Source organism: Jongsikchunia kroppenstedtii DSM 45133 (assembly GCF_000380485.1).
Lineage (GTDB): Bacteria > Actinomycetota > Actinomycetes > Mycobacteriales > Mycobacteriaceae > Jongsikchunia > Jongsikchunia kroppenstedtii.
Map to the genome: position 1 here is coordinate 113483 of NZ_AQYG01000044.1, position 83282 is coordinate 196764.

Here is an 83282-nt window from a genome sequence, read left to right on the forward strand (position 1 = left end):
CAGTTCTACACCAAGGTCAAGACCATCACCTCGCGCTGGCCGTCGGGCATCAAGGACGGCGCCGAGTTCGTGATCCCGACTATGGACTGAGGTCTTCCAGTGTTCGAACTCTCCGCCGACGAGCAGATCATCGTCGATACCGCAGCCGACTTCGCGCGCAAGCGCCTGGCGCCGAACTCCCTCGACTGGGAGGAGCGTCGGCACTTTCCGGTCGACGAGATGCGCGAGGCCGCCGCGCTCGGCATGGCCGCGATCTATACCCGGGAGGACGTGGGCGGCAGCGGGCTGCGCCGCCTCGACGGGGTGCGGATCTTCGCCGAGCTCGCCAAGGGCGACCCGGTCACCGCGGCGTTTCTGTCCATCCACAACATGTGCACCTGGATGATCGACAGTTACGGCACCGACGAGCAGCGCAAGGAGTGGGTGCCGCAGCTGGTCGGGATGGACAAGGTCGCCAGCTACTGCCTGACCGAGCCGGCGGCCGGGTCGGACGCGGCGGCGCTGGCCACCAAGGCTGTTCGCGATGGCGACGAGTATGTGCTGGGCGGCGTCAAGCAGTTCATTTCCGGTGGCGGCGCGTCCGACGTCTACGTGGTGATGGCCCGCACCGGCGTCGACGGTCCGAAGGGCATCTCGGCCTTCATCGTCGAAAAGGGAACGCCGGGACTGTCTTTCGGAGCTCCGGAGAAGAAGATGGGCTGGCACAACCAGCCGACCGCGCAGGTGATCTTCGAGGATGTTCGGGTACCCGCCGACAACATGCTCGGCGGGCCCGAGGGCGAGGGGATCGGGTTCCGGGTCGCGATGAACGGTCTCAACGGTGGCCGGCTCAACATCGCGGCCTGCTCCCTGGGCGGGGCGCAGTTCGCGTACGAGGCGGCGCGGTCATATGTGAATCACCGGGAGGCATTCGGGCACAAGCTGATCGACGAGCCGACCATTCGCTTCGCCCTCGCCGACATGGCGACAGGCCTGGAGACGTCGAAGCTGATGCTGTGGCGGGCGGCGGCGGCGCTTGACGCCGACCACCCCGACAAGGTCGAGCTGTGCGCGATGGCGAAGCGGTACGTCACCGATACCTGCTTCGAGGTCGCCGACAAGGCGCTGCAGCTGCACGGCGGCTACGGCTATCTGACGGAGTTCGGTGTCGAGAAGATTGTGCGAGATCTTCGCGTCAACCGGATTCTTGAGGGCGCCAACGAGATAATGCGAATGGTGGTGGGCCGCGCAGAGGCGGCCAAGGCCACCTGATACCGAACTCAGTGACGACGAACGCAGCACGGCAGGAGCATCTCCGATGAGCACGATCGCATTTTTCGGGCTGGGCCACATGGGTGGACCGATGGCGAAGAATCTGGTGGCCGCCGGGCACACGGTGCGCGGCTACGACCCGGTGCCCGAGGCGGTCGCCGCGGCACAGGCCAACGGGGTCACCACCTTCGGCACGGGAGCGGAGGCGGTCGCGGAGGCCGACGTCGTCGTCACCATGCTGCCGAACGGCGCCCTGGTGAAGCAGGTCTACGCCGAGCTGCTGCCGGCCGCGCCGAAGGGCTCGCTGTTCATCGACAGCTCGACCATCTCCGTGGACGACGCACGGGAAGCGCACGCGATGGCCGCCGAGCACGGTCACCAGCAGATCGATGCGCCGGTCTCGGGGGGTGTCAAGGGTGCCGACGCCGGGACGCTGGCCTTCATGGTCGGCGGATCCGACGAGGAGTTCGCGGCCGCCGGCCCGGTCCTGGAACCGATGGCGGGCAAGGTGATTCATTGCGGTGATGCCGGCGCGGGCCAGGCCGCCAAGATCTGCAACAACATGGTGCTGGCGGTCCAGCAGATCGTCGCGGGCGAGGCGTTCGTCCTCGCCGACAAGCTGGGACTGTCGGCCCAGGCGCTGTTCGACGTCATCACCGGCGCCACCGGCAATTGCTGGGCGATCCACACCAACTGTCCGGTACCCGGCCCGGTCCCCACCTCGCCGGCCAACAACGACTTCACGCCCGGCTTCGCCACCGCGCTGATGAACAAGGATCTCGGGCTGGCCATGGATGCGATCGAGTCCACCGGCGCCACCGCCGAATTGGGCCGCCACGCCGCCGCGCTATACGCGGAGTTCGCGAAGGATCACTCCGACAAGGACTTCAGCGCGATCATCCAGACTCTGCGCTGAGGCCTGGGCGCCCTGAAATCCTGACTGCTCAGCAGTCTTAACCCGTATGCGGGCTTCAGTGCGCGCTGTGGTCAGGGTTTCAGGGCAACGTTCAGACCGCTGCCGTCAGCGGCAGCTGCGCGAGCCGGAGAATGACCAGGTTCACTGCCGCGCTGGCGTTGTATAACGCGTTATGCTCGCCGCGTGAACGAGGAAGCGCTAGCCCGTCGGGATGCCATCGCCGCGACCGCGCGGGAGATGGCCTCTACGGGCGGGTACAGGGGGGTGACGATCCGTGAGGTCGCGGACCGGTCCGGCACCACGCCGGTGACCGTGTACCGCTACTTCGGATCCAAAGACGGTCTGCTGCAGCACCTGATGATGGAGTGGGCGGCGCAGACAGTCGACCGGCTGCGACGGGTCGGGAAGGCGCGGTCGGGTCCGGCGGCCGAACGGGTCGGGCTCGGATTCGCCGACGTGATCAGCTGGGCCGCAGACGAGATGCGGCTGCTGGAGGCCGGCATCACCGCGTTGTTCTCGCCGAGCGCCGAGGCCGGCGGCGGCGTGGCGGCGTACAAGCCGCTCTTCGTCGAGCTCGTGCGCGCCTGTCTGGCCGACGAGCAGTGGACCGATGACGACGGCGCCGCGCTGGTCATCGGCCACGTGTTCATCGCCTGTCTGCTCGACCTGACCGCCGGCAGTCGAAACCTCGACGAGGTGGTGGGCAACATGCAGACGGCGGCTCGCCTGCTCTGGCAGTGATCGCCGGTCGGGCCGGATTCAGATATCGCCGACCGATCGGCGCAACGCGTTGATCGAATCCACCAGCTGCTCCGACTGTTTCGTGGTCATGCCGATGGTCGCGAATACCTCGTCGTTGAGCGCGACCGTCGCTTCCTCGACGGTCGATCGGCCGATCGGGGTGATCTCGACCAGCGTGGTCCGCCCATCCGTCGGATGCGGCAGTCGCCGGACCAGCCCGGCCTCCTCGAGCCGGCGGATGGCGTGGGTGACCGAGGTGACATGCACCTGCAGGCGGTTGCTGGCCCTGGTGATCGGCAGCGACCCGCGTCGGGAGAACGCCAGCAGTCGCAGCAGCTCGAAACGCGAGAAGCTGAGTTCCCATGGGCGCAAGGCGGATTCGACCTTCGCCAACAAGATCTGATGCGCCCGCATCACCGAGGTCACGGTGACCATGCCGGACGCGACGTCACCCCAACCCGCGGCGGTCCAGTTCTCGCGGGCCTGGGCGATCGGGTCGGGCCGGGATGGCTGTTCGGGCATGGCTCATTCTTACCGTGTGGGCCGCGGGTCAGGGCGGCATTGCTAGCCTGTGGAACATCGACACGATAATGTGTCAACACCTGGAGTGAGGTGACGAGATGGGGTTGTTCGCTGGACGTCGGCGTGCGGCTCCCGCGCGGCCGTCCACCGGTAGTGCTCCGGTCGCCGACCCGACCCGGTCGTTCAGCGTGCGGTTGGAGTCCGATGGCCGCACATTCGTCGTGCCGCCGGGCCGGTCGATCCTGCAGGTGCTCACCGATGCCGGCGTCGAGGTCGATTCGTTCTGCCGCAACGGGATCTGCGGAACCTGCGAACAGAATCTGGTGAGCGGCGAACCCGAGCATCGCGACTCGTTCCTCACCGCGGACGAACGGGCCGCCGGGCAACGCATCATGATCTGCGTGTCCCGGGCGCGACCGGGAGAGACCCTCGTCCTGGATCTGTAGACGCCGGATATCGGTCAGTGCAGTTTGCCGACGGTCAGCAGCACGGCGGAGTCTTCCAGAGCGTCGAGGCTGTGGGTGCCATCCGGCACGATCAACAGATCGCCGGTGCGTGCCTCCCAGGAGTTGTCTCCGAAATTCAATCGGACCCGGCCGGAGAGGACCTGAATGGTGGCCTCGCCGGGATTCGGGTGGTCACCGAGTCGAGAGCCGGCGATCATGCCGATCACCGTCTGGCGCAGTACCTTTTCGTGTCCGCCGTAGACCGTGTCGGCGGTATGCCCACCACCCCGCGTAGCGGCCTGCTCGATCTGCTGGCGGGCGAGGGCTTCCAGGGAGATTCGCTGCATACACTGAGTCTGCCTGGTCGGGCCGCGGTGTGGTGCCGGGTTATCGAAGCCCGGCCAGGTCGCCGGCTCGAGCCATCACGGTATCGAGCATTACGGTCGTCAGTCGGCCGGTGGAGGTGTTCTGTTGGCTGGGGTGATAGCAGCCCAACAGTGTCACCGGCTCGCCCTCGGGCGTGCGTAACTCGGCGTGGGCTCCATGCCCGAAACGCGGTTTGGGGGATGGGACCCCGTATCCGAGTTCGCGGGCCGTCCGCAGGCTCGCGTCCCAGCCATAGGTGCCCAGTGCGAGGACGACCCGCACCGTGGGCATCACCAGACGCCATTCCGCGAGCAGCCACGGCGCACACGTGGCGCGTTCGGCGACGGTGGGCTTGTTGTCGGGAGGGGCGCAGCGCACGGTGCACAGGATCCGGGTGCTGAGCAACTGTTGGCCGTCGCCCGCGTGCTCGCTGCTGTGCCGGGTCGCCAGGCCGGTCCGATGCAGCGATGCGAACAACCAGTCGCCGGATCGGTCGCCGGTGAAGATGCGGCCGGTGCGGTTGGCCCCGTTCGCCGCCGGGGCCAGACCCATGAGAAGAAGCCGGGGGTGCGGGTCGCCCCATCCGGGAATCGGTCGCCCCCAATAGGGCTGGTCGGCGAACGCGCGACGCTTCTCCAGCGCCACCGTCTCCCGCCACGCGGTCAGGCGCGGGCATGCCCGGCAGACCGAGACCTCGGCGCTCAGTTCATCCAGGGTGGCGGCCTGGGCCGCCCATGTCGTGACGTCGGCGGCGTCGTCCGCGGATCGTGTGCTCGGGGTCGCCGGAGCGTCCGGCCATCCGGTCCCCGGTGGAACGGGCGAGACGAAGAGGTTTCCCGTCATTGGATGCGGGAGTGATCGTGTCGGCACCCGATACACCTTCCCTCCGGTCTCGATGTCGGCGCTTCGGGCCAGGTTAACCGGCCTGGTCGCCGATGAGTGGGCTCGCGATGAGGGCGGCCAGCGCGGCGCGTTCGATCAGGGCGGCGCGGTCCATATGGGCCGGACGGCCGATGGCGATCCGCAAGGCCACGTGCAGCATCATTCCCATCCCGAGGTAGAGCATCTCCTCGATCTCGGTCTCGGTCAGATTCGGATATCGCTGCAGAAGCCCAAGGCGGGCAATGTGATACAGCTGCTGCTCGATATTGGGCAGCACATTCGACTGGATGCCCAGCGGCATGTCGTTGATCACCGCGGTCATCAGCCCCTGGTGATCCTCGATCGCGTCGACCAGCGCGGTGAGCACCGCCCGCACCCCGTCGGGGGTGTCCATTGAGGCCGCGGCGGCGAGCGCGGCCACCATCCGATGCATGATGTCCGCCTCGGCCCGACTCCGCAGCGCGCTGATGATCGCGTCCTTGTCGTCGAAGTAGCGGTAGACGGTCCCGATGCTGACGTGCGCGGCCTTGGCGATCTGATTGGTCGACAGTTCCTGGTAGCCCTCGCGATCCAAAAGCTGAGCAGCAGCGTCAAGGATTGCCTCAATCGTCGCCGCCGACCGTTTCTGGATCGGAGACTTACGCTGTGAACTGGACATATAGGCGACTCCAGAGATTGGCGTGCCTCACAAAAAGTGAGTGGTAGTCGAGTATCGCTCAATTCTAGCGTTGGTTGCATGCAGACATGGGAGTTTTTGGTTCGAAAGCTCGTCCCGATCGACGACGGCCCGACCCCCGACGTGATCCGTCCGGTCCTGCGGGAGATCAAGCGGCGGCCGGCGTCGATGCTCAACCCGATGGACACCGCCTTCGAATGGGTGCGGCCCGACTATTTCAAGCGGGCCCGGTTCGACGGTCCGGCCGGCGATCCCGGCTGGTTCGGGCCGGACAGTGCGGCCTGGTATGTGCACATGCACACGCCGTCGGTGTTCATCGGAATGATCAATACCGCGATCATCGATATCCTGCACCAGGACATCCAATACGCCGTCTATGACCACTCGAAACTGGTGGGTCGCAACGACGACGGGTCGGTGCGATCGGGAACGTTCTCCGGCGAGGGTCTGGGAATCCGTGCCGGCCATACCTTTTCGTTCTTCACCGGCGTCGTCTACGGCTCCACGGAGACCGCCGAATCGTTGTGCCGCACGGTCAAAGCGATGCACGGCAAGGTCAAGGGGCAGCGGCCGGACGGGCGACGCTATGACGCCGATGATCCCGAGTTCTTCCGCTGGACCTATGCGACCGTGGTCGATGGATTGGCCGGAGCGCACGAGCGGTATCACCCGAAGCCGTTGCGCGGCAGCGATCTCGACCAGTTCTATCGCGACTACACGAAGGTCGGCGAGGCGCTCGGCGGGGTCGACCTGCCGGCCACGAAGGCCGAGTGCCAGCGGGTGCTCGTCGAGTCGCCGTCCGCCGCGCAGGTGGGGCTCAACGCCGACAACATCAAGTACATCCAGCTGATGCGCCCGCCGAAAGCCAAGCTGTCCAAGCCGTTCTACAACTTCGGCTACTGGATGATCATGGACATGATGCCGCCGCCGGTGCAACAGGCGGTCGGATTCACCCAGCCCTCGCCGACGGTTCTCAAGAACTATCGGCGGCTGGGCAAGCTCATGCTCAACGCGCCCCGCGCCCTTGGCGAGCTGCGAGAAGTGGAGCAGGCCAAAGCCCGAGTCGAGGACGACAGATCCCGACCCATTTCGATCCCGAGGAGCGCATGATGTCGACTGTCGCCGAGGCGAATTCGCGAGCCACCGATCGATCCAGGCATCGATACGACTTCTATCACCGCCCCGGAGACGAACTTCGGCCCGCGCCGCCGCGATTGGTGCCGGATCCGAAATGGGACCTCGGGGTGTTCGCCGGCTTCCTCCCGACGACGCGGTCGAAGGATCAGCAGGACCTGCTGGATCTGTTCGTCGACCACTATTGGCAGGGCGACGAGCTGATGGACAACGTGGTGCTGTGGATGCGGGAAGTGGGAGTCGCCGAAGGCCGGCGACTACTGGACCAGGGCCTCGATGACGGGATCGACAGTCTCGGGGAGGCGCCGGAGCCGCTGCGGAATCTCTTCGCCGCGTTGGACAACCCCCCGCAGTGGCATGATCCGGTGGAATGGGAGCGGGGCCGGCAACTCTGGATCGATTGTTCGCTGGCCGGCAAGTTCGGCATGGGGATCCAGGATGCGATCGGCACCTTCGTCGGGGCGGAGGTGTCGTCGGCGACCGGCGCGACCGGCCGATTCGTCAATGCCCCGATCGTCCGCAACGTGGAAACCGCCAAATGGTTCTTCGATGCGACGAAGCCGGAGTTCATCGATCGATTCAGTCCGGAGTTCAAGGACACCGTCCGGGTCCGGCTGATGCATTCGCAGGTGCGGCTGGGATTGCGGCGTTCCTGGGGCGACGAGCATTTCGACTTCCACGGCAACCCGATATCCACCAGCACCACGATGGGGGCGGCGGTGACGTTCGGGCTCTTGCCGATGGTCATCGACCACAACCATGGGCGCCGCAAGACGACGCGGCAGATGGACCTGGTGATGCGCTACTGGTCGTATATCGCGTACTTGTTCGGCGTCACCCCGGCCATCATTCCGACGACCGCGGAAGACGGAATCATTTTGGCCGACTACATGGTTCGCACCGCGGGTGGGCCGACGGATTGGTCGGCCGAGATGACCGGTGCGGCCGCCGACAACATCGACAAGGTTCCCGGGATCGCCGGGGCGGCGATGCGGGCCGCGGTGGGACCGGTGATCGGCATGGTCGCTTACTACTCGGGCGACGGGTTGGCGCGATCGCTTGTCGATTCGACGCACTACCGCGGCGTGCGGATCCAACCGTGGAAGTTTCTCACCGGACTCGCGGTGCACGCCAACGTGAAGCAGCGGATGCTCCTGGACGCGCTGCCGGGCGCGCAGTGGCGGTTGGAGCGCCGCGCCCGATACAGCGATCCGATGTGGCTGCGAAACGTGAAGTCCGCCAAGATCGCCGCCCGCCGTGCCGGGGTCCAGGGCACGCCCTACCGGCATCACGACCAGACCCCGAGCACCCCGTCGGGCTGTCCGATGCACTGATCGGGCCGGACCCGCGGCGGGTACCGTCGGTGCGGTGAGCGTGCGCGTCGACAGCTGGCTGTGGTCGGTGCGGCTGACCAAGACCCGGTCGGCTGCGGCGTCGGCCTGCCGTGCCGGACATGTTCGGGTCAACGGTGTCACGGCCAAGCCGGCGCAGAGTCTCGTCGAGGGCGACGAGGTGCGGGTCCGGATGCCCGTCGCGCCGCGGTCGAGCGCCGCGAGGGGAAATGTGGCCGTGCCCAATGAGCGCATCGTCGAGGTGGTGCGGCTGGTCAGCAAGCGGGTCGGTGCGCCGATCGCCGTCGGCTGCTATCTCGACAAGACGCCGAAACCGCCTCCGAAGGAGTTCGTGCCGGTCGTCGCGGTCCGCGACCGCGGTGCCGGCCGACCGACGAAGCGTGACCGTCGTGCGCTCGACCGACTACGCGGCCCCGAAGCGCCCGGCTGACCTAGACTGCCAGTCGTGAAGCCTCGCAGCCGGATCAGCATTGCGACCGTCGCCGTACTCGTGATCGTCGTGCTGCTGACGGGGGCCTGCTCAGGCGGCGGCAAGAAGTCCAATCCGACCGTGGCCACGGCGCCGACCGAGACCGGACGCCCCGGTGCCGGCCCGTTCCTCTCCGAATGCGGCGGCATCAGCACCGCTGAGCTGCAGCAGGTCGTCGGACTGGGCGATCTCACGATGAATGTCGACAACAGCACGGTGTGCGATTGGACGTCGGCGTCGCAGCCGGACGCGGCGTTCTCGTTCAACTGGTATCGCGGCAGCCCGATCGGTCGGGAGCGCGCCACCGAGCAGCTCAGTCGTGACTCGGTGCAGACCATCAAGATCGGCAGCGGTACCGGATTCATCGCAAAGACATACGGGCTCACCGAGATCGGCATCGCCTTCGGCCAGGATTTCTTCGAGTGGTCGGTGCGCGCGGGGTCGTCGCAGCAGGGGTTCGACACGCAGGCGGCGGTGACGACGCTCGCGCAGCGCACGGTCGGTCGGGCGACCGGCGCGGGGGATTCGCCGTCCGTCAAGATCACCGACGGCGGCGACGTGCGGACCGGTGACTATCCGCAGCTGCAGGTCGAATGCGATCGCCTGAACAAGGACAAGCTGGCCGAGGCGGTGGGCGGCGGCTACGCCGAGAACACCTTCAGCGGCGCCATCTGCCGGTGGGTCGTGGCGAGCCCCGGCGGCAACGTGTACGTCACCTTCAACTGGTTCGAGACCGACAATATGCCGACCGAGAAGCGGATCGCGCAGCGGCTGGGCTATACCACCGAGAACGTCAAGATCAATGAGTACGGCGCGTTCACTCAGCAGAACCCCAAGCGCGGCAACATGTGTGGCGTCACAGCCAATGCGCCGACCGGCGGCATCTACACCTGGTTCGTCGAGGGGCCCAGCAGCGCCGATCCGTGTGCGGCACCGACCAAGCTGATGGAACTGCTGCTCGGCAACGACTTCTAGTCGGCCGCGCGGTAGTAATCGTCCGGCAGTTTGGTGACCGTCACGGTCGACGCCACGACGAGTTCGCCGTCGGCGCCCGGGATGAGCAGCCACATCCGCAGCTGATCCCCCTCGCGGCGGCGGCGGATGGTGATCGCCTCGTGTCCGCCCGCATAGTCGATGGCGCGCAGGTACTCGATGACCGCGCGGAATCGGCCCTTGGTGATATCCGGGTGGTCGAGCAGTTCTTCTTCGACCGGCTCCCAGTACGCGGCGTTGTTGAGATGCTTGAACGGGTCGAAGTCGGTGATTCGCAACGGATGCAGGCGGTCCGCCGGGGATCCGTCGACGCCGTCGGACGCCTCGGGCAGCGGCGCCGGGTTCATGGACTTCCACCGCAGACGATGCTCCTCGGTGGTGCGGCTCAGGAATTCGATGGCGATGTCACTGAGCCGCGACGGCATGCCCTGCTCGTTGACGTTGATCCAGAAGGCTTCGGACTCGATGCGGCCGGTAGGGCGCGGCTCCGGGTTGAACGGGTTGGTCTGATGCTGCGCGGTGACGGTGACCCGCATGTTGGTCCACCGGGTCGACATCGAGCTGCACCAGCGACTCAGATGGAGCTCGCCGGGCCAGCTGATCGGCTCGACCACGTCGATCACGGTGCGGCGGACGATCCAGAAGGGATCGGTGTCGGTGAACTCGGCGACCTCGATGTTCTCGTTCGCGATGTCCTGCAGGAATCGCGCGGTCCCGTCCAGCCGCAGCCGCATGCTCTGGTCGACGGTGTCGGTCCGCAGCTTGTAGTCGCGCTCGAAGAACCGCGCCTGGGGCTGCGGGTCGGCCAGCGGCCCGGTCAGCGCTGCTTCGGTGGCGGCATCGGGGGTTGTCACGCGTCGTGCTCCCATCGGTTCGGTGTCGGTGCACGCGGCGTCCGCTTCGTGCCCCCACGCGGGGTCCTCATCGTGCTTCAAGCTAGGCATACGTCCAGGTCCGACCCACCTTAGGGGGGTGTCGAACCTAGGGTAAATTGGCGGCAGGTTGGTAACACGTTCACTTCTGTAAGAGGTCAGTACTCGTATGCCGCACGTCATCACACAGCCCTGCTGCAACGACGCGAGTTGTATCAGCGTCTGCCCGGTCAACTGTATCCACCCGACGCCGGACGAGCCGGATTTCGCCACGGCGGAGATGCTCTACATCGACCCGGATACCTGCATCGACTGCGGCGCGTGCATCGACGAGTGCCCGGTGGAGGCGATTTTCCCGGACGACAACCTGAACGATGACACCGAGCGCTACCTGCAGATCAACGCCGACTACTACACAGATCATGACGTGTCGGGCGGGCTGGTGCCGCCCCGCAAGGCCAAGCCGCTGCCTGCCGATCAGCAGCTGTCGGTCGCCATCGTCGGTGCAGGCCCGGCCGCTTTCTACGCCGCCGAGGAGCTCGTCAAGCACAATGCCGTCACCGTCGACATGTTCGACCGGCTGCCGACGCCGTACGGGCTGGTGCGCGCCGGTGTCGCGCCGGACCACGTCTCCACCAAGGGTGTCGAGGCCACGTATGCCACGACCGCCAACAAGCGGAACTTCAACTACCTGCTCAACGTCACCGTCGGCGAGCACATCACCCCGGCCGAGCTGACCGAGCGGTACGGCGCGGTGGTGTACGCGGTGGGTGCGCCGACCGATAAGCACCTGGGTGTCGAGGGTGAGGATCTGCCGGGGTCGATCTCGGCGACCGCGTTCGTCGCCTGGTACAACGGTCACCCCGATTACGTCGATTTCGATGTCGACCTCTCCGGCGAGCGTGCGGTCGTGGTGGGTAACGGCAACGTCGCTCTCGACGTGGCCCGGATCCTGCTCGATGATCCGGACAAGCTCGCCAAGACCGATATCGCCGATCACGCGTTGGAGAAGCTGCGCGCGAGCAATATCCGTGAGGTCGCGATCCTGGGCCGCCGCGGGATCGCGCAGGCCGCGTTCACCATCGGCGAATTCCTGGCGATGGGCGACCTGCCCGGCGTGGACGTGATCATCGATCCTGCCGAACTGGTCCTCGATAACCAGTCGCAGAGCGCAGAGGACTCCGGGACGCTGGATTCGTCGATCTCGACCCGCCTGCGCATCGCCCGCGACTTCGCCGGCCGTGCGGCGACCGACGGCAACAAGCGGGTGGTGTTCCGGTTCCTGGTGTCGCCGACCGCGATCGCGGGTGACGGCAAGGCGGAGTCGATCACCCTGGTGCGCAACGAGTTCGTCGAGGCCGAGGGCCGCGTCGGGATCGCCGCCACCGACGAGACCGAGACCCTGGAGACCGGGCTGGTGATGCGGGCGGTCGGCTACAAGGGTGTGCCGGTCGCCGAGGGTGTGCCGTTCGATGAGGTGCGCGGGGTGATCCCGAACGAGGGCGGCCGCGTGCTCGACGCCGCCGACGGGCAGAAGGTGCCGGGCCTGTACGTGACCGGTTGGATCAAGCGGGGTGCCACCGGTGGCATCGGCCGGAACCGCCAGTGCGGCGAGGAGACCGCGCACGCGGTGATCGAGGACTTCATCGAGGGCGTGACCCCGACCCCGTCGGGCAGTCGCGACGATGTTGTCGACCTTGTGACGGGTCGCGGCGCGAACGTCATCGATGGTGCCGGCTGGAAGAACATCGACGCCGCTGAGAAGGCCGCCGGCAAGGAAGCCGGTCGTCGTCGGGTCAAGTTCGTGAAGATCTCCGACATGGAAGCCGCAGCTCAGGGCTGACTTCCGGCCGCAAAACTGAAACACGTTCTAGACGAATCGTGAACACCTGACTAGACTCCTGTCTGGTCAGGTGTTCTCGTCTAGTGCGGTTATGAGGCTTGCATGGAATTCGGAATCGTCCAGTTCACCAGCGATCGAGGTCTGGCGCCGTACAAGGTGGCGCGGCTCGTCGAGGAAGCCGGCTTCGCGTCGTACTTCGTGCCCGAGCACAGCCATATCCCCACCAAGCGCGAGGCGGCCCATCCGGGCACCGGCGACTCGTCGCTTCCGGACGATCGGTACCTGCGCACGCTGGACCCGTGGGTGTCGCTCGGCGGTGCTGCCGCGGTCACCGAACGGATCCGGCTGGCCACCGCCGTGGCATTGCCGGTCCAGTCCGACCCGCTGACACTGGCGAAACAGCTTGCGACCCTTGATCACCTGTCGGCCGGACGGCTCACGCTGGGGGTCGGCTTCGGCTGGAACCTCGACGAGCTGGCCGATCACGGGGTGCCGCCGAAGCGTCGGCGCACCATGCTGCGCGAGTATCTCGAGGCGATGACCGCGCTGTGGCGCGACGAGGTCGCCGAGTACGACGGCGAGTTCGTGAAGTTCGGGCCGAGCTGGTCGTGGCCGAAGACGGTGCAGCAGCCGCGGCCGCCGATCCTCGTCGGCGCGGGCGGCACCGAGAAGAACTTCACCTGGATCGCCAAGAATGCCGACGGCTGGATCTCGACGCCCCGCGATACCGGCGTCGAGGACAGCGTCGTGGAGCTGCAACGCATTTGGCGCGACCACGGCCGCGACGGCGACCCACACGTCACGCTACTCGACGGGCGTCCCGACGCCGAACGCCTCGCCCGCTGGAAGGAACTCGGCGTCTCGGAGGTCCTCTACGGTCTGCCGGACGACGACGAGGACGTGGCCCGCGGATACCTGGCGAAGCTCGCCGGCAAGCTCGGCCTGTCCTGAGTTGCGACTGACGTCATCGTCAGTTCAGCTGTGCGCGACCGCATTCGATGACCGCGTCCGCGTTGCGGCCCGGCGGTGCGTCGAGCCGGACCTTGGCGATGTCGGCCCCGGTCTGGGGGCTGTGGGGCCAGCGGGAATCAGTTGCCGGCCGGTGCGCCGCTGTTCGTTCCGCCATTGCCGAGCATCGCCCCGATGCCGCCGACGTTGGTGATGAGCCAGTTGTGGTTGCGGTCGATCGTGACGCTGTAGGTCGCGGTCGACTGCACGCCGTCGGGTGCCTGGGTGTTCTTGGTGACGACGTTGACGAAGGTGTCCACGACATAGACGCCACCGGACTCCGACCGGACCTTGGCACTGATGGGAGTCGACGTCGACGACCACTGCAGCGGTGCGATGATCTGCTGCATGGACGTGGCGGCCTGGGTGAGCCGGTTGGCCAGCTCCGGGCTGGTTCCCTTGGTCAGGCGGGCTTGCCAGTCGTTGATCTTCTGATAGTCCATCTGGGCCGCGCCGACCGCGTAGTCGGTGGCGACCTGTTCGGCGTGCGCGTTGCCGGCGGCCGTGGACTTCATCGCGTCGAGCTGGTCGGACTTGTCGACCCACATCCAGATGGACACTGCCGCAACGGCGATCAGAGCGACCGCGAGGGCGGCGGCGGCCATCGTCTTCAGGCTGATCTGGTAGTCGCCGACCTTGCGTCCGGAGTCGGCGATGCGCCGCGTGGCGCGTTCTTTACTCGACGTTTTGGTGTCGCCGGCGTCCGCGTGAGCGACCGGGGCGGCCTCCACACCGGTGTCGTCGGTGGTGGGTGTGTCGGCGGAAGTGTCTGTCGTGACGGCCATGTCGGGCTCCTTTGCCTCTGTCGGTGTCGGGTCTGGGAGGGGATCGGGGTTGTCGTTGCGGTTCATGCATTCATCGGGATCGCATGGCGGCTCGCTAGGGGTGGGCGCTCAGGTGGATGGTGACGGCGTCGCCGGTGGATGTCGCGGCCATGGCGCGGTCGAGCAGGGTCCCGAGGTTGATCGTGCTCAGGGCCTGCGCGCCGGCCATGGCGGCGGGAAGGGTATCGACGGCCAGGACTTTGATGTCCGAGCCCGAGCGGTCGAGGAAGGCCTGCAGGTTGTTCAACAGGGGGCCGGTGCCCTTTGAGAGCGCATCGGGTAATGGGGATATCAGGGTTGTCGATACGGCTGTGGTCATTGTGTTGTTGAACCCTTTGCTGAATTCCAGGATGTGGACGGCGGCACCGGACAGCCCACGAGGGAGGAAAGAACTGTCGAGTAGCATTCGTTGCGCGTTCTTCAGCACGTCGGTCATGGATCCCGATGTGCTGTCGAGCATGGCCGCGGTGAGGGCCGACGCTCGCTGGATCGTTCCGATGGTCTCGGTGCCGTCGGGCAGCGAGGTGTTCAGTTCGGCCATAATCGACTGAATCTGTTTGGAGTTCAGCTGATTGAGAAGTCGGGTGAATCGTGCGGATAGCTCACTGATCGTGGTCGGGACCGTCACCCGACTGGAATCGATGCGATCGTTGTTCGCGAGGTATGGGCCCGCGGTACCGCTGGGAAGCACCGAGATGTATGTCTCGCCGAGAGCGGACAGATTGTCGACGCGGAACGTGCTGTCGACCGGGAGTCGATACTTGCTCTGGTACTTCAGGTCGACGCGAACCGCCTGGGAGTCCGGATGGATAGCGGTGACCTCGCCGATGTCGATGCCGCGCAACAGGATATGCGAGCCCACCACCAGCCCGTTGGTATCGGTGACCATCATCGACGCATTCCGCGTCTTCTGGAACGGATGTACGGGCAGGCCCAGTGCCACCATGTACACCAGTGCCACAACGGATGTCACGAGCATCGCGGCGATCGAGAGCGCGGTTTTGGTGTTCATCGGGCCGCACCCAGCATCCGGAGAATGTTCTGCAGGTCGTTCAGCTGCTGGCCGTTCGGTGTCGTGACGGAGGTGACGTCGACCGATGGCCGGGCCGCGAACGGGATGATGATGTTGTGCAGGAAGCCTGCGATGCGGTCGCTGTCGTTCCATACGTCGAGCCCGACTCCGCGGCCTGTGGCAATGGTTGTGGCGACGGAGTCGAGCATGGGCACCATCCAGTTGCCGCCTTCGAAGATGCTGCCGACCGAGGGCAGCAGCGTGCCGATGTGGGCAATGATGTCCTTGGGGAACAGTTTCCAGAAGACCATGCCCTGGTCGGAGAGCATCAGCGAGATCTGGCTGGTGCGGTCGTTGATGGCAGAGCCGGTGCGGATCATGCCGCCGAGGAACGCGTCGATCGAGTCGGTGTTGATCGACAGGTTCTGCAGGTCCTTGGACACTGTCGATGCGAGTCCGTGCAGATCGGTGAGATTCGGCATCACGGTGTTGATCTTGCGGATGGTGTTCTCGACCCTCTGGATGTTGCCGCCGTTGACGAAGTTCGCCAGCACGGCGAGGGTGTCCTCGAGTTGTGGTGGGGAGGTCGTCTGGTTGATCGGAATCCGCCCGCCGGCAGGAAGGTCCGCGGCGGTCTCGGATGTCGCCCTCTCATTCAGGGCGATGTAGGTGTCGCCGAGTACGGTGTCCTGCCGGATTTCGGCGGTGGTGGTCGAGGGAATGTTCGTGCCGTTCTTGATGCGGACCGAGACGTCGACCGCCGCCGGCGTCGTGCGAACACTCTTGACCTCACCTACCCGTAACCCGTTGAGCATGACATTCGCGTCGCCGGGGAGGTTCAGCGCGCTGGCGAACGTGATCGTCAGGTTGTATCCGGAGCCGACGCTCGCCCCGGGTTGTGGCAGATCATTGGGCCCCAGTGAGCACGCCGAGAGGGAGACGGTGGCGGCGAGTGTGGTGACGGCTACCCCGATGGCGCGGACTCGGTTGTATCGCATCATTTTTGACCTGCCAGTACCCAGTCGAGCACGCCGAGGTCGGCGATCCGGGCGTTGCCGCCCGCGACCGCGCAGCTGTGCGGCGAGACCCGGTTGAGCGACGCGCACAGCGCCGCGGGCTCGGGCGAGCGGACCTGGACCTGCGGGGGTCGGACCTGTATCGACGGGGCGGAGGCGCCACGGCGAATCGCCGTCGTCACCATTGGGATCCCGGACAAGAGATTCTTGATCTCGCCGGATTGGCTGGCGGCCATGTGCAATCCGACCGACACATACCCGAGCATCGTGTTGATGTCGTCGCCGTAGTTCGTCTGCACGTCATACAGATCCGCGAGGAGCGGTCCGATGCCGCCGATGAACGCGGTGACGCCGTCCCACAGGCCGTGGGCGCCGACGGCGAGATCCTCTGGGAGTACGCCCAAGGTCTGCTTGAGCGTGCTCCAATTGTCGAGTGTGGTGGCGCTCAGCGGCGCGAAATCGTTGATGATGGAACCGATGTCGGACACCAGGTGATCGGGGTTGGCCATCGCGCGTGAGGCGGTCAGCATCAGATCGTTGACGCTGGTGCCCTTTCCGCGGAGCGAATCGGTCAGCCCGGCGATCGCCGTGGTGATCGAATCGGTCTGTACCGGCGAGACGGCGTCGATGAAGTCGGCAGCCGATCCGGTGATCGCGGACAGGCTCTTTGGAGTCATGCTGTTGGCCAGCGAGATGCAGCTGCCGGCCGTGAGTCGCGGGCCGCCGTCGTAGTTGCCGACCAGTTCCAGCGTCCGGTCGGTCAGCAGCGTCTTGGACCGGGTGACGGCCTTGACATCGGCCGGATAACGGCGGTCGCCGGTGAGTTCGAACGATACCCGCACGTGGTCACCCGCCGGCTTGATCGATCCCACGGTGCCGACGCGATATCCCATCTGCGTCACCGGGTTTCCGGAGTAGAGGCCGATCGAATCGGGCAGGTCGGCGCAGAACCCCGCCTGCTTTTTGGTGCCGATGCCGGTGAAGACCGTCGTCAGCGCGATGATGGCGGCAATGACGGTGAGTATCACCACCGCCAGCCAGATCCTGCGTTTGATCATTGATCAGCACGCCTTTCCGGGGACGGGCACACACACGTCCGTCGCGAGAACGACGTTCTGCTGTACCTGTTTCATGCCGTCGGGGCCGATCACACCTTTGAGCGCACCCAGGATCTGTGTCAGCTGGCCGATGACCGGGCTGACCCGGCCTTCAAGATCGTGGAATCCGTTGCGCAGGATGGTGACTGCGGTCTTCACCCGCGCGCGATTGTCGTAGTAGTACCAGCTGACCGGTCCGAGGCGGGTCAGCACGTCGCCGAGGAGGGTGTAGGTCTCGTTGAAGCCGGCCCAGGTCGCGTTGTAGCGCGTGAGCACGATCTCGATCTTCTTGATCAACGCGAACACGAACTCGCGGTTCTTGTTGAACGTGTTCAGATATTCCTGCGCCAGATCCAGGGTGGTGGTGACCTGCTGTCGCTGGCGGTCCATGATCCGGGCGATGCTGTCGAGCCCCGACACCATCGAGCTGATGGCGGCGGTGTTGCCGGACAGGCCGGCCGCCACCTGCTTGATGTTGGCGTCGAGTTCCTGGCCGCTGACCTGATCGGTGACGCGCGGGACCTGCTGCAGGATATCTGCGATGGAGTAGGGGACCGTCACCCGCGACATCGGAATCACGGTGTTGCCCAACGCGTTCTGCCCCGCCGGCAGGACGGTCACGTAGTAGCCGCCGACTGCCGTCAACATCCGCACCTCGATACGGCTCTCGTCACCGACGAAGACATCGTCGTTGAGCCGGGCCCGCACCTCGACATTGTCGGGACGCAGCGTGAGCCCGGTGACCTTGCCGACGTGGATGCCGGCGACCCGCACGTCGTCGCCGACCTTGATGGCTTCGACGTCGTTGGTGGTGAAGCGGATGGTCTGCTGGTGCAGCGGATGGGCGTACAGCAGCACGGTCACGGCGACCACGAGGGCGGTGACGACGAGCGCGATGATGCCGACGCGGAATTCGTTCGACCATGCCCCCCGCACCCGGCGGCCCAGGGAACGCAGCGTGGCTACGGGTTGCATACGACCACCCCGGTTCCGCCCAGCAGCATGGTGACGTCGTCCGGGAGACGCGCGGCGCCGTGCGAACACTTATAGGTGCTCGGCGCGCCGATGGTCAGTTGCGGCGACTGCAGGATCCCGAACGTGGCGGGCAGCAGCCGTAGCGACGTCGCGAAATCATTGACCGAGCCGAAGACGTGCGCCAGCCAGGCGTTGACGTCGAGGTCGCCGCGGAACCCGAGATTCTTGATGATGGAGTCGACGGGCCGCATGAACATCGGACCCTGGATCGAGGTCTTGGTGAATTCGTCGAGCACGTCGATCGCGTTGTCCACGGGCAGCTCGATATCGTGCAGGACCTGAATGACGTTGTCGGACTTGCCGCCGAGACTGTCGGAGATGCGGGCGAGATTGTCGACCAAGGTGGAGATCACCTGTTCCCGGTTGTGGACGTAGTCACCCAGCTTCTGGATGCTGTCGAGCATCGGCGCCAGGCCGGACCCGTCGCCCTGCAGCAGGGTGATCGCGTTCTGACTGATGGTGTTGATCTGGTCGGTGTTCAGCGTGACCAATACTGGTTGCAGCCCGTTGAAGAGCTGGGTGATGTCGAAAGACGGTGTCGTGTGCTGTATATCGACGTGACGCACGGGGACACCGCCGGCAGCGGTGACCATGTCGACGTAGCGGATTCCGGTGAGGTTCTGATACTTGACTGCGAGTTCGGTGCGGTCGGTGACCGGGTGTGCGCGGTCCGCGGTAAAGGTCACCCGCGCGAGTGCCTGGTCACCCTGGCGAATCGTCTTGATCGACGTGATCTTTCCGACCTGCACGCCGCGCACCCGGACATCGCCGCGGGCACTCAGTCCGGAGACGTCGGAGAAATCGGCGGTGTAGGTGGTGGTCTTGCGGTTCACCGGATTGACCGCCGCGTTCATGATGACGATCAGGAGTATCGCCGAGATCGCGGCGGCGACAACGAGCTTGGCCAACGCCCACAGGGATGACTTGGTGATCCGCATCAGGGCCGCCCTTGGGGAATCAGTCCGGCCAGCGACAGCGGGGCCGCAATCGACGGCAGATCGTCGACGATGATTCGCAGCCGCAGGCTCGGGTTGCCGCCCGTGCCGCCGAAGGCGGCCGTCAGCCGGGCTAGCACCGTGCGGAGATTCGGTCCGATGCTGCCGCCGTCGAGCATGCCGGGGACGACGTCGGAGAATGCCTTCACCTCGGTGACCGCGGGTGTCAGGTCGGCGGAGTGCGACTTGAGTAGCTTTCCGACTGCGGAGAACAGCGACCCACTGCCGAGGGCCAAACCTTGATCAGAATGCGCCAGGACTTCCAGGTTGGGCGCGATGGTCCCGTCGGGTTGCCGGTTGTACTTGCCCTGGAAGACGGTGAACATGCCGTCGATGGTCTGTCTCATGAAGTCGGGCGTGGTGTCGAGGATGGCATCGGCATTCTGGATCAGGTTGGCCGGCAGGGCCTTCTGGGTCTTCGCGATCAGGTCGGTGAAGATCAGACCGGCATGCATCAGCGGAGTGAGGCCGTCGGTGTACTGCAGCACCTTGTCGAGGATCTGGACCATCTGGTTGGACAGAGTGTCGACGGCGATGATGGAGCCTCGCTCGATCATCGTCGACATCGTGTAGTCGCCGGTCGATATCCGGGGGTAGCGCTGGTCGTTGTGCAGTCGGCCGCCGCCGGTTCCGGGTGTGAGATTCAGGGCCGTGACCCCGAAATAGTTCGCGGGGCGGAAGTCGATGCTGAACGAATCGGTGAGTCCGCGGGCCTTGCCGTCGGCGAGCCGGACGGCCAGGCGCACCTGGTTGCCATGGATGGCGGTGACGTCGGTGATCGACCCGACCTCGGCCCCATGCAGGATTACTTTGGTGCCGGGTTTCACTCCGGGCGCCACGTTCGGGGTGTCGATGCTGAAGTGCACCGATCCCTCATTGCCGTTGCCGGACAGGGTGATACCGGCGACTGTGGTCACCACGACGACAGCGACCACGACGAGCGCGGCGATCACGGTGACGCGTCGCTGCTGCGCGTCCGTGCCCTTGATGAAGTCCTGGTGCATCCCGCTCATCTCGTCAGCACCCCCTAGCCGGTGAAAACCATCGTCGGGCTCAGGCCCCAGACCGAGATCGAGAGAACGAAGTTCATGACGACGATCGCGACGAGGCTGGCACGAATCGCCCGCCCGGAGGCGATGCCCACCCCGGCGGGGCCGCCAGAGGCGAAATAGCCGTAGTAGCAGTGGATCAGCGTGACCATGGTGCAGAAGACCACCGCCTTGACGACGGAGAAACCGACTTCGGAGACGCTGATGAACTGCGCGAAGTAGTGGTCGTAGGTGCCGCCGGATTCGCCGTGGAAGGTCTTGATGATGACCGCGCCGGTGATGAAGCTGATCACCAGGCCGAGCAGGTAACTCGGGATGACGCAGATCATTCCGCCGATCACCCGGGTGCCCACGACGAACGGGATGGCGCGCATACCGAGGGCCTCGGTCGCGTCGATCTCCTCGGAGATGCGCATCGAGCCGATCTCGGCGGTCATGCGGCAGCCGGCCTGGGCGGCGAAGCCGATGCCGGTGAGGATCGGCGCGATCTCGCGGATGTTCGCGAACGAGCCGACGATGCCGGTCAGGGAGCCGAACCCGAGCAGGTTCAACGCGTCATAGGCCTCGATCGCGATAGCGGCTCCGACCGCGACACCGAGCACCGCGAGCAGGCTCACCACTCCGCCGTCGACGATGATCTTGCCGCTGCCCCAGGCCATCGAGTTCATCGTCCTGTACGTCTCTTTGCGGTACTGACGAACCGTGATCGGCAGGGTGACAAGCGATTTGAAGACGAACAGGGTGACCTGGCCGAACTGGCTGACGGCGTCGACGATCCCGTTGCCGGCCTTCGCGAGTCGGTTGCTGATCGTGGGGAAGGGGCGGTAGGTCGATGCAGTCACGGTCTACCCCAACTGTCCCTGGAAAAACATGGACTGGAACTGGCTCATCACCAGGTTGGTGATGAAGATGGCGACCACGCTGAGCACCACCGACGCGTTCACCGCGTCGGCCACCCCACGCGGCCCGCCCTTGGCCTCCAGGCCCCGCAGACTCGCGATCAGGACCACGAGGCCGGCGAAGATGACCGATTTGCTGATGGCGAACCAGATGTCGGTCGGGGTGGCGAAGGCGCCGAAGGACTGCCAATAACTGCCCGGCACAACGTCATTGACCGAGGTGGCGATGAACAGGCCGGCAAACACTCCGGCCGCGATGATCACGATGCACAGCAGCGGGGCGATCACGATCATCGCCAGGAACCGCGGCATCACCAGTCGTTCCAGCGGATCGATGCCCATCACCCGCATCGCATCGATCTCTTCACGGACGTTCCGCGAACCCAGGTCCGAGGCCACCGCGGAGGCGGCCGCGCCGCTCATCAACAGCCCGGCCGCCATCGGCGCGCCCTGGGACACGACGCCGAGGCCCGACGCCGCGCCGGCGAGGGAACTTGCACCGACCTGGTTCATCAGGCCGCCCACCTGGACCGCGACCTCGGCGCCGAGCGGCACCGCCATCAGCAGCGCGGGCAGCGCGGTCACCTTCAGCAGCAGCCACATCTGGCTGATCACCTCGTCCATCGGCATCCGCAGCCGGACGATGTCGATGAAGAGGTACCGGACGACCGAGACGGCGAGCAGGGTGGATCGGCCGATGGTCGCCGCCGCTTCGCGCGGCGTGTCGGTCACGTAGTTCGCGCACCGATCGACGAGCCGCAGGGCGGCCGGAGGCCTGCGTTGGGACAAGAAATCCCGGCTGGGCATCGTCTCTGACGTCATGCGGTGCGCTCTCCACGGGGTGTGATCGGACATCGGACGGGCTGTCGCTCATGCGTCGATTCGGGGAATGAAACGAACGTAAACAGCGAATACTGGCGACAAATGACTCAATTTCGAACAGTTCGAACCGGTGGGTAGACACAGGTGAGTGTTATGGTGTTACGTAGCCGTATCAACGTAACAACAGCTCGTCGAACATTGGAGATGGCATGACAGTGATGGTGAATCCGGTCAGCTCGAAGGTCCCACTTCCGCGTGGCGCGGAGCGCACGGCGGTGCTGGACGAACTCAAGGACATCGTGACGAGAGACGACTTCCGCGAGTTGCTGGCGGTCGCGCGATCGGCCGTGGCCGATCCGGACCACGGCTTCTTCGGGCCGGACTCGGTGATGTGGAAGCTGGCCAAGCCATTGCCGACGGTTCCATTGATGCTCTGGTACGCGGGCATGCTCGAGGTTTTCGAACCGCGGATCACCGCGGGCTTCTCGACGGCGCGGATGCCGGAAGGAGGAACGCCGACCGCGATGATTCGCCAGGAAACCGACCCCATCCCGCGGTTCGCACGCAGTTACGAGGCGTTTATGGACTGGTTCGTCGGCGACGACGAGACCGCGACCCGAACGGCGCAGCGAATCTTCGGTTACCACAGCCGGATCGTCACCCGGATGCCCGAAGACGTCGGCGGATCCAGGTACACGGCGGGAACGGCATTCTCGGCCCTGGAGCCGCATCTGCTGGTGTTCACGGTGCTGACCCAGATGGTGCCGCTGCGGCAGATCTACGAACGCTACTGCGGCCCACTAACCTTCAGCGAATCGTTGCAGTTCCACCAGGAGGCGCTGCGCTTCGGAGCGATGTTGGGGGTCGATCCGGAACTGATGCCGACGAGCTGGGACGAGATGCAGCGATGGCTTGACGACTTCTATCGGGATCCGGACAACGTGTGGGTCGATGAGGAGTTTCTGGAGGCGATATTGGCGATCTTCGGGTCCCGATTCGTGGCGGTCACCGTCATGCACTGGAACTCGCACACGTTCCCGCCGGCGCTCGCTGAGCGTGTTCGGGCACTGCCGCAGATGAAGAAGTATCGACATGTGGCACGTGCGGTCGATCCGATCATGAAGGTGCTGTTTCGGCTGCTGCCGGACGCGATCATGGTCAGTCCCCGGTGGCGAGACGCCATGGACCGGGTCGGCCGCAAGGGCTGGACGCGGTCGTCGCGCATCGCGGCTCGGCTGATCCCGCAGCCGTTCGGAACCGGTCGGCGAAATTTCTCGGATATCTCTGAGTCGGCGTCGCCCCGGATGAAGGCGACCATGGCGGCGGATCGATTCCTGGACGAGTCGGACCAACTTCTCGAGGGCGCGGCGGCGGCCGGCTGCCCGATGTCGCCATCGATTCGGAAGAGATAGGCTCGACGGATGGCGGACTCGGCGCACGCGCGAAAGCTCTTGTCGCTGTTGAGTGCCCAGGATGCCGATGATCCCGAGCGCGATCGGATCCTCGCGATAGCGCGCGAGGAGATCCTCGCGTACGGATATGAGCGATTCGGCACCGACCGGCTTGCGCGAGAGGCGAAGGTATCGCGCCAGACGGTATACCGCCGATGCGGCCGCAAGGTCGACATCTTCGATGCGCTGGTGCGCGCCGAGTTCCGGGACACCGCTTCGCAATGGCTGCCGGCCTTTGATATCGCGGACCCCGCGGAGCGATTCGTACAGGCGTGGGTCGCGGCGATCGCGACCTTGCACGGCAGCGAGCTCCTGCGGAGCCTCATACAACACGACCCCGGGTTCGTCTCGCAGATGTGGGCCTCGCTCGACAGCTCGACCGTCGACCTGGTGCGCGGCGTGTGGGCGTCGACCATCCCGACCCCAGACGGCCTGGTGATCAGCGAGGTGATGGTGCGCATCGTCGTCTCGCTGTATACCGAACCGACGCCGCTGATTCCGTTGGACGACCGCGATCAGATCGAGTCCTTCGTGAGGCGCTATATTGCGCCCGTGCTCGAATTCTCCTTGGCGGCTGCGGCCCTCCACTAGTTCGGTGGGTCCCACATTGCGACATCGATGACGCGGTGCCGGTCACTAGCGTCAGCGTCATGGCGGAACCCGAGGGCACGGTCAGCTTGTCCCGACGCGGCCCGATTGCGATCGTCACAATCGATCGACCCACGGCGCATAACGCGATGACCGCGGCCATGTTCCGTCGGCTGCGCCACTGCGTCGCCGAACTGAATACCGATCCCGATGTCCGCGTGGTCGTGTTGACCGGCGCCGGCGATCGCGCGTTCTGCACGGGCGGCGACCTGCTGGAACTGTTGCCGCGGATGGTCGCGGGGGAGCGGGATCTGCTGTTCCCCGATCCGTCGCAGCGGTTCTTCTCCGATGTTCAGGTCCCGATCGTCGCGGCGGTGAACGGGATGTGCTTGGCCGGTGGACTGGAAATGCTGCTGGGCACCGACATTCGGGTTGCGGCGCAGTCGGCGACCTTCGGGCTGCCCGAGGTGCGATGGGGACTGATCCCCGGCGGCGGATCCCATGTTCGGCTGCCGCAACAAGTTGCCTGGCCGTCGGCGATGTACCTGCTGCTCACCGGGGAGTCGGTCGGCGCGGACGCCGCCCTCCGGATGGGCTTGATCACCGAGATATGTCCGGACAGCCAGGTACTGGACCGCGCGATCGAGATCGCCGGCGCGATCGCCAGGTGCGGCCCGGTCGCGGTACGCACCGCCAAGGAGATCGCGGTCACCGCCCTCGACCAAGGCCCCGGGTTCCGGTTGGAGATGACATTGAACGACCGCGTGCTGGACAGCGGCGATGCCCGAGAGGGGCTGCGGGCCTTCCTCGAGAAGCGGCCGCCCGAATACGAAAACCGTTGAAAGGGAATCCATGACGACCGACCTACCGTCCACGGTGCCCGTCGAGAGCCGCGAGCTCGTCTCATCGATCTTCGAGGCGGTCGACGGCGTGGCGAAGAAGTTCCCGCGCACGCTCTTCCTCGAACGTGCACGGGCCGGCGGTCACGCGCGTGAGTTGTGGGACGCGCTGGTCGAGGCCGGGCTACTGGCCGTCGGCATTCCCGAGTCGAATGGCGGTGCGGGCGGCGGTCTGGTCGCGACGACTGCGGTGATGGAAGCGCTTGCGCGGGTGGGCACTCCTCCGCTGCTGTATTCATTGACGACGTTCTCGCGGGAATCGATCCGCCGTTACGGCTCGGCCGAGCAGGTGGCCGCTCATGTGGTGCCGACGATGACCGGAGAACGAAAGTTCTGCTTCGGCGTAACCGAACCCGATGCGGGCACCAATTCGTTCGCCATCCGCACGTCGGCCCGTCGCGACGGCGACTGCTATCGGATCTCCGGTCAGAAGGTGTTCATCTCGGGAGCTGACGAGGCCGACCACATCCTGCTGCTCGCCCGCGTGGCGCCTTCCGGTGAGCGCCTCACCCGGACATCGGGTTTCGGGCTGTTCGTCGTCGACCTCTCGTTGCCCGGAGTTGCGCTGCGGAAGCTCGATATCGAATGGCACGCGCCGGAGAACCAGTACGAGGTGTTCTTCGACGACGTCGAGGTTCCTGCCGATGCATTGGTCGGCGAACACGGTCGCGGATTCGACTACCTGCTGTCGTCGTTGAATTCGGAGCGGGTCGTGATCGCGGCGTGGGCGCTCGGGCTCGGACACTACGCGCTGCAGAAGGCCGTCGACTACGCGAAAGTACGTGCCCCCTTTGGCAAACCGATCGGTGCCAACCAGGCGGTCCAGCATCCGCTCGCGCTGGCGGCGGCCGAGATGGAGGCCGCGCGGACGATGATGTACGCGGCCGCGGCCGCGTTCGATGCCGGAGTGGACGCTGGGGCGCAGGCGAATATGGCCAAACTACTCGGTTCCCGGGCCGCGCTGGCCGCGGTGGATGCCGCGATCCAGACACACGGCGGCAGTGCCTTCGTCTACGAAACCGATGTCGTGAATCTGTGGCCGATGATCCGGGTGCTGCAGATCGCTCCCATCAACAACGAATCGGTCTTGAGCTACCTGGCGGAACGAGAACTCGGCCTGCCGCGCTCGTGATCGGGCGTCTGCCGACGAGGTGTCTCTTTGCTGGCGGTGGCATTCGTGGTTGCCGCCGGGCGTCATCCAAGTCGTTCTGTCTTGCTACATCCGCCGCCACCGGTCCACCGGCACCGTGGAGGTGACCACGACGACGAGTCGGCGGCGCCGCGATGCTCCGGCGACGTTCGACCGGCGAAAGCGAACTGCGATGACCGATGATCATGCCGACACGGTGGCCGTGACCGACCTGCCGTCCTATGTCGCCGAGTTCCTGGCGGCAAATGATCCCGCGCAGATGTCCGTGACCGAGTTCCTCGGCGCGCGGTTCGATGCCGGGCTGGCGTGGGTGCACAACCCTGTCGGATCGGGCGGCCTGGGCCTCGACGCTGCGGCCCAGGCTGTCGTCGACGGCGCCCTTGCGGCCGCGGGCGCGCCCGGAAGCGCGAACGCGCGCAACGTGATCGGTCTCGGAATGGCGGCGCCGACGATCAGCCTGCACGGCACCGAGCAGCAGCGTCGGCAGTGGCTGCGGCCCTGCTGGGCCAGCGAGGAGATCTGGTGTCAGCTGTTCAGCGAGCCGGGCGCGGGATCCGATCTCGCGTCGCTCGCCACGCGGGCGGTGCCCGATGGCACGGACTGGATCGTCAACGGACAGAAGGTGTGGACATCGCTCGCACACGAGGCGCGCTGGGCACTGCTGATCGCCCGCACCGACCCGACCGTACCGAAACACAAAGGGCTGACCTACTTTGTCTGCGACATGACGGCCCCCGGCATCGAGGTGCGACCGCTACGGCAGATCACGGGTGAGGCCGAATTCAACGAGGTCTTCCTCGACAACGTCCGGGTGCCGGACAGCCATCGTCTGGGCGATGTCGGCGCCGGCTGGAAGGTCACCCAGTCGACCCTGATGAACGAGCGCGTCGCCATCGGAGCGGCGCGGGCGCCGCGCGAGAGCGGTGCCATCGGCGCCCTCGCCGCCCTCTGGCGGTCACCGGAGGCGCACCGGACTATTGGCACGTTCGACCAGCTCCTTCGATTGTGGGTCGAGGCCGAGACGATGCGGTTGACGACGGAACGGCTGCGGCAGCAGGCGGTTCGGGGAACGCCGGGGCCCGAAGGCTCGGGCGCCAAGCTGGCGTTCGCCAGCCTGGCGCAGCGGGCGTCGAGTCTGGAGCTGGACGTCCTCGGGGGTGCCGGCATGCGCTACGACGACTGGTCGTTCCGGCGGCCCGACCTCGAGTCAGAGGGCGAGAGACCGTCGGGCTACCGATACCTGCGGACGAAGGCCAACTCCATCGAAGGCGGCACCTCGGAGATCATGCGGAACATCATCGCGGAACGAATTCTCGGTCTCCCCAGCGAGACCCGCGCGGACGTCACCACGCCGTGGAACGAGCTCGCCCGATGACCGCACCAGGCGGCGCCGCCGCCGATCTGCTGTATTCGGTGGACGAGGAGTTGTTGCGGGAGTCGGTTCGGGACGTCCTGTACAAGCAGTGCGAATGGCGTTCGGTGCTGGAACGTACGGAGTCTGCTCAACCAGTGGACGGCCAGCTGTGGAAGACCCTGGCCAGCGTGTTGGGTGTCTGCGGGCTACCCGTCAGCGAGTCGGCCGGTGGTGCCGCTGCGAGCTGGCGGGAATCGGCCGTGGTGCTGGAGGAACTGGGCCGCGCCGTGGCGCCGGTCCCATATCTTGGAAGCGCGGTCATGGCAACGGTATTCGCCGACGAAGTGGATGCGCAGAAAGTGCTCGCCGCGCTCGCCGCGGGGGAGACGCGCGCCGCGTTGGTCGTCTCGGGCGATCGCCCGTGGTTCGCGTCCGGACCCGGCGGTGTGACCATCGACGGCGACACCGCCAGCGGTCATGTGCGTACGGTCGTCGATGCGATCGGCGCGGATCGGCTGTTGATTCCGGTCGGCGACCAGGCGTACGAGATCGATGCGGCCGACCCAGGGGTGCAGATCACGCCTGCGGTGTCTCTCGACTCGACCAGGCCGGTCGCGGATATCGCCTTCGACGGCGCGCTAGCGGTCCCGATCGGCCGCCCCGGATCTGCCCCGGGAGCGACCGAGGCCGCCGTGCTAGCGGCGACCGCGCTGCTCGCGTCGGAGCAGGTGGGCATCGCCGAGCACTGTATGACCGTCGCGGTCGACTATCTCCAGGTGCGGCGCCAGTTCGGCCGGGTCCTGGGCTCGTACCAGGCGCTCAAGCACCGGCTCGCCGACCTGTGGGTTCAGGTCAATCAGGCCCGGGCGGCGGCGCGGTATGCCGCCGACTGTCTGGCCCGCGGCGACGCCGACCTGGATGTGGCTGCGGCCGTGGCGCATTCGTGGTGCTCGGAGGTGGCGGTCCGTGCTGCCGAGGACTGCCTGCAGCTGCATGGCGGGATCGGCTTCACCTGGGAGCAGCCGGTGCACCTGTACCTGAAGCGAGCCAAGAGCTCGTTGCTGATGTTCGGCAGTTCGGACGTGCACCGTGCGCATCTCGCCGAGCTCGTCGATCTCCCGTATCCGAACCTGATGAATGCCAAGGAGCAATGATGACCGATCTGAGCGGCCGTGTCGCCGTGATCACCGGCGGCGGTAGCGGTATCGGCCTCGGTATGGCGGAGGGGCTGGCAGCGGCCGGTGCCGACGTGGCGCTATGGGCGCGGAACCAGGACCGATGCGCGGCGGCGGCCGAGCAGCTGCGCTCGTTCGGTCTCCGGGCCGAAGCATTCACGTGCGACATCAGCGACGAGGACGCGGTCCGCGAGGCGACCGCCGACACGCTCGATCGCCTCGGCCGGATCGACATTCTCATGGCCAACTCCGGGGTCGCGGACGCACGGCCGTACGTCGACACTTCGCTCGATGATTGGCACCGCGTGATGAAGGTGAACCTGGACGGCACCTTTCTCACCACCAGAGAGGTCGGCAGGCACATGATCGAGCGCGGCACGGGCGGGTCCATCGTCCTTGTCTCGTCGCTGATCAGCCGCTACGGAAGCATTGGATTTGCGGCATATGGAACCAGTAAGACCGGACTCGTCGGCCTCGGGAGATCGCTCGCGGTCGAATGGGCCCGGTACGGCATCCGCTGCAACGTGCTCATACCCGGCTGGGTCGAGACACCGATGACCGATGCGGCCGGCTACGACGACCGGTTCAAGGAGCTGATCACCCGGCGCACACCGGTCCGCCGATGGGGCACGCCGGAGGAATTCCGTGACGTCGCAGCATTTCTCGGCGATCCGCAGCTGACCTTCCACACCGGCAACGAGGTCGTGGTGGACGGCGGCTACGCGGTGTTGTGAAACAACAAGGGAAAGCAAATGATCACAGTTGACATGTTGAAGAAACTCGAGGGCACTCGCCTGCCCGGCGGCAGTATCGAGATTGCGCCGCACGAGGACTCCATCCTGCAGCGGGCGCTGCACGCGTCCGACGCCGGTGATACCGCCCATCCCATGTGGTTCATCATCATCTCGTTGCGCTGCATGGGAATCGACGTCGACGAACTCGGCGAGATGGCGGGGCAGTCGGTTAAGGACACTCTGCTGTTCGGCAATTGCGAAGTGCTCCAAAACAGCCCGCTCCGCGTCGGTGGTCGCTACTGGACGGACGCAGAGCTGACCGTGGTCGGGTCACGGACGGCCCGCGACGGGTCCCGATTGGACAGCTTGGAGGTACGCGTGCGAATCAGCGATGTCGATACCGCGGCGGTGATGGGCCAGGTCACGAGTACCTATCTGTACAAGCGGGGGGAGTCATGACATCGACCCCGGGCGCTGGCGTGACCGTCGGCACACAGCTTCCGACGCGGCGGATCAACGAAGTCAGCGCGGAGCACATTCGGCAGATCGCCCTCGTGCTGCGCGACCCCAACCCGATTCATTTCGATCTCGACGCGGTGCACACGGCCGGGCTGGGGGATCGCGAGGTGAATCAGGGCGGCGCGACGATGGCATACGTCATGGATCTCCTGACCGAATGGGCAGGCTCCCGCGCCGCGCTGAAGCGAATCTCCTGTTCGTTTCGCGCGAATGTGTTCGCCGGGGACGAGGTGCTGGTCGGTGGCGCGGTGTCGGCGATCGCCGAGGAGGATGGCGCCCGACTGGTCGAGTGCGAGGTATGGGCCGAATCCGGAGGGCGACGGGTGATCACCGGGACGGCCACTGTCGCATTGGGCTGACGGTCGCCCGATTCAGCGCAACGATTGACATCACTGCGTTCACGTTTGAGAGGACCTGTTCATGTTCGACACCACGGGCGTCCCGGCGCTGCCGTTGGAGATGACCGACGAAGAACGAGATCTGCGCCGCATCGTCGCCGCCATCGTCGGCGAGTTCGGCCACGACTACTACCGCGAATGCTCCGCATCGGGAACGCCGATGCAGGCCCTGTGGAACAAGCTGGGCGAGAACGGTTATCTGGGAATGAACATCCCGGAGGAGTACGGCGGAGCCGGGCGTGGCGTCACCGAGCTGGCCGTGGTGCTCGAGGAGATGTCTGCCGGCGGCTGCCCCGAACTGGCGATGGTGCTGTCGCAGGGAATCGCCGGGTCGATCCTCCCAAAGCACGGCACCGAGGACCAGAAGCGCCGGTATCTCCCCGGAATCGCCAGCGGCGCTGAGAAATTCGTGTTCGCACTGACCGAACCCAATGCGGGATCGAACTCGCACAACATCTCGACGACCGCGACGCACGACGGTGACTCCTGGGTGGTCCGGGGCCAGAAGTACTTCATCTCGGGCGTCGATCATGCCGACCACCTGCTTCTCGTAGCGCGCACGGGGACAGACGAACTCACCGGCCGCGGGCAGCTGACGCTGATGATCGTCGATCCGAATGCGTCCGGGCTCGATCGTCAGCTCATCCCCACCGCCCTGCAGGCGCCCGAACGGCAGTTCACGCTGTTCTTCGACGATGTCCGGGTTCCGGTCGAGAACGTCATCGGTGAGGTCGGGCACGGGTTGCGGCCGCTGTTCGACGGGCTGAATCCGGAACGCCTGCTCAGCGCCGTCATCTGTACCGGTGTCGGGCGCTACGCGCTGGACAAGGCGATCGACTACACCACGAGCCGGGTCGTGTTCGACGGGCCGATCGCCGGTTACCAGAGCGTGCAGCATCCACTCGCCGAGGCGTCGGTGATGCTCGAGGCGGCCCGCGGAATGGTCTGGCGCGCGGCGGCCACCTACGACTACGGGAAGTCGGCGGGCGAGCAGTCCAATATGGCCAAGTTGATGGCGTCACGGGCCGGATTCCTCGCGCTGGACACGGCGATTCAGGTGCATGGCGGCAACGGGCTGGCGTTGGAGTACGGCCTCGCCGACCTGTGGGGCATCATCCGCCTGCAGCAGATCGCGCCGGTCTCAACGCAGATGGTGCTCAATCACATTGCGCAGCATCACCTCGGGCTGCCCCGCTCGTACTGAGCGACATCTGTCCGGGGACCTCGTGAACGAAAGGAATGACATGTCAGCGTCATTGGTCACCGATGAGCAGGCCGCCTTCGCGGCCGCCGTACGCGAGTTCTGCGAGCGGGAAGCGGGCACCCGGGAACAGCTGGTGGCACTCGGCGACGAGCGGCTGCGCGGCCACAACCAGGGCCTGTATCAGAAGCTCGCCGATCTGGGCTATCTCGGAGTCTCGCTGCCGGAGGAGTTCGGCGGTGGCGGCGCCGGCACCACTGAGGCCTGCATTCTCGTCGAGGAGGTCAATCGCGGGCTGCTGCCAGTGGCCGCGCTCGGCGTCAGCCTCATCGTCGCGGGACCCTACGAACGATTCGGAACCCCGGAGCAGAAGAAGGAGATCCTCGGCGGCATCGCGGCGGGCCGGCCGGAGGCGATCGCGATGAGCGAGCCGTCCGCCGGTTCGGATGTCGGCGCCCTGACGACCAGGGCGGAGCGGATCGGCGACGACTTCGTGATCAACGGCCAGAAGCTGTGGACGACGGCGGCGCATGTCGCCGACCACCTGCTGGTGGTGGTGCGTACCGATCCGAACGCCGGCTCGAAACACAATGGGCTCAGCATGATCAGTGTCCCGACGGACACTCCGGGGCTGACCATCCGGCCGATCGAGACGATGGGCGGGTCGGAGGTCAACGAGGTCTTCTTCGCCGATGTGCGGGTGCCTGCGGACCGCCTGCTGGGCACCGAGGGCAACGGCTGGCGACAGCTGATGGCCGGGCTCAACCATGAACGCCTGTTGGTGGCCGCGCAGGGTCTCGGTCGTGCGGAACGGGCACTCGCCGATGTCATGGCGTACGTCAAGGAACGCCGGCAGTTCGGACAGCCGATCGGGAATTTTCAGTCGGTACGACACCGGCTGGCCGACCTCGCCACCGAGACCGAGGCCCTGCGCTACTTCGTCTACGGCATCGCGGCGCGCGTCGACGCGGACCCGACCGTGCTGCTTCCGCGCGAGGCCTCGATGGCGAAGCTGAAGGCGTCGGAGCTGGCGAAGGAGACCGTGCTGGCGGCGCTGCAGTTCATGGGCGGCGCCGGCTACGCGGTCGAGTACGGCGTCGAGGCACAGGTGCGCGGCGCGCTGGCACTCACCATCGCCGGCGGTGCGTCCGAGGTGCAGCGGGACATCATCTCCGGCACTTACGGCCTGTCGTAGAGCTCACCCGCGCATTCGCGGATCACCTTGTTGCGCAAAATCTTTGGCAATCGTTTCTGACGTTTCCGGTGGCCGATCTGACCGAAGATGAGACATATTCCAGCCCCGGCAGATCAATAGCGTGAAGACACTCTCTCAGCAGAAAGTGGATTCTCGTGACTTCTGATGCGTTCATCTACGACGCGATTCGCACGCCCCGCGGCAGGGGCAAGGCGAGCGGATCGCTGCATACCGTCAAGCCCATCTCGTTGATGACGGGGCTGCTCGACGACATGCGCGATCGCCAGTCCGCGCTCGACTGGAACCGGATCGACGATCTGGTGCTCGGCGTTGTGGGCCCGGTCGGGGAACAGGGCGGCAACCTGGCGAAGACCGCCGCCGTCGCGGCCGGTCTGCCGGACACCGTCGCCGGTATGCAGCTCAACAGGTACTGCGCCTCCGGTCTGGAGGCGGTGAACATCGCCGCGCAGAAGGTCCGGTCGGGGTGGGAGTCGCTGGTGCTGGCCGGCGGCGTGGAGTCGATGTCGCGGGTTCCGATGGGTAGCGACGGCGGTCCTGTCTTCGCGGATCCCGAGACGATGTACGACAGCTACACCTCGCCGCAGGGCGTCGGCGCCGATCTCATCGCCACCATGGAAGGCTTTTCGCGGGAGGACGTCGACGCGTACGCGGCCCGCTCCCAGCAGCGCGCGGCCGCGGCCTGGAAAGACGGGCTGTTCGCGCGCTCGGTGATCCCGGTCAAGGATCGCAACGGTGTGGTGGTCCTCGATCACGACGAGCACATCCGGGCTGACACCACCGTGGAGAGCCTGGGGAAGCTCCCGCCGTCGTTCGTCGCCGCCGGAAAGGCAGGTTTCGACGATGTGGCCCTGCAGAAGTATCACTGGGTCGAGCGCATCGATCATGTTCATACCGCAGGCAATTCGTCGGGAATCGTCGATGGTGCGGCGTTGGTGGTGCTCGGCTCGGAGGCGATCGGCAGCGAACTCGGGCTGACCCCGCGCGGACGGATCGTCGCCACCGCGGTCACCGGAGCCGACCCGACGATCATGCTGACCGGCCCGGCGCCGGCCACCCGGAAACTGCTCGACATCGCGAGGCTCGGTGTCGACGACATCGACCTGTTCGAGCTCAACGAGGCATTCGCGTCGGTGGTCATGAAGTACCAGAAGGAGCTGCAGATCCCCGACGACAAGATCAACGTCAACGGCGGAGCGATCGCGATGGGCCACCCGCTGGGCGCGACCGGCGCGATGTTGGTCAGCACCGTCCTCGATGAGCTCGACCGGCGTTCGGAGCGTCGCGCGGTGGTCACGCTGTGCGTCGGCGGCGGCATGGGAATCGCCACGCTGATCGAGCGCGTGTAGCGACCGCTTCTGAACCACCATCGACCCGATTCCAGACCACCACAGGGAGATTGAGCATAATGACGACGAACGACGTCGACACATATATTCGCTGGGAGACCGACGGCGACGTCGCCATCCTGACCATGGACGCGCCGGGACGGTCGGCGAACACCATGACCGATGAGTTCACCGCATCGCTCGCTGATGTCGTCGACCGGCTGGAGAGCGAGCGAGAGAAGCTGTCCGGCGTCATCATCACGTCTGCCAAGAAGACCTTCTTCGCCGGCGGCGACATCTTCGAGATGATGCGGCTCGCCCCCGAGGACGCTGCGCGCCTAGAGGCATCCGGCATCGCGATCAAAAGCCTGCTGCGCCGACTGGAGAAACTCGGAATCCCGGTCGTCGCGGCAATTAACGGCGCTGCCTTGGGCGGCGGCCTCGAGCTGGCGCTGGCGTGTCATCGGCGGATCGCCGCGAACGCGTCCGGAACGGTGATCGGGCTACCGGAGGTGACGCTCGGTCTGTTGCCCGGTGGCGGCGGCATCGTTCGTTCGGTGCGTCTCCTCGGCGTGGTCGCAGCGCTCGAGTCGGTGCTGCTGGCCGGTCAGCGTCACGGTCCCGAAGCGGCACTCGAACTCGGGTTGATCGACGAAGTCGTCGCCCCCGACCAGCTGATCGGTGCCGCCAAGGCCTGGATCGCGAGCGGGCCCGAGCCGGCCCAGCCCTGGGACCGCAAGGGATTTCGAGTGCCGGGCGGAACGATCAACGACCCCGCCGTCGCCGCGATGGCCGGCCCGCTCACCGCCCGGCTGCGGGCGCGAACTGGTGGTTCCCCGGCGCCCGCCGCGGCCGCGATCCTCGCGACCGCGGTCGAAACCTCGCATCTCGACATCGAGTCGGCGGGCGTCGTCGAGTCGCGCTACTTCGCTCAGCTGGCGACCGGGCAGGTCGCCAAGAACATGATGAACTTCTTCGCCGACACTCAGAAGGTGCGGTCGGGTGCGTCGCGGCCGGACGGCTTCGACCGATTCGTGGTGAAGCGCCTGGGCGTGGTCGGCGCCGGCATGATGGGCGCCGGGCTGGCGTATGAGGGCGCGCGCCGCGGTATCGACGTCGTCCTGTCGGATGTGTCGACCGAGGCCGCGGCGAAGGGCAAAGGGTACGCGGTCAAGCTGGTCGAGAAGTCGATCGCCAAGGGCGCCCTGACGCAGGACGCCGCCGACGAGCTGCTCGCCCGGATCGTGCCGACCGACACGCTCAGCGACTTCGCGGGTTGCGACGCGGTGGTCGAGGCGGTCTTCGAGGATCCGGCGCTCAAGCAGGACATCCTGCGAGAGGCCGTGAAGCATGCGGGGACGGACGCGCTGCTCGCGTCGAACACGTCGTCGCTGCCGATCGGCTCCCTCGCGACCGCTCTGGACCGCCCCGAGGGCCTGTGCGGGATGCACTTCTTCTCACCCGTCGACCGAATGCCGCTCGTCGAGATCATTCGAGGCGTGGACACCGCAGACGAGACAATTGCTCGCGCAGTCGATCTCGGCATCCAGCTGGGAAAGAATCCGGTCGTGGTCAACGACGGTCGCGGCTTCTACACCAGCCGAGTGATCACGTCGTATATCGACGAGACTCTGGCGATGGTCGGCGAAGGCTGCCGGGCGGCATCGGTCGAACGCGCCGCGTTGAAGGCCGGCTACCCGGTGTCGCCGCTGAAGCTCATCGACGAGACCACGTTGACATTGCCCCGCAAGGTGCGCCGGGAGAAGAAGGCGGCTTTCGAGGCGGCAGGCACGCCGTGGGTCGTCCATCCTGCCGAGCCGGTGATGGATCGGATGATCGATGAGTTCGAGAGGCCGGGCCGATCGAGCGGCGCCGGCTTCTATGACTACGTGGACGGCCGTCGGACCGGTCTGTGGCCGGGCCTCGCCGAGCACTTCGGCGCCGACGCCGACGTGCCGTTCGAGGACATGGTGGAACGCCTGCTGTTCTCCGAGGCGCTCGAGACGGCGCGCTGTTTCGACGAAGGAATTCTGTCGTCGACCGCGGAGCCGAATGTCGCCTCGGTGCTGGGCATCGGCTTTCCCGCCTGGACCGGCGGTGCGGTCCAGTACATCAAGGGCTATCCGGGTTCGGTAGGCGGCTTCGTCGAGCGCGCCCGCGAGCTGGCGGCCCGCTACGGCGACCGCTTCACCCCACCGGAATCGATTGTCGTGGTTGCTGATCAGAACAAGTCGTTGGATTGGGACAACGACGCGGGGCGTTGGGCCTGATCGGCCCGGCGCTGCGGTATGAGGCCGGCCGTCACGTGGATCATGTGACGGCCGGCCTCGGCGTCGCTTCGTCTCCTCGCCCGGGGTCCGTCGGCATGACGCAGTGGCAACCGGACGGCCGCCTGCCAGGGCCGTGCTGGACTGTTCCGTTCCGGGACATCCGAGCCGGATCGTCGCGCCGTAATTTCGGGCCATGGCAATTCCTCAGCAGGTGCCGCCGGCGCATGTCGTGGGTGCGGCGACGACCGAGTTCGTTTCCGAGCACGACGCGATGCTGGACGAGCTGGTGTTCGACGCGGTCTATCACGCGCTGCGCGAATGCGGACTTCGCAAGGCCGACATCGGTATCTCCGTGCTCGCGTCTCTCGACGCCTACGACGGCCGGTCGATCTCCAGCGGCCTGACGACGTCGGCGAGCGGCGGCTACCTGGTCGATTCGTTCCGGGTCGAGGCCGACATGGGCGCGGCGATCATCGCTGCGGCGCAGGCGATCTCCTCAGGCGACATGGAGGTTGCCGTGGCCGTCGGCGTGCACAACCCGGAGAACCGCGCGGGCAACCGTCGGGAATTCCTGGAAGCGGTCAGCAACCTGGGCTTCGACCCGCACTTCGCTCGCCCGGTGGGGATGACCGCGGAAGCCAGTTTCGGGCTCCATGCGAGCCGCGAGATCGCCGACGGCAGAACCACGGTGGACGAGCTGGCGGCGCTGTCGGCCGACTCGATATGCCGCGGCGCGTCCGGCGTGCGGGCGATGCGAGCCGACCGGGTCGATGCCGCCGACGTGCTGGCGTCGCTGCCGATTCATCGGCCGCTGCGGGAACTGATGCTGCCGGCGCACTCGGCGGGCGCCGTCGCGCTGGTGCTGGCGTCGCCGGCTCGGGCCGGCCGCTGCATCGGCCGAGATGTGCGGCTGCGCGGATTCGCCTCGGCCACCGGGGGATACACCTGGGACGGCGACTGGCTGCAGGACCCGGCCGGGCCGACGCGTCGGGCTGCGGAACTCGCGTACGCGCAGGCCGGTGTCGCCGACCCGGCGGCTGAAGTGTCGGTGGCGGAGTACTCCGCCGCGACCGCGGCCCTGGACGCTCCGGTGCGGGCCGGCCTGTCGGTCGACGGTGCGGCGACGGTCAACGCGAGCGGTGGGTTGCTCAGCAACTATCCGGGAATCGCCAACGGGGGACTGCGATTGATCGAGGTCATGGACCGACTCGACGAGCCCGGTCGGCTCGGCGTCGCGCATTCTGTCGACACCGTCACGGGGCTGGTGTCGCAGGATGCGTCGGTGCTGGTAGCGGAGGCAGTGTGATGACGACGATGACGCCCCGGACGACGGCTCCGGCCCGGTATCGGGCGGCGGTGATCGGAGTGGGCATCACGCCGGCCACCTCGGCCCGCCAACAGACCCGGTCGACCGTCGAGTTGTGCGGCGATGCCACCCGCAGCGCGTTGCGGCACGGCGGTATACGGCCCGATGACATCGACGCGGTAGTCACCGGCAGTATCGACGGTTTCGAGGGCACGGCGCTTGCCGGCAAGTACGTCACCCGGCTGCTGGGGATCGGCGATCGCGTGCCGCTGGTGACCGTCAACACCGGCGGCACCACGGGCGGAAACCTGCTGCAGGTGGCAACGCGCATGGTGCGCAGCGGAACTCATCGACGCGTGCTGTGCCTCGGTGGCCCGACCTTCTTCGGCGCACGCGATCTGCAGGCCGCGATCAACACCAACTCGCCGATGATCATCGAGCAGCCGTTGGGCATGGGCGCGTATCACATGGGTGCGTTCGCGGCGACCGCGTACGCGCGCCGCTTCGGCGTCACTCGGCGTGATTTCGCCGCGGTCGCGGTGGCGGATCATCGCAAGGCGTTCCGTAACCCCAATGCGCACTTGCGGTATGAAATGACCGAGGACCAGGTACTGGCGGGCCGCGAGCTGTCCTCGCCGTTGACGCAGCCGATGGTGTGTCCGGTGTCGACGTCGGCGGCCGCGATGATCGTCGGCCGCGCCGACGATGACGCGGATACGCGGGTTAGACCCGCACTGATCAAGGCGATCGGCATGTCGTCGGACCCGTATCTCGGTGGCGGCAAAGGCGATTTCGCCGAGCTGCAGAATCTCGCGACGCTCGCGCGTCGAGTGTATGCCTTGGCCGATATCCGGAACCCGATCGAGGAATTCGATGTTGCCGAGGTGTTCGCGCCCTACGTGCATATGCAGCCAATGCAGCTCGAGGCGCTCGGACTGGCCCCGCCCGGCGGCGGGATAGACCTGATCAGGTCTGGCGCCACCGATCGTGACGGCCGCATGCCGGTGAATCCGTCCGGGGGGCCGAAATGCACCAATGGCGGCATCGCCGGTGAACTCGCCCCATTCGCCTACGCGGCACTGCAGGTGATGGGCGACGCGCCGACAGAGATCCAGGTGCCGCACGTCCGGCGGGCACTGGCACAAGGCACCGGTGGAACCTTCTTCCAGTTCGAGAACCTGGCCATCTTCGAGGCCCTGAATTTCGAGGCCGCTGCCTCCGATGCCGTCGACCAGAAACGAGGAGACCGATGACGACGCTTCCCACCGAGCGGGTCCGCGACGGAAGCGAGCCGGCCCCGCCCGTCACCGAGACCGTGCATTGGGATCTCACCTATGACATCCACCTCGGTGCGACGTGGGGCCGATTCATGGCGGGCCTGATCGATCAGAAGATCCTGGCCACCTCGTGTGCCGTCTGCGGCCGGGTTTCCGTTCCACCCCAGGCGTACTGCGAATCCTGTTTCGAGCCGACCGACGACTGGATCGAACTCCCCACGGAAGGGGTCGTCGAGGCGTATACCGTCGCGCAACTCGGATTCACCGGTGGGCCGAAGCCGCCGTATGCGATCGCCGGCATCCGGCTGGACGGCGCGTCCACGCTTCTCATGCACTGGCTGTCGGGGATCGATCTGTCCGCCGCGGAGTCGACCAGCGACCTGGTAAGCCGTCGAGTCCGCGCCGTGTGGGCACCGAACCGCACCGGACACATTCTGGACATCGCTCACTTCGTGCCGGTCGACTGATCGAATCTCCTGGAGAACCGCTGTGGACGCATCGACCGAATCGTTGAATCAGATCAAGCCCGATCTGAAATGGATTGTGACCGCCGGGTTTCGGGCCGGGACGTATGCCGCGCGGGATCGGCTACTGGTGCACCGCGTGACCGATCCTGCGGTCGTGCCGCCCCGGCCGGAGTCGATCACCCGCGAATGGCTCTGCGGAGCCCTCGGCCAGAAGGTCCGGGACTTCGAATACCTGCCGGTGAGCTCCGGGACCAGCGAACGCGGTCGACTGCTGCTCGACTACGCGCAGGGCAGTAAAGGTCCGGCAACGGTTTTCGTCAAATCGGCGGCCACCTTCAAGACCCGATTGACGAACTCGCCGGTCGCGGAATTCGAGGCGACGTTCTATCGAGACCTGCGCCCCGATCTCGGTGATGCCGAGGTGCCGCAGGGGATCTATTCGGCTACCGACCCGGTCACCTGGCGGGCGATCCACCTCATCGAAGACCTTGCTCGGGACAATCCGCAGATCGTCTTTCCTGATGTCTCAACGATTCTCACCAGGGTTCAGGCCGAGAACGCGGTGGTGCTGCTGGCGCGCCTGCACCGAACGTTCGCCGGCCGCATCGACGGCCGCGGGCTGCGGACCTACCGGCAGTGGTGGGAGTCCACGCTGTCGATCGCGAACGTCCGGGCCGCGATGAACCGCTTCGCGCAATCGGATCTGTGCCCGCCGTCGTTGTCGGCCGACGACCTGTGGCGAGCGGGGCTCGATTCGGTGGCGGTGCATCGGATGCTGCCGCCGACGCTGCTGCACGGCGACCCTCACCTGGCGAACTGGTATCTGATCGATGACCGGGCGGGACTGCTGGATTGGCAGTGTGTTTCGGCAGGACACTTCTCTCGGGACCTCGCCTATGCGATGACCACCCTGCTCACCATCGATCAACGTCACGAGTGGGAACATGACCTGCTGGCGTTGTACTTGCAGGAGAGTGGATTCGCGCTGCGCTTCGGAGAACTCGTCGACCACTACCGATCGCAGATCGTGGGCGCCCTGATGATGTGGGCGCCGACACTGTTCCCGCCGAAGGGATTTCCGGCGATGCAGCCGGAGGCGCTCGCACGCGAACTCACCGGCCGGATCGCGACGGCGATGGTCGATCTGGAGACCGTCGAATAGGCGATGTGCGGTTAACCGGGCCGGCTACCAGACGTCGGTGATTGCGCGAGAGCCACCAGTGCTGACGACAGCATGCGGTGGACGTCGGTTCGGTCGAGCTCGCCACGCTCGAGCCAGGCCGCAGTGGCCGAGGTGATGAGCGCCTGATAGCAACGGATGGACGCGCGATGAACCGGATCGTCGATGTCCATACCCACGATGTCGATCAACCGGTCTTCCCATTCGCGCATGCTGTCCGAAAGCAGGCCGGCGACCTCGGCGTCGCTGCTCGTGGACGCACGGAGCATGGCGATGAACGCCTCCTTGTTGCGTTCGATCACGACGAGCCAATTGTCGAAGAACGATTCGACGCGCTCGGCCGCCGTGGTGCCGCGGATGTACCCGATCTCGTTGGGCACGGTGGCGAATCGGCTCAGCGCGGCGATGAAGAGCTCGCGCTTGGAGGAGAAGTGGTACAGGACGTTCGTGCGGGTCGTCCCGGCTGCCTTCGCGACGTCGGCCGTCGACACCTGTTCGTAGGGGCGGTCGGCGAATAGTCGTCGCGCCGCGTCGACGATCTGTTCGCGACGGTCGTCGGCATCGAGCCGAGTCCGCGTCTGGACGGGTTTGCGGCGCCCGGCCGCGGCCTTAGTCATTGCTCATTCATGCCGTTGCTGTATCGAAATCGATTCCCAGAGCGCTCATTTTACGGTAGAGCGTCGACCGGGCGATGCCGAGTGCGTCGGCCGCCTTGCGCTTGTTGCCGCGAGCGTCGCGCAGGGCCTGCAGCAGCGCGGCGGCCTCCACCCGGTCCAGTCCCACCAGTCGTTTGCGGCTCGCGCCGATCACGGCACCGGTCGGCAGGTCGCGCAGCCCGATATAGCTCGCGGTGGTGCTCTGCAGCACGCCGAAGACCAACTGCTGCAGGGACGTCAGATTGCGCGGGTAGTCGCCGCGCGACAGCGCCTGCAGCGCGTCGGTCATCCACTGCACCCCGTCGCGCTCCGGGTGGGCGGAGACATAGCGACGGGTCAATTCGCGCACGATCGCGGCGAGGTCCTCGAACCGATCGCGCAGTGGCGGCACGACGACGGTCGCCGGGAACAATCCGAGTATCTCGTCGGCTCCGGGCCCGCGGTGGGGCGCCACCCTCGATGTCGCGATCACCCGGGTTCGCTGCATCGCGTCGCCGAGCAGGGTGGCAAGAGCAGGCGCGATCGCCGGCGGCACCAGATCGGCGTGGGCGAGTACGAGAGTCGCTGGCACGGCATCGATATGGTCTTGAACCCGCGTCAGCCAGTCGGACAGCCCGCCCGGATGGGCGTCGGCGGCATCGACGACGGGTGCGGTGCCGCCCAGACAGGTCGCGATCGTGGTCTTGCCGACCCCGGGCTCGCCGACGAGCAGCATCGACGACCCCGACAGGTCGGCGACGTTGTCGCAGAGATCCCGCCAGGCCGCGCCGGCGCCAATCAGGCCCGACAGCGGCTCGGCCCGTTGCACGCCGGTGCGCGTCACTCGACGTAGTCGCAAGATCATCCCGACCACGCTGGTGCCATCGAACACCGGAACGAATCGCACCTGCATCGTCCGGCCCCGGCCGACCTCGATCCGGGATTCCGTTTCGCGTTGCGCCGCAGTGAGCTCACGGGCGCGGTCCCAGAGCACCAGCTGTTCCTCGATGCCGACGAGCCGCGCCGCGGCGGCGTTGGTGACGATCGTCTGACCGCTGATCGCCACGACCGCGTGCCGGCTGTCACGGTTCTCGCGCAGGTAGCGTTCCATCAGCATCCGTTCGGGTCGCGCGGCGGCATCCGCCAGTTCGCGTTCGAGCTCGCGGACGAGCTCGGTGATCCAGGACAGTGCCATGGGGTTGCCGTCGATCGCATCGGTGAGCAGGTGCAGGCTGCCGACGACCCGACGCGTCTGCGGGTGGCGGATCGCGGTGCCGGCCGACGCGAGCGGCTGCATGCACGTCGCGAAATGGTCTGCGCCGCAGGCATACATCGGTTGGCCGGTGACGAGCGTCGAGAAGCTCGAGGCCCCGGCGTCGGTCTCGGCCATCGACATCCCGACGCGGCAGCCGATCCGCTCGAGGAGTTCGCCGACGGCCGGTGAATCACCGCAGGAGTCGATGACGACTCCGTCGGAGTCGGTGAGCACCACGACGCCCCGAGTCCAGGCGATGTCGGCGGATCGCTCCGCCAGCAGCGCCGCCGCGATGTCGCGGAGCCTGGAGTTCCCGGCATCCGCCGCCCCGGGAGTCGGGCGGGCGACATCGGGCGACATCCGATCGTGGACGCAGCGCCGTCGAGCTTGCGCGATCAGTTGTTCCATCGCGCTCGTCTGGGTCGAGACGAGGTGCGGCTCGAGGGTCTGTTCAATCATCGGGGCCTCCTTGTGAGGCCATCGTGCGCCTTCTACTGACAGGGTGTCAAGAGGTTGCTGACAGGGTGTCGGAAGCGCTTGTCGCAAACCGCGACATTCGAAGCGCGCCGACCGGGTCCAGGCTGGCGACATGACCCAGGCTGGCGATATGACGCAGACCGGCGATATGGCACAGGCCGGTGCCGACGCGGTTGGTGGCGGAACGAGTCGAATGCCGGGGACGGCCACGGACTTCACCCTCGACCACGCCCTGCGCGTACTCGCCGCCGGTCGTCCCGACGCGCCCGCATGGTCCTGTCACCACGAGTCGGTGACCTACGGGGAGCTGCTCGACCGGTCCGAACAGGTGGCGGCGGGCCTGCGGGCCGCCGGGGTCCGGCCGGGAGACCGGGTCGTGCACATCTCCCGCAACCGCGGGGAGTGGTTCGAGATCCTGTTCGGGTGCGCGCGGGTCGGTGCGGTGCTCGCGTCGATCAACTGGCGGCTGCCCGCCTCCGACATCGCGGGGCTCATCGCCGACAGCGGAGCATCGGTGGCGTTCGTCGAGAACGACTTCGTCGCCGCGGCGGTCGACGTGGGGCTCCGAGTCGTGTTCGGGGACGAATACGCGCACTGGCGCGATGCCTGGTCGGGCGCGCATGGCGGGCCCGAATCATTCGTCCCGACAAGCGATATCGCGGTCATCCAGTTCTATACGTCGGGCACCACGGGCGCGCCGAAGGGCGTGGTGATCGAACACCGCAACCTCGGCTACCTGATGCGGGCGGGTCGATACTGGCGCCTCGAGGCAGGTTCGGTCACGGCTGCGGCGATGCCCTTCTTTCACATGGGTGGTTCGGCCTGGGGGCTGGTCGCGCTACTCACCGGCGGACATTGTGTGGTGGTCTCGGAGTTCGATCCGCCCGCGTTCCTCGACCTGCTCGGCGAATACTCGGTGACCAACATGCTGGTCGCGCCGACGATGCTGCAGATGCTGCTGTCGGTTCGGGACGTCGCCGACCGCGACTACGGCGCGATGCGCAGCATCGTCTACGGCTCGGCGCCGATCAGCCGGCCGCTGCTGCAGGCCGCCATCGACGTCTTCGATGCACCCCTGATTCAGATCTTCGGATTGACCGAGAGCTGCGGTGGCATAGTGCAATTGGATCCCGAGGATCATCACGGAGACCTCTTACGATCGGTCGGCCGACCGTATCCATGGGTCGAGCTCGAGGTTCATGGCCACGACGGCACGCGACTCGGGACGGGAGAGACCGGCGAGATCTGGGTTCGGTCTCCGCAATGCGCGGCGGGGTATTGGCGGATGCCGGACGAGACCACGCGGCTGCACACCCCGGACGGCTGGTTGCGCACCGGCGACGCGGGCCATCTCACCGCCGATGGCTATCTGTACATCACCGATCGGTTCAAGGACATGATCATCACGGGCGGTGAGAACGTCTATCCGGCCGATGTCGAGCGGGTTCTGGTCGAGCATTCCGCTGTCGCCGAGGTCGCGGTATTCGGTGTCGCACATGACAAATGGGGCGAGGAGGTGACCGCTGCCGTCGTTCTGAGGTCGGATGCCGACGTCGCCGGGCCGGAGATCCTCGAATGGTCGCGATCCCGGCTGGCCGGATTCATGCGCCCGCGCTCGGTTCACATCCTCGACGAGCTGCCGCGTAATCCGACCGGGAAAGTCCTCAAGCATGTTCTGCGACAGCATGATTGGTCGAAGACACCGGATCATCGTCCGGAGTAGTTCGGCTCCCGGTGTTCCAGGAATGCCGCGGTGGCCTCGACGCGGTCCGCGGTCGCCGAGGTGATCACCTGATTGCGGTTCTCGAACTCGATCGCTGCGCGCAGTGATCCGGCCTCGACTCCCTGCCACATCCCGACCTTGGTCAGCTCGACGGAAAACGGCGGATTCGCCATGATCTCGCGCGCCTTGTTCTCGCAGGCGCCGGCGAGATCGTCGACCACCGCCGACACCAGCCCGATGCGCTCGGCCTCGGCGGCATCGAAACGCCGTCCGGTGAGCATGAGTTCGTGCGCATGGCCCGCACCGACGATGCGCGGCAGCAACCACGACGAACCCAGGTCGCACGCGGAGTAGCCGGCACGGATGAACGCGACCGAGAAGATCGAGTCCGGCGACGCGATGCGAATGTCGGCGGCCAGTGCGAGCGCCAGGCCGGCGCCCACCGCGGGTCCGTGCACCGCCGCGATCACCGGCATGGGCAGCTCGTGCACCCGCATGATCAGCGCGGCGATCTCGCGCTGGCGGATCATGTCGCCGCGGGTGGTTCCGTAGCGCGCGCCGTAGTCATCGCCGTATCCGTTCAGATCCAGCCCGGCGCTGAAGGCGCGTCCGGCACCGGAGATCACGACCGCACGGATCTCGTCGGCGGACTCGGTATCCGTCAGCGCGTCGTTGAGCTCGGCGACGAGTTCACGGGTGAGGGTGTTGAGCTTGTGGGGCCGGTTGAGGGTGAGCGTTCGGAGACCAGGAATCGGGTCGGTGACGAGTATGGTGTTCACGCAAGTATCGCAGCAGCGCGACGCCGATCTGGTGTGTCGCAATCTCGTACTCCGGCACAGCGGGACTATTCGCATACAGCTGTGTATGTAAATGCTACTATCGCCGGGTGCCAGCCCAACGAACCCGCCGTACGCAGGCCGAACGCAGTGCCGAGATGCGTGCGCGGCTGCTCGACGCGACCGTCGATTGTCTGATCGAGTACGGCTACGGCGGTACCACCACGCCTCGGGTCGCCGAAAAGGCCGGTGTCACCCGGGGCGCCCAGGTGCATCACTTCGGATCCAAGGCCGACCTGGTCGTCGCGGCGGTTCAGCATCTGGCGGGCAAGCGTGTCGAGGAGGTGCTGCAGCGGATCGATGCGATCTCCGAATACGAGAGCGATCCCGTCGGCATGACCCTCGACTTTCTCTGGGAGATCCATCGCGGCCCGGTGCATGCCGCGAGTATCGAGCTGTGGACCGCGGGTCGCACCGACCGGGCACTGGCCGCGGAGATCGCGAAATTCGAAGAGTCGGTGACGAAGACGATCGTCGCCGCGGTCTCGGAGCGCATCCCCGAGCATGCCGACCGCAAGACCGCACGTGACTTCGTCTTCACCGCCATGGACACCATGCGTGGCATCTCCGTCGCCGGATTCGTCGACGACGACCCGGACCGGCTGGAGCGCAAATGGGGGCGGGCGCGAAAGTTCTTGTATGACGCGGGGGTTCACGCGCTGGAAGGACGACTCCAGGCAGGCGCCAGCGGATAGCGCCCGATCCGGCTACTGTCGGGTCTCATGACCGATTCTGCGATCGACGACACGGTGACGGACTCCGACCTCGCGGCTGCGCTGCGGGCCGTATTGGACGGCCGGTGGGGGAGCGTTCGCGACCAGGCTCGCGACGAGCTGGCCGACTCGTCCTGGCTGCCGGACCCGTCGCTCACCATGCAGGAAGCGCGAGATCGGGTACTCGGTCAGCTGCAGGTGCTGGCCAAAGCGGGGGTGCCCAAGCCGGGGTTCACCCCGCAGCAGGGCGGTACCGGCGATGTCGGGGCGTCGATCACCGCGATTGAGATGCTCGGCTACGCCGACCTGTCGCTGATGGTGAAGGCGGGTGTGCAGTGGGGGCTGTTCGGCGGTGCCGTAGCGGGGCTGGGCACGGAGCGGCATTTCGGGCTGGTCCCCGGGCTCATCGACCTGTCGGTGCTCGGCTGTTTCGCGATGACCGAGACCGGTCACGGCTCCAACGTTCAGCAGCTGGAGACGACCGCGCACTATGACGCGGCGACCGAGGAATTCGTCATTCATTCGCCGACGCCGTCGTCACGCAAGGACTACATCGGGGGTGCTGCCGAACATGCCCGGGTCGCAGCGGTTTTCGCGCAGCTGATCACCGCCGCTCCGGGTGCCGAGCCGGAAGACCGCGGCGTGCACTGCTTCGTCGTGCCGATCCGCGATGACGCCGGTGCCGATCTGCCGGGCGTGACCACCTCCGACTGCGGCTACAAGGGCGGACTGCGTTCGGTCGACAACGGTCGCATCATGTTCGATCAGGTCCGGGTGCCGCGGACCGCGCTGCTCAACCGTTACGCCGACGTGGAGCCGGACGGCACCTACGTATCGCCGATCGAGAACGACAACAAGCGGTTCTTCACCATGCTCGGCACGCTCATTCGCGGTCGGGTGGCGGTCGGTGCGGCCAGCGGCGCTGCGTCGCGCAAGGCGCTCACCATCGCCATCCGGTACGGGTTGGGGCGCAGGCAGTTCGAGGATCCGTCCACCGGAGACGAGAGCCTGCTTCTCGACTACCGGATGCATCAGCGTCGGCTGCTGCCACTGCTGGCGCGGAGCTACGCCTTCGCGCTCCGACAGAACGAGGTGGTTGCCGAGCTGCATGAGGTCCAGTCGAGCACCGAGGTCGACCAGGTGCGCCAACGTCAGCTCGAGGCCGAGGCGGCCAGCAACAAGGCAGCCGCGACCTGGCATTCGGCCGACGCGATCCAGACCGCCCGCGAATGCTGCGGTGGCGCAGGCTATCTGGCGGCCAACCAGCTGTCGACCATTCGTGACGACCACGACGTCTTCACCACGTTCGAGGGAGACAATCTGGTACTGACGCAGTTGGTGGCCAAGGAGCAACTGACGGCCTTCGCCGAGGAGATGCATGGTCTGAACGCCGCCGGCTGGGCGAGGTTCGTCGCCGACACGGCGCGCAGCACGTTCCTGGAGAAGTCAGCGGCGCGGCAGATCGTGCAGACGCTGCTGGACGACTCCGACGAGAACTTCGAAGAGAGTGAACTGACCAAGCGCGGCGTGCAGCTGCGGATGCTCGGTGAGCGCGAAGATCATCTGCTGCGATCGGCGGCGCAGCGCATGCGCCGGGCGAATGAGCCGGACGAGGACGCGTTCGAGGTCTTCAACAATGCCCAGGATCACATCATCGCCGTCGGCGAGGCGCATGCCGAACGCGTGGCGCTGGAGGCCTTCGTCGACGCCTTGCACGGTATGGAGGAGGCGCCTGCGAAGGACCTGTTGCGCCGCGTCTGCGACCTCTACGTGTACGCGACGCTGGAGAAGCACCTGAGCTGGTACCTCAGCTACCGGATGGTTTCGGTGGAGCGGGCCAAGGCGATTCGGCGTGGGGTCAACGAACTCTGTGCGGAGTTGCGGCCGCACGCGCGGACATTGGTGGATGCGTTCGGCATCCCCGAGGAACTGCTGGCTACGGAAATGCCGCTCTCCTGACCCGAGCGACCGTTCGGCGTAATGTGCAAATCATGCGTGCACAGGTATTGACGGAAGAAATCGGCCCCGACGGATTGCAGCTGCAGGAGCGGCCCGATCCGGTCCCGCAGCCCGGCATGGCGGTGGTCGATGTGAAGGCATGCGGTGTGTGTTTTCCCGACGTGCTGATGACCCAGGGCAAGTATCAGCTGCGGCCGGAATTGCCGTTCGTGACCGGGACCGAGGTGGCGGGTGTGGTGTCGGCGGTGGCCGATGGCGAGACCGCGGTCAAGGTCGGCGATCGAGTGCTGACGACCGTGCTCGGAGGTTTTGCGGAAAAGACGATCGCGCCGGCGCAGATGATGCTGCCGATGCCGCCGGAGCTGACCTTCGATGAGGGCGCTGCGCTCGGGATCAACTATCAGACAGCCTATTTCGCGCTGAAGATCCGTGCTGACCTGCAACCGGATGAAACAGTGCTGGTGCTCGGCAGCGCGGGCGGCATCGGAGTCGCGACCATCCAGGTGGCCAAGGCCATGGGGGCGAAGGTGATCGCCGCTGTGCACCGCACCGGTGCCGCCGACATGCTGACCGAATTGGGCGCCGATCACGTTGTGCAGCTCGAGGAGGGCTGGGGCGACAAGGTCAAGGAACTGACGGGTGGCGCCGGGGCCGAGGTGGTGATGGATCCGGTCGGCGGCGACGTCTTCGATGAGGCGCTGCGGCAGACCAAGCGGGGCGGTCGCTATGTGGTCATCGGCTTCGCCGCGGGCGGCATTCCGACGGTGAAGATCAATCGGATCCTGTTCCGCAACATCGCTGTCATGGGCGCAGCGTGGGGCGAATGGGTCCGGACCGATATGGCGGAGGTCGGCCGCATCCAGGAGGCGCTCAACGCCATGATCGCCGACGGGCTGCGGCCGCCGGTCAACGTGCGCTACGCGCTCGAGGAAGTGCCGCAGGCGATCGCCGATCTCGCCGACGGCAAAGTGAAGGGTAAGGCGATCATCTCGATCGCCGACTAGCTGGTGCCAGCTGTACGACCGGCCGCGTTATGACGAAGTGCCGCATACAAAGGCGGTATTGCGGGCCTCCGTCAACCTCGCCGGATCGTCCAGCTGATCACCAGCTAGCAGATTGATATGAGGAGTCATCATGTGCCGCAACATCACCGAGCTGCGCGGCCTGGAGCCGGCGGCCACCGACGAGGAGATCAGCGCCGCGGCGTGGCAATACGTCCGCAAGGTCAGCGGGATCACCAAACCGTCGGACGCCAATCGAGCCGCGCTGGAGAAAGCCGCACGGATCGTCACCAAGGCGACCACGGAGATGCTCGACGCGCTGCCCGAGCGGCGGCAGCCGCCGAAGACGGTGCCGCCGCTGCGGCGACCTGAGGTGCGTGCCCGGATCGCGGCGCGCGAGGCGGCCGCGGCTCGATAGCCCGTCAAGCCAGCACGTTTCCAACAGCAGCGGGCATTCGCGACAGCATTTCGGTGTCGCGAATGCCCGCTGCTGTTGGAAACAGGTAGCGGCTAGCCCTGCTGGGCTTCCTTCTCCTTCTGCGCCTTCTTCTGCTTGTAGATGGCCTTGCCGAAGGTCATCTCCAGCTGCGTCCCCATCGGCCAGCCGACGTAATAGCAGAGGAAGAGCGCGATCTCGTGCAACTGCTCGGGAGTCACTTCGCCGTTCGCGAGGGCCGCTCCCGCCTGCACCTCGGCGATGTTCCACTGCCCGGTGGCGGCGACCGCGCCGAACAGCAGCAGCCGGCGTTCGCGGATGGTCAGGCCTTCGCGCGACCAGACCTCGCCGAAGACATGGTCGACGGTGTGCGCGAAGTAGTCGCCGGTCCCGTCGGCCTGGTCGAACCCGTAGACCTTGCCCATCATCTCGAGGCCGCGCTGGCGCTGCTCGCTGCGCCCCGTGCCGGCGTTTCCTGAGTTGTCACTCATCGTGTCCCGCTCCTACTCCCAGTCCGATTCCGAGGTTGTCGTACGCCAATGCCGTCAGCGGCAGACCGACGGCCAATTCGTCGCCGAGCGCGAGCGCCAGCGACAGATCCTTCTCGCCCAGGTTGCGCACATGGGTGAAGACGCCGTGCCAGAAGTCGTCCGGCGCGATGGGCGCGGTGGTGTCGCGCAGCATGATCGCGCCGGCGCCGCCGGAGATCGAATCGGTGTGCCGCACCACCTTTCCGAGATCCACGAGGCTCACCCCGGCTGCCTCGGCCAGTCGTTGCGACTCGGTGACGGCGGTGAAGGAGATGAAATGCAGCAGATTGCGGGCCAGCTTCATCTTGGTGCCCGACCCGACGGGACCGGCATGGATCACCAACTCGGCGAAGGTGCCGAACGGCTCGCTCACCGCCGCGAAGGCCTCGTCGGTACCGCCGATCATCACCGCGAGCCGGCCTTCCTTTGCCGCGACGGCGCCACCGGACACCGGTGCATCGACCAGCAGAACCCCCTGTGCGGCACAGAGTTCGGCGAGATCGATCGCCGTCTGCGGATGGATGGTCGAATGGATCGCGATGACCTGCGGCGCATCCGACTCGCCCCGGCTGGCCAGGATGTCCTCGACCACCGACCGCACCTGCTGATCGTTGAGCACGACGATCGACACCACGGCGGCGCCGCGGGCCGCCTCGCCGGCGCTCGCGAAACCGGTCGCCCCCTTGTCGGTGAACGGAGTCAGCGCGTCGGGGTTGACGTCGCAGACGCGGAGCCCGCCGGGCCAGTCGACGAGTTTGTCGGCTATCGACGCACCCATCATGCCGAGCCCGATGAAGGCGACGGGCCGCACCTGATCGCCCTGCTCGTTGCTGTCACTTTGTTCGGTCACGGCCGGAATACCTGTCCGCCATCGACATTGAAGATCTGCCCGGTGATCCAGCTGGCGTCGTCCGACAGCAGGAACAGCAGCATGTTGGCCATATCCGCCGGGGTGCCCATGCGGGCGATCGGCAGCTTGCTGACCATGTCCTTGACGATGGCCTCGGGGGTGCTGGTGCGGGTCGCCTCGGTGTCGGTCGGGCCGGGGGCGATCGCGTTGATGCGGATGCCCTGCCCGCCGAGTTCCACCGACAGCTGCTGGGTGAGGCCGTTGATGCCGACCTTCGCCAACCCGTAGAAGCCGCTGTACATGTATGCGGCGGTGGAGGATTGGTTGACGATCGCGCTGCCGCGGGGCATGTGCTTGTAGACGGCGCGGGTCACGTTGAGTGCACCGTCGAGGTTGACCGACATGAACTTCTTGTAATAGTCCCATGGGACCGTGGTGAGGAAGTCCAGCTTCATGCCGCCGTAGATGGCGGCGTTGTTCACCAGATAGTTGATCTTTCCGTGCTTCTCGACGGCCGCCGCGGCCATGGCCTTGGCCGAATCCTCGTCCGCCACATCGACCTTGATGAAGGTGCCGCCGATGTCATCGGCGACGGCCTGGCCCGCCTCGTTCAGGTCGGCGACGATGACGGTGGCGCCCTCGGCCGCGAGGGCCCGGGCATAGCCCTCGCCGATGCCGCCGGCGGCGCCGGTCACGATCGCGGTCTTGTCCTGGAAACGCCCTGTTTTTTCCGGAATGGTCACTGTGCTCCTTGGTTTATGAGTGATTGACGATGGTTGAAGCTGTTCACGCCTTGTAGGCGACGGCCTTGGTCTCGAGATATTCCTCGAAGCCGGCGACGCCCATCTCGCGGCCGATGCCGGAAGCCTTGTAGCCACCGAACGGCACGTCGGCGGAGTACCAGATGCCGCCGTTGACGCCGAGTGTCCCGGTCCGCACCCCGGCGACGACCTTCTCGACACGGTCGGGGTCGGTGCCCCAGACGGCGCCGGAGAGTCCGTAGGGGGAGTCGTTGGCGATCGCGATGGCATCGTCGTCGCCGTCGTGCGGGATGATCACCAGCACCGGGCCGAAGATCTCCTCCTGCGCGACCCGGGAGGAGTTGGGCAAACCCGAGATGAGCGTCGGCTCGATGAAGTAGCCGCGCTTGCGGTCCGCCGGTCGGCCGCCGCCGCATTCGATGGTGCCGCCTTCTTCGACGGCCAGCTTCAGGTAATCCTCGACGCGCGCCCGCTGTCGCTGCGAGATGAGCGGACCGCACATGGTGCCGGGTTCGTTGGGGTCGTTCGCGCCGAGTGCGCCCATCGTGCCGCGGGTGGCGTCGATCGCCGCCTGCAGCTTCTCCCGCGGTACGAGTAGCCGGGTGGGGATGGCGCAGCCCTGGCCCGCATGGGTGATGACGTTGATCGCGGCCATCGAGCAGGCGGTGTTCAGATCGGCGTCGTCGAGGACGATGAATGCCGACTTGCCGCCGAGCTCCAGGAACACTCGGGTCAGGTTCTCGGCGGCCGCGGCCATCACCTTCTTTCCGGTCGCCGTCGACCCGGTGAACGACACCATGTCGACACGCGGATCGGCCGAGAGTTGTGCTCCCAGTTGATGATCGGTACCGGTGATGATATTGATGACACCGGGCGGGATGTCGGTCTCCTCGGCGATCACCTTGCCGACCAGCGCCGCGCACCACGGGGTGTCCGGGGCGGCCTTGAGCACGATCGTCGCGCCGGCCGCGAGTGCCGGACCGATCTTGGCGAAGTTGATCTGATGCGGGAAGTTCCAGGGGGTGATGGCGCCGACGACACCCACCGCTTCCTTGCGGATCACCCGGTCGGACGCGATACCCATCGGCGAGGCCTGGCCGAGGGAGCTCTTCCATTCGTAGCTTTCGGCGAGATCGGCGAAGTAGTTCAGGTCGGCGATCGGCCCGGCCAACTGCGGTCCGTTGGTGAGTACTCGTGGCGCGCCGACTTCCGCGATCGTGAGTTCCCGCAGCTCGTCGAGGTGCTCGGTGAGCTTGGCGCTCAGCTGACGCAGGGCCGCCGCGCGCTTGGCGTGATTGCTCGACCAGTCGGTTGTGTCGAAGGCCGTGCGGGCCGCGGCGATGGCCGCGTCCAGGTCGGCGGACGTGGCTTCGGCGGCCCCGCCGATGACCTCTTCGGTCGCCGGATTGATCACGTCGTAGCTCCCGCCGGAGCCGGGGACGAGTTTGCCGCCGATCAGCAGATCGGAACTGTCGCTTGGTCTCAGTGATTGTGAAGGCTCCAGGGTCACCGCTGCGCTCCTCGTTTCATCGATGTCTCGCTGTTCGAAACCTGTCTAGACACGTGTCTGGACTCGAGTTCAAAAGTACGATACCGTCGTCGACATGTCCACCCCGATCGCGCACGAATCCACGCGGCGTCGGCTCACCGCGACCCAGGCCGACACCGTCGCTCGCCTGACCACCGCGGCGGTCGAACTGATCAGTGAGGACGGCTTCGAGGCGCTGACCGTCCGGCTCGTCGCGAAGCGCGCGGGCGTCGCTCCGGCAACGGCGTACACCTACTTCAGCTCCAAGAATCACCTGGTGGCCGAGGCGTTCTGGCGTCGGCTGGCGGAGTCGGTGGATGCCCCGAATCCCAAGCAGAAGCGCACCAACCGGGTGGTCTCGGTGCTGCGCCAGGTGTCGCTGCTGGTGGCCGGTGAGACCGAATTCGCGCACGCCGTCACCGTCGCGCTGCTCGGGTCCGACCCGGACGTCGAGCATCTGCGGATCAAGATCGGCGTGCTCATCCGGCAGAAGCTGGCCCAGGCGCTCAACCCCGCGGACCCCGAGGACATCGACGGTCTGTTGGTCGAGTCCCTGGAAATGCTGTACTCCGGCGCGTTGATGACCGCCGGGATGGGTTATGTCACATACGAACACATCGCCGATCGGCTGGCCCAGTCGGCAACACTGTTGTTGGAGAACGCATGACGAATGCCATTGAGGTCGTCACCGAGGATCGGATCCCGTTCGATCCGTACGACTACCGCATCCACGAGGATCCGTATCCGACGTATGAGCGGCTGCGCGCCGAGGCGCCGATCTATCACAATGTGGCGCAGGACTTCTGGGCCCTCGCCCGTCACGACGACGTGCGAGCCGGCTTCCGGGACAACGTGCGGCTGTCCAACAGCTGGGGTGTTTCGATCGACCCGGCGTCCTACAACGAGAACGCGCATTTCGCGATGTCGTTCCTGGCGCTGGACGACCCGAAACACATGCGGATGCGCAAGTTGGTTTCCAAAGGCTTTACCCCCAAACGCATCTCGGAGCTGTCGACGCGGATCACGGAGCTGACCCACGAGCACTGGGACGAGTGCCTGCAGCGCGGCAGCTTCGACTATGTGCACGACTTCGCCGGCCGCCTCCCGATGGATGTGGTGTCCGAACTGCTGGGTGTTCCCGTCGCCGACCGGGGCCAGCTGCGCCGGGCCTCGGATCTGCTGGTGCACCGCGAGGAGGGCGTGTTCGATGTGCCGCCGGAAGCGGTCACCGCCTATCTGGAACTGAACACCTACTATCGCGAGCTGCTGGCCGACCGCAAACGGAACCTCGGCGACGACCTGGTGTCGGCCCTCATCGAGGCCGAGATGCCCGACGAGTCAGGCGAACCGACGCGGCTGACGGACGACGAGATCATCGGCTTCATGATCCTTATGATCGTCGCCGGCAATGAGACCACCACCAAGCTGCTGGCCAACGCGATGTACTGGGGATGGCGCAATCCGGACCAGCTGGCGATCCCGCTGGCCGATCCGGCTCGGGCCACCGAGTGGACCGAGGAGACGCTGCGTTACGACAACTCGACGCAGATGCTGCTGCGCCGGGTACTCGAAGACGTCGAGTTCCGCGGCGTGACGATCCCGGCCGGCGATCGGGTGCTGCTGCTCCTGGGATCGGCCAACCGCGATCGTGAAGTCTTCGAAGAGCCCGACGTGTACCGGCTGGGCCGCGACAGCAGCCAGACGATCGTGAGCTTCGGGATGGGCACGCACTTTTGCCTGGGGGCGCATCTCGCGCGACTCGAGGCGAACATCGCTCTGACCGAAATAGCCAAGACGGTCAAGGGATTCGAGATCGATATCGCGGGTGCGCACCGAGTGCACTCGGTGAATGTCCGCGGTTTCGCCGAACTTCCGATGGAGGTCAGTACCCGATGAGCACGACCAAGTTCGAGCCGCACCCGCAGCGGCGTCCGGCGATCATCGCCGGCGCGTCGTCGGGGATCGGCGCCGCGACCGCGGAATTGCTCGGGGCTCAGGGCTTTCCGGTCGCGCTCGGCGCGCGCCGCGTGGACAAGATCGAGGCGCTGGCGGCCAAGATAAATGAGGCCGGCGGTGAGGCGGTGGCGCTGGAACTCGATGTGACCAAGCCCGATTCGGTTGTCCAGTTCGTGAAGTCGGCCGAGGCCGCGCTCGGACCCATCGAGGTGGCGGTATCCGGCGCCGGCGATCTGGCGGCCGGCAAGACCCACGAGATGGACCCGGAAACCTTTGCCGCACAGGTCGATGTGCATCTGATCGGGGCCGAGCGGCTGTACCGAGCGATCGTCCCCGGGATGGTGTCCCGCACCCGCGGCGACTTCGTCTTCATCGGCTCCGATGTGGTCAAGGTTCCGCGCATGCGGCTCGGGCCCTACGTCGCGGCCAAGGCCGGCGTCGAGGCGATGGTGCAGGCCCTGCAGGCCGAGCTGGAGGGCACCGGGGTCCGGGTGTCGACCGTGCGTCCCGGTCAGGTGCTGACCGGGATGGGGATGAACTTCGACCCGGAAACCGTGGGGCCGTTGCTCGACGACTGGCGCAAGTGGGGACACATCCGGCACTCGAATTTCCTGGCGCCGGAGGATCTTGCCGCCGCGGTATCGGCGGTCGTGAACACCCCTCGCGGCAGCCATCTGTCGATGGTGGAAGTGCAGCCGGAGGCCCCCATCGTCACCCCTGATGTCAGCAGTACCGAGGAGAAGAAATGACCACGCTGACCACCCCGCGCCGGGTCTCCGGCGGCGAAGGCGAACACGGCCACCTGGATGAGCTGGCCACCGATCCGATCGGCCTGTTCTGGCGGGTGCGCGAGGAATGCGGCGACGCCGGCATGTTCCAGCTCGCCGATCGGGAAGTGGTGCTGCTCTCCGGTGCCGAGGCGAACGAGCAGTTCTTCCGCGCCGCGGAGGAGGACCTCGACCAGGCCGCCGCGTACCCGTTCATGACGCCGATCTTCGGCGAGGGCGTCGTGTTCGACGCCAGCCCGGAGCGGCGCAGCGAGATGCTGCACAATCAGGCGCTCAAGGGCGCGCACATGAAGCAGCACGCGGTGACCATTCCCGACGAGGTGCAGCGGATCATCGCCGACTGGGGCGACGAGGGCGAGATCGACCTGCTTGAATTCTTCGCCGAGCTGACCATCTACACGTCCTCGAGTTGCCTGGTGGGCAAGAAGTTCCGCGAGCAGCTCGACTCGCGCTTCGCGTCGCTGTATCACGATCTGGAGAAGGGCACCGACCCGATCGCCTACGTCGATGCGCACGCGGACATCGAGAGTTTCCGTCGCCGCGACGCCGCCCGCGCAGGGCTCGTCGAGCTGGTCAGCGAGATCATGCAGACCCGCATCGACAACCCGGCCACCGACGAGGACCGCGATCTCCTGGACATCCTGGTGTCGGTCCGCGACGAGGAAGGCAACCTGCGGTTCAGCGCCGACGTCGTGACCGGCATCTTCATCTCGATGATGTTCGCCGGACATCACACCACCTCGGGTACCGCGGCATGGACGCTCATCGAGCTGCTGCGGCACCCCGACTACCTCGCCGGAATCGTCGCCGAACTCGACGAGTTGTATGCCGACGGAACGGAATACAGCTTCGGCGCGATGCGGCAGATCACCAAGCTGGAGGCCGCTATCAAGGAGGCCCTGCGGCTGCATCCGCCGCTGATCGTGCTGATGCGGGTGGCGCAGAACGACATTGAGATCGGCGATTTCGAGATCCGCAAGGGCCAGACGGTCGCGGTCTCGCCGGCCATCAGCAACCGGCTCGTCGAGGACTTCCCGAACCCGGACGACTTCGAGCCGGAGCGCAACCTGCAGCCGCGGGCCGAGGATCTGGTCAATCGCTGGACCTGGATCCCGTTCGGCGCCGGCCGACACCGCTGCGTCGGCGCGGCATTCGCGATGATGCAGCTCAAGGCGATCTTCTCGGTTCTGTTGCAGGACTATGAATTCGAGCTCGCGCAACCGTCCGACAGCTACCGCAATGACCATTCGAAGATGGTGGTGCAGCTGCAGCAACCCTGTCGGGTGCGCTACCGCAAGCGCGTGAGGAGTTAGCGCAATGATCCGGGTGATAGTCGACTTCGATCTGTGCCAAGGCCACGGCATGTGTGAGCTCGAGGCGCCGGACGTCTTTGCCGCACAACGGGACACCGTCGAGTTGCTGGACAACCCGGTTGATGACTTCCTGCGTCCCGACCTGGAGCGCGCCGTGCGCTTCTGCCCGACCCAAGCTCTGTCGATCGTCCAAGAAGATGACTAACAATAGAGGACCAACACATGTCGTTTGATCGTGCCGAACTGGACGAGATGATCGTCCGGTGGGAGAAGGCCAACGCCGACGTCGAGAAGGCCGGCGACTGGCGGCCGCTCGCCGAGTTCTACACCGAGGACGCCACCTACGGCTGGAACTACGGTCCCACCGAGGAGTTCATGGCCGTGGGTCGCGACGAGATCCGCGATCTGGCGATCGGCCAGGAGATGGACGGACTGGAGGGGTGGACCTACCCGTATCAGAAGTGGGTCGTCGACGAGCGCACCGGCGACATGATCGGCTTCTGGAAGCAGATCTCCGACGCCACCCGCGCCGACGGGTCGCACTACATGGTGAATGGCATCGGCGGCAGCTGGTTCCGCTACGGCGGCAACTTCATGTGGGAATGGCAGCGGGACTTCTTCGACTTCGGCAACGTCACCGCGCTGTTCATGGAGATGATCACCGACGGCGCGTTGAGCGACGGGATGAACATGCGGATCCAGCGGGCGACCAAGGGGCGGCTGCCCGGCTGGTACAAGATCGGTACCGCACCGGTCGAAATCTGGTGAGCATCAAGGGATCTGGAGTGAGCACGATGGGATATAGTGATCTGCCCCGTGAACAGCTCGTCGCGCTGCTGCCCGAGCTGCTGCTCACCGGACATCTCATCGACCGCAGCGGCATGGCCCATGTAATCGGGGCCTACGGTCGCGAAGTCATGACGCAGGTGGCCATCGAGGAGTGGCGAGCAGCGAGCCCGGTCTACACCCGGCGCATCCGCGAGGCGCTGTCCATCACCGAAGACGGCGTCGCGGACATCTTCAAGGCGATGCAGTTCGACATCGGGGCGCCGCCGCAGTTCATGGACTTCCGCTACGGCGTTACCGACCACGACCACGGCGAGTTCGTGCTCGCGCACTGCGGCGCCCTCATCGACGTCGAGCCGATGGGCGACGACTACGTCACCGGCATGTGCCACGACATCGAGGACCCCACCTTCGACGCCACAGCCATCGCGACGAACCGCCGCGCGCGCGTGCGACCGATCCACCGGCCGCCGCGAGTGCCGGCTGACCGCACCCCCCACTGCTCATGGACGGTCACGATCGACCCGGAGATCGAGGAGCTGCCGATCCCGGCATCGGCTGAGCGAATGGCGACGACGGGGGCCGCATCGGTGGTGTTGTCGGCGATCGACCGGTCCGAGGCCGGGCTGGTCGACTATGCGGGGCCGCTGCTGTCGGATCTGCGTGCCGCCGACTGGTCGCGGTCGGCGCTGGTGCGGCTCTGCGAGGAGATGGCTTTGCAGCAGCACCTGCTGGCAATCGGTTTCCGCTGGGGCATCGCCGAGCACGGCGGCGACGATCGGCCGGACATCCTCGCCAAGCAGCTGACGGGTATCGCCGGGTTGTCCGCCGCACGGCTGCGCCAAGCGCTCGGCGCCGATCGGTCGGCGGCCGGATTGGCGGCCGTGCTCGCCGCGCACCCGCTGCTGAACCCGGTGCAGTACACGCATGCGCAGGTCGAGCTGACCGACGACGTCGTGGCCGTGCACCTGCCGTCCCGGTCGGCCGCGACCGATGACGGCGGCTGGCTGTCCGTCGTCGATGCGGAGAATGTCGATGCGCTGAACGCGATCGGGCAGGGCGTCGATCCGACCTGGCGGGTGGCTTCCGCGGCCCGCGGCGACCGCGGTCTGACCATCGAGTTCGGCCGCGGCGAGCCCGCCGATGAGCCTGTCGAGGTCGCGATCACACGGTTTTCGACCGGCGCCGCGTTCGCGTTCGACGACGGGCGAATCCCCTTGGAAATCACTCCGATTCACTGACCTTTCGGCGAGCCGTCGAGGCGACCTCACCGCCGAGGTCTCGATTCGGTGACCGGTGGATACCGCTTCTGCAAGGCTTGCTGACCTGCAAGGGAATTCTTAATGTCGGTTCCTACTCTTGGGCCTGAATGTGCAATCAGTAGGTCTGGAGGGCGGGGTGACCCAGCAGGTGCGGCGGCTGGCCGGCAAGTCGGCGATCGTGGCCGGTTCGAGTCGCGGAGTCGGTTTCGCGGTGGCTCGGGCGATGGCGCGGCACGGTGCCGCGGTGATCGTCAACGGGCGCGATCCGATGGCCGCGAAGGACGCCGCGGATCGGCTGGCCGACGAGGGAGCGCGCGTCATCGCGGTGCCCGGTGACGTCAGCGCGGACGGTGTCGCCGACAGCCTGGTGGCCGCCTGTAAGGCCGAGTTCGGTGGCGTGGATATCGCTGTCAACTGTGCGGGACTCAGCGTGCACTCCGACCAGTCGATTCTGGCGGCATCGATCGGCGACTTCCGTGACAAGCTGGACGCGCATCTGGTCACGACGTTCCAGCTCGCGCGTGCGGTGGCGCCGACGATGGCGGCGCAGCGATCCGGATCGATCGTGCTCAGCAGCTCGCTCGGCTTCCGCGGGACCTACGCCGGCACCGGTGACCCGGCCGCGAACGGCGGTGTGGTGTCGCTTGCCTTCGCGCTGGCGCAGGAGCTGGTGGAGCACGGGGTGCGGGTCAACACCGTGCTGCCGGGCGCGCAGACCGAGGAGACCTCGGGGCAGGAGTACCGGGCGTGGATCGACGGGCTGTATCAGCGGGGGATCGTCGATGACGTCACCCGTGACGGGGCGCTGAACTCGGCACCGCCGGAGTACGCGGCGCAGGTCTACGCGTTCTTGGCCAGTGACCTCGCCAAGGACATCACCAAGGGGCTGTTCGTCGCATCGGGCAACTTCGTCGGGCGGTATCCGTTGTCGGCGCCGATGCTGGTCGCGTACCGCGATTTCGAGCGGACCGAGCCCTACACGCTCGAGGAACTCGCGACGATGGTCCGTCCGGATTGGGACGCACCCTGACCTGCTGAAAACCTGATGTATGCGGCGGCTCGCGGCTCATATCGTCGTCAGGCGCCGTATATGTCATGGCTTCAGTGGCAAAGAAAAACAATCATGCACGCTTGATTTGTTCGGCCGGCCGTGTGAGGCTGATCGGCATGAGTGATGCGACCGGGTTGGTCGATGACATGGTGGCCGAGGGAGAGGCGTTGGACGCGATCGTCGCGCCGCTCACCGACGCCGAGTGGGCCACGCCGACGCCGGCGCCGGGCTGGACGATCGCGCATCAGGTCGGGCATCTGGCCTGGACCGATCGGGTCGCGCTGCTGTCGGCGACCGATCCCGACGGATTCGCGGCCGAGGTCGCGGCGGCAGGAGACGATCCCTTCGGCTTCGTCGACAAGGCGGCCGAAGAAGAGGCGGCGCGACCGCCCGCCGAACTGCTCGCGGACTGGCGCGCCGGCCGCGCGCGACTCGCGGACGCGCTGCGCGCGCACCCGGGTGGCAAGCTGCCGTGGTTCGGCCCGCCGATGTCGGTCGGCTCGATGGCGACTGCTCGCTTGATGGAGACCTGGGCGCACGGCCTCGACGTCGCGGATGCGCTCGGAGTCACGCCCGCCCGCACGGCGCGGCTGCGTTCGGTCGCCCATATCGGGGTGCGCACAAGGGATTTCGCCTACATGGTGAACGGGCTGACCGCGCCCGCCGAGCAATTCCGCGTCGAACTGACCGGCCCCGACGGCGATCTGTGGACCTGGGGCCCGGAGGACGCGGCACAGCGCGTCTCCGGCAGCGCCCTCGATTTCTGCGAGCTGGTGACCCAGCGCCGGGCGCCGGCCGATCTCGACGTCGTCGCGACCGGCCCGGATGCCGAGAAATGGCTGACCATCGCGCAGTGCTTCGCCGGTCCGCCGGGAGAAGGCCGCGCGCCGATCGGGGCGACGTCGTGACCGAGCAGATGATCCGCATCGGCAACTGTTCGGGCTTCTATGGCGATCGCATCAGCGCGGTCGCCGAGATGCTCGACGGCGGCGAACTCGATTACCTCACGGGTGATTACCTGGCCGAGCTCACCATGCTCATCCTCGGTCGCGACCGCATGAAGAGTCCGGATCTGGGCTACGCGAAAACCTTTCTGCGCCAGATGGAGAACTCCATGGGTGCGGCGCTCGACAAGGGCGTCAAGATCGTCGTCAACGCCGGCGGCCTGAACCCGGCAGGCCTTGCGCAGGCGCTGCGCGACCTGTCGGGCAAGCTCGGCGTCGAGGCGCGAATCGCGCATGTCGACGGCGACGACCTCATCGATCGCGCGGCCGAGCTGGGGCTGGGGGCGCCGTTGACCGCCAACGCGTATCTCGGCGGATTCGGTATCGCCCGCGCGCTGGATGCCGGTGCCGACATCGTCGTCACCGGGCGGGTCACCGACGCGTCGCTCGTCGTCGGACCGGCCACCTCACATTTCGGTTGGCAGCCGACCGATCTCGACCGGCTGGCCGGTTCCGTCGTGGCCGGGCACATCATCGAATGCGGCGCGCAGGCCACGGGCGGAAACTACTCGTTCTTCGAAGAGATCGCCGACATGACGCGGCTCGGATTCCCGATCGCGGAGATCGCCGCGGACGGCAGCTCGGTGATCACCAAGCACCCCGGTACAGGCGGGGCGGTCACCGTCGGCACCGTGACCGCGCAACTGCTGTACGAGATCCAGGGCCCGCGCTACTTCGGCCCTGATGTCACGACGCGCATCGACTCGATCCGGCTGGCCCAGCAGGGCGCCGACCGAGTGGAGATCACCGGCGTGCGGGGCGAGGCGCCGCCGCCCGATCTCAAGGTGTCGCTCAATCATCTCGCGGGCTTCCGCAACGAGATGACGATGGTGTTCACCGGCCTGGACATCGAGGCAAAAGCTGCACTGGCACAACGTCAATTGGAAGCGCTGCTCACCGATCGGCCGGCCGATCTGATCTTCCGCCTGGTGCGCACCGATCAGCCCGACGCGCCGACGCAGGAACAGGCTTCGGCGCTGCTGCATTGCGTGGCCAAGGACACCGACCCCAACAAGGTCGGTCGGCAGTTCAGCTCTGCCGTCGTCGAATTGGCGCTGGCGAGCTATCCCGGATTCACGATGACCGCGCCGCCCGGCAACGGGGCGCCGTTCGGCGTCTTCGAGCCCGGCTACGTCGCCGCCGACAAGGTCGAGCACCGGGTCACGTTGCCGGACGGCTCGGTCGAGATCATCCCGCCGAGTCCGGCCCGGGCGACCCTCGACGAGATCGCCGACAGCGCGTCACCCGCTCCCGACGACTGGGGCCCGACCACCCGAATCCCGTTGGGCACCATCGCCGGTGCCCGCAGCGGCGACAAGGGCGGCAACGCCAACATCGGCGTCTGGGTGACATCCGACGGGCGGTATCGCTGGCTCGAGCAGGCGCTGACCGACGACGAGATCCGTCGCATGCTGCCGGAGACCAAGGACCTCACGATCCACCGGTATCCGCTGCCCAACCTGCGGGCGATCAACTTCGTGATCGAGGGCATCCTCGGCCGCGGCGTCGCCGACAACGTGCGTTTCGATCCGCAGGCCAAGGGGCTGGGTGAATGGCTCCGGTCGCGACATATAGATGTGCCGGATTCCCTGCTCGCGCAGTAACCAACACCTCGTATCCCGTTTCGTTCGATCCAAAGCCCACCATGACGAAAGGCGCCCATGCCACTGGAGACACCCGCGTGGACCACCCCGGAACGACAGCAGCTGCGCGCCACGGTGCGCGGATTCGCCGAACGCGAGATCCTGCCGTACCAGGATGATTGGGAACGCGAAGGCCTGTTGCCCCGCGAGCTCCACCGCAAGGCCGCCGAACTCGGCCTGATCGGACTGTCGTACCCCGAATCGGTCGGCGGTGCGGGGGGTGATGTCATCGACTCCTGCATCATGACCGAGGAGCTGGGCTATGCGGGCGCGGCCGGCGGCTTGTTGGCCTCGCTGTTCACCAGCGGAATCGCGTTGCCGCACTTGATCGCCGCGGATGATCCGGCGCAGATCGAGAAGTGGGTCCGGCCGACGATCGAGGGCGAGAAGATCGGTTCCCTGGCGATCACCGAGCCGGGCGGCGGCAGCGATGTAGGGCATCTGACCACCCGCGCCGATCGCGACGGCGACCACTACGTCGTCAACGGGGCCAAGACCTACATCACCTCCGGCGTCCGCGCGGACTTCGTCGTCACCGCGGTGCGCACCGGCGGGCCCGGCGCGGCCGGCGTCTCCCTGCTGGTGATCGAAAAGGGCACACCGGGGTTCGAGGTGACCCGGCGCCTGGACAAGATGGGTTGGCGCTGCAGCGATACCGCCGAGCTGTCGTTCGCCGATGTGCGGGTGCCGGTCGAGAACCTCGTCGGCGCCGAGAACTCCGGCTTCGCCCAGATCGCTCAGGCGTTCGTCACCGAGCGGGTGGCGCTCGCGGTACAGGCCTACGGCCAGGCGCAGCGCTGCCTGGACCTGACGCTCGACTGGGTGCGCACTCGGGAAACCTTTGGCCGGCCGCTGATCTCCCGGCAGCAGGTGCAGAACACCGTCACCGAGATGGCACGTCGCACCGATGTGGCGCGCGTCTACACCCGGGCGGTCGTCGACAAGTACATCGTCGGCGGCGACGATCTGATCGCCGAGGTCTGCTTCGCCAAGAACACCGCCATCGAGGCCGGCGAATGGGTGGCCAACCAGGCCGTCCAGCTGTTCGGCGGGCTCGGATACATGACGGGCACCGAGGTAGAGAGGCAGTACCGCGATATCCGAATTCTCGGAATCGGCGGTGGCACCACCGAGATTCTCACCTCGCTGGCCGCGAAACGATTGGGGTACCAGGCATGACGCTGCTGCGATCGACCGTCGATACCGACGGTGAGGAGTACCAGGCCGCCGCCGCGTCGATGGCGGAGAAGTTGGAAACGATCGCCGCGGAGGCGGCGAAGGCCATCGCAGGCGGCGGCGAGAAGAGCGTCGCGCGGCACCGTAAGCGCGGCAAGATGATTCCGCGCGAGCGGATCGACCTGCTGATCGACGAGGACAGCCCGTTCCTCGAGCTGATGCCGCTCGCGGCCTATGGCTCGCAGTTCCAGGTGGGCGCGTCGGTCGTGGTGGGTATCGGCGTGGTCGAGGGTGTCGAGTGCCTGATCGTCGCCAACGACCCGACCGTCAAGGGCGGCACATCCAACCCGTGGACGCTGCGTAAGGTGCTGCGAGCCAACGAGATCGCCCGACAGAATCGGCTGCCCGTGATCTCGCTGGTCGAATCCGGCGGCGCGGACCTGCCGACGCAGAAAGAGGTCTTCGTACCCGGCGGCGCGATGTTCCGGGACCTGACCCGGCTGTCGGCCGCCGGAATCCCCACGATCGCCATCGTCTTCGGCAACTCGACCGCCGGTGGCGCGTACGTCCCGGGCATGTCCGACCACGTCGTGATGATCGAGGGTCGCTCCAAGGTGTTCCTCGGCGGCCCGCCGCTCGTGAAGATGGCCACCGGCGAAGAGAGCGACGACGAGTCGCTCGGCGGAGCCTCGATGCATGCGCGCACGTCGGGTCTGGCGGACTACTACGCGCACGACGAGGCCGACGCACTGCGGATCGGTCGGCGCGTGGTGGCCCGGCTCAACTGGCGGAAGAAGGGACCGGGTCCGATCGCGGAATCCATTGACCCCGTCTTCGATCCGGAAGAACTGGACGGCATCGTCCCGGGTGACCTGAAGATCCCGTTCGACCCCCGCGAGGTGATCACGCGCATCGTCGACGGCAGCGACTTCGACGAGTTCAAGGCCGAGTACGGCACGTCGTTGTGCACCGGGTGGGCGCGGATCCACGGCTACCCGATCGGCGTCCTGGCCAACGCGCAGGGCGTGCTGTTCAGCGCCGAGTCGCAGAAGGCCACGCAGTTCATCGAGCTGGCCAACCGGAGCAACACGCCACTGCTGTTCCTGCACAACACGACCGGCTACATGGTCGGCAAGGACTACGAGCAGGCGGGCATCATCAAGCACGGCTCGATGATGATCAACGCGGTTTCCAACTCGAAGGTGCCGCATCTGTCGGTGCTCATCGGGGCCAGCTACGGCGCCGGGCACTACGGCATGTGCGGCCGCGCCTACGATCCGCGGTTCCTCTTCACCTGGCCGAGCGCCAAGTCGGCCGTCATGGGGCCCGCGCAGCTGGCGGGTGTGGTGTCCATCGTGTCCCGCGCCGCGGCCGAGGCGCGCGGCCAGCAGGTCGACGAGGAGGCGGACAAGGCGATGCGCGCCATGATCGAGGCGCAGATCGAGGCCGAATCGCTCCCGGCGTTCCTGTCGGGAATGCTCTACGACGACGGCGTGATCGACCCACGGGATACCAGAACCGTGCTCGGGCTGTGCCTTTCGGCGATCGACAACGACGCGGTCGAGGGCACCAGCAACTTCGGCGTCTTCCGGATGTGAGGACAGAACCCATGACTTCTCCTGTAATGATTACTTCCGTACTCGTCGCCAATCGCGGCGAAATCGCGCGGCGCGTCTTCGCCAGCTGTCGCCGGATGGGCATCGCCACCGTCGCCGTCTACTCGGATCCCGATGCCGGGGCGCCGCATGTGACGGAGGCCGATTCGGCCGTGCGATTGCCGGGTGAGACCTCCGCGGAGACCTATCTCGACGGCGCGGCCATCGTCGAGGCGGCCCGCGCCGCCGGGGCCGATGCCATCCATCCCGGCTACGGCTTCCTCTCGGAGAACGCCGATTTCGCGCAGCGCGTGGTCGATGCCGGGCTGACCTGGTTGGGGCCGTCGCCGGACGCGATCACCGCGATGGGCTCGAAGGTCAACGCCAAGGAGATCATGGCGGCGGCCGGCGTCCCGGTCCTCGGTGACCTGGATCCGGAAACCATTACCGCGCAGCAGCTTCCGGTGCTCATCAAGGCCTCGGCCGGCGGCGGTGGTCGTGGCATGCGCATCGTGCGGGAATTGTCGGAGCTGCCCGATCAGGTGGCGGCCGCGCGGCGGGAGGCCGAATCTGCCTTCGGCGATCCGACGGTGTTCTGCGAGCCGTATATCGAAAAGGGCCACCACATCGAGGTGCAGGTGCTCGCCGATACGCACGGCACCGTGTGGGCCGTCGGAGAGCGGGAATGCTCGATCCAGCGGCGCCATCAGAAGGTGATCGAGGAGGCCCCGGCGCCGCTCGTCGAGCGCATCGGATCCGCGCTGCGCGACGAGTTGTACGCGGCGTCCCGGGCGGCGGCGAAGGCGATCGACTACCAGGGCGCCGGCACCGTCGAATTCCTCGCGGACGATGACGGCCGCTTCTATTTCCTCGAGATGAACACGCGTCTGCAGGTGGAGCATCCGGTCACCGAGGAGACGACCGGGCTCGACCTCGTCGCGTGGCAGCTGCAGATCGCCGAGGGCGCCGCGCTCGGCGAGGAACCCGAAGGAACCGAGGGGTATTCGATCGAGGTCCGGCTGTATGCGGAGGATCCGGCCCATGATTACGCCCCGCAGTCGGGGACCGTGCACCGGATCGACATCGCGTCGGATACGCAGTTCGACAAGCTGGGCCGGCCGGGGATCCGCCTCGACTCGGGACTGGTGGACGGACAGGAGATCTCGGTCTTCTACGACCCGATGCTGGCGAAGGTGATCAGCTGGTCGCCGACCCGGCAGCGGGCCGCGGCGATGCTGGCGCGGGCGCTGACCGACGCGCGCATCCATGCGCCGATCACCAACCGGGACATGCTCATCCGGATGCTGCGGCACCCGGAGTTCCTGGCCGGCGACACCGACACCGCCTTCATCGACCGGCATGGCCTGGCCGAACTCTCGCGACCGCTGTTGGACGACGCGGAGATGCGATTGTCCGTGATCGCGTCGGCGCTGGCCGACGCCGCAGCCAATCGCGATGCGGCGAAGGCGCTGTCGGGTCTGCCCGCCGGATGGCGCAATCTGGCCGCGGAATACGCCGTCAAGAAGTTTCGCGCCTCGACGGCGGCGGCCGACGACGAGGCCGCGGAAACCGCTGTCCGATACCGCTTCACCCGCGCCGGCGTGGAGTTGCCGGACGATCCGGATGTCTCTGTCGACAGCGTGACGGCCGATGCGGTCACGCTCACCCGCGACGGCGTGCGCCGGACCATCACGGTCTCGCGGTACGCGGACCGTTCCGGCGAGACGGTCGTGTACACCGACCAGCCGACCGGATCGGCCGTCTGGCACCGGATTCCACGGTTCGTCGACCCGTCGACACTGACCGCGCCGGGCTCGCTGCTGGCGCCGATGCCGGGCAACGTGACGCGGGTCGCGGTGGAGCTGGGACAGCACGTCACCGCGGGCGATCCGCTGCTGTGGCTGGAGGCGATGAAGATGGAGCACACCATCAGCGCGCCGGCCGACGGCGTGGTGACCGAGCTGCCGGTGACCGTGGGCAAGCAGGTGGGCGTCGGCGAGACCCTCGCGGTGATCGCCACGCCCGAACAGACCGACTAACGACAGACGATCAGGAGAGACAATGAGCTTCATCGAGACCCAGGAACGCGCCGAACTCCGCAAGGCCGTGGCCGCGTTGGCTGCCAAATACGGCCAGGAGTACTTCATGGCCTGCGCGCGCGAGGGACGCAAGACCGACGAATTGTGGGCGGAGGCAGGGAAACTAGGTTTCCTCGGCGTGAACCTGCCGGAGGAATACGGCGGTGGCGGCGCCGGCATGTACGAGCTGTCGATCGTCATGGAAGAACTGGCGGCGTCGGGCGTGGGGCTGCTGATGATGGTGGTGTCGCCGGCCATCTGCGGCAACATCATCGCTCGCTTCGGCACCGACGAGCAGAAGCAGAAGTGGATTCCGGGTCTCGCCGACGGCAGCATCACGATGGCCTTCGGCATCACCGAACCGGATGCCGGGTCGAACTCGCACCAGATCACCACGACCGCACGGCGGGACGGCAGCGACTGGATCCTGTCGGGGCAGAAGGTCTTCATCTCCGGCGTCGACCAGGCGCAGGCCGTCCTGATCGTCGGTCGCACCGAGGATGCCAAGACCGGGAAACTGAAGCCCGCCTTGTTCATTCTGCCGACCGACACCCCCGGCTTCGAGTACAAGCAGATCCCGATGGAGCTGATCAACCCGGAGAAGCAGTTCCAGCTCTTCCTCGATGACGTGCGGCTGCCGGCCGACGCGCTGGTCGGGTCGGAGGATGCGGCGCTGTCGCAGCTGTTCGCCGGCCTCAATCCGGAACGCATCATGGCGGCCGCGTCGTCGGTCGGCATGGCGCGCTTCGCGCTCGGCAAGGCCGTCGCATACGTCAACGACCGCACGGTCTGGAAGACGCCGATCGGCGCGCATCAGGCCATCGCGCATCCGTTGGCGCAGGGCAAGATCGAGCTGGAAATGGCCAAGCTGATGATGCAGAAGGCCGCGACGCTCTACGACTCCGGCGATGACTGGGGTGCCGCCGAGCCGGCCAACATGGCCAAGTACGCGGCCGCCGAGGCCGCCGTGAAGCTGGTGGATGCCGCGGTGCATTCGATGGGCGGCAACGGATTGACCACCGAGTACGGACTCGCGCCCATGCTCAACCTCGTGCGGATCGCCCGTATCGCGCCGGTCAGCCGCGAGATGATCCTGAACTTCGTCGCCCAGGCGAGCCTGGGCCTGCCCAAGTCGTACTGAGCGGACGGGGCAGGCAGTGAGCGACGAGATCGTCCACCTGAGAGTCGAATCCGGGGTCGCGACCGTGACCCTGGATTCGCCGAAGAATCGCAACGCCATCTCCTCTCGGCTGGTGACCGAGCTGACCGCGCAGCTGGCGGCGGCCGCGGCGGACCCCGCCGCGCGGCTGGTGGTGCTGACGCACACGGGCGGAACCTTCTGTGCCGGCGCCGATCTCACCGAGGCGATGGCCTCGGGCCAGTCCATCGAGGAGGCGAGCGACAGCCGGACCCGGTCGGCGGTCGACCTGATGCGCACGATCATCGAACTGCCGAAGCCGGTGATCGCCAAGATCGACGGACACGTGCGGGCCGGCGGGATGGGCATCGTCGGCGCCTGCGACATTGCCGTCGCGGGACCGTCCAGCACCTTTGCGCTGACCGAGGCGCGCCTCGGTGTCGCCGCGTCGATCATTTCGCTGACTTTGTTGCCCCGCATGAGTTCTCGCGCGGCGTCGCGCTACTACTTGACAGGCGAGAAGTTCGACGCCGCGACGGCCGAGCGGATCGGGCTGATCACCATCGCCGCCGATGATGCGGATGCAGCCGTCGGTGCGCTGGCCGCCGAGATCCGCCAGGGCTCGCCGCAGGGGCTGGCCGAATCGAAGAAGCTGGTCACCGCGCCGATTCTGCGCGAGTTCGACGCGCACGCGGCCGATCTCGCGGCCCTGTCCGGTCGGCTGTTCCGGTCGGACGAGGCGCGGACCGGCATGCAGGCGTTCCTGTCCAAGCAGTCGCCGCCCTGGGCGACGAGTGCGGACGACTAGCGGCGACATGACCAGTGTCCGCGAGCCGCAACAGGATCGCTCCCGTGCCACCAGGGAGCGATTGCTCGAATGCACCATCGAGTCGTTGGCCAAGGACGGCTGGGCGGCGACGACGGTCGCCGAGGTGGCGAAGCGGGCCGGTGTGTCTCGCGGCGCGGCACAACATCATTTCCCCACTCGCGAGGACCTGATCACCGCCGCCCTGGAGCACATGTTCACCGCGCTCACCGCGGCCGTGGAGCAGACGCACACGCTGCCGACGGGACCCGAACGCATCGAGGCCGCGGTCACCCGCGCGGTCGACTTCTACACCGGAATCCTCTTCAAGGCGGCGCTGCAGGTCTGGGCGGCGGCGCCGTCGGACGAGGCGCTGCGCCGGCGAATCCTGCCGTTGGAGGCCAAGTTCGGCCGCGAGGCGCATCGGGCGACCGTCGCGATGCTCGGTGCCGACGACTCCGACCCGACCGTCCACAGGTTGGTGCAGGCGACACTCGACCTCGCGCGCGGGCTCGGGCTCGCGGACACGCTGTCCGACGACTCGGCCCGGCGCAAGCAGGTGGTGGCGGCGTGGTCGGAGCAGCTGCGAACGGCTTTCGGCGCCAACGAATAGCGACGAATCACCAGGACTAGGGCTAGGCAAGTCCAGGACCGGGGCTTGGGCCGGCCCGGGCGCGGTCGCTATCCGCACGCCCGGGCCGGAGTTCGATCGGCTCAGTTCTCGTGCAGGATGACTCCGCGAATGTTCTTGCCGTCGCGCAGATCCTGATAGCCGTCGTTGACCTGATCGAGCGTGTAGGTCTGGGTGATCAGTTCATCGAGTTTGAGCTGGCCGGAGTCATACAGCCGCAGTAGTTTGACGATGTCGTACTGCGGGTTGGCGGATCCGAACAGGCTGCCCTTGATGGTCTTCTGGTTCAGCGTCAGATCGGTTCCGGACACGTGCACGGTGAGCTTGGTCGGATCGGCCAGACCGGTGATGACCACCGTTCCGCCCTTGCCGACGACCGCGGTCGCGTTCTGCACGACCTCTTCGTCGACCGTGCCCACCAGGATCAGCGCTTGATCGGCGCCTTGGCCCCAGGTGAGCTCGTTGACCTTCGTCGCGGCCTCGGCGGCATCGGCGAAGGCATGCGTCGCACCGAATTTGATCGCGGTGTCGCGCTTGAGAGCCACCGGATCGACGACGACGACATACTTCGCGCCGGACGAGACGGCGCCCTGCACCGCGTTGATTCCGAGGCCGCCGATCCCGTAGATCACGACCGTGTCGCCGGCGCGTACGCCTCCGGCATAGACGGAGGTGCCCCAGCCCGACGGCACCCCGCAGCCGACCAGGACGGCCTTGTCCAGCGGCAGCCAGTCGTCGACCTTCACCACGGAGTGCTGACTGATGGTGGCGCGCTCGGAGAAGGTACCGAGCATGCACATCGCGCCGAAATCCTTTCCACCGGAATGGAAACGGAATGACCCATCGGGCATCGACCCCTCCAGGATCGTGGCGCCCATGTCGCAGAGGTTCTGTCGTCCGGTCGAGCAGTACCGGCAGGTGCCGCAGTTGGGGATGAAGCTGCAGACGACGTGGTCGCCGGGCTTGACCTTGGTGACGCCGGGGCCGACCGCCTCGATGACGCCGGATCCTTCGTGTCCGCCGACGATCGGGTAACGCGGTGGCAGATCACCATCGGTCAGGTGCAGGTCGGAATGGCAGAGCCCGGCCGCGGTGTATTTGATCAGCACCTCGCCTTCGCGCGGCTCGTCCAGGTCGAGTTCAACGATCTCGAACGGCTTTCCCGGCTCGGTGAGTACGGCGGCTTTGGTGGTGAGGGTCATGATTCTCCTTGGGATTCGCGATGATTCGGTGGGATAGTTGGTCGCGCGCGGTCAGAGCGCGATGTTGACGGCCTTGGTCTGGGTGTACAGCTCGATTGCGGAGCCGCCGAGCTCTCGGCCCCAGCCGGATTGCTTGTATCCGCCGAACGGCATGGCGGTGTCGAAGCCGTTGTATTGGTTGACCCACACCGACCCGGCCTTGATCTGTCGCGCCGTCTTGTGGGCCTTGGAAAGATCCTGGGTCCAGATACCGGCCGCCAGGCCGTACTCGGAATCGTTCGCGGCGGCTGCGACTCCGGTATCGGCGTCGAAGGGCAGCGCGGCGACGACAGGACCGAAGATCTCCTCGCGGACGATGGAGAAGCTCGGATCGACGTCGACGAAGACGGTCGGCTCGATGAAGAAACCGGTGTCACCCCAACGCTTTCCGCCGGTGAGTGCCCGGGCGCCGTCGGCGATTCCGGCGGACAGGTAGCCCGAGACCCGGTTGAACTGCTCCTGGCTCACCAGCGGCCCCAGTTCGGTGGCGGGATCAAGCCCCGGACCGATCTTCGCCTGCGAGGCGGCCTCGGCGACCGCCGCCGTGAAGTCGTCGAAGATCGGGCGTTCCACGAACAGTCGCGTGCCGGCGACACAGCACTGTCCATGGTTGAACATCCACGCCGCGACCGAGCCTGCGACAGCCTTCTCGAAATCGGCGTCGGCGAAGACGATGTTGGGCGACTTGCCACCCAATTCCAGGGACACCTTCTTGAGGTTCCCCTTCGCGGCGTCCACGATCTTCTTGCCGACCTCGGTCGAGCCGGTGAACGCGATCTTGTCGACGTCCTCGTGAGCGGCCAACGCGGCGCCGGCCTCGCCGAAGCCGGTGACGATGTTGACGACGCCGGGCGGGAACCCGACTTCCTCGAAGATCTCGCCCAGCAGCAGCGCGGTCAGCGGGGTTTGTTCGGCGGGCTTGAGGATGACGGTATTACCGGCGGCCAGGGCCGGCGCCAGCTTGAAGGCGGCCATCAGCAGCGGAAAGTTCCACGGCACGATGAGTCCGCAGACGCCGACCGGTTCGCGCAGCGTGTACGCGTGGAACTCGCCGCCCGGGACGAAGGGCATCGAGACGTCGACGGTGGTGCCGGTGATCTTGGTCGCCAGGCCGGCGTTGTATCGGAAGATGTCGGCCGACCAGGCGGTGTCGACGGCGGTGGCAATGGTGGCGGCCTTGCCGTTGTCGAGCGCCTCGAGTTGGCCGAATTCTGCGGCACGCTCGGTCAGCAGATCTCCGACCTTCCACAGCATGCGTTCGCGCTCATTGGGTTTCATCCGTGGCCACGGCCCGTGGTCGAAGGCCTCGCGCGCGGCGCGGACGGCGCGGTCGACGTCCGGCGAGTCGCCGTGGGCCACCGACGTGACGACGTTGCCGGTCGCCGGATCGAGGGTCTCGAAGGTACGTCCCGACTGCGCCCACACCCACTCACCGCCGATCAGCATCGGACGGTCGCGAGAGACGAAATCGCGGACACGGTGCAGCAGATCGGTGGCAACAGCGGTCATGAAGTACTCCTGGCTGAGTGAATCGACAGTGATCCGGGTCACGCGGTGGACCCACTTCATTTGTGCCACTGTCTGCACCGGCCGCCGTGTGCAGAATCTGAACAATGCGCCGTACACCTGGGACTCCGGTACGGCCGGTCGTCAGACGTCGAGTGCGTGCATCCGCGAATAGAGCGTGGTGCGACTGATTCCGAGTTCGCGTGCCGCATGGACCTTGTTGCCGCCGGCACGGTCGAGTGCCTTGATGATCGCTGCACGCTCGGCCTGTTCGCGGCCGGACAGGTGCGCGACCCGGCTCGTCGTGCGATAGGCGGCAGGCAGATCCGCCGCCTCGATCACGCGGCTCGCGCGTGCGCGCGTGGTGCGCACCGCTTCGCGCAATACCGCATGCAGCTCAACGAAATTGCCCGGCCAATCCTGGGAGAGCAATGCGTCGGTGGCAGCACCCGACAGGGTGACGTCGTCATCATGGCGGGCCAGCGCCGCCGCGGCGAGCGCGCCGAGGTCGGCGCTCCGGTGGCGCAGCGGAGCGAGCTCGAGCCCCGATGTGCATCTCGCCAGCAACGCGCCGATCTCGCTGCCGGCTCGGTCTCGGGGCCCGCTGACAACGATGATCGGGGCGTCGGACGTGGCCGTTGCGATGGCCGATGCGAGCAATGTGATCGACCGGTCGTCAAGCAGGTCTGCCCCGTCGATGATCAGCGGAACGCCGCGGTCGCGGGAGTCGGTCACGCGTGCCGGGATGTCAGGGATGGCACCGGCGATGAGGTCGCCGGCGACGTCGACGACGACCGGCGGGGAACCGGGGTAGTCGGCGGCGGCCGCGAGAGCGTGAGTGGTGCGGCCGGTTCCGGGCTCACCGGTGATGGACAGGCTGCTGTGCACCGTGGCCGACGCAGCGGACACGACGGGAATCGCCATCGGACCATCCGCGGGCCGCAAGCGGAACAGCGCCGCGCCGCGCACCCCGACGACCGGTTCGACTCTGATCTCGACCGGTACCCCGGAGACGAGGGTCAGCGGGACGACGCGGGCCCGTTGGTGCGGATCGCCGGCCAGAGCCCGCAGCGCTCCGACGTCGGTCGGCGACAGCAGACTCGCGGCCATCGCGTTGGTCAGCTGCAGATCGTCGCCTATGGCGGCGACGCCGATATCCCGTCGCCCCGCCGCGCGCTGAAACGCATCCAGCACGCGTCGCTGGTGGGCGCGCGAGCGGTCCAGCAGGCGGTCCGCGATGCCCGTCACCAGCTCGTTCACCAGCGGTACCGCCAGCGGGTTGATGCGGTCCGCGACCTCCGTCATGCAGATGATGCCGGCGAGCCGCCGCGTCGCCGGGTGGATGATCGGTTGGCCGAAACAGCTCACCGACTTGAGTTGCTCGAGGTAATGCTCGGAGCTGTTGATGGCGATGCCCCCGCGGGTCTCGGCCGGAGTGCCGAGAGCGTTGGTGCCGACAGCGTCCTCGGCGAACGGAACACCCGGAGCGGCGCCGATCCGGTCCAGGGCGCGCTCGACGGTGGTGCCGAACGCCACCCGCGAGACCATGCGGCATTCATGATCGACCAGCAGCAGGGAGACATCGGTGCCGGACAGCCGCGTGGCCGCCTCGTCCAATACCGGGCGGGCGGCGTCGAGCAACGGATCGGCCGAGGAGACGTCCACCGGCTCGGCGGACAGGGTGTCGCCCGGACGGACTCCGGACAACGCGGAACGCCGCCACGAGTACTCGATGACCGGGCGCTGCGGAACGTGTTCGGTGTCGGACGCGGAGAACCTGATGTTCTCAACGTTGCACAGATCGCCGACGACCGATCATGTTTGTCGTAATTCGTTGGTGCACAGCCTGATCCGGATCGATCGGTCGACCGATGGCGACCATACGTCCGGCGATCAGCTGCCGAAGGCGTTGCGGACCGGTGCGGCCATGATGTTCATCGTGACGTCGCCTTGGCACGGGCCGCTGTCGATGACCGTGGTCCAGACGCCGCGCATGGTGCCGTCGGGCTGCGGCGTGTAGTACGCATCCGAATGCGCCGGCGCGTAGACCTTGGGCACGCCGGCGCCCATGTAGCAATCCCACTGCCAATCGAAATGCTCCACCCAGCTATGGCCGTCCCAGTGGTACTTGGGCGGACGGGGGATGGTCTGGTTCGCGGCGGGCGGCCCCGCGACCACCGTCGCGATGCAGGTGCCGGTCGTGCAGGACGTCTGGAACGTGTACACGTCGGAGAAGTCCGGCTCATGCTGGCGAGCCGCGAGGCTGGTGCCCGTCTTGGACGCCGCATACCGGGTGAGCCGATAGTCGCCGTTCCACTGCGCGTTGGCCGCCGAGGCGGGAGCGAGGCCGACAGTACTGCCGGCGACGATCGCGAGTGCCAGCGCGGCTGAGCAGGACGCAGCGATCCGGGCGAAATTCTGCATGGAGGTATTCCACCACTGCAGACCGCCCGATGTACAAATTTCTTTACATACGGCGGCGGAGTCGCAGGATGTTGTCCGTGCGTTCGCACGGGTTGCCATCGGGATCGGACATGGAGACCGTGTCGACGGCATCCACCTCCACGGTCCAGACGTCTCGGTCCAGGTTCAGGTCGGCGAGCACGTCGGCCGTGGTCGGCAAGGAGACATCGTGCAGTCCCTCCTCATGCCAGCGACGCTGCACCCACTCGGGCATGCCCTGGTGGCCGATGATGATCAGCACTCCACCCGGGCGCACCGCGTCGGCCGCGCGGCGCAGCGCCGTGATGCGCTCCAGCTTCACCGGCGAGTGCAGGTAGCTGGCGCTGATCAGGTCCCACTCGCCGGCGGGGAAGTCCGTGCTGACGTTGCATTGCTGCCAGCGCACGCGATCGGCGGCGGACGACCTCGATGCGGCGGCCCGGGCGTGCCGAAGGGCGGCCTCGGCCAGGTCGATGCCGAGCGTCTGCCAGCCCTGTTCGGCGAGCCAGACGGCGTCCGCGCCGCTGCCGCAGCCGATGTCGAGAGCAGTCGCGCCGGGTGCGGGCGGCGAGGGAGCGTGGTCGACCAGCAGCTGGTTGGGCTTGCCGGTCCAGGGATGGTCGTCGCCGCCGTAGAACTCTTCCCAATGCTCGGCGGGATCGGCGTCGGGGGAGACCTGGCGGGATGAGGTGGGCGGGTGATCGTGGGCCATGCGGTCGAGCGTGCCCCTCGCCGACGCCGCCTGGCAAGCTGCGTTGCCGAAACGGCAATTCGAGCCCCAGGCGGTCTGCCGCGAAGCCGGGCTCGGCGCTGGTAGCGGGCGATTTTGACCGAGCTCAGACCGGCCGGTAGAGTGGTCTCCCGGTGTCCGGCGCACGCTGGGCATGTTTGCATGCTTGCGTCACGGCGCTGATCTGCGGATTAGCTGCGTGACACCGGTGAGAAACACGCTACAGACATGTAGTCCGCGAATGGGTGTACGACACACCCGACCGCGGGGTGGTGGATGTAGCGCTGACCAGTCCATACGGGCTGGTGGGGCGAGTTGTGGAAGAGATTGAGATCCGACGCTTGCGTCGTCGATCACTTGCCCGGAGCAGCAACCACGACAACTACACAGTTCAACAGGAAGAAAGAACTTAAGTGCCAACTATTCAGCAGCTGGTCCGCAAGGGCCGCCACGACAAGGCCGCGAAGCTCAAGACCGCGGCCCTCAAGGGCAGCCCGCAGCGCCGCGGTGTGTGCACCCGCGTGTACACCACCACTCCAAAGAAGCCGAACTCCGCACTGCGGAAGGTCGCTCGTGTCCGTCTGACCAGCTCGGTCGAGGTCACCGCCTACATCCCCGGTGAGGGTCACAACCTGCAGGAGCACTCGATGGTGCTCGTCCGCGGCGGTCGTGTGAAGGACCTCCCGGGTGTGCGTTACAAGGTCATCCGTGGCTCGCTCGACACCCAGGGTGTCAAGGGCCGCAAGCAGGCTCGCAGCAAGTACGGCGCGAAGAAGGAGAAGGGCTGATGCCACGTAAGGGACCGGCCCCGAAGCGGCCTCTCATCAACGATCCGGTCTACGGTTCGCCGCTGGTGACCCAGCTCGTCAACAAGATCCTGCTGGACGGCAAGAAGTCGACCGCCGAGCGCATCGTCTACGGCGCCCTGGAGCAGGCTCGCGAGAAGACCGGCACCGACCCGGTCATCACGCTCAAGCGTGCCCTCGACAACGTCAAGCCCGCTCTCGAGGTGAAGAGCCGCCGCGTCGGTGGTGCCACCTACCAGGTGCCGGTCGAGGTCAAGCCGAACCGCGCCAACACCCTCGCCCTGCGCTGGCTGGTCACGTTCAGCCGGCAGCGTCGCGAGAAGACCATGATCGATCGCCTGGCCAACGAGTTGCTGGACGCCAGCAACGGCCTCGGTGCGTCGGTCAAGCGTCGCGAGGACACCCACAAGATGGCCGAAGCCAACAAGGCCTTCGCCCACTACCGCTGGTAATCCAACCCCCATACTCATCTGCTCCGTCCAGTCGGGGCACCCTTTCGGAGAGAAGGAATTCGTGGCACAGGAAGTGCTCAGCGACCTCAACAAGGTCCGCAACATCGGCATCATGGCCCACATCGACGCCGGTAAGACCACCACTACCGAGCGGATCCTCTACTACACCGGTGTCAACTACAAGATCGGTGAGACCCACGACGGTGCATCGACCACCGACTGGATGGAGCAGGAGAAAGAGCGGGGTATCACCATCACCTCGGCGGCGGTGACCTGCTTCTGGAACAAGAACCAGATCAACATCATCGACACGCCGGGTCACGTCGACTTCACCGTCGAGGTCGAGCGCAGCCTGCGAGTCCTCGACGGCGCGGTTGCCGTGTTCGACGGCAAGGAAGGCGTCGAGCCGCAGTCCGAGCAGGTCTGGCGGCAGGCCGACAAGTACGACGTCCCGCGTATCTGCTTCGTCAACAAGATGGACAAGCTGGGCGCCGACTTCTACTTCACCGTGCAGACGATCATCGATCGCCTGGGCGCCAAGCCGCTGGTGCTGCAGCTCCCGATCGGCGCCGAGGATGCCTTCGACGGCGTCGTCGACCTGATCGAGCAGAAGGCCATCACCTGGCGGGGCACCGTCGAGATCGGCGCCGAGCCGACCATCGAGGAGATCCCGGCCGACCTGGTCGACAAGGCCGCCGAGTACCGCGAGAAGCTGCTCGAGACGGTTGCCGAGTCGGACGAGGTGCTGATGGAGAAGTACTTCGGCGGCGAAGAGCTCACTGCCGAGGAGATCAAGGGCGCGATCCGTAAGCTGACGGTCGCGCAGGAGATCTACCCGATCCTGTGCGGTAGCGCGTTCAAGAACAAGGGTGTCCAGCCGATGCTGGACGCGGTCATCGACTACCTGCCGTCGCCGCTGGACGTTCCGTCGGTGTCGGGCCACGCGGTCGGCAACGAGGAAGAGATCCTCGAGCGCAAGCCGTCGGCCGACGAGCCGTTCAGCGCGCTGGCGTTCAAGATCGCCGTGCACCCGTTCTTCGGCAAGCTGACCTTCGTGCGCGTCTACTCGGGCAAGCTCGATCCGGGCACCCAGGTCCTCAACGCGACCAAGGGCAAGAAAGAGCGGATCGGCAAGCTCTTCCAGATGCATGCCAACAAGGAGATGCCGGTCGACAACGCGGTTGCCGGCCACATCTACGCGATGATCGGCCTCAAGGACACCACCACCGGTGACACCCTGTGCGACCCGAACGCGCCGATCGTCCTGGAATCGATGAGTTTCCCGGACCCGGTCATCAACGTCTCGATCGAGCCGAAGACCAAGTCGGACCAGGAGAAGCTGGGCGTCGCGATCCAGAAGCTTGCCGAAGAGGACCCGACCTTCTCGGTGAAGCTCGACGAGGAGACCGGTCAGACCGTCATCGGCGGCATGGGCGAGCTCCACCTCGACGTGCTGGTCGACCGCATGAAGCGCGAGTTCAAGGTCGAGGCCAACGTCGGCAAGCCGCAGGTCGCGTACCGCGAGACCATCCGCAAGACGGTCGAGAAGCATGACTACACCCACAAGAAGCAGACGGGTGGCTCGGGCCAGTTCGCCAAGGTGATCATCAAGCTGGAGCCACTGGTCGACGCCGAGGACGGCGCGACCTACGAGTTCGAGAATGCGGTCACCGGTGGTCGCGTGCCGCGCGAGTACATCCCGTCGGTGGATGCCGGTGCGCAGGACGCGATGCAGTACGGCGTGCTGGCCGGCTACCCGCTGGTAAACATCAAGGTGACGCTGCTCGACGGTCAGTACCACGACGTCGACTCGTCGGAAATGGCCTTCAAGATCGCCGGTTCGCAGGCGCTCAAGGAGGCTGCCAAGATGGCCGGTCCGGTGATCCTCGAGCCCATCATGGCTGTCGAGGTCATCACGCCCGAGGACTACATGGGCGATGTGATCGGCGACCTGAACTCCCGCCGTGGCCAGATCCAGGCCATGGAGGAGCGCAGCGGTGCGCGTGTCGTCAAGGCGCAGGTGCCGCTGTCGGAGATGTTCGGCTACATCGGAGACCTGCGGTCGAAGACTCAGGGCCGGGCCAACTACTCCATGGTGTTCGACTCGTACGCCGAGGTTCCGGCTAACGTGTCGAAGGAGATCATTGCGAAGGCGACCGGCGAGTAATTCGCTGCGACCCTACGCGGGGAACCATGCGGTCACGGCCGCAACCAATTAACAGAAAACCCTTGTAGCTGAGAAGGACTCAGCCGCAACAACAGTCCAGGAGGACATCAAGTGGCGAAGGCGAAGTTCGAGCGGACCAAGCCGCACGTGAACATCGGCACCATCGGTCACGTCGACCACGGCAAGACCACCCTGACCGCGGCGATCACCAAGGTTCTGCACGACAAGTACCCGGACCTGAACGAGAGCTTCGCGTTCGATCAGATCGACAAGGCGCCGGAGGAGAAGGCTCGTGGTATCACGATCAACATCTCCCACGTCGAGTACCAGACCGAGAAGCGTCACTACGCGCACGTCGACGCCCCCGGTCACGCCGACTACATCAAGAACATGATCACCGGTGCTGCCCAGATGGACGGCGCGATCCTCGTGGTCGCCGCCACCGACGGCCCGATGCCGCAGACCCGTGAGCACGTGCTGCTCGCGCGTCAGGTCGGCGTGCCGTACATCCTGGTCGCGCTGAACAAGGCCGACATGGTCGACGACGAAGAGATCATCGAGCTGGTCGAGATGGAGGTCCGCGAACTGCTGGCCGCCCAGGACTTCGACGAGGACGCTCCGGTCATCAAGGTCTCGGCTCTGAAGGCGCTCGAGGGCGACGAGAAGTGGGCCGAGTCGGTTGCCGAGCTCATGGCTGCCGTCGACGAGAGCATCCCGGACCCGGTCCGCGAGACCGACAAGCCGTTCCTGATGCCGGTCGAGGACGTCTTCACGATCACCGGTCGTGGCACCGTCGTCACCGGTCGTGTCGAGCGCGGCGAGGTCAACGTCAACGAGGAAGTCGAGATCGTCGGCATCCGCGAGAAGGCGCAGAAGACCACCGTCACCGGTATCGAGATGTTCCACAAGCTGCTCGACTCGGCTCAGGCCGGCGACAACGCCGGTCTGCTGCTGCGCGGCCTCAAGCGTGAGGACGTCGAGCGTGGACAGGTCATCATCAAGCCGGGCACCACGACTCCGCACACGGAGTTCGAGGGCCAGGCGTACATCCTGTCGAAGGACGAGGGCGGCCGTCACACCCCGTTCTTCAACAACTACCGTCCGCAGTTCTACTTCCGCACCACGGACGTGACCGGCGTCGTGACCCTCCCCGAGGGCACCGAGATGGTCATGCCGGGCGACAACACCGAGATGAGCGTCGTGCTCATCCAGCCGGTTGCCATGGACGAGGGCCTGCGCTTCGCTATCCGCGAGGGTGGCCGCACCGTTGGTGCCGGTCGCGTCACGAAGATCATCAAGTGATTCGGTCCGGCGCTAGCCGGATCTGATCGCTGGGCCAGAAGGCGCCCGATCCCGAGAGGGGTCGGGCGCTTTCTGCGTTTCATCGAAATGCACGAAAGAAACATTGCGATGATCTTGTGTCAGCGATTCGTTCGCCGTATTCTCGGTACAATCCCCGGGATCGGGGTTGAGCACTGGAGGCCCGAGCACCCATGACCGTGACAGAGCGTGTCGAGTCCGTCGCTGACCAACCATTGATCCCGACGATGGGGTTGCTGGGCGGACTGAAGTTCTTCGGCCAGATGGCCGCGGGGAAGGCTCCGGGTGAAGCGTTCGGGGCGATGAATCGTCGCACGGGCGCCGACATGATGCGGATTCCGTTGGGATTCACCGATGTTGTCTTCGCCTCGGGCCCGGAGGTGGCCAATACGATCGCGCTCAACAAGGCGCAGGACTTCTCCGCGGAGCCGGCCTGGAACTTCACTCTGACGGGCCAGTTCCGGAAAGCGCTGCTGCAGAAGGAGTTCGCGGAGCATCGGCATGATCGCCTGCTCATCCAGCAGTCGCTCACCCCGAAGAAGCTCGACGAGTACCTGGTCGGCTTGGAGCCGAAGATCCGCGCTGCCGTGATGCAGTGCCCGGTCGGCGACGAGGTGGACCTGCGACGGCTGTTCAAGCGGGTCACGATGACGGTGGCCTTGGAAGTGTTTGCCGGCGTAAAGCTTTCGGAGGCCGAGGTCTTCCGGATCGGCAAGGCGTTCGATGATCTGGTGACGGCGAACCGGTTCGTCCGCCAGGCGCGCGCACGACGCTACATCAGGCGGACGGTTCGGTCGTGGATCCCGGTCAAGCGGGCGCATCCGGGCGATGACCTGATGTCGCATCTGTGCCAGGCCGAGTCGGTGGACGGCGACAAGTTCACCGACGACGAGGTCATGCACCACATGATCTTCTTTCTCTTCGCGGCCCACGACACGTCGACGATCACCATGACGAACATGGCGTACTACATCGGCCTCAATCGCAAGTGGCAGACGCTGGCCCGCGAAGAAGCGTTGGCGCTCGGGCCCGAGCTGACCATGGCCGACATCAAAGAGCTGAAGATGCTCGACATGATCATGAAGGAGACGCTCCGCTTCCGGACGCCGGTTCCGCTGTTGCAGCGCAGCGCGATTCGCGAGACGTCGCTGCAGGGCTACCGGGTGCGCAAGAACACCTTCATCTCCACCTGGACCTGGGCGCACCACACCAACCCGGAGGTCTGGGATACGCCGACCCGGTTCGATCCGGAGCGGTTCACCCCGGAGCGGCATGAGGACAAGGCTCATCGGGGCCAGTGGATGCCGTTCGGCGGGGGAGCGCACAAATGCATCGGCATGTATTTCGCGCGGATGGAGATCTTCACGCTCTTCCACACGCTGCTGCGGGAGTTCGAGTGGTCCGTGGAAGATGACTACGTATTGCCGACGATGGCGAACTCGCTCGCGATGTCGAACGGGTTCCCGGCGCGGGTATGGCGGCGTGATCCGAGCATTCCAGAACGCCCGGCGTCCGAGGAGCCGGAGATCGAGATTCGTTGGGGCACAGCACCGAATGTTCTCCGCAAGGTCCGCGCTCTGCGTGAGCACCGGGTCCCCGTCGGCCACTGAGCCCGCCGCTTCGGCGGCTTGATGTACGCGAGTTCTAGCTAGGGCGTGTCTCCTAATAGGCGTGTCCAGCGGAGGCATGCCTGTAGGACCACGGCGGCTCGGTAGGTGATGGCGAGTTTGTCGTAGCGGGTGGCCAGGGCGCGCCACTGCTTGGTGTCGTTGAAGGAACGCTCAATAACGTTGCGGCCCTTGTAAAGGACTGCATCGAAAGCAGGAGGCCGCCCACCGGTGGAGCCTTTGCGTTTGCGGGCGTCGGTCTCGGTGCTCTTCTGCGGGATAACGGTCTTGATGCCGCGGCCAGCGAGCATCCGCCGGTTCACCCCGTTGGTGTAGGCCCGATCGGCGATC

At 66.4% G+C, this 83282-nt stretch carries 81 protein-coding genes (1 of these 81 cut by a window edge); 54 read left to right on the plus strand and 27 right to left on the minus strand.

Going from position 1 to position 83282, the window contains the following annotated elements:
* The 4 genes from G341_RS0108280 to G341_RS23010 form a co-directional block, all read left to right on the plus strand.
* Window positions 1-90 carry the end of a CoA-acylating methylmalonate-semialdehyde dehydrogenase gene (locus G341_RS0108280; RefSeq protein WP_018178653.1) on the plus strand. It extends 1437 nt beyond the left edge of the window, so 90 of the gene's 1527 nt are visible here — the last part of the coding sequence; the start codon falls outside the window, past its left edge; its stop codon occupies window positions 88-90.
* Between the two features lie 9 nt (window positions 91-99).
* Window positions 100-1251, plus strand: coding sequence for an acyl-CoA dehydrogenase family protein (locus G341_RS0108285; protein WP_018178654.1), 1152 nt, complete (start codon window positions 100-102; stop codon window positions 1249-1251).
* Between the two features lie 46 nt (window positions 1252-1297).
* Window positions 1298-2167: a 3-hydroxyisobutyrate dehydrogenase gene (mmsB, locus tag G341_RS0108290; RefSeq protein ID WP_018178655.1), complete on the plus strand. Its 870-nt coding sequence runs from the start codon at window positions 1298-1300 to the stop codon at window positions 2165-2167.
* A 183-nt stretch (window positions 2168-2350) separates the two neighbouring features.
* Complete coding sequence (locus tag G341_RS23010; protein WP_081622471.1) at window positions 2351-2908, plus strand: TetR/AcrR family transcriptional regulator; 558 nt, start codon at window positions 2351-2353, stop codon at window positions 2906-2908.
* Window positions 2909-2926: 18 nt separating this feature from the next.
* Here G341_RS23010 and G341_RS0108300 read toward each other — a convergent pair whose 3' ends face one another.
* Window positions 2927-3430, minus strand: coding sequence for a MarR family winged helix-turn-helix transcriptional regulator (locus G341_RS0108300; protein WP_018178657.1), 504 nt, complete (start codon window positions 3428-3430; stop codon window positions 2927-2929).
* 98 nt (window positions 3431-3528) lie between these two features.
* On the opposite strand from G341_RS0108300, the gene G341_RS0108305 reads away from it, so the two are divergent.
* On the plus strand, window positions 3529-3876 hold the full coding sequence (locus G341_RS0108305) for a 2Fe-2S iron-sulfur cluster-binding protein (RefSeq protein ID WP_018178658.1): 348 nt from the start codon (window positions 3529-3531) through the stop codon (window positions 3874-3876).
* A gap of 14 nt (window positions 3877-3890) precedes the next feature.
* Here G341_RS0108305 and G341_RS0108310 read toward each other — a convergent pair whose 3' ends face one another.
* The 3 genes from G341_RS0108310 to G341_RS0108320 form a co-directional block, all read right to left on the minus strand.
* The gene (locus G341_RS0108310) at window positions 3891-4223 is read right to left on the minus strand and encodes a cupin domain-containing protein (RefSeq protein ID WP_018178659.1); all 333 of its coding nucleotides are present in this window, start codon (window positions 4221-4223) and stop codon (window positions 3891-3893) included.
* Window positions 4224-4263: 40 nt separating this feature from the next.
* A complete protein-coding gene (locus G341_RS0108315; RefSeq protein ID WP_018178660.1) occupies window positions 4264-5085 on the minus strand; it encodes a uracil-DNA glycosylase in 822 nt (273 codons plus the stop codon).
* Window positions 5086-5158: 73 nt separating this feature from the next.
* Window positions 5159-5782 carry a TetR/AcrR family transcriptional regulator gene (locus G341_RS0108320; protein ID WP_043450972.1) on the minus strand — a complete coding sequence of 208 codons (624 nt, stop codon included), beginning with the start codon at window positions 5780-5782 and terminating at the stop codon, window positions 5159-5161.
* A 78-nt stretch (window positions 5783-5860) separates the two neighbouring features.
* Between G341_RS0108320 and G341_RS0108325 the strand changes: the two genes are divergently transcribed.
* Genes G341_RS0108325 through G341_RS23015 form a run of 4 tightly spaced genes read left to right on the plus strand, consistent with a single transcriptional unit; the run spans window position 5861 to window position 9730 of the window.
* Entirely contained in the window at window positions 5861-6910 is a 1050-nt protein-coding gene (locus G341_RS0108325) for an oxygenase MpaB family protein (protein WP_018178662.1), read from the plus strand.
* Window positions 6910-8268 (plus strand): oxygenase MpaB family protein, encoded by a 1359-nt coding sequence (locus G341_RS0108330; protein WP_081622479.1) that lies wholly within the window; start codon window positions 6910-6912, stop codon window positions 8266-8268. The genes G341_RS0108325 and G341_RS0108330 overlap by 1 nt, the downstream gene beginning before the upstream one ends.
* 34 nt (window positions 8269-8302) lie before the next feature.
* A complete protein-coding gene (locus tag G341_RS0108335) occupies window positions 8303-8716 on the plus strand; it encodes an RNA-binding S4 domain-containing protein (protein ID WP_018178664.1) in 414 nt (137 codons plus the stop codon).
* Window positions 8717-8731: 15 nt separating this feature from the next.
* The gene (locus G341_RS23015) at window positions 8732-9730 is read left to right on the plus strand and encodes a DUF3558 domain-containing protein (RefSeq protein WP_018178665.1); all 999 of its coding nucleotides are present in this window, start codon (window positions 8732-8734) and stop codon (window positions 9728-9730) included.
* Here the strand turns inward: G341_RS23015 and G341_RS0108345 are convergent.
* Window positions 9727-10617, minus strand: a complete 891-nt coding sequence (locus G341_RS0108345; protein WP_051092709.1) for an acyl-ACP thioesterase domain-containing protein — start codon at window positions 10615-10617, stop codon at window positions 9727-9729. The genes G341_RS23015 and G341_RS0108345 overlap by 4 nt on opposite strands.
* 172 nt (window positions 10618-10789) lie before the next feature.
* Here G341_RS0108345 and G341_RS0108350 point away from each other — a divergent pair, with 172 nt between their 5' ends.
* Together G341_RS0108350 and G341_RS0108355 are read left to right on the plus strand one after the other, a co-directional pair.
* Window positions 10790-12463, plus strand: coding sequence for an FAD-dependent oxidoreductase (locus tag G341_RS0108350; RefSeq protein ID WP_018178667.1), 1674 nt, complete (start codon window positions 10790-10792; stop codon window positions 12461-12463).
* A gap of 102 nt (window positions 12464-12565) precedes the next feature.
* Window positions 12566-13414 (plus strand): LLM class F420-dependent oxidoreductase, encoded by an 849-nt coding sequence (locus tag G341_RS0108355; protein ID WP_018178668.1) that lies wholly within the window; start codon window positions 12566-12568, stop codon window positions 13412-13414.
* A 137-nt stretch (window positions 13415-13551) separates the two neighbouring features.
* Here the strand turns inward: G341_RS0108355 and G341_RS0108360 are convergent, their stop codons facing one another.
* The 9 genes from G341_RS0108360 to G341_RS0108400 form a co-directional block, all read right to left on the minus strand.
* Window positions 13552-14256 carry a hypothetical protein gene (locus G341_RS0108360; protein ID WP_018178669.1) on the minus strand — a complete coding sequence of 235 codons (705 nt, stop codon included), beginning with the start codon at window positions 14254-14256 and terminating at the stop codon, window positions 13552-13554.
* Window positions 14257-14350: 94 nt separating this feature from the next.
* Window positions 14351-15307 (minus strand): MlaD family protein, encoded by a 957-nt coding sequence (locus tag G341_RS0108365; RefSeq protein WP_018178670.1) that lies wholly within the window; start codon window positions 15305-15307, stop codon window positions 14351-14353.
* Complete coding sequence (locus tag G341_RS0108370; RefSeq protein WP_162140707.1) at window positions 15304-16305, minus strand: MlaD family protein; 1002 nt, start codon at window positions 16303-16305, stop codon at window positions 15304-15306. The genes G341_RS0108365 and G341_RS0108370 overlap by 4 nt, the downstream gene beginning before the upstream one ends.
* The gene (locus tag G341_RS21485) at window positions 16305-17381 is read right to left on the minus strand and encodes an MlaD family protein (RefSeq protein WP_018178672.1); all 1077 of its coding nucleotides are present in this window, start codon (window positions 17379-17381) and stop codon (window positions 16305-16307) included. Before G341_RS21485 ends, G341_RS0108370 begins: the two co-directional genes overlap by 1 nt.
* A gap of 3 nt (window positions 17382-17384) precedes the next feature.
* The gene (locus tag G341_RS0108380; RefSeq protein WP_026303413.1) at window positions 17385-18395 is read right to left on the minus strand and encodes an MlaD family protein; all 1011 of its coding nucleotides are present in this window, start codon (window positions 18393-18395) and stop codon (window positions 17385-17387) included.
* Entirely contained in the window at window positions 18383-19393 is a 1011-nt protein-coding gene (locus G341_RS0108385) for an MlaD family protein (RefSeq protein WP_018178674.1), read from the minus strand. Before G341_RS0108385 ends, G341_RS0108380 begins: the two co-directional genes overlap by 13 nt.
* The gene (locus G341_RS0108390; protein WP_018178675.1) at window positions 19393-20463 is read right to left on the minus strand and encodes an MlaD family protein; all 1071 of its coding nucleotides are present in this window, start codon (window positions 20461-20463) and stop codon (window positions 19393-19395) included. The genes G341_RS0108385 and G341_RS0108390 overlap by 1 nt, the downstream gene beginning before the upstream one ends.
* A gap of 14 nt (window positions 20464-20477) precedes the next feature.
* A complete protein-coding gene (locus tag G341_RS0108395) occupies window positions 20478-21341 on the minus strand; it encodes an MlaE family ABC transporter permease (protein WP_018178676.1) in 864 nt (287 codons plus the stop codon).
* Window positions 21342-21344: 3 nt separating this feature from the next.
* On the minus strand, window positions 21345-22220 hold the full coding sequence (locus G341_RS0108400) for an MlaE family ABC transporter permease (RefSeq protein ID WP_245556940.1): 876 nt from the start codon (window positions 22218-22220) through the stop codon (window positions 21345-21347).
* A 209-nt stretch (window positions 22221-22429) separates the two neighbouring features.
* Here G341_RS0108400 and G341_RS0108405 point away from each other — a divergent pair, with 209 nt between their 5' ends.
* The 17 genes from G341_RS0108405 to G341_RS23020 all read left to right on the plus strand — a co-directional run bounded on the left by G341_RS0108405 (window position 22430) and on the right by G341_RS23020 (window position 40712).
* Window positions 22430-23632 carry an oxygenase MpaB family protein gene (locus G341_RS0108405; protein WP_026303416.1) on the plus strand — a complete coding sequence of 401 codons (1203 nt, stop codon included), beginning with the start codon at window positions 22430-22432 and terminating at the stop codon, window positions 23630-23632.
* A 9-nt stretch (window positions 23633-23641) separates the two neighbouring features.
* The gene (locus G341_RS0108410) at window positions 23642-24262 is read left to right on the plus strand and encodes a TetR/AcrR family transcriptional regulator (protein WP_018178679.1); all 621 of its coding nucleotides are present in this window, start codon (window positions 23642-23644) and stop codon (window positions 24260-24262) included.
* A gap of 59 nt (window positions 24263-24321) precedes the next feature.
* Window positions 24322-25101 carry an enoyl-CoA hydratase/isomerase family protein gene (locus G341_RS0108415; protein ID WP_018178680.1) on the plus strand — a complete coding sequence of 260 codons (780 nt, stop codon included), beginning with the start codon at window positions 24322-24324 and terminating at the stop codon, window positions 25099-25101.
* 10 nt (window positions 25102-25111) lie between these two features.
* Complete coding sequence (locus G341_RS0108420) at window positions 25112-26290, plus strand: acyl-CoA dehydrogenase family protein (protein WP_018178681.1); 1179 nt, start codon at window positions 25112-25114, stop codon at window positions 26288-26290.
* Between the two features lie 190 nt (window positions 26291-26480).
* The gene (locus tag G341_RS0108425; protein ID WP_018178682.1) at window positions 26481-27683 is read left to right on the plus strand and encodes an acyl-CoA dehydrogenase family protein; all 1203 of its coding nucleotides are present in this window, start codon (window positions 26481-26483) and stop codon (window positions 27681-27683) included.
* On the plus strand, window positions 27680-28816 hold the full coding sequence (locus tag G341_RS0108430) for an acyl-CoA dehydrogenase family protein (RefSeq protein ID WP_018178683.1): 1137 nt from the start codon (window positions 27680-27682) through the stop codon (window positions 28814-28816). The genes G341_RS0108425 and G341_RS0108430 overlap by 4 nt, the downstream gene beginning before the upstream one ends.
* Window positions 28816-29571, plus strand: coding sequence for an SDR family NAD(P)-dependent oxidoreductase (locus G341_RS0108435; RefSeq protein WP_026303418.1), 756 nt, complete (start codon window positions 28816-28818; stop codon window positions 29569-29571). The genes G341_RS0108430 and G341_RS0108435 overlap by 1 nt, the downstream gene beginning before the upstream one ends.
* 18 nt (window positions 29572-29589) lie before the next feature.
* Window positions 29590-30030 carry a hypothetical protein gene (locus G341_RS0108440; RefSeq protein ID WP_155826850.1) on the plus strand — a complete coding sequence of 147 codons (441 nt, stop codon included), beginning with the start codon at window positions 29590-29592 and terminating at the stop codon, window positions 30028-30030.
* Window positions 30031-30050: 20 nt separating this feature from the next.
* Entirely contained in the window at window positions 30051-30449 is a 399-nt protein-coding gene (locus G341_RS0108445) for a MaoC family dehydratase (protein ID WP_018178686.1), read from the plus strand.
* 88 nt (window positions 30450-30537) lie between these two features.
* Window positions 30538-31692, plus strand: a complete 1155-nt coding sequence (locus G341_RS0108450; RefSeq protein WP_026303420.1) for an acyl-CoA dehydrogenase family protein — start codon at window positions 30538-30540, stop codon at window positions 31690-31692.
* A gap of 40 nt (window positions 31693-31732) precedes the next feature.
* Entirely contained in the window at window positions 31733-32884 is a 1152-nt protein-coding gene (locus G341_RS0108455; protein ID WP_018178688.1) for an acyl-CoA dehydrogenase family protein, read from the plus strand.
* A gap of 155 nt (window positions 32885-33039) precedes the next feature.
* Complete coding sequence (locus G341_RS0108460; protein WP_018178689.1) at window positions 33040-34251, plus strand: acetyl-CoA C-acetyltransferase; 1212 nt, start codon at window positions 33040-33042, stop codon at window positions 34249-34251.
* A gap of 59 nt (window positions 34252-34310) precedes the next feature.
* Window positions 34311-36500 (plus strand): 3-hydroxyacyl-CoA dehydrogenase NAD-binding domain-containing protein, encoded by a 2190-nt coding sequence (locus G341_RS0108465; protein WP_018178690.1) that lies wholly within the window; start codon window positions 34311-34313, stop codon window positions 36498-36500.
* Window positions 36501-36693: 193 nt separating this feature from the next.
* Window positions 36694-37806 carry a beta-ketoacyl-[acyl-carrier-protein] synthase family protein gene (locus tag G341_RS0108470; RefSeq protein WP_018178691.1) on the plus strand — a complete coding sequence of 371 codons (1113 nt, stop codon included), beginning with the start codon at window positions 36694-36696 and terminating at the stop codon, window positions 37804-37806.
* Window positions 37806-39059 carry a thiolase family protein gene (locus tag G341_RS0108475; RefSeq protein ID WP_018178692.1) on the plus strand — a complete coding sequence of 418 codons (1254 nt, stop codon included), beginning with the start codon at window positions 37806-37808 and terminating at the stop codon, window positions 39057-39059. Before G341_RS0108470 ends, G341_RS0108475 begins: the two co-directional genes overlap by 1 nt.
* Entirely contained in the window at window positions 39056-39550 is a 495-nt protein-coding gene (locus G341_RS0108480) for a Zn-ribbon domain-containing OB-fold protein (protein WP_018178693.1), read from the plus strand. Before G341_RS0108475 ends, G341_RS0108480 begins: the two co-directional genes overlap by 4 nt.
* Before the next feature lie 22 nt (window positions 39551-39572).
* On the plus strand, window positions 39573-40712 hold the full coding sequence (locus G341_RS23020; protein ID WP_018178694.1) for a phosphotransferase family protein: 1140 nt from the start codon (window positions 39573-39575) through the stop codon (window positions 40710-40712).
* An 11-nt stretch (window positions 40713-40723) separates the two neighbouring features.
* Here G341_RS23020 and G341_RS0108490 read toward each other — a convergent pair whose 3' ends face one another.
* Together G341_RS0108490 and G341_RS0108495 are read right to left on the minus strand one after the other, a co-directional pair.
* Complete coding sequence (locus tag G341_RS0108490) at window positions 40724-41347, minus strand: TetR/AcrR family transcriptional regulator (RefSeq protein ID WP_018178695.1); 624 nt, start codon at window positions 41345-41347, stop codon at window positions 40724-40726.
* A gap of 7 nt (window positions 41348-41354) precedes the next feature.
* A complete protein-coding gene (locus G341_RS0108495; protein WP_018178696.1) occupies window positions 41355-43079 on the minus strand; it encodes a helix-turn-helix domain-containing protein in 1725 nt (574 codons plus the stop codon).
* Between the two features lie 130 nt (window positions 43080-43209).
* Between G341_RS0108495 and G341_RS0108500 the strand changes: the two genes are divergently transcribed.
* Window positions 43210-44820: a class I adenylate-forming enzyme family protein gene (locus G341_RS0108500; protein ID WP_018178697.1), complete on the plus strand. Its 1611-nt coding sequence runs from the start codon at window positions 43210-43212 to the stop codon at window positions 44818-44820.
* Here the strand turns inward: G341_RS0108500 and G341_RS0108505 are convergent.
* A complete protein-coding gene (locus tag G341_RS0108505) occupies window positions 44805-45599 on the minus strand; it encodes an enoyl-CoA hydratase/isomerase family protein (protein ID WP_018178698.1) in 795 nt (264 codons plus the stop codon). The two genes, G341_RS0108500 and G341_RS0108505, sit on opposite strands and share 16 nt — an antisense overlap.
* Window positions 45600-45754: 155 nt before the next feature.
* Here G341_RS0108505 and G341_RS21495 point away from each other — a divergent pair, with 155 nt between their 5' ends.
* The 4 genes from G341_RS21495 (at window position 45755) to G341_RS0108525 (ending at window position 49747) form a co-directional block, all read left to right on the plus strand.
* The gene (locus G341_RS21495; RefSeq protein WP_018178699.1) at window positions 45755-46351 is read left to right on the plus strand and encodes a TetR/AcrR family transcriptional regulator; all 597 of its coding nucleotides are present in this window, start codon (window positions 45755-45757) and stop codon (window positions 46349-46351) included.
* Window positions 46352-46378: 27 nt separating this feature from the next.
* Window positions 46379-48328 carry an acyl-CoA dehydrogenase family protein gene (locus G341_RS21500; protein ID WP_018178700.1) on the plus strand — a complete coding sequence of 650 codons (1950 nt, stop codon included), beginning with the start codon at window positions 46379-46381 and terminating at the stop codon, window positions 48326-48328.
* 32 nt (window positions 48329-48360) lie between these two features.
* Window positions 48361-49332 (plus strand): NADPH:quinone oxidoreductase family protein, encoded by a 972-nt coding sequence (locus tag G341_RS0108520; protein ID WP_018178701.1) that lies wholly within the window; start codon window positions 48361-48363, stop codon window positions 49330-49332.
* 130 nt (window positions 49333-49462) lie between these two features.
* Window positions 49463-49747: a DUF2277 domain-containing protein gene (locus tag G341_RS0108525; protein ID WP_018178702.1), complete on the plus strand. Its 285-nt coding sequence runs from the start codon at window positions 49463-49465 to the stop codon at window positions 49745-49747.
* 92 nt (window positions 49748-49839) lie between these two features.
* On the opposite strand, the gene G341_RS0108530 is transcribed toward G341_RS0108525, so the two are convergent.
* From G341_RS0108530 to G341_RS0108545, 4 genes are read right to left on the minus strand one after another with little or no spacing between them, the layout of a single operon-like run.
* Window positions 49840-50256, minus strand: a complete 417-nt coding sequence (locus G341_RS0108530) for a carboxymuconolactone decarboxylase family protein (RefSeq protein ID WP_018178703.1) — start codon at window positions 50254-50256, stop codon at window positions 49840-49842.
* Entirely contained in the window at window positions 50249-51145 is an 897-nt protein-coding gene (locus G341_RS0108535) for an NAD(P)-dependent oxidoreductase (protein WP_018178704.1), read from the minus strand. The genes G341_RS0108530 and G341_RS0108535 overlap by 8 nt, the downstream gene beginning before the upstream one ends.
* Entirely contained in the window at window positions 51142-51888 is a 747-nt protein-coding gene (locus G341_RS0108540) for an SDR family oxidoreductase (protein WP_018178705.1), read from the minus strand. The genes G341_RS0108535 and G341_RS0108540 overlap by 4 nt, the downstream gene beginning before the upstream one ends.
* Window positions 51889-51931: 43 nt before the next feature.
* Window positions 51932-53416 (minus strand): aldehyde dehydrogenase, encoded by a 1485-nt coding sequence (locus tag G341_RS0108545; protein WP_018178706.1) that lies wholly within the window; start codon window positions 53414-53416, stop codon window positions 51932-51934.
* Between the two features lie 94 nt (window positions 53417-53510).
* Here G341_RS0108545 and G341_RS0108550 point away from each other — a divergent pair, with 94 nt between their 5' ends.
* The 16 genes from G341_RS0108550 to G341_RS0108625 all read left to right on the plus strand — a co-directional run bounded on the left by G341_RS0108550 (window position 53511) and on the right by G341_RS0108625 (window position 70642).
* Entirely contained in the window at window positions 53511-54101 is a 591-nt protein-coding gene (locus tag G341_RS0108550; RefSeq protein ID WP_018178707.1) for a helix-turn-helix domain-containing protein, read from the plus strand.
* On the plus strand, window positions 54098-55330 hold the full coding sequence (locus G341_RS0108555; protein WP_018178708.1) for a cytochrome P450: 1233 nt from the start codon (window positions 54098-54100) through the stop codon (window positions 55328-55330). The genes G341_RS0108550 and G341_RS0108555 overlap by 4 nt, the downstream gene beginning before the upstream one ends.
* A complete protein-coding gene (locus G341_RS0108560) occupies window positions 55327-56139 on the plus strand; it encodes an SDR family oxidoreductase (protein WP_018178709.1) in 813 nt (270 codons plus the stop codon). Before G341_RS0108555 ends, G341_RS0108560 begins: the two co-directional genes overlap by 4 nt.
* Window positions 56136-57491: a cytochrome P450 gene (locus G341_RS0108565; RefSeq protein WP_018178710.1), complete on the plus strand. Its 1356-nt coding sequence runs from the start codon at window positions 56136-56138 to the stop codon at window positions 57489-57491. The genes G341_RS0108560 and G341_RS0108565 overlap by 4 nt, the downstream gene beginning before the upstream one ends.
* Before the next feature lie 7 nt (window positions 57492-57498).
* The gene (locus tag G341_RS0108570; RefSeq protein WP_026303423.1) at window positions 57499-57696 is read left to right on the plus strand and encodes a ferredoxin; all 198 of its coding nucleotides are present in this window, start codon (window positions 57499-57501) and stop codon (window positions 57694-57696) included.
* A 17-nt stretch (window positions 57697-57713) separates the two neighbouring features.
* Window positions 57714-58259, plus strand: coding sequence for a hypothetical protein (locus G341_RS0108575; protein ID WP_018178712.1), 546 nt, complete (start codon window positions 57714-57716; stop codon window positions 58257-58259).
* A gap of 26 nt (window positions 58260-58285) precedes the next feature.
* Window positions 58286-59518, plus strand: coding sequence for a hypothetical protein (locus G341_RS0108580; protein ID WP_043451032.1), 1233 nt, complete (start codon window positions 58286-58288; stop codon window positions 59516-59518).
* A gap of 130 nt (window positions 59519-59648) precedes the next feature.
* Window positions 59649-60569, plus strand: coding sequence for an SDR family NAD(P)-dependent oxidoreductase (locus tag G341_RS0108585; RefSeq protein WP_245556941.1), 921 nt, complete (start codon window positions 59649-59651; stop codon window positions 60567-60569).
* Window positions 60570-60706: 137 nt separating this feature from the next.
* Entirely contained in the window at window positions 60707-61498 is a 792-nt protein-coding gene (locus G341_RS0108590; RefSeq protein ID WP_026303425.1) for a TIGR03084 family metal-binding protein, read from the plus strand.
* An 8-nt stretch (window positions 61499-61506) separates the two neighbouring features.
* Complete coding sequence (locus tag G341_RS0108595) at window positions 61507-63198, plus strand: acyclic terpene utilization AtuA family protein (protein WP_043451034.1); 1692 nt, start codon at window positions 61507-61509, stop codon at window positions 63196-63198.
* A 57-nt stretch (window positions 63199-63255) separates the two neighbouring features.
* Window positions 63256-64416: an acyl-CoA dehydrogenase family protein gene (locus G341_RS0108600; RefSeq protein WP_018178717.1), complete on the plus strand. Its 1161-nt coding sequence runs from the start codon at window positions 63256-63258 to the stop codon at window positions 64414-64416.
* Complete coding sequence (locus tag G341_RS0108605; RefSeq protein WP_018178718.1) at window positions 64413-66011, plus strand: acyl-CoA carboxylase subunit beta; 1599 nt, start codon at window positions 64413-64415, stop codon at window positions 66009-66011. Before G341_RS0108600 ends, G341_RS0108605 begins: the two co-directional genes overlap by 4 nt.
* Before the next feature lie 11 nt (window positions 66012-66022).
* Window positions 66023-68047 (plus strand): acetyl/propionyl/methylcrotonyl-CoA carboxylase subunit alpha, encoded by a 2025-nt coding sequence (locus G341_RS0108610; protein ID WP_026303426.1) that lies wholly within the window; start codon window positions 66023-66025, stop codon window positions 68045-68047.
* Window positions 68048-68069: 22 nt separating this feature from the next.
* Entirely contained in the window at window positions 68070-69227 is a 1158-nt protein-coding gene (locus G341_RS0108615) for an acyl-CoA dehydrogenase family protein (RefSeq protein ID WP_018178720.1), read from the plus strand.
* A 16-nt stretch (window positions 69228-69243) separates the two neighbouring features.
* Window positions 69244-70032 (plus strand): enoyl-CoA hydratase family protein, encoded by a 789-nt coding sequence (locus G341_RS0108620; RefSeq protein ID WP_018178721.1) that lies wholly within the window; start codon window positions 69244-69246, stop codon window positions 70030-70032.
* A 7-nt stretch (window positions 70033-70039) separates the two neighbouring features.
* Entirely contained in the window at window positions 70040-70642 is a 603-nt protein-coding gene (locus G341_RS0108625; protein ID WP_018178722.1) for a TetR/AcrR family transcriptional regulator, read from the plus strand.
* A 101-nt stretch (window positions 70643-70743) separates the two neighbouring features.
* On the opposite strand, the gene G341_RS0108630 is transcribed toward G341_RS0108625, so the two are convergent.
* The 5 genes from G341_RS0108630 to G341_RS21505 all read right to left on the minus strand — a co-directional run bounded on the left by G341_RS0108630 (window position 70744) and on the right by G341_RS21505 (window position 76561).
* Window positions 70744-71862, minus strand: a complete 1119-nt coding sequence (locus tag G341_RS0108630) for an NDMA-dependent alcohol dehydrogenase (RefSeq protein ID WP_018178723.1) — start codon at window positions 71860-71862, stop codon at window positions 70744-70746.
* 51 nt (window positions 71863-71913) lie between these two features.
* Complete coding sequence (locus tag G341_RS0108635) at window positions 71914-73410, minus strand: aldehyde dehydrogenase family protein (protein WP_026303427.1); 1497 nt, start codon at window positions 73408-73410, stop codon at window positions 71914-71916.
* A gap of 141 nt (window positions 73411-73551) precedes the next feature.
* Window positions 73552-75207 carry a sigma-54-dependent Fis family transcriptional regulator gene (locus G341_RS0108640; protein WP_026303428.1) on the minus strand — a complete coding sequence of 552 codons (1656 nt, stop codon included), beginning with the start codon at window positions 75205-75207 and terminating at the stop codon, window positions 73552-73554.
* A 93-nt stretch (window positions 75208-75300) separates the two neighbouring features.
* Window positions 75301-75831: an Rv2253 family sensor-like surface protein gene (locus G341_RS0108645; RefSeq protein ID WP_018178726.1), complete on the minus strand. Its 531-nt coding sequence runs from the start codon at window positions 75829-75831 to the stop codon at window positions 75301-75303.
* Window positions 75832-75874: 43 nt separating this feature from the next.
* Window positions 75875-76561, minus strand: a complete 687-nt coding sequence (locus tag G341_RS21505; RefSeq protein WP_018178727.1) for a class I SAM-dependent methyltransferase — start codon at window positions 76559-76561, stop codon at window positions 75875-75877.
* A 431-nt stretch (window positions 76562-76992) separates the two neighbouring features.
* Here G341_RS21505 and rpsL point away from each other — a divergent pair, with 431 nt between their 5' ends.
* The 5 genes from rpsL to G341_RS21510 all read left to right on the plus strand — a co-directional run bounded on the left by rpsL (window position 76993) and on the right by G341_RS21510 (window position 82934).
* Window positions 76993-77367: a 30S ribosomal protein S12 gene (rpsL, locus tag G341_RS0108655; RefSeq protein ID WP_018178728.1), complete on the plus strand. Its 375-nt coding sequence runs from the start codon at window positions 76993-76995 to the stop codon at window positions 77365-77367.
* Window positions 77367-77837: a 30S ribosomal protein S7 gene (rpsG, locus tag G341_RS0108660; protein ID WP_018178729.1), complete on the plus strand. Its 471-nt coding sequence runs from the start codon at window positions 77367-77369 to the stop codon at window positions 77835-77837. The genes rpsL and rpsG overlap by 1 nt, the downstream gene beginning before the upstream one ends.
* A 61-nt stretch (window positions 77838-77898) precedes the next feature.
* Entirely contained in the window at window positions 77899-80004 is a 2106-nt protein-coding gene (gene fusA, locus G341_RS0108665) for an elongation factor G (RefSeq protein WP_026303430.1), read from the plus strand.
* Between the two features lie 111 nt (window positions 80005-80115).
* On the plus strand, window positions 80116-81306 hold the full coding sequence (gene tuf / locus G341_RS0108670; protein ID WP_018178731.1) for an elongation factor Tu: 1191 nt from the start codon (window positions 80116-80118) through the stop codon (window positions 81304-81306).
* A 191-nt stretch (window positions 81307-81497) separates the two neighbouring features.
* Window positions 81498-82934 carry a cytochrome P450 gene (locus G341_RS21510; protein ID WP_155826854.1) on the plus strand — a complete coding sequence of 479 codons (1437 nt, stop codon included), beginning with the start codon at window positions 81498-81500 and terminating at the stop codon, window positions 82932-82934.
* Between the two features lie 38 nt (window positions 82935-82972).
* Here G341_RS21510 and G341_RS0108680 read toward each other — a convergent pair.
* Window positions 82973-83282 (minus strand): IS5/IS1182 family transposase (locus tag G341_RS0108680; RefSeq protein WP_018178733.1); only part of this gene is annotated, 310 nt, incomplete at its 5' end.

What these genes read in the sequence shown, in the direction of transcription:
- mmsB (WP_018178655.1), top strand. Translation starts at nt 1,298, where the DNA reads ATGAGCACGATCGCATTTTTCGGGCTGGGCCACATGGGTGGACCGATG.
- G341_RS0108300 (WP_018178657.1), bottom strand. Translation starts at nt 3,430, where the DNA reads ATGCCCGAACAGCCATCCCGGCCCGACCCGATCGCCCAGGCCCGCGAG.
- G341_RS0108305 (WP_018178658.1), top strand. Translation starts at nt 3,529, where the DNA reads ATGGGGTTGTTCGCTGGACGTCGGCGTGCGGCTCCCGCGCGGCCGTCC.
- G341_RS0108310 (WP_018178659.1), bottom strand. Translation starts at nt 4,223, where the DNA reads ATGCAGCGAATCTCCCTGGAAGCCCTCGCCCGCCAGCAGATCGAGCAG.
- G341_RS0108315 (WP_018178660.1), bottom strand. Translation starts at nt 5,085, where the DNA reads ATGACGGGAAACCTCTTCGTCTCGCCCGTTCCACCGGGGACCGGATGG.
- G341_RS0108320 (WP_043450972.1), bottom strand. Translation starts at nt 5,782, where the DNA reads ATGTCCAGTTCACAGCGTAAGTCTCCGATCCAGAAACGGTCGGCGGCG.
- G341_RS0108325 (WP_018178662.1), top strand. Translation starts at nt 5,861, where the DNA reads ATGCAGACATGGGAGTTTTTGGTTCGAAAGCTCGTCCCGATCGACGAC.
- G341_RS0108330 (WP_081622479.1), top strand. Translation starts at nt 6,910, where the DNA reads ATGTCGACTGTCGCCGAGGCGAATTCGCGAGCCACCGATCGATCCAGG.
- G341_RS0108345 (WP_051092709.1), bottom strand. Translation starts at nt 10,617, where the DNA reads ATGGGAGCACGACGCGTGACAACCCCCGATGCCGCCACCGAAGCAGCG.
- G341_RS0108350 (WP_018178667.1), top strand. Translation starts at nt 10,790, where the DNA reads ATGCCGCACGTCATCACACAGCCCTGCTGCAACGACGCGAGTTGTATC.
- G341_RS0108355 (WP_018178668.1), top strand. Translation starts at nt 12,566, where the DNA reads ATGGAATTCGGAATCGTCCAGTTCACCAGCGATCGAGGTCTGGCGCCG.
- G341_RS0108360 (WP_018178669.1), bottom strand. Translation starts at nt 14,256, where the DNA reads ATGGCCGTCACGACAGACACTTCCGCCGACACACCCACCACCGACGAC.
- G341_RS0108365 (WP_018178670.1), bottom strand. Translation starts at nt 15,307, where the DNA reads ATGAACACCAAAACCGCGCTCTCGATCGCCGCGATGCTCGTGACATCC.
- G341_RS0108370 (WP_162140707.1), bottom strand. Translation starts at nt 16,305, where the DNA reads ATGCGATACAACCGAGTCCGCGCCATCGGGGTAGCCGTCACCACACTC.
- G341_RS21485 (WP_018178672.1), bottom strand. Translation starts at nt 17,381, where the DNA reads ATGATCAAACGCAGGATCTGGCTGGCGGTGGTGATACTCACCGTCATT.
- G341_RS0108380 (WP_026303413.1), bottom strand. Translation starts at nt 18,395, where the DNA reads ATGCAACCCGTAGCCACGCTGCGTTCCCTGGGCCGCCGGGTGCGGGGG.
- G341_RS0108385 (WP_018178674.1), bottom strand. Translation starts at nt 19,393, where the DNA reads ATGCGGATCACCAAGTCATCCCTGTGGGCGTTGGCCAAGCTCGTTGTC.
- G341_RS0108390 (WP_018178675.1), bottom strand. Translation starts at nt 20,463, where the DNA reads ATGAGCGGGATGCACCAGGACTTCATCAAGGGCACGGACGCGCAGCAG.
- G341_RS0108400 (WP_245556940.1), bottom strand. Translation starts at nt 22,220, where the DNA reads ATGACGTCAGAGACGATGCCCAGCCGGGATTTCTTGTCCCAACGCAGG.
- G341_RS0108405 (WP_026303416.1), top strand. Translation starts at nt 22,430, where the DNA reads ATGACAGTGATGGTGAATCCGGTCAGCTCGAAGGTCCCACTTCCGCGT.
- G341_RS0108410 (WP_018178679.1), top strand. Translation starts at nt 23,642, where the DNA reads ATGGCGGACTCGGCGCACGCGCGAAAGCTCTTGTCGCTGTTGAGTGCC.
- G341_RS0108415 (WP_018178680.1), top strand. Translation starts at nt 24,322, where the DNA reads ATGGCGGAACCCGAGGGCACGGTCAGCTTGTCCCGACGCGGCCCGATT.
- G341_RS0108420 (WP_018178681.1), top strand. Translation starts at nt 25,112, where the DNA reads ATGACGACCGACCTACCGTCCACGGTGCCCGTCGAGAGCCGCGAGCTC.
- G341_RS0108425 (WP_018178682.1), top strand. Translation starts at nt 26,481, where the DNA reads ATGACCGATGATCATGCCGACACGGTGGCCGTGACCGACCTGCCGTCC.
- G341_RS0108430 (WP_018178683.1), top strand. Translation starts at nt 27,680, where the DNA reads ATGACCGCACCAGGCGGCGCCGCCGCCGATCTGCTGTATTCGGTGGAC.
- G341_RS0108435 (WP_026303418.1), top strand. Translation starts at nt 28,816, where the DNA reads ATGACCGATCTGAGCGGCCGTGTCGCCGTGATCACCGGCGGCGGTAGC.
- G341_RS0108440 (WP_155826850.1), top strand. Translation starts at nt 29,590, where the DNA reads ATGATCACAGTTGACATGTTGAAGAAACTCGAGGGCACTCGCCTGCCC.
- G341_RS0108455 (WP_018178688.1), top strand. Translation starts at nt 31,733, where the DNA reads ATGTCAGCGTCATTGGTCACCGATGAGCAGGCCGCCTTCGCGGCCGCC.
- G341_RS0108465 (WP_018178690.1), top strand. Translation starts at nt 34,311, where the DNA reads ATGACGACGAACGACGTCGACACATATATTCGCTGGGAGACCGACGGC.
- G341_RS0108470 (WP_018178691.1), top strand. Translation starts at nt 36,694, where the DNA reads ATGGCAATTCCTCAGCAGGTGCCGCCGGCGCATGTCGTGGGTGCGGCG.
- G341_RS0108475 (WP_018178692.1), top strand. Translation starts at nt 37,806, where the DNA reads ATGACGACGATGACGCCCCGGACGACGGCTCCGGCCCGGTATCGGGCG.
- G341_RS0108480 (WP_018178693.1), top strand. Translation starts at nt 39,056, where the DNA reads ATGACGACGCTTCCCACCGAGCGGGTCCGCGACGGAAGCGAGCCGGCC.
- G341_RS0108490 (WP_018178695.1), bottom strand. Translation starts at nt 41,347, where the DNA reads ATGACTAAGGCCGCGGCCGGGCGCCGCAAACCCGTCCAGACGCGGACT.
- G341_RS0108495 (WP_018178696.1), bottom strand. Translation starts at nt 43,079, where the DNA reads ATGATTGAACAGACCCTCGAGCCGCACCTCGTCTCGACCCAGACGAGC.
- G341_RS0108500 (WP_018178697.1), top strand. Translation starts at nt 43,210, where the DNA reads ATGACCCAGGCTGGCGATATGACGCAGACCGGCGATATGGCACAGGCC.
- G341_RS21495 (WP_018178699.1), top strand. Translation starts at nt 45,755, where the DNA reads ATGCGTGCGCGGCTGCTCGACGCGACCGTCGATTGTCTGATCGAGTAC.
- G341_RS21500 (WP_018178700.1), top strand. Translation starts at nt 46,379, where the DNA reads ATGACCGATTCTGCGATCGACGACACGGTGACGGACTCCGACCTCGCG.
- G341_RS0108520 (WP_018178701.1), top strand. Translation starts at nt 48,361, where the DNA reads ATGCGTGCACAGGTATTGACGGAAGAAATCGGCCCCGACGGATTGCAG.
- G341_RS0108525 (WP_018178702.1), top strand. Translation starts at nt 49,463, where the DNA reads ATGTGCCGCAACATCACCGAGCTGCGCGGCCTGGAGCCGGCGGCCACC.
- G341_RS0108530 (WP_018178703.1), bottom strand. Translation starts at nt 50,256, where the DNA reads ATGAGTGACAACTCAGGAAACGCCGGCACGGGGCGCAGCGAGCAGCGC.
- G341_RS0108550 (WP_018178707.1), top strand. Translation starts at nt 53,511, where the DNA reads ATGTCCACCCCGATCGCGCACGAATCCACGCGGCGTCGGCTCACCGCG.
- G341_RS0108555 (WP_018178708.1), top strand. Translation starts at nt 54,098, where the DNA reads ATGACGAATGCCATTGAGGTCGTCACCGAGGATCGGATCCCGTTCGAT.
- G341_RS0108560 (WP_018178709.1), top strand. Translation starts at nt 55,327, where the DNA reads ATGAGCACGACCAAGTTCGAGCCGCACCCGCAGCGGCGTCCGGCGATC.
- G341_RS0108565 (WP_018178710.1), top strand. Translation starts at nt 56,136, where the DNA reads ATGACCACGCTGACCACCCCGCGCCGGGTCTCCGGCGGCGAAGGCGAA.
- G341_RS0108575 (WP_018178712.1), top strand. Translation starts at nt 57,714, where the DNA reads ATGTCGTTTGATCGTGCCGAACTGGACGAGATGATCGTCCGGTGGGAG.
- G341_RS0108580 (WP_043451032.1), top strand. Translation starts at nt 58,286, where the DNA reads ATGGGATATAGTGATCTGCCCCGTGAACAGCTCGTCGCGCTGCTGCCC.
- G341_RS0108590 (WP_026303425.1), top strand. Translation starts at nt 60,707, where the DNA reads ATGAGTGATGCGACCGGGTTGGTCGATGACATGGTGGCCGAGGGAGAG.
- G341_RS0108595 (WP_043451034.1), top strand. Translation starts at nt 61,507, where the DNA reads ATGATCCGCATCGGCAACTGTTCGGGCTTCTATGGCGATCGCATCAGC.
- G341_RS0108600 (WP_018178717.1), top strand. Translation starts at nt 63,256, where the DNA reads ATGCCACTGGAGACACCCGCGTGGACCACCCCGGAACGACAGCAGCTG.
- G341_RS0108605 (WP_018178718.1), top strand. Translation starts at nt 64,413, where the DNA reads ATGACGCTGCTGCGATCGACCGTCGATACCGACGGTGAGGAGTACCAG.
- G341_RS0108610 (WP_026303426.1), top strand. Translation starts at nt 66,023, where the DNA reads ATGACTTCTCCTGTAATGATTACTTCCGTACTCGTCGCCAATCGCGGC.
- G341_RS0108615 (WP_018178720.1), top strand. Translation starts at nt 68,070, where the DNA reads ATGAGCTTCATCGAGACCCAGGAACGCGCCGAACTCCGCAAGGCCGTG.
- G341_RS0108625 (WP_018178722.1), top strand. Translation starts at nt 70,040, where the DNA reads ATGACCAGTGTCCGCGAGCCGCAACAGGATCGCTCCCGTGCCACCAGG.
- G341_RS0108630 (WP_018178723.1), bottom strand. Translation starts at nt 71,862, where the DNA reads ATGACCCTCACCACCAAAGCCGCCGTACTCACCGAGCCGGGAAAGCCG.
- G341_RS0108635 (WP_026303427.1), bottom strand. Translation starts at nt 73,410, where the DNA reads ATGACCGCTGTTGCCACCGATCTGCTGCACCGTGTCCGCGATTTCGTC.
- G341_RS0108645 (WP_018178726.1), bottom strand. Translation starts at nt 75,831, where the DNA reads ATGCAGAATTTCGCCCGGATCGCTGCGTCCTGCTCAGCCGCGCTGGCA.
- G341_RS21505 (WP_018178727.1), bottom strand. Translation starts at nt 76,561, where the DNA reads ATGGCCCACGATCACCCGCCCACCTCATCCCGCCAGGTCTCCCCCGAC.
- rpsG (WP_018178729.1), top strand. Translation starts at nt 77,367, where the DNA reads ATGCCACGTAAGGGACCGGCCCCGAAGCGGCCTCTCATCAACGATCCG.
- G341_RS21510 (WP_155826854.1), top strand. Translation starts at nt 81,498, where the DNA reads ATGACCGTGACAGAGCGTGTCGAGTCCGTCGCTGACCAACCATTGATC.